117 protein-coding genes and 1 pseudogene (2 of these 118 cut by a window edge) are annotated in these 115,343 nt (G+C 44.1%); 80 read left to right on the forward strand and 38 right to left on the reverse strand.

Annotated features, from left to right (window positions below; all coding sequences use genetic code 11):
- The 6 genes from EIZ58_RS05380 to EIZ58_RS05405 form a co-directional block, all read left to right on the forward strand.
- Positions 1–31 carry the end of a SiaB family protein kinase gene (locus EIZ58_RS05380; RefSeq protein ID WP_205672109.1) on the forward strand. 515 nt of this gene lie to the left of the window's left edge, so the window shows 31 of its 546 coding nt (coding positions 516–546); its start codon lies off the left edge, out of view; its stop codon occupies positions 29–31.
- Between the two features lie 15 nt (positions 32–46).
- Positions 47–439, forward strand: a complete 393-nt coding sequence (locus tag EIZ58_RS05385; protein WP_134699457.1) for a DUF1987 domain-containing protein — start codon at positions 47–49, stop codon at positions 437–439.
- A complete protein-coding gene (locus EIZ58_RS05390; RefSeq protein ID WP_134699458.1) occupies positions 436–2,256 on the forward strand; it encodes a SpoIIE family protein phosphatase in 1,821 nt (606 codons plus the stop codon). The genes EIZ58_RS05385 and EIZ58_RS05390 overlap by 4 nt, the downstream gene beginning before the upstream one ends.
- A gap of 54 nt (positions 2,257–2,310) precedes the next feature.
- Positions 2,311–2,475: a GNAT family N-acetyltransferase gene (locus EIZ58_RS05395; RefSeq protein ID WP_134699657.1), complete on the forward strand. Its 165-nt coding sequence runs from the start codon at positions 2,311–2,313 to the stop codon at positions 2,473–2,475.
- Between the two features lie 119 nt (positions 2,476–2,594).
- Positions 2,595–2,783, forward strand: coding sequence for a hypothetical protein (locus EIZ58_RS05400; protein WP_134699459.1), 189 nt, complete (start codon positions 2,595–2,597; stop codon positions 2,781–2,783).
- A 33-nt stretch (positions 2,784–2,816) separates the two neighbouring features.
- Positions 2,817–3,653, forward strand: a complete 837-nt coding sequence (locus tag EIZ58_RS05405) for a sugar phosphate isomerase/epimerase family protein (RefSeq protein ID WP_134699460.1) — start codon at positions 2,817–2,819, stop codon at positions 3,651–3,653.
- Between the two features lie 18 nt (positions 3,654–3,671).
- Here EIZ58_RS05405 and EIZ58_RS05410 read toward each other — a convergent pair whose 3' ends face one another.
- The 4 genes from EIZ58_RS05410 to EIZ58_RS05425 form a co-directional block, all read right to left on the reverse strand.
- Positions 3,672–4,586: a DMT family transporter gene (locus EIZ58_RS05410; RefSeq protein ID WP_134699461.1), complete on the reverse strand. Its 915-nt coding sequence runs from the start codon at positions 4,584–4,586 to the stop codon at positions 3,672–3,674.
- A gap of 106 nt (positions 4,587–4,692) precedes the next feature.
- The gene (locus EIZ58_RS05415) at positions 4,693–6,795 is read right to left on the reverse strand and encodes an ATP-dependent Clp protease ATP-binding subunit (protein ID WP_134699462.1); all 2,103 of its coding nucleotides are present in this window, start codon (positions 6,793–6,795) and stop codon (positions 4,693–4,695) included.
- A 216-nt stretch (positions 6,796–7,011) separates the two neighbouring features.
- Entirely contained in the window at positions 7,012–8,691 is a 1,680-nt protein-coding gene (abc-f, locus tag EIZ58_RS05420; RefSeq protein WP_134699463.1) for a ribosomal protection-like ABC-F family protein, read from the reverse strand.
- Positions 8,692–8,997: 306 nt separating this feature from the next.
- Entirely contained in the window at positions 8,998–9,282 is a 285-nt protein-coding gene (locus EIZ58_RS05425) for a hypothetical protein (protein ID WP_134699464.1), read from the reverse strand.
- 177 nt (positions 9,283–9,459) lie between these two features.
- Between EIZ58_RS05425 and EIZ58_RS05430 the strand changes: the two genes are divergently transcribed.
- A complete protein-coding gene (locus EIZ58_RS05430; protein WP_167577512.1) occupies positions 9,460–10,593 on the forward strand; it encodes a protease complex subunit PrcB family protein in 1,134 nt (377 codons plus the stop codon).
- A 66-nt stretch (positions 10,594–10,659) separates the two neighbouring features.
- Here the strand turns inward: EIZ58_RS05430 and EIZ58_RS05435 are convergent, their stop codons facing one another.
- Entirely contained in the window at positions 10,660–11,529 is an 870-nt protein-coding gene (locus EIZ58_RS05435) for a LysR family transcriptional regulator (protein ID WP_134699466.1), read from the reverse strand.
- A gap of 204 nt (positions 11,530–11,733) precedes the next feature.
- Here EIZ58_RS05435 and EIZ58_RS33120 point away from each other — a divergent pair, with 204 nt between their 5' ends.
- The 18 genes from EIZ58_RS33120 to nirD all read left to right on the forward strand — a co-directional run bounded on the left by EIZ58_RS33120 (position 11,734) and on the right by nirD (position 33,011).
- Positions 11,734–11,910: a hypothetical protein gene (locus EIZ58_RS33120; protein ID WP_167577513.1), complete on the forward strand. Its 177-nt coding sequence runs from the start codon at positions 11,734–11,736 to the stop codon at positions 11,908–11,910.
- A gap of 223 nt (positions 11,911–12,133) precedes the next feature.
- A complete protein-coding gene (locus tag EIZ58_RS05440; protein ID WP_134699467.1) occupies positions 12,134–13,621 on the forward strand; it encodes an anion permease in 1,488 nt (495 codons plus the stop codon).
- A gap of 29 nt (positions 13,622–13,650) precedes the next feature.
- Positions 13,651–15,360, forward strand: coding sequence for an FAD-dependent oxidoreductase (locus tag EIZ58_RS05445; RefSeq protein ID WP_134699468.1), 1,710 nt, complete (start codon positions 13,651–13,653; stop codon positions 15,358–15,360).
- Positions 15,360–16,313 (forward strand): succinate dehydrogenase/fumarate reductase iron-sulfur subunit, encoded by a 954-nt coding sequence (locus tag EIZ58_RS05450; RefSeq protein WP_134699469.1) that lies wholly within the window; start codon positions 15,360–15,362, stop codon positions 16,311–16,313. Before EIZ58_RS05445 ends, EIZ58_RS05450 begins: the two co-directional genes overlap by 1 nt.
- A complete protein-coding gene (locus EIZ58_RS05455) occupies positions 16,313–17,194 on the forward strand; it encodes a CoB--CoM heterodisulfide reductase iron-sulfur subunit B family protein (protein WP_134699470.1) in 882 nt (293 codons plus the stop codon). Before EIZ58_RS05450 ends, EIZ58_RS05455 begins: the two co-directional genes overlap by 1 nt.
- A gap of 20 nt (positions 17,195–17,214) precedes the next feature.
- Entirely contained in the window at positions 17,215–17,538 is a 324-nt protein-coding gene (locus tag EIZ58_RS05460) for a molecular chaperone GrpE (protein ID WP_134699471.1), read from the forward strand.
- A 5-nt stretch (positions 17,539–17,543) separates the two neighbouring features.
- Positions 17,544–19,073: a fumarate hydratase gene (locus tag EIZ58_RS05465; protein WP_134699472.1), complete on the forward strand. Its 1,530-nt coding sequence runs from the start codon at positions 17,544–17,546 to the stop codon at positions 19,071–19,073.
- A gap of 164 nt (positions 19,074–19,237) precedes the next feature.
- Positions 19,238–19,990 (forward strand): formate dehydrogenase accessory sulfurtransferase FdhD, encoded by a 753-nt coding sequence (fdhD, locus tag EIZ58_RS05470; RefSeq protein ID WP_134699473.1) that lies wholly within the window; start codon positions 19,238–19,240, stop codon positions 19,988–19,990.
- Positions 19,991–20,003: 13 nt separating this feature from the next.
- A complete protein-coding gene (gene fdnG, locus EIZ58_RS05475) occupies positions 20,004–22,976 on the forward strand; it encodes a formate dehydrogenase-N subunit alpha (RefSeq protein WP_134699474.1) in 2,973 nt (990 codons plus the stop codon).
- A 2-nt stretch (positions 22,977–22,978) separates the two neighbouring features.
- On the forward strand, positions 22,979–23,794 hold the full coding sequence (locus EIZ58_RS05480) for a 4Fe-4S dicluster domain-containing protein (RefSeq protein WP_134699475.1): 816 nt from the start codon (positions 22,979–22,981) through the stop codon (positions 23,792–23,794).
- Entirely contained in the window at positions 23,784–24,467 is a 684-nt protein-coding gene (locus tag EIZ58_RS05485) for a formate dehydrogenase subunit gamma (RefSeq protein WP_134699476.1), read from the forward strand. Before EIZ58_RS05480 ends, EIZ58_RS05485 begins: the two co-directional genes overlap by 11 nt.
- Entirely contained in the window at positions 24,464–25,201 is a 738-nt protein-coding gene (locus tag EIZ58_RS05490) for a formate dehydrogenase accessory protein FdhE (protein ID WP_134699477.1), read from the forward strand. The genes EIZ58_RS05485 and EIZ58_RS05490 overlap by 4 nt, the downstream gene beginning before the upstream one ends.
- A gap of 254 nt (positions 25,202–25,455) precedes the next feature.
- Positions 25,456–26,763 carry a CitMHS family transporter gene (locus tag EIZ58_RS05495; protein WP_134699478.1) on the forward strand — a complete coding sequence of 436 codons (1,308 nt, stop codon included), beginning with the start codon at positions 25,456–25,458 and terminating at the stop codon, positions 26,761–26,763.
- A gap of 84 nt (positions 26,764–26,847) precedes the next feature.
- Entirely contained in the window at positions 26,848–28,239 is a 1,392-nt protein-coding gene (locus EIZ58_RS05500) for a sigma-54 interaction domain-containing protein (protein WP_240688954.1), read from the forward strand.
- A 229-nt stretch (positions 28,240–28,468) separates the two neighbouring features.
- Positions 28,469–29,815, forward strand: a complete 1,347-nt coding sequence (locus tag EIZ58_RS05505) for an acyclic terpene utilization AtuA family protein (RefSeq protein WP_134699479.1) — start codon at positions 28,469–28,471, stop codon at positions 29,813–29,815.
- Positions 29,784–30,095 carry an AtuA-related protein gene (locus EIZ58_RS05510; RefSeq protein WP_134699480.1) on the forward strand — a complete coding sequence of 104 codons (312 nt, stop codon included), beginning with the start codon at positions 29,784–29,786 and terminating at the stop codon, positions 30,093–30,095. The genes EIZ58_RS05505 and EIZ58_RS05510 overlap by 32 nt, the downstream gene beginning before the upstream one ends.
- 168 nt (positions 30,096–30,263) lie before the next feature.
- Positions 30,264–32,687 carry a nitrite reductase large subunit NirB gene (nirB, locus tag EIZ58_RS05515; protein ID WP_134699481.1) on the forward strand — a complete coding sequence of 808 codons (2,424 nt, stop codon included), beginning with the start codon at positions 30,264–30,266 and terminating at the stop codon, positions 32,685–32,687.
- Positions 32,688–32,705: 18 nt separating this feature from the next.
- The gene (nirD, locus tag EIZ58_RS05520; protein WP_134699482.1) at positions 32,706–33,011 is read left to right on the forward strand and encodes a nitrite reductase small subunit NirD; all 306 of its coding nucleotides are present in this window, start codon (positions 32,706–32,708) and stop codon (positions 33,009–33,011) included.
- Positions 33,012–33,051: 40 nt separating this feature from the next.
- On the opposite strand, the gene EIZ58_RS05525 is transcribed toward nirD, so the two are convergent.
- Positions 33,052–34,080: a LacI family DNA-binding transcriptional regulator gene (locus EIZ58_RS05525; RefSeq protein ID WP_134699483.1), complete on the reverse strand. Its 1,029-nt coding sequence runs from the start codon at positions 34,078–34,080 to the stop codon at positions 33,052–33,054.
- A gap of 283 nt (positions 34,081–34,363) precedes the next feature.
- On the opposite strand from EIZ58_RS05525, the gene EIZ58_RS05530 reads away from it, so the two are divergent.
- From EIZ58_RS05530 to EIZ58_RS05550, 5 genes are all read left to right on the forward strand, one after another.
- On the forward strand, positions 34,364–35,431 hold the full coding sequence (locus EIZ58_RS05530) for a TRAP transporter substrate-binding protein (RefSeq protein WP_134699484.1): 1,068 nt from the start codon (positions 34,364–34,366) through the stop codon (positions 35,429–35,431).
- A 77-nt stretch (positions 35,432–35,508) separates the two neighbouring features.
- Positions 35,509–36,027: a TRAP transporter small permease gene (locus EIZ58_RS05535; protein ID WP_134699485.1), complete on the forward strand. Its 519-nt coding sequence runs from the start codon at positions 35,509–35,511 to the stop codon at positions 36,025–36,027.
- A gap of 7 nt (positions 36,028–36,034) precedes the next feature.
- On the forward strand, positions 36,035–37,312 hold the full coding sequence (locus EIZ58_RS05540) for a TRAP transporter large permease (protein ID WP_134699486.1): 1,278 nt from the start codon (positions 36,035–36,037) through the stop codon (positions 37,310–37,312).
- A gap of 151 nt (positions 37,313–37,463) precedes the next feature.
- Positions 37,464–38,621, forward strand: a complete 1,158-nt coding sequence (locus EIZ58_RS05545; protein ID WP_134699487.1) for an alpha/beta hydrolase family protein — start codon at positions 37,464–37,466, stop codon at positions 38,619–38,621.
- Positions 38,622–38,666: 45 nt separating this feature from the next.
- Complete coding sequence (locus EIZ58_RS05550) at positions 38,667–39,236, forward strand: hypothetical protein (protein WP_134699488.1); 570 nt, start codon at positions 38,667–38,669, stop codon at positions 39,234–39,236.
- Positions 39,237–39,285: 49 nt separating this feature from the next.
- Here EIZ58_RS05550 and EIZ58_RS05555 read toward each other — a convergent pair whose 3' ends face one another.
- Entirely contained in the window at positions 39,286–39,426 is a 141-nt protein-coding gene (locus tag EIZ58_RS05555; RefSeq protein WP_134699489.1) for a DUF2639 domain-containing protein, read from the reverse strand.
- 146 nt (positions 39,427–39,572) lie between these two features.
- Here EIZ58_RS05555 and EIZ58_RS05560 point away from each other — a divergent pair, with 146 nt between their 5' ends.
- Both EIZ58_RS05560 and EIZ58_RS05565 read left to right on the forward strand, forming a co-directional pair.
- Positions 39,573–41,279 (forward strand): ABC transporter ATP-binding protein, encoded by a 1,707-nt coding sequence (locus EIZ58_RS05560; protein WP_134699659.1) that lies wholly within the window; start codon positions 39,573–39,575, stop codon positions 41,277–41,279.
- 20 nt (positions 41,280–41,299) lie between these two features.
- Positions 41,300–41,596: a hypothetical protein gene (locus EIZ58_RS05565; protein WP_134699490.1), complete on the forward strand. Its 297-nt coding sequence runs from the start codon at positions 41,300–41,302 to the stop codon at positions 41,594–41,596.
- A gap of 48 nt (positions 41,597–41,644) precedes the next feature.
- Here EIZ58_RS05565 and EIZ58_RS05570 read toward each other — a convergent pair whose 3' ends face one another.
- Together EIZ58_RS05570 and EIZ58_RS05575 are read right to left on the reverse strand one after the other, a co-directional pair.
- On the reverse strand, positions 41,645–42,415 hold the full coding sequence (locus EIZ58_RS05570) for a YheC/YheD family protein (RefSeq protein WP_167577514.1): 771 nt from the start codon (positions 42,413–42,415) through the stop codon (positions 41,645–41,647).
- Positions 42,415–43,158: a YheC/YheD family protein gene (locus tag EIZ58_RS05575; RefSeq protein ID WP_134699492.1), complete on the reverse strand. Its 744-nt coding sequence runs from the start codon at positions 43,156–43,158 to the stop codon at positions 42,415–42,417. Before EIZ58_RS05575 ends, EIZ58_RS05570 begins: the two co-directional genes overlap by 1 nt.
- A gap of 230 nt (positions 43,159–43,388) precedes the next feature.
- Here EIZ58_RS05575 and EIZ58_RS05580 point away from each other — a divergent pair, with 230 nt between their 5' ends.
- Together EIZ58_RS05580 and EIZ58_RS05585 are read left to right on the forward strand one after the other, a co-directional pair.
- Positions 43,389–44,195, forward strand: coding sequence for a LysM peptidoglycan-binding domain-containing protein (locus EIZ58_RS05580; RefSeq protein WP_134699493.1), 807 nt, complete (start codon positions 43,389–43,391; stop codon positions 44,193–44,195).
- Between the two features lie 157 nt (positions 44,196–44,352).
- A complete protein-coding gene (locus tag EIZ58_RS05585) occupies positions 44,353–45,630 on the forward strand; it encodes an ATP-binding protein (protein WP_167577515.1) in 1,278 nt (425 codons plus the stop codon).
- Between the two features lie 45 nt (positions 45,631–45,675).
- On the opposite strand, the gene EIZ58_RS05590 is transcribed toward EIZ58_RS05585, so the two are convergent.
- The 3 genes from EIZ58_RS05590 to EIZ58_RS05600 all read right to left on the reverse strand — a co-directional run bounded on the left by EIZ58_RS05590 (position 45,676) and on the right by EIZ58_RS05600 (position 48,957).
- Positions 45,676–47,031, reverse strand: a complete 1,356-nt coding sequence (locus tag EIZ58_RS05590) for a TolB family protein (RefSeq protein ID WP_134699495.1) — start codon at positions 47,029–47,031, stop codon at positions 45,676–45,678.
- An 83-nt stretch (positions 47,032–47,114) separates the two neighbouring features.
- Complete coding sequence (locus EIZ58_RS05595; protein ID WP_134699496.1) at positions 47,115–47,594, reverse strand: FixH family protein; 480 nt, start codon at positions 47,592–47,594, stop codon at positions 47,115–47,117.
- Between the two features lie 25 nt (positions 47,595–47,619).
- On the reverse strand, positions 47,620–48,957 hold the full coding sequence (locus EIZ58_RS05600; protein ID WP_134699497.1) for a PepSY-associated TM helix domain-containing protein: 1,338 nt from the start codon (positions 48,955–48,957) through the stop codon (positions 47,620–47,622).
- Between the two features lie 268 nt (positions 48,958–49,225).
- On the opposite strand from EIZ58_RS05600, the gene EIZ58_RS05605 reads away from it, so the two are divergent.
- From EIZ58_RS05605 to EIZ58_RS05635, 8 genes are all read left to right on the forward strand, one after another.
- Positions 49,226–50,341: a PQQ-dependent sugar dehydrogenase gene (locus EIZ58_RS05605; protein WP_240688955.1), complete on the forward strand. Its 1,116-nt coding sequence runs from the start codon at positions 49,226–49,228 to the stop codon at positions 50,339–50,341.
- 278 nt (positions 50,342–50,619) lie between these two features.
- The gene (locus tag EIZ58_RS33125; protein ID WP_167577406.1) at positions 50,620–50,775 is read left to right on the forward strand and encodes a hypothetical protein; all 156 of its coding nucleotides are present in this window, start codon (positions 50,620–50,622) and stop codon (positions 50,773–50,775) included.
- 111 nt (positions 50,776–50,886) lie between these two features.
- Positions 50,887–51,849 (forward strand): calcium/sodium antiporter, encoded by a 963-nt coding sequence (locus EIZ58_RS05610; protein ID WP_134699498.1) that lies wholly within the window; start codon positions 50,887–50,889, stop codon positions 51,847–51,849.
- Between the two features lie 267 nt (positions 51,850–52,116).
- Complete coding sequence (locus tag EIZ58_RS05615) at positions 52,117–52,776, forward strand: phosphatase PAP2 family protein (RefSeq protein WP_134699499.1); 660 nt, start codon at positions 52,117–52,119, stop codon at positions 52,774–52,776.
- Positions 52,773–53,342: a protein kinase family protein gene (locus EIZ58_RS05620; protein WP_134699500.1), complete on the forward strand. Its 570-nt coding sequence runs from the start codon at positions 52,773–52,775 to the stop codon at positions 53,340–53,342. The genes EIZ58_RS05615 and EIZ58_RS05620 overlap by 4 nt, the downstream gene beginning before the upstream one ends.
- A gap of 11 nt (positions 53,343–53,353) precedes the next feature.
- The gene (locus EIZ58_RS05625) at positions 53,354–53,836 is read left to right on the forward strand and encodes a DUF456 domain-containing protein (RefSeq protein WP_134699501.1); all 483 of its coding nucleotides are present in this window, start codon (positions 53,354–53,356) and stop codon (positions 53,834–53,836) included.
- 119 nt (positions 53,837–53,955) lie between these two features.
- Entirely contained in the window at positions 53,956–54,456 is a 501-nt protein-coding gene (locus EIZ58_RS05630) for a hypothetical protein (RefSeq protein ID WP_134699502.1), read from the forward strand.
- A 786-nt stretch (positions 54,457–55,242) separates the two neighbouring features.
- Entirely contained in the window at positions 55,243–55,881 is a 639-nt protein-coding gene (locus EIZ58_RS05635) for an MOSC domain-containing protein (RefSeq protein ID WP_134699503.1), read from the forward strand.
- A gap of 56 nt (positions 55,882–55,937) precedes the next feature.
- Here the strand turns inward: EIZ58_RS05635 and EIZ58_RS05640 are convergent, their stop codons facing one another.
- The 4 genes from EIZ58_RS05640 to EIZ58_RS05655 all read right to left on the reverse strand — a co-directional run bounded on the left by EIZ58_RS05640 (position 55,938) and on the right by EIZ58_RS05655 (position 59,067).
- Positions 55,938–56,264 (reverse strand): YnfA family protein, encoded by a 327-nt coding sequence (locus tag EIZ58_RS05640; protein ID WP_134699661.1) that lies wholly within the window; start codon positions 56,262–56,264, stop codon positions 55,938–55,940.
- Positions 56,265–56,361: 97 nt separating this feature from the next.
- Positions 56,362–57,924 (reverse strand): GMC family oxidoreductase, encoded by a 1,563-nt coding sequence (locus EIZ58_RS05645; RefSeq protein WP_134699504.1) that lies wholly within the window; start codon positions 57,922–57,924, stop codon positions 56,362–56,364.
- 135 nt (positions 57,925–58,059) lie between these two features.
- Positions 58,060–58,452, reverse strand: a complete 393-nt coding sequence (locus tag EIZ58_RS05650) for a hypothetical protein (RefSeq protein ID WP_134699505.1) — start codon at positions 58,450–58,452, stop codon at positions 58,060–58,062.
- Between the two features lie 117 nt (positions 58,453–58,569).
- Positions 58,570–59,067 (reverse strand): hypothetical protein, encoded by a 498-nt coding sequence (locus tag EIZ58_RS05655; RefSeq protein WP_134699506.1) that lies wholly within the window; start codon positions 59,065–59,067, stop codon positions 58,570–58,572.
- Between the two features lie 254 nt (positions 59,068–59,321).
- Here EIZ58_RS05655 and EIZ58_RS05660 point away from each other — a divergent pair, with 254 nt between their 5' ends.
- The 8 genes from EIZ58_RS05660 to EIZ58_RS05690 all read left to right on the forward strand — a co-directional run bounded on the left by EIZ58_RS05660 (position 59,322) and on the right by EIZ58_RS05690 (position 67,062).
- The gene (locus tag EIZ58_RS05660; RefSeq protein ID WP_167577516.1) at positions 59,322–60,428 is read left to right on the forward strand and encodes a sensor histidine kinase; all 1,107 of its coding nucleotides are present in this window, start codon (positions 59,322–59,324) and stop codon (positions 60,426–60,428) included.
- 216 nt (positions 60,429–60,644) lie between these two features.
- Positions 60,645–60,863 (forward strand): hypothetical protein, encoded by a 219-nt coding sequence (locus EIZ58_RS05665; protein WP_134699508.1) that lies wholly within the window; start codon positions 60,645–60,647, stop codon positions 60,861–60,863.
- A 16-nt stretch (positions 60,864–60,879) separates the two neighbouring features.
- Positions 60,880–61,329 (forward strand): GNAT family N-acetyltransferase, encoded by a 450-nt coding sequence (locus EIZ58_RS05670; protein WP_134699509.1) that lies wholly within the window; start codon positions 60,880–60,882, stop codon positions 61,327–61,329.
- Between the two features lie 27 nt (positions 61,330–61,356).
- On the forward strand, positions 61,357–61,524 hold the full coding sequence (locus EIZ58_RS33130) for a hypothetical protein (protein WP_167577517.1): 168 nt from the start codon (positions 61,357–61,359) through the stop codon (positions 61,522–61,524).
- Between the two features lie 294 nt (positions 61,525–61,818).
- Complete coding sequence (locus tag EIZ58_RS05675; protein ID WP_134699510.1) at positions 61,819–62,835, forward strand: TAXI family TRAP transporter solute-binding subunit; 1,017 nt, start codon at positions 61,819–61,821, stop codon at positions 62,833–62,835.
- A 69-nt stretch (positions 62,836–62,904) separates the two neighbouring features.
- On the forward strand, positions 62,905–64,821 hold the full coding sequence (locus EIZ58_RS05680; protein WP_134699662.1) for a TRAP transporter permease: 1,917 nt from the start codon (positions 62,905–62,907) through the stop codon (positions 64,819–64,821).
- Positions 64,822–64,888: 67 nt separating this feature from the next.
- Entirely contained in the window at positions 64,889–66,160 is a 1,272-nt protein-coding gene (locus tag EIZ58_RS05685; RefSeq protein ID WP_134699511.1) for a sensor histidine kinase, read from the forward strand.
- Positions 66,161–66,162: 2 nt separating this feature from the next.
- Entirely contained in the window at positions 66,163–67,062 is a 900-nt protein-coding gene (locus EIZ58_RS05690) for a response regulator (protein WP_134699512.1), read from the forward strand.
- Between the two features lie 83 nt (positions 67,063–67,145).
- On the opposite strand, the gene EIZ58_RS05695 is transcribed toward EIZ58_RS05690, so the two are convergent.
- Positions 67,146–68,552: a sigma-54 interaction domain-containing protein gene (locus EIZ58_RS05695; RefSeq protein ID WP_167577518.1), complete on the reverse strand. Its 1,407-nt coding sequence runs from the start codon at positions 68,550–68,552 to the stop codon at positions 67,146–67,148.
- A gap of 264 nt (positions 68,553–68,816) precedes the next feature.
- Between EIZ58_RS05695 and EIZ58_RS05700 the strand changes: the two genes are divergently transcribed.
- From EIZ58_RS05700 to EIZ58_RS05750, 11 genes are all read left to right on the forward strand, one after another.
- Positions 68,817–69,500, forward strand: coding sequence for a GntR family transcriptional regulator (locus EIZ58_RS05700; protein ID WP_134699514.1), 684 nt, complete (start codon positions 68,817–68,819; stop codon positions 69,498–69,500).
- Positions 69,497–71,020, forward strand: a complete 1,524-nt coding sequence (locus EIZ58_RS05705) for an aldehyde dehydrogenase (RefSeq protein ID WP_134699515.1) — start codon at positions 69,497–69,499, stop codon at positions 71,018–71,020. The genes EIZ58_RS05700 and EIZ58_RS05705 overlap by 4 nt, the downstream gene beginning before the upstream one ends.
- 79 nt (positions 71,021–71,099) lie before the next feature.
- Positions 71,100–72,296 (forward strand): LLM class flavin-dependent oxidoreductase, encoded by a 1,197-nt coding sequence (locus EIZ58_RS05710; RefSeq protein ID WP_134699516.1) that lies wholly within the window; start codon positions 71,100–71,102, stop codon positions 72,294–72,296.
- 51 nt (positions 72,297–72,347) lie between these two features.
- Positions 72,348–72,761 carry a thioredoxin domain-containing protein gene (locus EIZ58_RS05715; RefSeq protein ID WP_134699517.1) on the forward strand — a complete coding sequence of 138 codons (414 nt, stop codon included), beginning with the start codon at positions 72,348–72,350 and terminating at the stop codon, positions 72,759–72,761.
- Between the two features lie 28 nt (positions 72,762–72,789).
- Positions 72,790–73,998: an LLM class flavin-dependent oxidoreductase gene (locus EIZ58_RS05720; protein WP_134699518.1), complete on the forward strand. Its 1,209-nt coding sequence runs from the start codon at positions 72,790–72,792 to the stop codon at positions 73,996–73,998.
- 28 nt (positions 73,999–74,026) lie between these two features.
- Positions 74,027–74,440, forward strand: coding sequence for a thioredoxin domain-containing protein (locus EIZ58_RS05725; protein WP_134699519.1), 414 nt, complete (start codon positions 74,027–74,029; stop codon positions 74,438–74,440).
- Between the two features lie 27 nt (positions 74,441–74,467).
- On the forward strand, positions 74,468–74,926 hold the full coding sequence (locus EIZ58_RS05730) for a PNPOx family protein (RefSeq protein ID WP_134699520.1): 459 nt from the start codon (positions 74,468–74,470) through the stop codon (positions 74,924–74,926).
- An 86-nt stretch (positions 74,927–75,012) separates the two neighbouring features.
- Entirely contained in the window at positions 75,013–75,399 is a 387-nt protein-coding gene (locus tag EIZ58_RS05735) for a riboflavin kinase (RefSeq protein WP_134699521.1), read from the forward strand.
- A gap of 16 nt (positions 75,400–75,415) precedes the next feature.
- The gene (locus EIZ58_RS05740) at positions 75,416–76,003 is read left to right on the forward strand and encodes a 3,4-dihydroxy-2-butanone-4-phosphate synthase (RefSeq protein WP_134699522.1); all 588 of its coding nucleotides are present in this window, start codon (positions 75,416–75,418) and stop codon (positions 76,001–76,003) included.
- Positions 76,004–76,026: 23 nt separating this feature from the next.
- Positions 76,027–77,163: a CaiB/BaiF CoA transferase family protein gene (locus tag EIZ58_RS05745; RefSeq protein WP_483296321.1), complete on the forward strand. Its 1,137-nt coding sequence runs from the start codon at positions 76,027–76,029 to the stop codon at positions 77,161–77,163.
- A 244-nt stretch (positions 77,164–77,407) separates the two neighbouring features.
- Positions 77,408–78,028 carry a LytS/YhcK type 5TM receptor domain-containing protein gene (locus EIZ58_RS05750; protein ID WP_134699523.1) on the forward strand — a complete coding sequence of 207 codons (621 nt, stop codon included), beginning with the start codon at positions 77,408–77,410 and terminating at the stop codon, positions 78,026–78,028.
- A 94-nt stretch (positions 78,029–78,122) separates the two neighbouring features.
- Here the strand turns inward: EIZ58_RS05750 and EIZ58_RS05755 are convergent, their stop codons facing one another.
- On the reverse strand, positions 78,123–79,823 hold the full coding sequence (locus tag EIZ58_RS05755; RefSeq protein ID WP_134699524.1) for a methyl-accepting chemotaxis protein: 1,701 nt from the start codon (positions 79,821–79,823) through the stop codon (positions 78,123–78,125).
- Between the two features lie 232 nt (positions 79,824–80,055).
- Here EIZ58_RS05755 and EIZ58_RS05760 point away from each other — a divergent pair, with 232 nt between their 5' ends.
- Positions 80,056–80,589, forward strand: a complete 534-nt coding sequence (locus tag EIZ58_RS05760; RefSeq protein ID WP_134699525.1) for an HPP family protein — start codon at positions 80,056–80,058, stop codon at positions 80,587–80,589.
- 454 nt (positions 80,590–81,043) lie between these two features.
- Here EIZ58_RS05760 and EIZ58_RS35115 read toward each other — a convergent pair whose 3' ends face one another.
- The 4 genes from EIZ58_RS35115 to EIZ58_RS05780 all read right to left on the reverse strand — a co-directional run bounded on the left by EIZ58_RS35115 (position 81,044) and on the right by EIZ58_RS05780 (position 83,099).
- Positions 81,044–81,151: an aspartyl-phosphate phosphatase Spo0E family protein gene (locus EIZ58_RS35115; protein WP_370297625.1), complete on the reverse strand. Its 108-nt coding sequence runs from the start codon at positions 81,149–81,151 to the stop codon at positions 81,044–81,046.
- A gap of 19 nt (positions 81,152–81,170) precedes the next feature.
- Positions 81,171–81,638: a PAS domain-containing protein gene (locus tag EIZ58_RS05770; RefSeq protein WP_134699527.1), complete on the reverse strand. Its 468-nt coding sequence runs from the start codon at positions 81,636–81,638 to the stop codon at positions 81,171–81,173.
- Between the two features lie 49 nt (positions 81,639–81,687).
- The gene (locus EIZ58_RS05775) at positions 81,688–81,900 is read right to left on the reverse strand and encodes a hypothetical protein (protein WP_134699528.1); all 213 of its coding nucleotides are present in this window, start codon (positions 81,898–81,900) and stop codon (positions 81,688–81,690) included.
- 221 nt (positions 81,901–82,121) lie between these two features.
- Positions 82,122–83,099, reverse strand: a complete 978-nt coding sequence (locus EIZ58_RS05780; RefSeq protein ID WP_167577519.1) for a C40 family peptidase — start codon at positions 83,097–83,099, stop codon at positions 82,122–82,124.
- 323 nt (positions 83,100–83,422) lie between these two features.
- Here EIZ58_RS05780 and EIZ58_RS05785 point away from each other — a divergent pair, with 323 nt between their 5' ends.
- The 3 genes from EIZ58_RS05785 (at position 83,423) to EIZ58_RS05795 (ending at position 87,400) form a co-directional block, all read left to right on the forward strand.
- On the forward strand, positions 83,423–85,159 hold the full coding sequence (locus tag EIZ58_RS05785) for a LysM peptidoglycan-binding domain-containing protein (RefSeq protein WP_134699530.1): 1,737 nt from the start codon (positions 83,423–83,425) through the stop codon (positions 85,157–85,159).
- Between the two features lie 113 nt (positions 85,160–85,272).
- Positions 85,273–86,733: an aldehyde dehydrogenase family protein gene (locus EIZ58_RS05790; RefSeq protein ID WP_134699531.1), complete on the forward strand. Its 1,461-nt coding sequence runs from the start codon at positions 85,273–85,275 to the stop codon at positions 86,731–86,733.
- Positions 86,734–86,836: 103 nt separating this feature from the next.
- Positions 86,837–87,400 carry an HD domain-containing protein gene (locus EIZ58_RS05795; RefSeq protein WP_240688977.1) on the forward strand — a complete coding sequence of 188 codons (564 nt, stop codon included), beginning with the start codon at positions 86,837–86,839 and terminating at the stop codon, positions 87,398–87,400.
- Here EIZ58_RS05795 and EIZ58_RS33135 read toward each other — a convergent pair.
- From EIZ58_RS33135 to EIZ58_RS05805, 4 genes and pseudogenes are all read right to left on the reverse strand, one after another.
- Positions 87,397–87,531 (reverse strand): annotated as a pseudogene (locus tag EIZ58_RS33135) (NAD(P)/FAD-dependent oxidoreductase); the annotation flags it as partial. The gene EIZ58_RS05795 and the pseudogene EIZ58_RS33135 overlap by 4 nt on opposite strands.
- Before the next feature lie 114 nt (positions 87,532–87,645).
- A complete protein-coding gene (locus tag EIZ58_RS33140; protein ID WP_167577522.1) occupies positions 87,646–87,792 on the reverse strand; it encodes a hypothetical protein in 147 nt (48 codons plus the stop codon).
- Positions 87,793–88,053: 261 nt separating this feature from the next.
- Positions 88,054–88,533, reverse strand: a complete 480-nt coding sequence (locus EIZ58_RS05800) for a hypothetical protein (RefSeq protein ID WP_134699533.1) — start codon at positions 88,531–88,533, stop codon at positions 88,054–88,056.
- 118 nt (positions 88,534–88,651) lie between these two features.
- Positions 88,652–88,966, reverse strand: coding sequence for a hypothetical protein (locus tag EIZ58_RS05805; RefSeq protein WP_134699534.1), 315 nt, complete (start codon positions 88,964–88,966; stop codon positions 88,652–88,654).
- A gap of 143 nt (positions 88,967–89,109) precedes the next feature.
- Between EIZ58_RS05805 and EIZ58_RS05810 the strand changes: the two genes are divergently transcribed.
- From EIZ58_RS05810 to EIZ58_RS05830, 5 genes are all read left to right on the forward strand, one after another.
- Positions 89,110–89,703: a TetR/AcrR family transcriptional regulator gene (locus EIZ58_RS05810; protein ID WP_167577523.1), complete on the forward strand. Its 594-nt coding sequence runs from the start codon at positions 89,110–89,112 to the stop codon at positions 89,701–89,703.
- A gap of 2 nt (positions 89,704–89,705) precedes the next feature.
- Positions 89,706–90,896, forward strand: a complete 1,191-nt coding sequence (locus tag EIZ58_RS05815; protein ID WP_134699536.1) for an HlyD family secretion protein — start codon at positions 89,706–89,708, stop codon at positions 90,894–90,896.
- On the forward strand, positions 90,893–92,092 hold the full coding sequence (locus EIZ58_RS05820) for an ABC transporter permease (RefSeq protein ID WP_134699537.1): 1,200 nt from the start codon (positions 90,893–90,895) through the stop codon (positions 92,090–92,092). The genes EIZ58_RS05815 and EIZ58_RS05820 overlap by 4 nt, the downstream gene beginning before the upstream one ends.
- A complete protein-coding gene (locus EIZ58_RS05825; RefSeq protein WP_134699538.1) occupies positions 92,046–92,909 on the forward strand; it encodes an SDR family oxidoreductase in 864 nt (287 codons plus the stop codon). Before EIZ58_RS05820 ends, EIZ58_RS05825 begins: the two co-directional genes overlap by 47 nt.
- 63 nt (positions 92,910–92,972) lie before the next feature.
- Positions 92,973–93,203 carry a spore germination protein gene (locus EIZ58_RS05830; protein WP_134699539.1) on the forward strand — a complete coding sequence of 77 codons (231 nt, stop codon included), beginning with the start codon at positions 92,973–92,975 and terminating at the stop codon, positions 93,201–93,203.
- 34 nt (positions 93,204–93,237) lie between these two features.
- Here EIZ58_RS05830 and EIZ58_RS05835 read toward each other — a convergent pair whose 3' ends face one another.
- Entirely contained in the window at positions 93,238–93,429 is a 192-nt protein-coding gene (locus EIZ58_RS05835; RefSeq protein WP_134699540.1) for a capping complex subunit for YIEGIA, read from the reverse strand.
- Positions 93,426–94,337, reverse strand: coding sequence for a YIEGIA domain-containing protein (locus tag EIZ58_RS05840; RefSeq protein WP_134699541.1), 912 nt, complete (start codon positions 94,335–94,337; stop codon positions 93,426–93,428). Before EIZ58_RS05840 ends, EIZ58_RS05835 begins: the two co-directional genes overlap by 4 nt.
- Positions 94,338–94,533: 196 nt before the next feature.
- On the opposite strand from EIZ58_RS05840, the gene EIZ58_RS05845 reads away from it, so the two are divergent.
- From EIZ58_RS05845 to EIZ58_RS05855, 3 genes are read left to right on the forward strand one after another with little or no spacing between them, the layout of a single operon-like run.
- Complete coding sequence (locus EIZ58_RS05845; protein ID WP_134699542.1) at positions 94,534–96,855, forward strand: xanthine dehydrogenase family protein molybdopterin-binding subunit; 2,322 nt, start codon at positions 94,534–94,536, stop codon at positions 96,853–96,855.
- Positions 96,852–97,694, forward strand: a complete 843-nt coding sequence (locus tag EIZ58_RS05850; RefSeq protein ID WP_134699543.1) for an FAD binding domain-containing protein — start codon at positions 96,852–96,854, stop codon at positions 97,692–97,694. Before EIZ58_RS05845 ends, EIZ58_RS05850 begins: the two co-directional genes overlap by 4 nt.
- Positions 97,687–98,142: a (2Fe-2S)-binding protein gene (locus EIZ58_RS05855; protein WP_134699544.1), complete on the forward strand. Its 456-nt coding sequence runs from the start codon at positions 97,687–97,689 to the stop codon at positions 98,140–98,142. The genes EIZ58_RS05850 and EIZ58_RS05855 overlap by 8 nt, the downstream gene beginning before the upstream one ends.
- A 64-nt stretch (positions 98,143–98,206) precedes the next feature.
- Here EIZ58_RS05855 and EIZ58_RS05860 read toward each other — a convergent pair whose 3' ends face one another.
- Positions 98,207–100,333, reverse strand: a complete 2,127-nt coding sequence (locus EIZ58_RS05860; protein WP_134699545.1) for a catalase — start codon at positions 100,331–100,333, stop codon at positions 98,207–98,209.
- A 144-nt stretch (positions 100,334–100,477) separates the two neighbouring features.
- Here EIZ58_RS05860 and EIZ58_RS05865 point away from each other — a divergent pair, with 144 nt between their 5' ends.
- Positions 100,478–100,813, forward strand: a complete 336-nt coding sequence (locus EIZ58_RS05865; RefSeq protein ID WP_134699546.1) for a hypothetical protein — start codon at positions 100,478–100,480, stop codon at positions 100,811–100,813.
- A 181-nt stretch (positions 100,814–100,994) separates the two neighbouring features.
- Positions 100,995–102,944, forward strand: coding sequence for an ATP-dependent DNA helicase (locus tag EIZ58_RS05870; protein ID WP_134699547.1), 1,950 nt, complete (start codon positions 100,995–100,997; stop codon positions 102,942–102,944).
- 15 nt (positions 102,945–102,959) lie between these two features.
- Here the strand turns inward: EIZ58_RS05870 and EIZ58_RS05875 are convergent, their stop codons facing one another.
- Entirely contained in the window at positions 102,960–104,120 is a 1,161-nt protein-coding gene (locus EIZ58_RS05875) for an MFS transporter (RefSeq protein WP_134699548.1), read from the reverse strand.
- Between the two features lie 261 nt (positions 104,121–104,381).
- Here EIZ58_RS05875 and EIZ58_RS05880 point away from each other — a divergent pair, with 261 nt between their 5' ends.
- A complete protein-coding gene (locus EIZ58_RS05880) occupies positions 104,382–105,059 on the forward strand; it encodes a protease complex subunit PrcB family protein (RefSeq protein ID WP_134699549.1) in 678 nt (225 codons plus the stop codon).
- A 328-nt stretch (positions 105,060–105,387) separates the two neighbouring features.
- On the opposite strand, the gene EIZ58_RS33145 is transcribed toward EIZ58_RS05880, so the two are convergent.
- The 3 genes from EIZ58_RS33145 to EIZ58_RS05890 all read right to left on the reverse strand — a co-directional run bounded on the left by EIZ58_RS33145 (position 105,388) and on the right by EIZ58_RS05890 (position 107,388).
- The gene (locus EIZ58_RS33145; protein ID WP_167577524.1) at positions 105,388–105,555 is read right to left on the reverse strand and encodes a hypothetical protein; all 168 of its coding nucleotides are present in this window, start codon (positions 105,553–105,555) and stop codon (positions 105,388–105,390) included.
- A gap of 172 nt (positions 105,556–105,727) precedes the next feature.
- Positions 105,728–106,291, reverse strand: coding sequence for an NAD(P)/FAD-dependent oxidoreductase (locus tag EIZ58_RS05885; protein ID WP_134699550.1), 564 nt, complete (start codon positions 106,289–106,291; stop codon positions 105,728–105,730).
- A gap of 227 nt (positions 106,292–106,518) precedes the next feature.
- Positions 106,519–107,388 carry a cation diffusion facilitator family transporter gene (locus EIZ58_RS05890; RefSeq protein WP_370297613.1) on the reverse strand — a complete coding sequence of 290 codons (870 nt, stop codon included), beginning with the start codon at positions 107,386–107,388 and terminating at the stop codon, positions 106,519–106,521.
- 160 nt (positions 107,389–107,548) lie between these two features.
- On the opposite strand from EIZ58_RS05890, the gene EIZ58_RS05895 reads away from it, so the two are divergent.
- Positions 107,549–108,058, forward strand: coding sequence for a GNAT family N-acetyltransferase (locus EIZ58_RS05895; protein ID WP_134699663.1), 510 nt, complete (start codon positions 107,549–107,551; stop codon positions 108,056–108,058).
- A gap of 496 nt (positions 108,059–108,554) precedes the next feature.
- On the opposite strand, the gene EIZ58_RS05900 is transcribed toward EIZ58_RS05895, so the two are convergent.
- Positions 108,555–108,848 carry an HPr family phosphocarrier protein gene (locus EIZ58_RS05900; RefSeq protein WP_370297614.1) on the reverse strand — a complete coding sequence of 98 codons (294 nt, stop codon included), beginning with the start codon at positions 108,846–108,848 and terminating at the stop codon, positions 108,555–108,557.
- A 119-nt stretch (positions 108,849–108,967) separates the two neighbouring features.
- Here EIZ58_RS05900 and EIZ58_RS05905 point away from each other — a divergent pair, with 119 nt between their 5' ends.
- A complete protein-coding gene (locus EIZ58_RS05905) occupies positions 108,968–109,288 on the forward strand; it encodes a DUF3892 domain-containing protein (protein WP_134699552.1) in 321 nt (106 codons plus the stop codon).
- A gap of 118 nt (positions 109,289–109,406) precedes the next feature.
- The gene (locus tag EIZ58_RS33150; RefSeq protein WP_167577525.1) at positions 109,407–109,583 is read left to right on the forward strand and encodes a hypothetical protein; all 177 of its coding nucleotides are present in this window, start codon (positions 109,407–109,409) and stop codon (positions 109,581–109,583) included.
- A 79-nt stretch (positions 109,584–109,662) separates the two neighbouring features.
- On the opposite strand, the gene EIZ58_RS05910 is transcribed toward EIZ58_RS33150, so the two are convergent.
- The 4 genes from EIZ58_RS05910 to EIZ58_RS05925 all read right to left on the reverse strand — a co-directional run bounded on the left by EIZ58_RS05910 (position 109,663) and on the right by EIZ58_RS05925 (position 113,097).
- On the reverse strand, positions 109,663–110,313 hold the full coding sequence (locus EIZ58_RS05910; RefSeq protein ID WP_255438227.1) for a DsbA family oxidoreductase: 651 nt from the start codon (positions 110,311–110,313) through the stop codon (positions 109,663–109,665).
- 185 nt (positions 110,314–110,498) lie between these two features.
- Positions 110,499–111,902, reverse strand: a complete 1,404-nt coding sequence (locus tag EIZ58_RS05915; RefSeq protein WP_134699554.1) for a hypothetical protein — start codon at positions 111,900–111,902, stop codon at positions 110,499–110,501.
- A gap of 73 nt (positions 111,903–111,975) precedes the next feature.
- Entirely contained in the window at positions 111,976–112,653 is a 678-nt protein-coding gene (cdaS, locus tag EIZ58_RS05920; protein WP_134699555.1) for a sporulation-specific diadenylate cyclase CdaS, read from the reverse strand.
- A gap of 54 nt (positions 112,654–112,707) precedes the next feature.
- Positions 112,708–113,097 carry a MarR family winged helix-turn-helix transcriptional regulator gene (locus EIZ58_RS05925; RefSeq protein ID WP_134699556.1) on the reverse strand — a complete coding sequence of 130 codons (390 nt, stop codon included), beginning with the start codon at positions 113,095–113,097 and terminating at the stop codon, positions 112,708–112,710.
- 163 nt (positions 113,098–113,260) lie between these two features.
- Here EIZ58_RS05925 and nirB (EIZ58_RS05930) point away from each other — a divergent pair, with 163 nt between their 5' ends.
- Positions 113,261–115,343, forward strand: partial view of a nitrite reductase large subunit NirB gene (gene nirB, locus EIZ58_RS05930; RefSeq protein WP_240688958.1) — the 5' portion only. The gene runs 326 nt beyond the window's last position; only the first 2,083 of its 2,409 coding nucleotides appear in the window; the start codon lies at positions 113,261–113,263; its stop codon lies off the right edge, out of view.

The raw sequence follows: 115,343 nt of genomic DNA on the forward strand, positions 1-115,343 counted from the left end.
TTCCTACTTTACGTTGCAGGCCATTGTTTAAATAAAGGGGATAATCATGAATAACTTTTACATAGAAGGTTCGAAAAGTACACCTGAAGTTTCCTTGGATGCCGAGCGACATGTCCTGATGATTAAGGGGCAGTCCTATCCGGAAAATGCATTTCGTTTTTACGAGCCCATTTTGGAGTGGGTCAAACAATATTTTGAACAGAAGAGAGAGCAGGTACAGATTGAAATTAAGCTTCCTTATGTGAATACGAGCAGTTCGAAATGTATTATGATGCTGCTTGATCAAGTGGAACAGGCCTATACGAACGGGAATGAGGTTTGCCTACATTGGTATATAGACGAGGACAATGAAAGTGAGCTTGAATGTGCAGAAGAATTTAAGGAAGACTTTGACTTTCCCTTTCATATTATTCCCTTGAGTCCAGGAAGCCCATCATGACGAAAAAAGGACCAGCTTATGATTCGGGTGTGATCAAGCTTCTCGTTCTGGCAAGCATGGTCATTATATTGGCTGTCGGCCTGACAGGTACAATTGGGTACCTTATTACCAAAAATGAAGTGGTAAACAAATTAAAAACGAAAGACCTCATTTTTATCGCAGATTCCATCTCTTCCAAAATTGGCGGGCGGATAGAACGGGCCATCGAGAGTTCCTTGCATATTGCCCAGGATCCTGAAATTATTCAGTGGATAGCTGAAGGTGAAACAGACCCCTCCTTAAAAGACAATTCCCTTACCAAACTAGGAATGTTGGTACGTACTTTTGGGTATAATAACTCCTTTATCGCTAGTGCAGTAACTCACCATTACTGGACCGAGAACGGCGAAATTATCGATACCCTATCTAAAGATGACCCGAATGATGCCTGGTTTTTTCAAACCCTTACCTCAACAGAACGGGTATCTGTAGTTATTGACTATAATAAAGAACGAAATGATACGTTCGTCTTTATTAACACGCTTATGGGAGATCTACTTCAACCGGTCGCGGTGGCCGGCGTAGGATTAAGCCTAAAGGACCTTTCTGAAGATTTCGAAAGGATTAAATATGGTAATCAAAGTAACCTATGGGTGATTGATGATCAAGGGGCGATTTGGCTATCGGATGATTATACTCACCGAGGCCGGAATATTAATGAATTGATCCCGGAAGAGATCAAAGATTGGGCCATCCAGAGTATCCGCTCTGAAGATGAAACTTCGGCGGTGATGGACTATCGAAGCAAAGAGGGAAAGTTGTTGGATATCATCAGCTACCCGATCCCTTCTACTAACTTAAAAATCTTATTTCAAGCCGAAAGAGAAGAAACTATTGCCTTTCTAGATTCCATTAAATGGAACACCATTACTGCTGCCTTTATTTCATTGATCTTTATGGTCATTATTTTTTACTTTATCTCACATTATTTGGTGAACCCTTTTAAGCAGACGCTTATCCTAAATGAGGAACTAGAACAAAGGATCAGTGAACGAACGAAGGAGCTTATGGAAAAAAACGGTCTTTTGATGGACAGCATTGATTATGCCCGCCGCATCCAAGAATCCGTGCTGCCTGATGGGGATAAGATCAATGAAATCTTTGCCGAGCATTTTTTACTATGGAAGCCCAGGGATACAGTAGGCGGAGATTTCTACTGGATCAAGAAATTCGATGAAGATGATTATCTCGTTGCAGTCGGGGATTGCACGGGTCATGGTGTTCCAGGTGCATTCATGACCATGGTCTCGGTATCTATTCTTAACCAAATAACGGACGAACAGATCAAGTCCCATCCTTCCCTGATCTTAAATAAACTCAATCAACTGATTCGAGAGATCCTAAACAAAGATAACGGGAACATTCTTGTAGATGATGGATTGGATATAGGTCTGTGTTACGTAAAAGGAAAGGAACAGCTTACGTTTGCAGGTGCTAAGTGCTCTCTGTACATGAAAAATGAGAAGCAGCTGGAGGAAATAAAGGGAGATCGCAAGGGTATCGGGTACCGCAGAACCAAGATTGATTATGCTTTTACCGATGTATTTGTCCAAGTGGGACCGGATGATATCTTTTATCTGACAACCGATGGGTACATCGATCAAAACGGTGGTCCGAAGGATCATTCGTTTGGGAAGCAGCGATTTAAGGAGATAATAGAGTCTTCTTACTCCATCCCGCTCTCTGCACAAGGGGAGGAATTTTTCCAGCAATTACAGGCATACATGGGTGAAGAAAAGCAAAGAGATGATATTACAGTATTGGCTTTTAAACCATAACAATAATAAGGGACTGCCTAATCAAACGGCAGTCCTTTATATATGGAGCCTTAGATTTATTGGGGACATGGGATAGGAGAAAACCTCTTAAAAGAGTCGGTGCATTGGGCGGATTTACAACGGATCAAGAAGATCACCCTCCACGTACTCGAGATAAATGAAAAAGCGATCAAGCTTTATCAGAAGTATGGTTTTGAAAATTCAACCGAGAAAAGGTGATTTTGTTTAGCAAACGAATTTTATTATTTTAAACAATCCTATAAAAATATTAGATTCAAATCCCCTATCATTTGGTTTATCCTATAAATAACAGCTAAGCCAGAAAGGAGGAAACTCTTTTGAGCATTATACATGAGATCGTTTTAAACCAAACGGGAAATCACGCTTTTGTTATCGATAATCAGGAGAATCAGTGGTTCTGTAGGTATGTTCGTAAGCCTGAACAAGAAGTGGAGAGTTATCTTCTTGATGTTTTCTTGTATTTTATCCATGATCGAGGTCAATATTTTGACTGTGATGCGGCATGATTGGCCTACTCATTAAAAAAGGGAGAGAAGAGAATGTCTGTAGGTATGTTAGCTCATTTAGTGGGAACGCTTCCATATAAGGAGTCGGCTAAGAGCATAGGAAGCTTAGGGTTTCGGCACGTCCAATTGGCGTTATGGAAAGCTTTTAGCGATGTGGACGTGACAAAGCCCGGCCGGTTAAGTCCAGGGTTGGTCGGATCCATTAAGGAGGAGTTCGACAAACATGGCGTTTCCATTCCCATCCTGGGGTGTTACCTTCATTTATTTGATCGAAACGAAGAGGCTAGACGTGAAAATGTGGAGCGGTTTAAAGAGCTGATTCGTTATGCCCGCTTATTTGGTGCTTCGATGGTGGCCGCTGAGACGGGAAAAAGTCTCTGGGGAGCCTTTGACGATTCAGACTGGTTGCGTTTAAAAGCAACGGTCATCGAGCTCGTAGAGGAAGCTGAAAAATGGGGAGTCTTTATTGCTATCGAACCCGCAGATGGACATCTTGTTGATTCTCCGCAGACCATGTGTCAGCTCTTGAGCGAAGTTCCATCTTCCCATTTGGGTGTTTTACTAGATCCGGGCAATCTATTAACCCCTGAGAATATTAGCAACCATGATGACGTTTTACGAGAGGCCTTCCATCTGGTAGGAAGTCGCATATTAGCCTGCCATGCAAAGGATCGCTATCTTCAAGGGAATGGCGAACTACAGAGTGTAGCGCCAGGGGAGGGGCAGTTAAATTATCCGTTGTTTATGCAACTCTTAAATCACTATAAGCCAGGAGCCCACGTGATCCTAGAGTGGGTGAAGGAACATCAACTGATGGATCGAAAAAATTTCGTTGAAAGCTTGTACGATAATTCAAGAAGTGTCGTTTAAAATAGAAAGCCTTTGGACTTACAGGTCCAAAGGCTTTTCTAACGCAATTTTATTTGGAATAGGTTTCTGCTGCTGCATCAAAAATAAGAAAACTCCGAATAAGACTAGCAGTCCTCCTACAATCTGCCACCCGACTAGAACTTCTCCTAATAACACAGCAGCCAGTGCCGTTGCTCCGACTGGCTCCCCTAAAATACTCATAGAGATGGTCGTCGCGTTGACATAATTTAAAAGCCAGTTATTAATGACATGGGCAATGGTAGGAACGATGGCAAGTAATAGGAATATCCCCCATTCTCGCTCATCATACCCGTCGAAAGCAGCGCTTGTCGCTAGGTTGTATACACCCAATGCTACGGAGGCAAAGAGAAATACACAAAAACTGTAGATCCAATGCGATACTTTCTTTACTGTATTTTGTCCAATCATTAAGTAGCCCACTACGGCGATGACACTTAAAAAGGAAAGGATATCCCCTAAAATGGCTTCCTTGCTTAAACCAAAGTCACCCCATCCAACCATAATCGCCCCAATTACAGCTATACCCATCGTAAGTAAGGCGGATCTTGTCGATCGCTCTTTAAATAGGAAGTAACCACCTATTAGAGCAACAATCGGCTGTAAAGCGAGAATAATGGTGGAGCTGGCTACCGTTGTCAGTTTCAGAGAACCGAACCAAAGAGCGAAATGCAAAGCTAAGAACATGCCTGAAAAAAATAATAAATACCAATCTTTTCTTGAGATTTTTTGAAATTCCTCCCGTTTGATCCAAACCATCGGCAGTAAGAGGATAGAGGCTAGCCACATCCGATACATGCTCAAAATCGTGGCTGGCGCTTCCGACCATTTCACAAAAATAGCGGCAAAGGAAATGGCAATAATGGAAATGACTAATGGCAAACCAATTGCCCTGGATTGTTCTTCCTGATTCACGTTTTTCCTCCTAGCTGATCTTCATCCTTACGAGCTTTATTCTCTTACATTGAAAGGAATTTTTCAATAAAAAAGAGGAGACCCGCTTAGGGTCTCCGGTTGCAATTTAATTCTTTAGAACAGAAATAGCATTATCCTCTATACTAATTGTAATCGAAGTGACATTTTCTTCTTCTAATATCACATCCGTAATGCCATCTTCTACATACTGCTGGATCACACGGCGGAGCGGGCGAGCACCAAATTGCGGGGAAAGCCCAAGTTCCGCTAATTTATCTTTCGCGTCCTCTGTGATATTAAATTGAATTCCCTGTTCCTCTAAGCTTCGGATGACATCCCTTAGCATGAGGTCCACGATTTCAACAAGATCCTCTTTCTCTAAGTGATGGAAAGGAATAATGGCGTCAAAGCGGTTCAGGAACTCAGGTCTGAAATAGGCACCAAGATTAGATAAGAAGGTGGATGTATTATCACTCTCTGCACCAAATCCAACGGTAATCTTTTTATCTGTTACCCCGGCATTGCTTGTGGCAATAATGACCGTGTCTTTGAAGTTTACCGTACGGCCTTGACTGTCTGTCAATCGTCCATCCTCAAGAATTTGTAAGAAGAGGTTGGATACATCCGGGTGAGCTTTCTCTATTTCATCCAATAAGATGATGCTATACGGATTGCGGCGGACTTGTTCCGTTAATTGACCCGCCTCATCATGACCAACATAACCTGGAGGTGAACCAATTAATTTCGATACGGAATGCTTCTCCATATACTCGCTCATATCCAAACGAATCATAGAGTCCTTCGTACCAAAGAGTTCTTCTGCCAACGCTTTGGTCAGCTCTGTTTTTCCTACCCCCGTAGGACCCACAAAGAGGAAGGAAGCAATCGGTCGATTTTTTGGTTTAAATCCGGCACGGCTGCGACGAATGGCTTTCGCTACTTTAGTGATCGCGTCCGCTTGACCAATCACTTTTTCAGACAGGATTTGAGCAAGGTTTTTCATTTTTTCCTGTTCGTCTTTTTGAAGCTTCTTCACAGGGATTCCTGTTTTTCGCTCAATGATTTCCTGTATATCTTCTACTGAAACATCTGTTTTTGCTAGTTCCGTGTCCATTTCATCCAAGTGTCTTAGCAGCTTCGATTCTTGGTCACGCAATTTGGCAGCTCGTTCATAGTCTTCCTGCTCGGTGGCTTGGGCTTTTTCAGCCGAGATTTGCTCTAGCTTCAAACGAATCTCCTCGGTGTTTTGACTGCTGGATCTGAGGTTGACCTTGGATCCTGCTTCATCTAACAGATCAATCGCCTTATCGGGAAGGAATCGATCCTGGATATAACGATGAGATAATTCAACGCACGCACGAAGAACCTCATCTGAGTAGGAAACTTGGTGATAAGTTTCATATTTGGAACGGATGCCCTTCAAAATCTCATAGGCTTCCTCGACAGAAGGCTCTTTCACCGTCACCGGTTGGAATCGGCGTTCAAGGGCCGCATCTTTCTCAATCATTCGGTATTCTTTTAATGTGGTTGCCCCAACGACTTGGAGCTCTCCGCGGGCAAGAGCTGGCTTAAGAATGTTACCGGCATCCATGGAACCTTCCGCTTTTCCAGCACCTACTAACAAGTGAATCTCATCGATAAACAAAATAATATTTTTTCGGGCTTGAAGCTCATGGATGATTTCTTTTAACTTTTCTTCAAATTGTCCGCGTATACCCGTCCCTGCAACAAGAGAAGAGACATCGAGCGTATAGACCACTTTACCTTGAAGCTTGGAGGGAACATCGACTTCGATGATACGCAGAGCCAATCCTTCGGCGATGGCTGTTTTCCCTACACCGGGCTCTCCAATCAAGACGGGATTATTCTTATTTCGGCGGTTTAGGATTTCAATCACACGTTTAATTTCCTCGTCTCGCCCAATTACAGGATCAATTAAACCAGCCTTTGCCATGTCGGTAAGATTTCGTCCTACTTGGTCTAAGATGCTGCTCTTACGTTGATCAGAGGACTGAGAGGGGAGAGATGGTGACATAAAACCAAAGGATTTAAAAAGGTCCTCCATGCCGCCTTTCCCCATTTTGAATCCAGAGGGTTGTCCGATCGTATTAAAGCATTCTGAACAGAGATGCATGGTTCTAGCTTTGTTATTGATTACTATATTTACTCGCATATGAGCTTGACTTTCTTGGCATTGTTGACATTGCATAGGTTAAACCTCCTTTACGAAAAGGGATATTTATATAGAATAGTTAGGATTTGAATTTGATTAAATTTGATTGTGAATAGGTCTTTGTCTTTGACTTTGACTTTCTTTGACCTTGATTCGATTATAGTTTGACCTTTACTGACCATCAATAGTGAAAAGCTGGAAATTGAAGCTTTTTCTGAATTGAAAAATAACCGGATTTCTCCGGTTATTTCCTTAGTTGAGTTCGCTTTTTCTCCTCAACAAGGCGAAATACTTATCATCAAGCTCTTTGAAGCGGTCCGTTCCAGGAACGGCCAAGCTTAATTGGCCTAAGATAGCTGTGATCTCAGTGTCAATCCGCAAAAGTTCTTCCTTTGAATCGCCTGAACGCTTCTTGTTAGGGCTATCGTATTGTTCTAGACTCATCTCAATTCGCTTAATCTTCTGGTCCTCCATGACAAGGAGCTTATCGCACACCTGATTCAAAAAGTAATAGTCATGCGAAACGATCAGGAGGGAACCCGGAAACTGACTGAGCGTCTCTTGTAACTGTTCACGAGTAGGGAGGTCTAAATGATTGGTTGGCTCATCCAAGATCAATAAATTAAGCGGGGATAGCAGCATAGCAATCAACTGAAGACGAATGCGTTCACCTAAACTAAAGGTTTCGGAGGGTTGACTAAGCTTCTCGGCTTTGATCCCCATTTGGGCCAATAGCGTCCTTGCACGGAAAATATCCTCTCGATGAGTCAGTCCTAACACATCGAGTGCAGTCTTAAAAGACGGCAGGTCTGCTGCATCTTGGCTTAAGAACGCAAATTTAGCCGAATCACTAAGCCACAGATGACCCGAAGAGAGGGACTCTTGACCTAAAAGCATACGAAGGAACGTCGTTTTTCCTGATCCATTCGGACCCACTAACCCAATACGCTCACCATAATTAACATAATAATTACTGTTGCTAAAAAGAGTTCTTCCTCCGAAATGTTTAGTTAAGTCACGTGCTTCAAGCACCCGTCTTCCTCGTTTTTCGCTCCCGTCGAACTGAAATCGAACGGAAGGTTCATCGGCAGGCTTTTCAACTCGATTTCGTTCCAGTTCTTGCCTTAATCGCTTCAATTTGGATTTGACGGCTTGATCTCTTTTCTTTGCTTTAACCCCATGATATTCCTTGAATCCTTCCTCAGTTCGCATCGTTCGGTGAGCTTTAGCAGCCCATTGCTGCATCTGTGTAATTTGTGCTTCAATGCGGCATTTATACTTTTGTTGCACCTCATATTGATGTTTTTGCTCTTCGATCCGTTTTTTCTTTTCCAACCGATAAGCGGAGTAGTTACCCTTATATGGAGTGAGTTTTCCATTCTCCAGCTCGAAAATTTCCGTCACCGCATGATCCAAGAAGTACCGATCGTGAGAAATAAGGATAACCGCCCCTTTAAAGCTCTTAAGCTGCTTTACCAGCCATTTCACACCTTGAACATCCAAGTGATTGGTCGGCTCATCAAGCAAGAGGAGGTCAGGATGGGAAGCCCAGATATGGGAAAGAGCAATCTTAAGCTTTTCCCCGTGGCTTACGTGGCCCAGCCGTTCTGATTCCCATGTGTGAACCCTCGTAAGACCAAGCTCACTTGTTAGTTCCAGTATCTCAGAAGAGAAGTGGTCGGGTTGAAAGTCATGGACGGTATAGTCCACCGATTGAAATAAATACCCTATTTTCAAACCTTCGGTACGCGACACAACAGACCCCTGATCGGGATTAACTTTGCCATAGATCAAGTTAGCTAAAGTGGTTTTCCCTGCTCCGTTTCTTCCAACTAGCCCTATACGGCTGTGATGCTGAATGCTAAAAGAAATTTCTTTCAATATCGCTCGCTCTCCGAAGCTTTTCGATACCTGTTTTGCCTGTATAAGCATAAAAAAACCTCCTAGTTACCCTAGAGAGGTGGATGGTCCCATATAATAGCATGCCTAAATAAGCAAATAAGCGTTCAATAGGATGAGCACGGTTAAATGCAAATAAGGGAGCTATAGAAATAAATGGGCAGACTAATCCAATTTCTCTAGGTTTGAATTGAAATTCATATTCACCTTAGAAAAATCGGTTAGTTATCCATTGCTCCTTTAATCATCCTTTCAGCATGTAGTTGTGATTAGTATATAAAACCTCGAGAGGTTCTGTCAATTTCAGGATACTCTGGCGAAGTTCATCCTATATTGCAACTAGATGGACTGTATAATTTCATTCACTGAATCCTTAACTACAACAATCAGCTGTTGAAAGGCTCTTTTCATATCAGATAAGATGTGGGTTTGTTCTTTAATGGCTTGTGAATTTGCCTGAATGGAATCGTTGATGGCCGTTAGTTGTTCCATTATACCGGAAAGGCCGAAATACATGACTCCAATACCAATGAAAGCCACGATCAGCCAGACCCAAAACGAGTGGAAGCCAGTTTTTTTCTCTTGTTCCGGTTCAACCGGTGAAGGACGATGATTTTTTACCATGTCAGTCTCCTTCCTTATGGCATGCAAAGTTATTCTACCAGGAAAATGTGTTTAAACTGTAAGCGTTATATGAAAAAAGAGTGAACCTGGGAGTAAATACCTATTTTCCCCAAATCTGCAACAGTATCTTCTGTTCCTCCGTCAAAGGAAGTGTAAAACATGAAGGAGGTTGCAATCATGAAGAAAGCATGGATAATGTCGGTGTTAGGAACTCTCATCTTTACCTTTTCGGCAGACGCTGCTCAGTGGAATACATCCCCAGGAAAAGCTTCACAGGCCGGGCAGCAACAGCAAGCGTTCCGTCTGGTTAATGAGTCCACTCTGAATAAAGAGCAAAAGAAGTTTATCGATCAGGCTAAGTCGAACATAGGAGTTCACTATCAAGGCAATATCGTAGTTGTCACTTGGGGGGAGAAGCCAAGCAGCGGGTACGACATTCAGCTCGTAAAACAAGAAACTAAGAAGGGTAAGACAACTGTTTTCTTCAAACTTACCAGTCCACATAAAAGCAAGTCCTATACTCAAGTTTTGACATATCCCTATGTAGTAGGCAAATTACACCAAGCGAAAGGCAACGTAGAATTTGTAGATATCGATACGGGGAAGGAGCTCTTTAAAAAGGAAAACCCTGTGCCGGATTCCTTTTTGACACCTGTCCTAGAATCGAAGCTTACGAAGGAGCAGCTATCATTCATCCAGAACGTGAAGGCTGCCCAAGGAATCTTCAGGAGAGATAAATTGATCGTACTATCCTTAGGAGAAAAGCCGTCCGGTGGTTGGGATATTTCTGTAGTAAAACAGGTAAAGGGGAAGGATCGCGCCACGGTTTATGTAAAGGTCACAAAGCCAGACCCATCGAAAATGCATGCACAGGCTCTAACCTATCCTTACTTCGCTGGCCTATTAAACCTCCCTCTAGATATGCCCATTGATTATATTGATGTGGATACAGGAAAAGAGTTGATTTCCAACCAACTCCAGCAGTTTTCGACGATTCCAGAGCAGTCTTTGACAAGAGCGCAAGCCGCGTTTGTTGAGCGAGTGAAGCAGGTGAAGGGAATCTTCCAAACAGGGGAGTTTTATGTCTTATCAATGGGTGAACAAAACACAAGTGGTTACAGCCTCAAGGTGGTAGATCAAAAATGGAATGGAGATCAACTACTAGTTTATGTAAAGACGACTAGTCCTGAACCTGGAACCATAAATGCCCAAGTCATTTCCTATCCTTACCTGGCTGGGCAGTTGAAACTTCCTCCTCAAGCTAGCGTGAGGTTCATTGATGCCGTGTCTGGAAGAAATTTATTACAATAAAAAGAAATCAATGCTTCATGCACTTAGAAAAGAAGAGGGGCGTCCAGCTCCTCTTTTTCTCATTTTCTAAGAAACTCCAGTAAAATAAGCTTCAGAATAGTCAATAAACTGTTGGCAGTTCTGGCTTAGATGCTTGTTCTTTTTCCAGGCTAGGCCAATATTAATCTTCACTTTATTGGTTAGGGGAACCTGCACGATATCAAGGCGATTGGCCACAATTAATCTCATAAATAAAGAAATGCCAAGACCATTCGCAACTAGTTCCTTCGCAGTACTTACTTCATGGGACTCAAAAATAATAGGAGGAGTGAACCCATGTTTTTCACATTCTTCTACCATGATTTTGCGATGCAAGAAGTCCTCAGATAAAGCCACAAAGTTCTCATGTTGCAATTGGCTAAAACAAATGGATTTCACCTTCGCTAAAGGATGTTCAGGATGCATACATACCATAACCTCTTCTTGCATAAGAGGGATCATGTTTAAAGAGCTTGAGGTAGCAGGCAAAATAATCAAACCAAGATCAAGCTCTCCTGTCTCTAGGAGATTACAGGTCGAGACAGAGCCTTTTTCTACGACTTCAACATCAATGTTAGGGTACAGATGTTTAAATTCCATATAAATGCTTGGGAAAACACGCGCTCCGATCATAGGGGGTAAACCTAACTTAATCTTACTATTCGACTTCCTTATTTCATCAACCGAACTTTGAATCTCTTCTAGAATAGACTCAACTCTCCTAAGGAATAGCTCACCCTGCTGGGTAAGCGTAACAATCTTTGTGTTGCGATTGAGGAGCTTTACTCCCAGCTCTTCTTCAAGCTGATTGACAGCATTCGTTACTGTAGGCTGGGAGACGTGCAACGAATGGGCTGCATGCGTAAAATTTTTATGTTTACCAACCTTATGAAAATATTCTAGATGTCTGAGTTCCATCCTTACCCTCTCCTACAGTTCTATTATGGATAAACAAATTGTATCACGATCTCACTCTCTTATTCTTGTGAATCAATGAACAAAGTGTGAATCGTGTAATAAAAGTTATAAATAGTTTGATAAGGAATTTTGATTTCCAAAAGGGCGGCGGATATGAAAAGATAAAGGTGTAGCACGAACGATCACACTAAATTCTTATAGAAAGTGAGTGAGACCAAGATGATCAAAGAAAACCAAGCCGAAGAAAAAAGAATCCATCAAATCTGTATTGATTTATGCCTGAGTTATGACGATCCTTTTATGTCCTGTGGAAATTGCCAGGTTCTACGTCAAGCGGAAAAAGCCAATGATTGCAGAAGAATCTATGAAACCAAGCAGTAGGGTTGGAATGATAGGTTTCGCCTATGGGTTAATAAAGATCAAGTATTTCTATACGATATACTAGTATGTGATAATATTCACAAGAACAAAGGGTGGTGAATCTCGAAAATACGAAATTTAAGAGTAAGTTGCACTAAATAATGTGAAAAACATCACAATCCTACACCAGCGATTACCTTAAGATGACATTGTAAGAAAAATTACAAGAACTGAGGTGTGGAACATGGTTGCTAAACCAAAACCAAGTGTACAACTTCCCAACAAAGGATCTAATGCGAACAAGTCAGGTACGACAAAAACGCAATCGGAAGTTAAACTACTCCCTTTATTACTCACTCTCGCAGTGGGGGCCGCTATCTGGTTCATCCCACCACCTGAAGGGCTCGAACAAAATGCCTGGCACTTATTCGCCATCTTCGTAGCTACGATCATCGGTTTTATTACAAAGCCTCTGCCCATGGGAGCTGTAGCCATTGCCGCGATGATGGCAACCGCCGTGACCGGTACCTTATCCACATCGGACACATTAAGCGGGTTTGGTAACACTACCATCTGGTTGATCGTAATTGCTTTCTTTATCTCTCGAGGCTTTATTAAGACAGGGTTAGGTGCAAGAATTTCCTACATGTTTGTAAAGCGATTTGGTAAAAAAACGTTAGGCTTATCTTATTCTCTTCTTGTTAGTGATTTGTTATTAGCTCCTGCGATTCCAAGCAATACGGCACGGGCTGGCGGAATTATCTTCCCCATTATTCGCTCTTTATCCGAGACCTACGGGTCAAGACCGGAAGATGGTACGGAACGTAAAGTCGGTTCTTTCCTATTGAAAACAGCTTTTCAAGGCAACTTGATTACCTCTGCTATGTTTATGACGGCGATGGCCGCAAACCCGCTTATTGCAACACTTGCTCGGGACGTAGCCAATATTAACATCACGTGGACAGGCTGGGCATGGGCAGCGATTGTACCAGGGATCGTAAGTTTAATCGTCATTCCTTACTTCCTCTATAAAGTGTATCCGCCGGAAATTAAAGAAACACCAGGCGCAGCCAAAATGGCGGAAGAAAAGTTAAAAGAAATGGGTCCAGTGAAAAAAGAAGAGTTCTACATGCTCGGCGTGTTCTTCATCATCTTAGGCTTATGGATCTTCGGTGATAAATTAGCGATCGATGCAACGACCACCGCGCTGATCGGTTTGTCTATCCTCTTGCTGACTCAAGTATTAAGCTGGAATGATATCAAAAAGGAACAAGGGGCTTGGGATACCTTAGTATGGTTTGCCGCCTTGGTCATGATGGCGACCTTCTTAAACAAACTAGGCATGGTTCCATGGTTCAGTGAAACGATGAAAGGCTCTGTCAGCGGTATGTCCTGGATTGCGGCGCTTGTGGTACTCGCTTTAGTGTACTACTATACTCACTACTTCTTTGCTAGTTCAACGGCGCATATCAGTGCCATGTACGCAGCTTTCTTAGCTGTCATGCTCGCGGCAGGTGCACCCACTATGCTTGCTGCTTTAGTGCTCGCATTCTTCAGTAACTTATTTGCTGCAACGACCCATTATGGTACAGGTCCAGCTCCCGTTTACTTCGGTGCAGGCTATGTGTCACAAAATAAATGGTGGACTCTTGGATTCGGAATCTCCATTCTTCACATCATCATCTGGTTTGTGATTGGTGGACTATGGTGGAAAGTGATCGGACTATGGTAGAAACTACTTCATAACAAGGGGGTTATCCCATGCTTCAATACGATATTGTGATTGTAGGGGCGGGCGGGGCAGGCATGATGGCTGCCCTGAATGCCAGCAAAAATCGAGATGTAAAAGTGGCCGTCATCAGTAAAATCTACCCGACCCGCTCCCATACGGGGGCGGCCCAGGGGGGAATCAATGCCGCTATGCGGAATCGGGATTCCAGTGACTCAACAGAAAAGCATTTCCGAGATACAGTTAAAGGTAGTGATTTTCTAGCCGATCAAGATGCTGTGGAATTTTTCACTTCAAATATGCCAGACATTATCAAAGAGCTAGATTATTTCGGGGTTCCTTTTTCCCGAGATGAAAATGGGAACGTCGCCCAGCGACCGTTCGGTGGAGCGTCTAGTCCAAGAACTTGTTATTCAGCTGATAAGACGGGACACGTCATCCTGCATGCCCTGTTCGAACAGTGCTTAAAGCAAAATGTGGAGTTCTTGGATGAGTGGTACCTCTTATCCTTAGCCGTAGAAAACAAGAAGCTTGAGGGACTTGTCGCGATGGATATGAAGAGCGGCGACATCCATCCAATTCAAGCCAAGGCCGTGGTCATTGCTACAGGCGGATTCGGCAGAATCTATTGGAGCCGGACCACGAATGCCATCAATATGACGGGAGATGGCACGGCCGCTTGCTTTGAGGTAGGGATCCCGCTGAAGGATCCGGAGTTTGTCCAGTTCCACCCCACCGGACTCGCGTCGACGGGCGTTCTCTTATCGGAAGCTTGTCGAGGCGAAGGCGGCTATCTTTTAAATAAAGATGGAGAACGATTCATGCAGCGGTACGCTCCAGAAAAAATGGAGCTGGGTCCTCGTGATCTCGTATCCCGCTCGATCGAAACGGAAATTAAAGAAGGACGCGGTTTTGGAGAAGGAATGGGGTCTTATGTCTTGATGGATTTGCGCCATCTCGGAGAAAAGAAGATCATGGAACGTCTTCCTCAAGTACGAGAGCTGGCCATGGAATTTGAAGGAGTCGATCTCATCAAAGAACCGGTTCCGATCCGACCTAGCTGTCACTATATGATGGGCGGCATCCATGTTACAGATTACAAGACCTGCAGTACTCCTATTGAAGGAATTCATGCGGCAGGTGAGTGCTCCAGCGTTTCTATTCATGGAGCCAACCGTTTAGGCGGAAACTCCGTGGCTGACGTGGTGCTGTTTGGAAAATATGCCGGTTTAGGGGCAAGGGAAACCGCCAAGAAACGCTCCTTTGGTGCTGCATCGAAAATTGAGCTTGAAACCGAGAAGTGGAAGAATATCTTTGCTGATATGAGAAAGAAAAATACCGGAAACAACATTTTTGAGATTCGCAATAAAATGGCGGAAACGATGTGGTACAACGTCGGTATCTTCCGCACCGAGAAAGAAATGGAACATGCTTTAGCTGTTATCGATGAGCTACTAGAAGCCTACAAGGACACCTATATCGGCGATGCTTCTGTTCGTTACAACATGGCCTTTATCAACTACGTCGAGGTGGGCAATCTTCTTAAACTAGCCAAGGCCGTTGTCATCGGCGCGCTCAATCGTAAAGAAAGTCGAGGCTCCCATTCACGAGGGGACTATCCTGAACGTAATGATCAGAAATTTCTGAAACATACATTGATTTACTTAGAAAAAGACCGCTTCAAACTGGAATATCTTCCTGTTCGCATTACTAAGTATCAACCGGAGGAGAGGAAGTACTAATGAGAAAAATTACCTTTACTATAAAACGATTCGATGGAAAAAAAGAATGGCTTCAACGCTATGACCTTCCTTATGAAAATGGCAAAACGCTGCTGTGGGCCTTAACGAAAATCCGGGAAGAACAAGATCCGACTCTCAACTTTACCTCTGCTTGCCGTCATGCCATTTGCGGAAGCTGTGCGATTCGTGTAAACGGGAATTCCTTCCTTACTTGTAAGACCGCTTTGGACGAAATTCTTGAAACGTTCCAAACCGATGACCTGAACTGCGAGCCTCTAGGCAACTTTGATGTGGTTCGTGATCTAGTCATCGATTGGAAGCCGAAGCTCGAGAAGATGAAGGTGGTGAAGCCGTGGATAATTCCTAAAGATACAGGTACTCCAGCCTCGGGCTTTAAACAGTCTGAGCAAGAATTCCAGAAGATCGCGTCGCCGACCGACTGCATTCTATGCGGAATTTGTGCCTCCGAGTGTACTCAATTATCGGTCAATCAAGAGGGCTATCTCGAACCGTTTATCCTGAACCGGGCTTATCGATTCGCAGTAGACTCTAGAGATGCTGCACCGGAAGAGCATATGAAGCCCGTGCTAGATCATGATTTGTGGAAATGTGTGCACTGCATGCAATGTGTATCTCAATGTCCGAAGGATATTAATCTGTCTGCAGAAATTGCGTATCTCCGACAAGAAACGATGAAGATGGGTGAAACCCAGAATCTTGGAGCACGACATGCTTATGCCTTCCACGATGATGTGAAGAACAAAGGAAGATTAAATGAGATGACCTTGCCGATGAAAACGGAAGGGGTCGTGAAAACGGCCATGAAGCGCGTTCCATTTGCCCTGCGAATGATCAGTAAAGGAAAAGTCAACCCGCTTCACATGCCAAAGGAGATTGAAGGCATTCAAGGAGTACGAAAAATTTATGAGTATGCCAAAGGGGTGGACCAGTGATGAAATACGGATTTTTCCCAGGATGTACGTTAGAGTCTGCGGCTGAAGAGCTCATGATTTCCACGAAAAAGGTGGCAGAAGCTCTGGGCATCGAACTGATTGAATTGGAGGGATGGACTTGCTGCGGAGCGAGTCACATCCAAGATGTCGATGATTTTTTAGGAGTGGCCGTGAATGCACGAAATATCGCACTCGGTGAAAAGCTGGATGTTCCCATTCTTACCGTGTGTAACACGTGTACCCTGATGCTTCGAACGGCGAAAGATCGACTCGACCATAATGAGGAGTTAAAGGACAAGGTCAATGAAGGTTTGCATCAAGCAAACTTGGAGTATGCAGGAACGAGTGACGTTACCCATCTGTTATGGGCGCTCATTAAGGATTACGGCTTAGAGAACTTACGGAAGAAAGTGAAAAGACCGTTGATAGGATTAAAGGTAGCTAATTTCTACGGCTGTCATATTGTTCGCCCTCCCAAGATTATGGGCTTTGAAAATCACATGAATCCGCAATCGATGGAGATGGTCGCGGAGGTGCTAGGGGCGGAATCGGTTTATTTTGACCAACGTCTAGCCTGCTGTGGTTTTCATGCTGTATTCCCTGCTGAAAAAGAAGTCATGGGCATGACACGAATGAATTGCTTGTCTCCAAAAGCAGCTGGAGCCGATTGTCTGGTAACCCCTTGTCCCTTATGCCAAATGCAATTGGATATGTACCAGCCAGATGCCCAGAAGGGCACCCATGAAAATATTACAATGCCGATCCTTCACCTGCCGCAGTTGATTGGACTTGCCTTAGGATTTGAGCCTGAGGAACTGGCTATCAACCGCCACATTATTGATGCGATTCCTATTTTGAAAAAGACACTAGCCATCGCCTAATCGAAAGGGAGGGGGTAGACGTGAAGTATACGTATCGCAAATATCAGAAGCGGGCCAAATTGGTAGGCTTAGCGGGAGGGGAGGTGCTCTGGCTGCTCAATGTGCACGATGAATGGATTCACGATGTTTATGAGGAAAGTGATATCCACCATGGGACCATTTACTCCATCCATCAGTCTTTCCATCCGAAGTCCACTTCCATTTCAGGATATTTCCAAGATGCAGATACAAAGAAATGGATCAAAGTGGAGAAGGGAGCGGCAACTCTTGCAGATACAGTCGAAACAAGCTGGATGAACAGCTTAGAAGATCTTATTAAAAAAGAATCTCTGATTAGGGGTTGAGGAGTTTGAAGCATTTAAAAGAAAGCATCTATCAACTGATTGTAGAAACATCGACGAATCTTCCGCCTGATGTCCGTCGGGCCATCGCGAACGCAAAACAAATGGAAGAGGCAGGAACGAGAGCCGCTCTATCCTTAGACACTATTACGGGTAATATTCATACCGCGGAGGTTAACCAATCTCCGATCTGCCAAGATACAGGATTGCCAACTTTTGAAATTCGAACACCAGCAGGAACCAACCAAGTAGAAATAAAGAAGCAGATCAAAGAAGCCCTGGATTTAGCTACCAAGAATGGAAAATTACGTCCCAACTCTGTAGACTCCTTAACAGGAGAAAACTCCGGCAACAACTTGGGGCCAGGGACACCCGTCTTTCATTTCGAACAATGGGAGAAGGATGAAATTGAGGTGAAGCTAATCCTCAAGGGTGGAGGTTGTGAGAACAAGAATATTCAGTACAGCCTCCCTTGTGAACTTGAAGGCTTAGGCAAGGCCGGACGCAACTTAGATGGAATCCGCAAATGTATATTGCATAGCGTCTATCAGGCGCAAGGGCAAGGCTGTTCCGCGGGCTTCATCGGGGTAGGAATCGGGGGAGATCGTACGTCCGGGTATGCTTTGGCTAAAGAACAATTGTTTCGAAAAGTGGATGATGTCAACCCAAATGAAACGTTGGCTCAACTCGAAGAGTACATCCTTAACGCAGCCAATCAGCTTGGCATCGGCACCATGGGGTTCGGCGGACAAGCTACCTTACTGGGCTGTAAAGTGGGCGTCATAAATCGCCTGCCAGCGAGCTTTTTCGTCTCCGTAGCCTATAATTGCTGGGCATTCAGACGCCAAGGGGTAACTTTGTCCACAGAAACAGGTGAGGTCCTCCATTGGTTATATAAGGATGGCGAAGTACAAGTTGTTGAATCCAGCCGAGAGGAAGAGCCACAAGGAGCCCAAGAAGTGGTCGTATTGGAGGCCCCCATTACCGAGGAAAAAATCCGTACTCTCAAGGTTGGCAATGTAGTCGTCATTAACGGGATGATCCACACTGGTCGAGATGCACTGCATAGCTATCTCATGGATCACGATTGCTCGGTGGATTTAGACGGAGGAGTGATCTATCACTGCGGTCCCGTCATGTTGAAGGATGACCAAGGAGAATGGCATGTGAAAGCCGCAGGCCCTACCACCAGTAGTCGCGAGGAGCCTTACCAGGCTGATATTATCAAAAAATTCGAGATTCGCGCCGTCATCGGCAAGGGGGGAATGGGTCCAAAAACCTTAGCAGGACTAAAAGAGCATGGGGCCGTTTACCTCAATGCTATTGGAGGAGCAGCCCAATACTATGCCCAATGTATCGAGAAGGTAGAAGGTGTAGATTATATGGAATTTGGCATTCCGGAAGCCATGTGGCATCTTCGCGTAAAAGGCTTTACCGCGATTGTAACGATGGATTCGCACGGGAATAGTTTACATGCTGATATAAACAATACTTCATTCGAAAAATTGTCTGGTTTTAAGGAAGTGGTGTTCAAGTAATCAGTCTTTTTAAGAAAAAGGAAGCCAGCAGCGGCTTCTTTTTTATATCTCCAATTATTTTTCCAAGCAGTGCCGTTTATCACAGCGCCAAGGGGATGGAAAGTTGTAAGATTTATTTGTAAACAAATTAACAATGAAACATACGAAAGCGGGGTGTTTCCTGCATGAATAAGACATGCCCGGAGGAGTATCCTATTACGCTCATCGTCAACGACAAAGAAATCGCGACGTTTCAACTAACCAAAGCGGATTTAGAAGACTGGGCGATTGGCTATCTCTATTCTGAAGGAATCATACATTCGGTAGATGATCTGGATCATTTAACGGTCAAAGAGGACCAAGGCATGATCAAGGCTAAAATTACAGCAGGGTTTGATGTGGATCAGTTCCTTGAAAAGCAAAGGAACTTTACGGCAGGATGTGGAAAGGGAGTCACCTTTTTTTCCATGTCGGATGTCAAGAAGTTTAAGAAAGTTCGCATCCAATCTAGGGTCCCCCTTTCTTATCTCTTAAGAAAAAGAAACCAATTTGCCAAGAGTTGTGAGATGTACCTGGAATCCGGCGGGATGCATGGCGCATGCCTCATTGATTCCCAAGGGAACCTTACGGTCCGTGAGGACATTGGCCGTCATAATGCTGTAGATAAGGCGATTGGTTATGCGGTTCGGAATCGGTTAAAAGCAGAGGAGTTCATCCTTCTTACTACGGGACGAATCTCTTATGAAATGCTGGCCAAAGCAGCAAGGTTTGGATTTGGCATCGTGGGATCCCGTACCGCTGCTACCAAGCAAGCCATTCAACTTGCTAACTTTTTGCAGATTGAAGTCGTAGGTTATCTTCGCGGTCGCATGACAATGATCTATACCACGTGCGACAGAGTGGTAGACGACCTATCAGATCATCAGGCGATCATGTAAAGGAGGGACAAGTATGTCTGACCTAACCAGAAGACAGTTTTTAAAATTGTCAGGAGCAACCGCACTCACTTTAGCTGTAGCGGAGCTCGGGTTTAACGCAAAGGATGCCCAAGCAAAAACAAAACAGCTCAAGATTGCGGAGACAAAGGTTACACCAACCATCTGCCCGTATTGTGCGGTCGGTTGCGGAATTTTAGTCCATATCCGGGACAACGATGTCGTATTCACGGAAGGAGATCCAGACCATCCGATTAACCAAGGCGCGTTGTGCAGCAAGGGAACAACGATACGCCAGCTATATACCTCGGACCAACGGGTGAAAAAGCCGCTTTACCGTGCACCGGGAAGTGATCGATGGGAAGAGAAGGACTGGGATTGGATGCTCGATCGCATTGCCCAGCGAGTTCAAACCACCCGAGATGCGACCTTTGTGGAAAAAGAAAATGGAATTTTCGTAAATAAAACCGAGGCCATCGCCAGTCTTGGTGGGGCTGCGCTCGACAACGAAGAGTGCTACCTGCTGGTTAAAATGATGAGAGGGCTTGGTCTAACTTATATCGAACACCAAGCACGCCTCTGACATAGCTCTACGGTTGCCGGTCTGGCACCTACCTTTGGACGTGGAGCAATGACCAATCACTGGAACGATCTACAATATACAGATTGCGCCCTCATTATTGGAGCCAATCCAGCCGAGAATCATCCGATCAGCTTTAAGTGGCTGTTGAAGGCCAAACAAAACGGAGGAAAAATCATCTCGGTGGATCCGCGGTTTACGCGAACCTCCAGTCAAGCCGATCTTTATGCCCCGCTTCGCTCGGGAACCGATATTCCTTTCATGGGGGGTCTGATCCATTACGCGTTAGAAAATGGGCTTTATCAACGCGAATACGTAGTGAACTATACCAACGCTTCCTTTTTGGTACATGAAGACTTTGAGTTTAAAGATGGGTTATTTACAGGCTACGATGAAACCGCTCGGAAATATGACCAAAGTACCTGGACATTCCAAAAAGATGAAGAAGGCAATATCCTTAGGGATGAAAGCCTCACGCATCCGCGAACCGTATTCCAGTTGATGAAGAAGCATTATTCCCGCTACGACATCGACTCTGTATGCGCGGTGACGGGAACACCGAAAGACCAATATCTGAATATCGCCAAAACCTATCTAAGCACCAGCGCCGCGCATCGCTCAGGAACGATTCTTTATGCTATGGGAACGACCCAGCATACGGTGGGAACACAAAATGTTCGGATTTACGCCATCTTGCAATTGCTTCTTGGAAACGTAGGCATGCCCGGCGGGGGAGTCAATGCACTACGTGGAGAGTCCAATGTACAAGGCTCAACCGATTTCGCACTATTGTATGGAGATCTTCCAGGATACCTTGGGGCTCCAACGGCCAATGAGAAGCATGCCACCCTCCAGGCGTATTTAGAGAATGAAACGCCCAAGTCTGGCTATTGGTCAAACAAGCCTAAATTCGTAGTGAGTTTACTTAAGGCATTTTATGGCCCGCATGCGACTCCTGAAAATGAATTTGGGTATCAATATTTGCCAAAAGGCAAAAAGAATTATTCTCATATTCCTTTGTTTGAAGCCATGGCTAAGGGAGAGCTGAAAGGATTATTCTGCTTCGGCACCAATCCGGTCGTCGGCGGACCAAACGCGGGGAAGGAAAAAGAAGCTTTAGGCAAGCTGGATTGGCTCGTTGCCGCTGATTTGTGGGAGCATGAAACTTCCGCGTTCTGGTCGAAGGAATCGGGAGCCGACCCGTCTCAAATTCAAACGGAGGTCTTCTTGCTTCCTGCCGCCAGTTCCTATGAGAAAGAAGGAACCGTGTCCAACAGCGGACGCTGGATGCAATACCGTTGGCAGGCGATTGAACCCAAGCATGAGTCGAAAGCCGATCTAGAAATCATCCACCTGCTGATGCAACGGTTGAAAAAGCGGTACCAGGGCCGGACGGACGCAAAGGCGAAGCCAATTCATGCCCTACATTGGAATTATGGGGATCATGACCACCCAGATATCGATCTCGTTTCCAAAGAAATTAATGGATACGACACGCGTACTGGTAAGCTGCTACCGAGCTTCTCCAAACTGGCCGACGATGGTTCAACATGCAGCGGGAACTGGATCTATTGCGGATTTTATCCAGAGGAAGGCGGGAATCTGTCAAAGCGGCGTGATAACAAGGACACCGGCATGAGCAACTACTTGAACTGGTCTTATGCTTGGCCGTTGAATCGACGAATTCTCTATAACCGTGCTGCCTGTGATCCATCTGGGAACCCATGGGCCAAAGGCAAGGAAGTCATCTGGTGGGACGGGTTGAATCAGGAGTGGACAGGCTACGACGTGCCGGACTTCGGTAAGAACACAGCCCCGAAAGCAAAAGGAGGACAAGATCCTTTCATCATGCTGCCGGGAGGGAAGGCAGCTCTATTCGCGGCTAGAAACGATGGACCGTTCCCAGAGCACTATGAACCGTTTGAGAGTCCAATCCCGAATGCATTTTCCCGCCAAGAGTTTAATCCGACCGTGACCATCTGGGGCGGCAAGCATAATCATCGAGGAGACAAAACGAAATATCCAATTGTAGCCACTACCTATCGGTTGTCTGAGCACTGGCAATCCGGTGCGATGACCAGACACCAATCCTGGCTTTCTGAGTTGGCTGCCCATATGTTTGTGGAAATTAGTGAGGAGTTAGCAAAAGAAAAGGGGATTTCGAATAAGGATCGGGTCGTCGTTCATTCCGCAAGGGGTGAAATCGAAGCCTATGCCATGGTCACGAAGCGATTTAAGCCTTATCGAATTCGCGGGGAAGTCGTTCATCAGGTAGGGATGCCTTGGCACTTTGGGTACAAGGGTCTTGTCAAAGGAGGAACCGCCAATAGCCTGACCCCTCATATTGGTGATGCCAATACGATGATACCGGAATTCAAGGCATTCCTCTGTGATATAAGGAGGGCATAGCAATGGCTAAATACGTAAAACTGGTGGATGTAACCTTATGTGACGGATGCCGGGCATGCATGGTAGCCTGCAAAGATTGGAATGACCTTCCGGCGGTGCCGGAAGGCTTCCAAGGCACTTATCAATCCCATGAAAAGCTCAACGCCAATACATGGAACTTAATCACTTTCAAAGAAAAAGAACGGCCAAGCGGTGGCTTGGACTGGTTATTCCGACACGATTCTTGCATGCATTGCAACGATGCAGCCTGTGAAAAAGTCTGCCCCGAAAATGCGATCAGGTATACTAAGTTTGGTTCCGTCGTGATTGATGCCGAAGAATGTGTCGGATGCGGTTATTGCACGCAAAACTGTCCTTTTGAAGCCATCCACTTGGCGGAGTACACCGATGCTAAACAAAAGAAATACTATAAAGCGCAAAAATGCACCTTATGCACCGATCGATTAGAAGCGAATCTCCAGCCCGCTTGCGCGGACGTCTGCCATACCGACGCGATTCGTTTCGGCAAGGAAGAGGAGATGCTCAAACTCGCTGAAACGCGGTTACAAAAAGTGAAAGCAAGGTATCCGAATGCCAATATTTATAATCCACCAGGCGTGGACGGAACTCATACCGTATATCTCCTAGCGGACCACCCAAGCGAATATGATCTACCGGAGAATCCGAAGGTTCCAACGGCTGCCAAGCTGTGGAAGGATTTTGCCCAGCCTATTGGAAAATCCTTGTTTGGGGTCACAACTATGGCCGTGATTGGCGCCTTTATTGCCCAGCGTATTAATAAAAAGCCGGAAGAAGGAGGGCCTCACGATGAGCACTAAACCGCAAAAATACGTCAAACGGTTCAGCCTTACGTTCCGGATTGCTCACTGGGTCAATGCGGGTGCTTTCTTTGCCCTGTATATCACCGCTTTACCTATGTACACCGAGTTTTTTGATTGGCTCTATCCTGTATTAGGCGGACCGGCTAACGCGCGCTTGTTGCATCGAGTTTTTGCTGTTCTGTTTATTCTCCCAATGTTTATCATGATTATCTGCGATCCAAAGAGCTTCTTTCATTGGCTCAAAACTATATTCACATGGAGAAAACATGATTTTGGCTTTTTTCTCCCCTTTGCGAAAGAATTCTTCGGCAAGCATGCTGACGTACCGAAACAGGATTTTTATAACGCAGGGGAAAAATTGAACTCCATTCTACAAGTGTTCACAACCCTAATCATTATCGGGTCCGGTTTTATGATGTGGTTCCCGTCCTATTTCCCATATGAGATTCGAGTATGGGCGTATCTCCTTCATAATATAGGTTTTGCTTTAGCGATCGCCGTGGTCGTAGGACATGTGTACTTAGCAACCCTAGCCCCAGGAGCGAAGGATGCGATGAGAGGCATCACAAAGGGAGATGTATCCGAAAAGTGGGCGGAGGAACACCATGGCCGATGGTATGATGAGCTGAAGGAAGAGGAGAAGAAGAACAGAAGGAAGGTGAAACCATGACCACATCTGTAGTTTCAGAATCGTATATATTATTTCAGGAGAAAATGATCGATCTCCTGCGCCAATGGGAAGAAAGGCTTGATTCGGACAGCATTACTGCCTTTACCGCTAACCCTATTCAGACCGAGATCCCTTTTACCATGCAAGTTAAAGTCGAATGCGAACCAGGAACCTATCAAGATATGTTGCACGAGATACTGAACCTGGTGGAAGAATGGAACCCGGAGCTACATGATCAACTGCAAAGAATCGGGGCCCACATAACAGCTATCACCCTAGGCTCCACAATTTCGGATATCTCTAGTGATTGTCAATTAGATCCATGGATCCTACCTTACGTGACCGAACAGGCGACTAGACCCATTCTGCGTATGGTCTCTGCCAAATACCGTGAAGAAATTACCAAGATAGAAACCAAAGGCCTATGCCCGTGCTGTGGGGAGCCTGTCCGGCTAGCGCTGCTTGAAAAAGGAAGGAAAATGCTTCTGTGTCCGCGCTGTCATGCCTCCTGGCAAGAAAACCGATTGACATGCTCCCACTGCGGTAATGAGGACGTCAAAGCCATACGTTACCTTTCCGTTGATGGTGAAGATAAGGCTCAAATTCACGTTTGCGATCATTGCTACAGATACCTCAAGGTCATCGACATCCGTGCCATGCTCGATAAGCCGGCACCAGAACTGCTGGATATTCAAACGATACACTTGGACATCATCGCGCAGGATAATATCTGATAGTCTTTAGAGGGCTGCTCCTTACGTGGGCAGCCTATTCTAATTTAGTAGAAAGCACCTCTTCTATTTCTAAATAACTAGAAATGAGTTAAAATCAGGGATAATTGAATTTTTTTCATCAAAGGCAAATTTTCTTTCTAAAACTCTAGAAACCGCAATGTGAAAACGCTTCGATTAACATTGCCTCCACACTTGGCACAGGAATTGCATTTTAAATTGCTAGAAGTTTCAAATTATGTGGAGGGTGTGATGTAATGCTAGCTTTATTAGGATTTTTGACCATTGCAATTTTTCTTTATCTCATTATGTCCAAACGTGTTTCTGTCATCGCCGCTCTCGTTCTGGTTCCGTTGATTGCAGGGCTAATCGGCGGCTTTGGGGCGGAATTGGGCGGCATGATGCTTGAGGGGATCAAGCAAGTGGCGCCAACGGGAGTGATGCTAGTCTTTGCCATTCTCTTTTTCAGTATCATGATGGATGCAGGACTATTTGATCCCATTGTCTCCCGCATTATCCGAATCGTGAAGGGTGACCCGTTAAAAGTTGTGATTGGGACAGCCCTTCTGGCGATGATTGCCCACTTAGACGGAAATGGGGCCTCGACCTTCGTTATTACCATCTCAGCTTTGCTTCCTCTCTACAAGGTGCTGGGCATGAGTCAGCTTGTGTTGGCTGGAGTCGTTGCCTTATCGGCGGGGGTCATGAATATGGCTCCTTGGGGCGGGCCTACAGCTAGAGCGATCACGACTTTGAATGCGGATTCAGCCCAATTGTTTAATCCCGTGATTCCAGCGATGATTGCCGGGATTGTATGGGTATTTTTCGTTGCCTATCTGTTAGGGAAGAAGGAGCGCGCAAGACTTGGCATTATTGATATCAATGAAGACCAATACAAGAATCTGGTAACGGAGCACGCAGCCGCTGCCCTGACCAAACGTCCCCAGTTGTTTTGGTTTAATCTGCTTCTGACCGTTGTACTTTTGCTAGCTTTAGTAAAAACTTGGTTGCCAATGCCTGTTTTATTTATCATTGCCTTGATTATCGCTTTGATGGTGAATTATCCGAATCCGCGGGTACAGCAGGAGAGGCTGTCTAGTCATGCCAGCAACGTCATGATGGTCGCCGTGATGATTTTTGCCGCTGGTATCTTTACGGGAATTCTAACAGGAACCAAGATGATCGATGCAATGGCAACCTCCATGGTTTCGGTCATTCCGGACGCTATTGCAGGAACCCTGCCCTTATTAGTGGCCATAACCAGTATGCCTCTTAGTCTAGTGTTTACACCGGATGCCTATTATTTTGGCGTTCTGCCTATTATCAGCCAAACGGCTTCCGCATTTGGAATTGATTCCCTAGAAATTGGAAGAGCCGCGATATTAGGTCAAATGACCACAGGTTTTCCACTAAGCCCGCTCACCGCTTCCACGTTTATTTTAGTAGGGATGGCCGGGGTAGACCTCGGAGACCATCAAAAGTTTATATTTAAGTGGGCCTTTGGAACGACCCTAGTGATGACCGTCGTAGCCCTCATTACAGGCGCGATTTCCCTTCAGTTCTAGATATTAAAAAGGAGCGGTTGCTTTTCAACCGCTCCTTTTTTCATTAGAATAGAGAAAAACTCAGGAAGAGAGGAGTGTTTCATCATGATGGATTCTGTCCTGCAAGACTACAGGGAAGACCTTTCTTTAGAACAGCAACTAGAATGGTTGCACGCCATTATCGCTTCCATCCATGATGGGGTCCTCGTCATCGATGACAAAGCTATTGTCAGGCTCATCAATCCTGAATATACAAGAATTACCGGGGTGAAGGCCGAACATATTATCGGAAAGCCTTTGCGAGAGGTTCGTCCAGGCTCCGTCCTTGTAGAAACACTTGAGGATGGAAAACCGAGAGCCGGTATTTATAGGAAAGAAGGAAATTATGAATATGTCGTGGACATGGCTCCCATAAAAGTGGGCCAACAGGTCGTTGGGGCCGTATCCATCTGCAAAGGCCTCACGGAAGTCCATACCCTTTCCCAGGAGCTCAACCGGCATAAAGAAAAGTTAAAGCAATGGGAACGAAAGGTTGGTTCCTTATATCAAGCGAATTATTCCTTCGATCAGATTATCGGGGCATCCGGAGGCTTACGCGAAGTGATTCAAATGGCTAAAAAAGCTTCCGATTCCCATTTGCCTATCCTCATCATGGGGGAGAGCGGAACGGGGAAAGAATTATTTGCCCAAGCCACCCATAACGCGAGCCCTCGCGCTGAACGTCCCTTCATTCCTGTCAATTGCGCCGCTATCCCTTCCGCTCTCATCGAAAGCGAACTGTTTGGGTATGACGAAGGCTCCTTCACGAATGCAAAAAAAGGCGGGAAAGTAGGATTATTTGAAATTGCCGACACGGGAACAATCTTCCTTGATGAGATCGGTGAACTTTCCTACGATCTTCAAGCTAAGCTCCTCCGGGTATTGCAAGAGGGAACCATCCGAAAAGTAGGCGAAACGAAAGAGAAAAGGATCGATGTCCGTGTGGTTGCGGCAACGAATAAAGATCTCTCACAGCTAGTCGAGAAAAACCTTTTCCGTGAGGATCTCTACTATCGTTTAAATGTGCTTACCCTGCAGCTTCCGCCTCTTCGTGAAAGAAAGCAAGATATAGCTGCATTAGTCGAATCGATGCTGCAAGGACATCCCACCTTTTCTGTGACGGACCAGACCCACTCGCTGCTCCAGCGCTATGACTGGCCAGGAAATGTACGTGAACTTAAAAACGCAGTTGATCATGCGATCTGTATGGCGGAAGGAACGGAAGTCCTGCCCCATCATCTGCCAAAGACCATGCTAAAATCGACTGGACTACCCGATCCTCTACAGAAGCAGACGCGAACCTTAAAGAATGTAGTAGAGGAAACAGAGCGCCAATGGATCATAGAAACCCTACAGCGGTACGGGGATGATGTGGAAGAAAAAAGACTTGCAGCAGAGGAGCTCGGTGTCTCATTAGCCACTCTTTATAATAAGATGAAAAAGTATGATTTGACCTGATCTCCATGTTTCTAATCTGCTAGAATTGCTGAATTGGTTTTCTAGCTCTTTAGAAATGTTGAATCTGCAGGTGAGACCTGATGCAAGGGACTTTCTTTTTTCCTAGATTTCTAATTCTTTATAAATGGTAGAAAGATAACGCTTAGTTTAAGCGTTTCTTTTTTTGGCATAATTCTTGCTTAAAATATAAAGTAAGTAAAACCTATCCTTAACATGTGAGGTGAATAATATGATACGTATAGGATCTGGAACAGGATTTTCTGGGGATCGCATAGAGCCGGCGGTACTGTTAGCAGAGAAGGGAAATCTGGACTATCTTGTTTTGGAATGCTTGGCGGAACGAACCATTGCCTTAGCACAGAAGCGTAAAAGACATATGCCAAACCACGGCTATGATCCCTTGCTTGAAAGAAGAATGGAACTCCTTTTGCCTGTGATCAAGAGAAATGGGACTCGTGTGATCACGAATATGGGTGCAGCCAATCCCATTGCTGCGGCTGACAAAATTGTAGAGCTTGCCGAACGCTTAGGTGTGGTGGTCAAGGTCGCAGCCGTAACAGGCGATGATGTATTCGAGCATATTTCAGTTGACCAGCGAACCCTGGAGAACGACGAACCCTTGACCGCTTTCGGCCCCCTCATTTCAGCTAACGCTTACATGGGTGTGGAAGCGATCCTTCCCGCCTTACAGAGTGGAGCAGACATTATTGTTACAGGAAGAGTTGCAGATCCCTCCTTATTCCTTGCCCCCATGGTCCACCACTTTGGCTGGTCTCTTGATGACCTGGACCGAATGGCCCAAGGAACCGTAATCGGTCATTTATTGGAGTGCGCTGGACAGATCACTGGTGGATATTTTGCCGATCCGGGGAAGAAAGACGTCCCCGACTTTGCCCACCTCGGCTATCCCTTTGTGGACGTTCATGCGGATGGAACAGCCGTGATCGGTAAAGTAGAGGGAACCGGCGGTGTCATCACCTTGATGACGGCAAAAGAGCAGCTTCTATATGAAGTGACCAATCCTGCTGATTATATGACACCCGATGTGACCGCTGATTTTACCCAGGTTGGCTTGTCTGAAGTCGGACCCAATCGCATAGAGGTTTCAGGGGGAAAAGGGAAATTTGTCCCTTCCACGTTCAAGGTCAGTATGGGTTACGATGCGGGTTATATTGGAGAAGGAGAAATCTCTTATGCAGGGCACAATGCTCTAGAGAGAGCGAAATTGGCGGGCGAAGTGATTCGAACCCGATTACAGGAAACTTATGCGGAACTTCGCGTGGACTATATTGGTCAAACCTCGGTTCATCGAACCACCTTCGATGGCTATGCTGAACCCTATGAGATCCGACTCCGTGTAGCAAGCCGAGCCCTAACGTTGGAGGAGGCCGCACGTATAGGTGAAGAAGTAGAAGCGTTGTATACCTGCGGCCCTGCAGGGGGTGGAGGAGCACGTAAATATATACATGAAGTTGTGGGAATCGTCTCTGTTCTGATACCGAGAGAAAAGGTCCAACCACAAGTGACTATTCGGGAGGTCAAGGATGAAAAAGAAATTATATCATCTAGCTCATAGCCGTGCAGGGGACAAAGGAAATACGCTGATTTTATCTCTTATTCCTTATGACGATCAGGATTACAAGCTACTGTGTGAGAAAGTAACCGCCAATGCGGTCAAGCAGCACATGAAGGACATTGTAGCAGGCGAAGTCATTCGTTACGAGGTGGACAACCTGCCTGCTTTGCAGTTCGTTTGCCACCAAGCGTTACTTGGAGGAGTAACGACCTCTCTGAGTATGGATACGCATGGCAAAAGCTTAAGCTATGCCCTACTGGAAATGGAAATTGAATGTTAAGCGCAAAAGATGAGGAAGGGTTGCCATAATGGCAGCCTTTTCTTTTTGACAATCCAGTGAAACGGACGTTTATGTGATCTTTTTCACAAGAATTTCCGTCCATACCCTTTATACTACAATCATCAAGAGAATATCCGTTGTTAATTCACAACAGATGGAGGAAACAGCATGAGTAAGAAAAAGCTAGTGATGATTGGCAATGGAATGGCCGGTATTCGTACGATAGAAGAAGTTCTTCGAATTAATCCCAACCTTTTTGACATCACCATATTTGGAAAAGAGCCGTACCCGAACTATAATCGCATTCAGTTGTCCCATGTACTTCAAGGTGACATGACCGTAGACGATATTATCATGAATGATTGGGACTGGTACCACGCTCATGGCATCGAATTATTTACGGGAGAAACCATTATCAATATAGATACTCAAAACAAGCTGGTATATTCAGAGCAGGGACGTAAGATGCAATTTGATGAACTCATCATCGCTACAGGCTCAAGCCCGTTCATTCTTCCTATTCCTGGTGCGAATAAACGGGGAGTCATCGGCTTTCGCGATATCGCAGATTGCCTTCAGATGATTGACACCGCAAAGGTGGCTAAACGGGCTGTCGTTATAGGAGGAGGTCTTCTTGGGCTAGAGGCTGCAAAAGGTCTTGTTCACCTGGGAATGGAGGTTGATGTCGTTCATTTGATGGGTCACTTAATGGAGAAGCAATTGGATGAAGTGGCAGGCAGGATGCTTCAAGAGGAGTTGGAGCAGCAAGGCATGAACTTTTACATGAGAAAGCAAGCGGTGGAGATCCTTGGAGATGATCGGGTTTCCGGACTTCGTTTCCGAGATGGAGAGGAACTACAAGCGAACCTCGTGGTGATGGCGGCTGGCATTGTTCCAAATGCAGCGGTAGCGAAAGCTAGCGGAATAGAGGTTAAGCGAGGCATCGTGATCAATGATTTTATGGAAACCAGTTTGCCTCATATCTACGCGGTGGGAGAATGTGCAGAACACCGAGGAATTTCCTACGGTTTGGTGGCTCCGTTATACGAACAAGCCATAGTTCTCGCGAAGAAGCTTTGTGGTGTGAGGACCCCAGCTTATGAAGGATCAATTGTAGGGGCGCAGCTCAAGGTGTCTGAGGTGGATTTGTTCTCTGCGGGTGATATCACAGAAGGTCCAACAACCAAAACGATTAAGGTTCACAATGAATGGGAAGGGGTTTATAAAAAAGTCGTCCTCCAGGACCAACATATCACAGGGATTGTGTTATACGGGGATACGCGAGACAGCCATCGTCTGTTTGGCATGATGATGCGGAGGGAGGACATAACGGGCAAGGCGAATATCTCCTTTTTTACGGAGCCCGGAGGTCAGACAGCAGGCCATGATGTTTCGCTCCTGCCGGATAACGAAGTCATTTGTGGCTGTAACGGCGTGAATAAAGGAAGCATTGTCGAGGCTGTTCAAACCCAAGGGCTAACAACCGTAGAGCAGATCGGAAGTTGCACCAGTGCAGGGCGTTCTTGCGGGAGATGCAAGCCACTGATTCAGGATCTTTTAGAGTACACGCTAGGGGATCAATTTGATCCAGCCACACGTAAGACTACATTATGTGGCTGCACTGACTGTAGCCACGATGAAGTAGTCGAACACATTCGGAGCAAAGGGCTTACCACGGTAAAAGAGGTCATGCATGTTCTGGGCTGGAAAAACCAAGAAGGCTGTACGAAATGTCGACCTGCATTAAACTATTATCTCGGAATGATTTATTCCGACTATCAGGATGACCGAGATTCTCGTCTCGTCAACGAAAAGCTCCATGCCAATATCCAGAAAGATGGAACGTTTTCCGTCGTGCCAAGAATGTATGGCGGGGTAACCACGGCGGAAGACTTGCGCAAAATTGCTGACGTAGCAGATAAATATGAAGTACCTCTTGTGAAGTTAACAGGAGGACAGCGAATCGGCTTATTCGGGATTAAGAAAGAGCACCTCCCACAGGTTTGGGCCGAATTGCAAATGCCTTCAGGTTATGCTTATGGCAAGACGCTCCGAACCGTAAAAACGTGTGTGGGCAAAACCTTCTGTCGTTTTGGTACCCAAGATTCCATGAGCCTTGGCATCGAGCTTGAAAAACGCTTTGAGCGATTGGACACACCGCATAAAGTGAAAATGGGAGTGTCTGGCTGCCCTCGCAATTGTGCCGAGTCCGGAATCAAAGATATTGGGTTTGTAGGAGTAGAGGGTGGATGGGAAATTTATGTAGCCGGAAATGGCGGAACGGATTTACGAGCAGGCGAGCTCTTGTCTAAAGTATCAACAAAAGAAGAAGCGTTAGAGCTTACTGGAGCTTATTTGCAGTATTATCGGGAGACCGCTCTTTACTTAGAGAGAACTTCCAAATGGATGGAGAGAGTAGGGCTCGAGCAAGTTCAATCCCATTTAGCCGATCCGGTTACACGCCAAGAGCTGAATGAACGTTTAGAACAGGCTGTTGCTCGCTACGAAGAACCATGGATTCAAGCCGTGGAGAAGCCCATCATACAGGATCATCTCTATAGCCACCAGAACTTTACAGCCATGAAAAACTAATAGGGAAGAGGAAACCTGATGGAAATCCAAATTGCTTATTATAGTCAACTTCCCGAACGAAGGGGACAGGCCATTACAGTGGACGGGCTAGAGATTGCCTTGTTTCGCCTCACGAACGGAGAGGTCAAGGCGATTGAAAACAAGAGCCCGCATCCCAAAGGTGGGGTCCTTTCCGAAGGTCTGGTAAGTGGAGACTTTGTCTACTGCCCTTTATACGACTGGAAAATCTCTCTCCAGGACGGTATCGTCCAAGCGCCGGATAAAGGTGTCGTAAGGACCTTTCCTGTCCTGGTTGAGGAGGATTTCGTATACATTAGGCTGTAAAATTATGACCAAAAAACCATCCTGAATAAGGATGGTTTTTTCATGGCGTTGCCTCGCTTGCTAATCGGGAAGACTCGGACAAGATTACCGTAGAGGGTAAGACTTCCACATGTGGAGTAGCTACATTGCGGTCCTTTATCTGCATAAGAATCTTCTTGGCAGCATATTCCCCCATCTGGAATGTAGGTTGGCGAACACAGGTTAGGTGCGGCACTGTAAGTCCTACCCAGTCCGGTTCATCAAAGGTTGCTAAACCCATAGGGCGAGGGGAAGGAATTCCACAGTCTTTTACCAAAGGGTAGAGCTCTAGCATGATCAAACCATTGGCGGTATATATCGAGAAGGGATCTTTTCTCGATAATTTCAGGAGCTCTTCAATAACGGATTCTAGTGTAGCCTGGTTCCCCCGTTCAATCCAAAGAATCCTAGGGTCTTTAGCATGTTGCTGACAGGCATGAGTATAACCGTTTAATCGTTCCGTCCTTGTGCTTATCTGTGCAACGGACTCTGTAATAAACAAGACTTGTTGATAACCTTCGTGAAACAAAGCGGATGTCAGTTTCTCAGATGCATGAAAATTATTGGTGACGACGTTAGTCACTGCAGGAATGGGAAACTCACGATCAATTAACACGACAGGAAGGGTACGCGCCACTTCCTCTAGTAAAGCATTGTTCTCACCATTTGTTTGGATGATGAGTCCGCCAATATTTTGCGCGACCAGTGATTGAATGACCCCTTTCTCCCGTTGGGGATCTCCGCTCGTTTCACAAACCATAAGATTATATCCGGCATCGCTCAAAATTTTTGATATAGATCGGATTACAGACACACAAAAAGGATAACTCATATTGACGACGACCACTCCGATATTGCGGCTTGGCCCCTTCAACCCTTGAGCAAGCTTGTTAGGTTGATAGCCAAGGCGTTGGATCACTTCCTTGATTTTCACTCGGGTTTCTTCGCCCATAGCTTCATAGTTTTGGTTTAAGTATCGGGATACCGTCGTAATGGAGACGCCGGCTTCTCGAGCTACATCTTTAATCGTGATCCGCCGAGGTTTGTTCATGATTCATTACTCCCTAATGTACAAATCGATATACTTTATTATATAACATTCGCACGAGGAGGCAAAAGCAGGTTTATTTAACCTGACCCTGTTGTCAAGGCTTATATTTTGTGTTAGATTTTAGTTAAACGTTTTCGTAAAACATTTTCGTAAAACGTTAAAAATAAAACTCTATGGTTTCTGCTACTGGATTATGGAATTTGAAAGCGCTTGAACCGAAATCAACGCTCTCAGCATCATCTGATAGAATAGCGGAATCTCAACGTTATGGGAGGTTCATTGTATGAGAAAATTAGTATCTGGATTATTAGCCGCTTCTTTAATGGCAGTAGGACTAGTAGGCTGCGGTGGAGGACAACAGACATCAGGTACACCTGCTAAGGAAGGAAGCCAAGCTACAGCACCCGCACCTGCTGACCAACAGCGCATAATCCGTGCAGGGATCGGCTTAAATGACCAGCACCCACAATATAAAGGTCTTTTAAATTTTAAGGAGATTGTAGAGGCAGAAACTAATGGGGCTATTAAAGTAGAAACCTATCATAGCGGTCAGTTAGGTGACGATCGCACGATGATGGAAGCCCTACAATTAGGCACACAAGAAATGACGATTCCATCTACGGCGCCTATTGCGAACTTTGTCTCAGATTTCTCCGTTTACGATATTCCGTTCCTGTTTTCTAGCGAAGAAGTAGCAGATAAGGTATTATTGGAAAGTGAAATCTCTCAACAATTGCTAGATAAGCTTCCCGCTCAAGGCCTCATAGGGCTGACATATTGGGAAAACGGCTTCCGCAATCTAACGAACAGCAAGCGTGCTGTAGGGGCTGTCGCTGATTTTAAAGACTTAAAGATTCGCACGATGGAAAACCAGTTGCATCTTGCTTCCTTCAGAGCTCTAGGAGCGAATCCAACTCCTATGGCGTTCAGTGAGTTATTTACAGCGATGCAGCAAGGAACGGTAGATGGTCAAGAAAATCCAATTGCCACGATCTATCTGCAAAAGTTCTATGAGGTTCAAGGGCATGTTTCCTTGACGAAGCATATCTACAGTCCTTTCGTGGTTTTAATCAGCAAGAAGTTCTGGGATGAGTCTACTCCTGAGCAACAGCAGATTCTGAAAAAAGCGGCAGAAGAAGCAGGGCAGCTTGAGCGCCAATTGAATCGTGAGGCCAACGAGAAGTACTTGGAGGAATTGAAAAAGGGGGGCATGACCGTAACCGAAATTTCTCCAGAAGCTCGCGAAGAAATGGAAGCCTTAATTGCTCCGGTTGTAGATCAGTTTGCTGAAAGAATAGGAAAGGATACGGTTGAAAAAGTAAGAGCTGCGGTACAAGAAGCAAGTAAATAATAGCTTTCGCGAGGAACGAAAGAAGTACGATTCTTTCGTTCCTCATTTTTGCGTAAGTACGGAAGGAGGAACCGAAAATGTCGTTAATCCGAAAAGTAGACAAATACCTTGAAGAAACCATTTGTGTGATTTTGTTTTCAGCGATGGTTGTTCTTACGTTTGCCCAGGTCATGTCCCGATTTGTATTCAATATATCTTTGGGGTGGTCTGAGGAGCTCTCTCGATTTTTCTTTGTCTGGCTGGTTTATATTTCAGCCGCCTTGGCAGCTAAACACCGACGACATATTCGCGTAGAGCTGATTGACCAGCTTTTACCGAGAAGCATTTCCAAGTGGGCAGGAGTCCTGTCTGACCTGTTATGGATTACATACGCCTCGATTGTCGCTTTTCAAGGTTACAAAGTGGCCATGATGATTATGGGACACGGACAATTATCTCCCGCTATGCAGTTGCAGGTTGGTTGGGTGTATATGATTATTCCGTTTGGCTTTGCTCTTATCGCGTTCCGGGTGGCTCAGGGGATTGTGGCTCGCTTCAAGGGTGAGCATGAGTTAACGGATGAGGAAAAATTGCGAAGAGCAGTAGAGGAGGCGTAAAAAGATTATGTCAGCACCTTTAGTCTTGGGACTCACCTTGGTAGGAAGCTTGCTATTGGGAGTTCCAATTGCTTTTGCTATAGGGATTTCTACCTTGGTCACCTTGTTTGTCGGAGGAATTCCTATTGCCTTCATTGCCCAGCAGTCCTTCACCGCGCTGGATTCCTTCCCGCTCATGGCAGTTCCGTATTTTATCCTGGCGGGGGCGTTAATGGAAACGGGAGGATTATCGAAACGGATTATCAATGTCGCTCAAGAAGCGATGGGGAATGTGACGGGTGGCTTTGCCATCGTGACGATTCTGGCTTGCGCGTTGTTTGCCGCAATTTCCGGCTCGAGTCCAGCAACCGTTGCTGCGATAGGGTCCATCATGATTCCAGCCATGGTACAAAGGGGCTATAGCAAGGACTTCGCCGCAGCGGTCTCTGGCGCAGGCGGAGGCTTAGGGATCGTCATTCCACCGTCCATCCCGATGATCATTTACGGAATTGTAGCCAGCGTATCGATTGGTGACATGTTCCTTGCTGGGTTCGTCCCTGGAGCGTTCTTAGCGACCTTAATGATTGCGTGGATCTATATCACAGCGAGAAAACGAGGGTATACAGGAACAGGTCAAGCATTTGATATGGGCAGATTCCTAAAAGCGGTATGGGATGCCAAGTGGGCCTTGTTTGCCCCCGTCCTTATTTTAGGCGGAATTTACAGCGGTGTGTTTACACCGACAGAATCCGCAGTTGTTGCCGTCGTCTATGGACTCATCGTAGGGTTATTCGTTTATAAAGAACTAAAGTGGAGTCATATTCCCAAAACCTTAATTTCCTCCGCCTTAGTCACCGGATCGGTAATGATCATTTTAGGCACCGCTACAGCATTTGGAAAACTGGTCACCATGTACCAAATCCCAAATATGCTAGCTAATTTCTTAATGGAAATTTCGGACAATAAATATGTCTTACTAATGTTAATCATGGCTTTAGTTTTATTTGTTGGTACCTTCATGGAGACGCTGTCCATCATTATTATTCTAGCACCGCTATTCCTGCCTGTATTGGTTCAGCTTGGTGTGGATCCGATTCACTTCGGAATCTTGTTAATTATCGGGGCCGAAATCGGGATGATGACCCCTCCATTAGGTGTCAATCTATTTGTCGCGTCAGGGATTTCTGGATTGTCCATCGAACGGGTGGCTAAAGCCATTTTCCCATTTGTACTCGTTCTTGTATTAGGGTTATTGATTATGGTATTCGTACCGTGGCTTTCCCTTGTCTTACCAAGTATATTTTGACCAAAAGCTCAGGGCATTAAAACCATTTTTTCGGTTTGATGCCCTCGAACTCTCCCTAGACCCAAACAAGCTATTCCTAAGATCTAATTTCGATCTTGGGGATAGCTTTCTTTTTAATAAAGGATAAACTGGAAGAAAAGGAGGGTGACCTATGCGTACCTTTGATTTCCCCGTAGGCTATGAACACTTTCATCCGACAACGATTGTTAACTATCAGCTGAATCGCTGGTATTCATTTGGTTATGCAAGAAAAGAGGATATGCAGGAAGCCGGTAAGCAAATCAAGACCACAGATGATTGGAAGCAGATCATGGTTCGGCAAGCGGAAAAAGCTATGCAAGAGGGGCGGCTTATCCCAGGTACCTTTTATTACCGCGCTGCCGAGTTTTTTACGTTGCCTTCGGATCCCGATAAAATTAAGCTTTATGATACCTTTATTGACTTGTTCTATCACCATGCCTTTGCAACGGATAGGATAGAGAGGGGATTGGTTCCTTATCAGGACGGTTTTTTATCTACCATGAGGGTTCGTTCCTCTTTAAATAAAGTCAGAGGGAAAATCGTGGTGCACGGCGGGTTTGATTCCTTTATCGAAGAGCTCTACTCCCTGGCCGCCTACTTCTCGAATGAGGGTTATGAAGTTATTTTGTTTGAGGGGCCTGGTCAAGGAACCACGCTAAAAAAATACGGTCTTCCTTTAACTCACGAATGGGAAAAGCCAGCGAAGGCCGTCTTGGATTACTACGAAATAGACGATGTGACGTGGATTGGAATATCCATGGGTGGATGGCTTTGTTTTCGAGCGGCTGCCTTTGAGCCTAGGATTCGACGCGTGATTGCCTCTAGCATCGCCTTTGATTATATGCAAATTCCTCCTTCTCCGGTTACCGCCTTTGCAAGAGCGTTGTTTCGTTATCCTTCAATCATGAATATCCTAGCGGAATGGAAAATGAAATGGTTCCCTCAAGAAAAATGGGGGATTCACAACCTGATGTATATCACCAAAAAAAGCAACCCGATGGAAGCAAGTCAAATCATGCTCAATTTTAATGAAGAAAACCTTCATTCAGACCAGGTCAAACAAGATGTATTAATCCTAACTGGGGTAGAGGATCACTTTATCCCCTTAAAGATGCACGTGAAGCAAGTGCAAGCCCTAACTCATGCAAAATCGGTGACCGAACGCCTCTTCACGAGAGAGGAACAAGGTCATAACCACTGTCAAGTCGGCAATTTTGGGTTGGCTCTGCAAGTCATGCTAGATTGGATCAAACGGGCGGCTTATTCCTGTAATAAAAAGAAGCCATAAATCGTCTAAGAATAGGCAACTCTTTTTTCGAAAGGAACAGATCAAATGAAAAAATGGCTCGTTATTCTTGGAACTTTACTAGCATGCAGCATTGCCTTTAATGTAAATCTTTATCTGAAAAATCGTGCTTATGAAGGATTTTTAGCTGAGCATATTGCTAACAAGGTTTCCCCTCTATCTACTTCCATTCTAAAAAGTAGAATTTTATTAGAGGGGATCCTTACAAAGAATGTGATGACATACGAAGAAGCAGAGGAGCTCAACTCCCATTTCCGCAAAATCGCCATGGAGGCGCAAGATTTGGTTTACATGGGAAATCGCTTCAACTCCTTCTCCAATCCCCTTAGCAACCAACTGAGTTTAGATACAGTAAGGGACAAGATTATCTTCGAGGGTGTCGTGCGAGATTATCACCCAGGTGAGGTGCTGACGTTAGATGAGGACCGGAAAGCAGAAATACAACGCCTCTATGACCGGATGAAAAGGTACGAAATGGTTATCCATAAGCACGTAAGCGGAGCCACGCCTGAAGGAATGGAAGAACACTTTTGGAAAAAGGCTCGCACCCTTCATCCTTATTGGAGTGAGCTGATAGAGGAGTTGACACACCATTGAATGCTATAAGTGAGCCCCTTAAACCTACGTTAAAGGGGCCTCCCAGCTTCTAAGCTTTATTCTTTACATATTTATCATACAGATTGGCTAACTGGTGTGTTTTCAAGGACTCCAGCCGTTTCCCATCGATAATACGAATATTGTGTTCCTTGAGCTTGTGGACATAGTAACCCTTAGATCCAATGTGCATAGTTCATCACCCTTTCACTAGGATTTACGCTGACCGTTTCATTTCTATGACAAACGAGGGAAGAAGATGACCCACTTATCTGAATATTTATGATAAACTAGGTGCACAGAAAAAAAAGAAAAGGAAGGTTTTGTATGAAATGGCGTATGATTAATCGTTTTTTCAGCTATTATCAGCCTCATAAAAAGCTGTTTTACATCGACTTTTTTTGTGCAGTCCTGGTAGGCCTTTTGGAGCTGGGATTCCCTCTCGCAGTTTCCTGGTTTATAGACCAACTCTTGCCGGAGGGGAATTGGACCACGATTCTGGCCGTAAGCGCCGGTCTTTTAACCCTATACTTCATGAGCTCAGGAATGCAATTTGTTGTGAACTATTGGGGTCATAAGCTCGGGATTAATATCGAGACCGATATGCGTCGAGAGCTGTTTCACCATGTTCAGCGACAGTCCTTTCGCTTCTTTGATAATACGAAAACCGGGCATATTATGAGTCGGGTCACCAATGATCTAATGGATATCGGGGAATTAGCTCATCATGGACCAGAGGACTTATTCATTGCCGTCATGACGTTTACGGGTGCATTCTGGATTATGTTCACGATCAATCCGAACCTTGCTTTGGTCGCTTTGCTCATTGTTCCTTTCCTGATAGGGTTGATCTCCTACTCCAACATCAAGATGAATGCCGCCTGGACAAAAATGTATGGGAATATCGCTGATGTGAATGCGAGGGTGGAGGATAGTGTGTCAGGGGTTCGTGTAGTCCAATCCTTTACCAACGAACAGTATGAAATTGATCGTTTTAATACGAACAATCAGTATTTCCGCAAGTCCAAGCTTAAAGCGTATAAAGTCATGAGCTGGAACTTGTCCGGAATCTATATTACGACTCGACTAATGATCTTAATTATTCTCGTTTATGGAGCATGGCTTAGCTTTTCAGGTGTGCTCTCCTATGGTGAACTTGTGGCCTTTATTCTATATCTAAATGTGTTGTTCAAGCCCATCGATAAAATCAGTGCGCTACTTGAGCTTTACCCCAAAGGTATGGCAGGCTTTACTCGGTTTACTGAACTTATTGATACGGAACCCGATATAAGAAACCGTCCAGACGCGATTGAGGTGCCTTTTTTAAAAGGAAATATCTGTTTTCAAGACGTAACGTTTGGATACGAGGGTCATCGTCCCATCTTAAATGAGCTCACATTTTTCATTGAGGCTGGCAAAACGGTTGCCTTTGTGGGGCCATCTGGCGCCGGGAAAACCACGATCTGTTCCTTGATTCCTCGTTTCTACGACGTGGAAAAAGGAGCGATCACCATCGATGGGATCGATGTACGCGATATGACGAAGGAGTCATTGCGATCTCACATCGGCATTGTTCAACAGGATGTGTTTTTATTTACAGGAACTTTGCGGGAGAATATCGCCTATGGAAAACTAGGAGCTTCGCAAGAGGAGATTGAAGAAGCGGCGAGAAAAGCTCATCTCACTGAGTTCATCGCTTCTCTGCCGGAGGGTTATGACACAGAGATTGGGGAAAGAGGATTGAAACTTTCGGGCGGCCAAAAGCAAAGGCTGGCGATTGCCAGGATGTTCCTGAAAAATCCGCCGATCTTAATTCTGGATGAGGCAACCTCGGCTTTGGATACCGAAACGGAAGCCATTATCCAAGAAGCTTTACAAGATCTATCGAAAGATCGAACCACGCTGGTGATTGCTCATCGACTCGCCACAATTAAAAGTGCCGATCGTATTTTAGTTATCACAAATGAAGGGATCGCGGAAGATGGAACGCATGGACAGCTCCTTTCCCAAGAGAACGGGATATTTGCTAGGCTACATGCACATTAATAGAGTAGGAGGCGATGACAATGGAATGGAATTTTTTGTTTCGTGTGGATTATTTAAATGAAAAAGGCGAGGAGAGAAATCTTAAAGGCCTAATATTTACTGATGAAGGAAAAGCCCCAACTGCGGAACAAATTCAAGAGTTCCTGATGGAGAGCGGATACCAGGTTAACATTCAAGATCCACAGCAATTGACCTTTATCGATCCAAACCCGAGTGATCCTATTAAAATTACGGTGGTTAAGTTACATGATGAAGATGATCAAGTGAATGACTGGGCGATGAGACTGCTTGCCGAACAATTTCGTAAGCAGTATTAAAACGAAAAGCTCTGTACGCAAATAGGCGCGCAGAGCTTTTTTTGTTGTTTATTTTGCACTGGTTCGGCCATAGCTTTTGGCTAGGTTCATCATACGCTGATACATTTTCGGATGGAGCTCTTTGAGGGGATGGAACTGCGGATGTCTGCTATTCACTTCAATGATCCATAGTTTTCCTCTTCTATCGAAGGCAAAGTCAATCCCCATCTCATGCATACCGGGCTGTTTAGCAGAAAGAGCATGGGCTACGGCGAGAGAGACTTCTTTTAGCTTTCGGTATCTTTGCTTTCGTTCTTTGGAAGTTAGACCTAATGAGGTAAACACCTTTTCAAGTCTAACAATCCGTCCCCCTTGGGAGTAGTTGGTAACGATCTTGTTCTTTGACCCAACTTTTGTAAAGATGCCTGTGGTTCTCCAAGGTCCACCTGGTTTCCTCTGTACCATAGCACGAATGTCGTATGGGTTTCCTTTAACCTTTTCCAATGCGATTCCTTGCTGGATAGCTAATAAAGTCTCAGATTGGGACTTAAGATATCTATAGAGGGATGTCATTTGTTTGAATTTTTTTCTACCCTTGGTGGATCGGAGTCTAAATTGCCTTTTTTCCACTTTTTTGACTTGAAATATTCCGTTTCCATGTGAACCTTTATTAGGCTTAACATAAACGAGTCCATACTTTTGCAAGCAGTGGTTTAATTGATTCTTATCCAGTTTTGCTGTAAAGGGTTGATAGGATTTGAGATGCGGATAGGCTGTCAGATAGCGGTAGACGCGGAGTTTTCCTTCGATAGATTTGCTTTTATAGCTCTTATGAGGCACTACTTCTTCCTCCTTATGTGTTTGACGTAACGTCTGATACGGAGATATAACTCCTCATGATGACGAAAGAGTTTATATCCCGGTTTGGTATTTCCTTCGATAATCCAAAGCTTCCCGTTTTTATCCATGGCTATATCGAGGCCAAACATGCTGGCATAGTTAAAGTATTTCTCCGCAAGGTATTTCCCCAATCTGCTTACTTCCTGTTCAAACTGAGCAGCGCGTACGTTGAGCTTCTTCGAACCGCTCAAGGCTTGCTTTACGGAAATGGCCTGGCCTCCCTGGGAGTAGTTCGTTACCACTTTATTCTTTTTTGCCCATTTTCCCATAACGCCCATGGTTATCCAATCGTTTTTGGGTTTAAGTAATAGTACTCGAAAGTCTATCGGACGATTCTGGATAGTTAATAGTTCAATTCCTTTTTGCAAGATATAAGGCTTGTTGCCAATTTTCCGATGTATAGAAGAGAGAACTTCCTTGCTGCTCTTGAGAAGCTGACGATGAGTACCGTATCGAATTAGAAAGCCAGAAGTTACTCTCTCAATCTTCATGATGCCCCTGCCTTGTCCGCCTATCTCTGGCTTCAGAAATAAAATTGAGGACCTCTTTAGAGCCCTGGCTAAGCCTCTGATCGTATACTTTTCAGTAGGGACAAGCATACGCTTCAGAACTGGATCCTCCTTCATGGCCGAATATTGATTCCATTTGCTTCGCGCTAAACCAAAATCCTTGATTTGGCTCAATTCTAGCAACTCCTTCTTTAGTCTCTAATTATCTTATTCAAATGGAAGGAGTTTGAAATAGAGAAATTAACCATTAAATGTAAGTCTAAGAGAGTACTAGACACCTATCTGCCCTTTACGGCAGGAGAGGCACTATACGACCGTCTGAATTATTTAAGTGAATGAATCTCACCCTTCCACCTGGGTGCATATCATGGTGGTAAATAGCCCAAGAAAGAGGGGGATGATCCATGCCTACTGTGAAAGAAACCCATTTCTATTATACCGTTCAGCCGGGAGATACTGTACATTCTATAGCGGCAAGGTTCGGAAGTAAGACTGCTGCAATTCAAAGCGCCAATGCGCTGTTCCCACCATTCACTGACCCCTTTCTCATCTTCCCGGGTTGGACTCTTTTAATTCCCGTGCCTGCCGAGAAGCCCTTCCGGACGATATATATAGTAGCTCCTGGCGATAACCTCTACCGGATCAGTCAACGCTTTTCTGCCCATCCCGATTTACTCGCCGGTGTTAATCGCGGTATTCAGAATCCCAATCTCATCTTTCTCGGTCAGCCGCTTTGGGTTCCTGCTTTTGTCTATCAGATCGAACCAGGAGAAAGCTTGACCAAAATTGCCAATCAATTCGGACTTACCCTTAACAGTATCTTGTATGCAAATGAAGGGCGACCTGGATTCTCACGTGATTTGCTGTATTCGGGGTATCGATTAGCACTTCCTCTCCCATCATCAAGAAATATTTCCGTCATTCGCCCCCTTCCTGGGGATCTGATTCGTAGTGGGGAGGCCATTGAAGGCTTTGCCCGAGTATTTGAAGCCAACGTTTTAGTGCAAGTTCAAGATGATAACGGCGGTACAGTATCCAACGAAAGGTTCACAACTGCTCTGGAAGGGGCACCAGCTTACGGGTACTTCCGAATCACGGTTCCCTTTGACCAAACTCCCACAACACAATCAGGGTGGATTTGGGTATATACTCGTAGCGCTAACGATGGTCGTATTATCGATTTGGTTCGGATAAGAGTTCGCTTTGGTTAAAATAGTAAAATCCAAGGGGATTGGATTCATTTAAAGGCGGGTGGCTATGCCATTCGTCCTATTTTTTTGTTGTCAAAATATATCGATAACTATTCCGTTACATGTCGTTGTTTTTGTATTAAAATGGATATAAATGTCAGAATGGGGGTGGGGAACGATGACGGAGATAAAAGATTTGTTACTTCAAATTTTATTAATTATCGTACCGATTTTTATCTATCATATGTTTTATGCAGAAAAATTAAAGCTCGATCAAAGGAGAAGATCCTGGTTTCATTCCTTTCTTAATGGCTTAGCTATTGTTTTGTGCATGTCTTTTCCTGTAGCGATCGGGATGGAATCACGCTTCGACCTAAGAGGCATTCCTTTGCTTATAGGAACTTTGTATGGGGGATATGAAACAGGAGCTGTCCTTAGCCTACTCATCATAGCGTATCGCTTCTATCTTGGGGTAGATGTCGGCTTCTATCACACTGTTATCTCCTTACTTTTCATTGTGCCCGTGTTTATGGCTTTTTATCGAGTGTATCAACAAGCAGATCGAACGACGAGAAGGAATTGCACAGTCCTGTTGTCGGTTTATCATGTGATCGTAATTTCCGTCGTCTACTTCATGCTCAGTGTATTTACGTTCGAAAACGCGATGTCGCTCTTCATCTTTGATATTGCCTTTATTTTAGCCTCTTGTTTTCTCGTTTATATGAATGAGAATCTCCGCGAGAATAACCGTATGCGCTCAGAACTTCAGAAAACAGAAAAACTGCGGGTACTAAGTGATTTAACCAGTGCATTTGCCCATGAAATCAGAAATCCGATGCAGGTCAATCGTGGCTTCTTGCAGCTTATGTATGAAGAGCCCCTTCCTCCGCACCTCAAAAACTATGTGGAAATCTGTTTAAAAGAAATGGACCGAGCTAACTTAATCATTAGTGATTATCTTTCCTTTGCTAAACCCCATACGGAAGATATCGAAATGATAGATGTAGGCAAACAGCTCGAACAGGTTCAAAACATCTTAGCTCCCTATGCATTAATGCAGCATGTTGAAATTCAAAAAGACACCTCTGGCTCTTGCATTATTATGGCAAATCAACAAAAGCTTAATCAATGTTTAATTAACCTAGTGAAAAATGGAATCGAAGCTATGCCTAACGGTGGAATCCTATTGATTAGTTGCTGCGCCAAGAGTAATGGGAAGGTAACTATCGCCATTACGGATCAGGGGGTAGGCATGACGAAAGATCAAATCAAGCGGTTAGGCACCCCTTTTTATACTTTGAAGGAAAAGGGGACAGGCTTGGGCTTAATGGTCTCTTACCGCATCATCCAAGCCTTTAACGGATTAATTGAAGTATCGAGCGAGCTAGGACGTGGGACTACCTTTTCTATAGAATTTCCATCCATTGAACCGGTTGAGCTTAGACAGACTTCATAGAAGAAGAGGGGGCACGAGGCGCAAGATTCGGCTCCCTTTTTCATTTTATACTAACTTCAATCCCCGTGCTAACATCCCAATATGACTGCGATCAGCCCAAAGTAGAAAATATGAATAGACGATGCCTTGAATCGTAACCGGATGAGGATACTTCACGATAAGAGCCGCTTGGTTGTTCATCTCTTTCGGTTGGTCTTCCGATGGGAAGATGAAACAAGCAGGCTGATTCTGTATAGAAGTCATTTGAATTTGGGGACGAGATCCGTAAGGGGCAAGAATATGATAAGCCTCCCCACGACATACCTCATCAATTCCCCCATCCGAAGCAACGGCTGAAACCTGAAAAAAGCCATCTTTTCCTTCGTATCGTTCATGCGTCATCTTGCTCCAAATAGCCGGATAAGGGAAAGAGACACGGTATAACCGACTGAAGTAAACATGCATGGGTGGGGCTGGAGGTATAAAGGGTGACCATTGTAAAGCAGTAATCCGGCCTCCTTCGACAATTTTGAAAGGGACAGGGTTTCGTAAACTTACCACCCATATTTGGGTAGCTCTCTCGCTGTTTCCGCAACCGGAGAGGTAGGCGATACGCGCTCCATCGGGAGACCAGCTGACTGGAGTTGAATAACAGGATGAGACAGCCCATGTTTTTTGTTGCTGACCGGTGCGATGGTCTGTTTGTAAAAGAGAGTGATAGCGGTTGAAACTAAAGGAGGTGGCGCTATAGGCGACGAGCGAGGAAGCGGGAGACCATTGGGGATTGTAGTTCTTGCCGAGTGGACCTCCGGGTAATGTTTCAACATGACCGGTAGAGAGGTTGGCAATCCCAATTAGGGATACACTTACTCCGGGATACGTAAATAGGGCATACCGCCCGTCAGGTGAAAGCCTCAAGTGATGAATTGGATTACCCATGTTTTGAGTGAGCTGTCGTTTGTTTGTTCCATCTATCCTGATCGAATAGAGTTGGCTCATTCCAGTGGAGTCTGGAGCTGTAAACAACAATTCCTTGCCAGAGGGAAACCACTGAGCATCCGTGGCGTTCTCTTGCACGATCTCTCGACTAGTGTGGGACTTGGTATCGTATATACGAATTCGACCGCTTTTTACATAACACAATTGCCAGCTATTCGGTGACCAGTCTAGAAGGGTGTAGGGCTCTGTCTGATCGATCTGTGCGACGCTCCCCGTTCTGGTGTCAATGATATAAATGATATTATTCCTTCCAATCAATGCCACCTTTCGGCCATCGGGCGACCAAAAGGGTACTGAAAATTCCTCCGCTACCCCTTGCGTTAACGGATAATGGAGAGCCTCCAACGGCCGATAAAGCCACAGATCGAAAGCCCCTCCTCGGTCTGAGATATAAGCGATGGATCCAAAACCTAGATTTCTCATAATGCCCTCCCACCTTAAGCTCATTACTTCCAGTTTATTCGAGGAAGACTCAAAATAGGCACTTAGAGCCAAAAAAGACCATCCTAATGATGGTCATCATGATTATGCTGTGGTATTAACGACTCTTTTTGGAACTCCTTTAACTCTTCCTCGGAAAGTTCTCCTACAATGAACTGTTTCGTAGGCATAACGGTGGAACCTTTTGAGGTGGCAAGAACTTTTACATAAAATACCCCTTGCTCAGTAAAGATTTTTTCTACACTATATTCGCCGTTACCATCGTTGCTGGCATTTATTGCTTGTTGACTGCCTAGGCTGTCTTTTTTCCACAGAATAAATTGAACATCATTCAATCCCGCCACAGTTTCACCATTCTGCATCAGGATAGCTTTAATAGTTTGAGTCTCATTTAAGGTGATGGGCTGAGACACAATAAGATCAACTTGAAGCGGGGTTTCCTTTTTAAAATAGTTAACAGCTTCTTCGTCTAAAGAGTTGAGTGAGCACGCTGTTAAAAAGAAAACTAAAATAAACGGTAGAAAGATAAACTTACTTATCTTCAATGGAAGTCTCTCCTTTTACATCTCGTTACGCATGGAAGACTTTTTTAAAGCGTTCCACCCTCTGGATAATGAACCAATCTACTAAATAAACAAATATAATCGAGGCACCGACTAGAGGAAATAGGATTCCAAAAAGAATAAGGATCAGGGCCAAACCCTTTAGTTTCTTTAGCCCCGGAGACTTTGGAGCACCTAATTGCCCCGTCGGTTTGCGCTTCCACCATAATACAAATCCACTTATCACGAGACCTACGATACCAATGCAGACGATTAAACCCCCGATTTGATTTATCAGTCCATACTCTAATCCTTTATGAACCGTAATCCCCCATGCCATAAGTTTTCCTATCGTTTCATAATTATCGTATCGATAGTCTGCTAAAATGGCACCAGTGTACTGGTCGATATGCAATGTCACTTCATCACGGGCCTTAGGAGGGAAAGCGGAAATGGTATAAACACCGTCTTGTTTCTTAGGAAAAATAACAGTATAACTAGGATGAATATTTTGGCCATCGGTAATACTTACAACATCATCAATGCTTAGAGGAATATAACCTTGAATTTGCGAAGACGGTACATCTAAATTCTGTGCAGCCCATGGAACATCAGCAATTTCCTTGGTCTTTACTGTCGAAGTTGGGGCACTGCCAACCCAAACTGAAGGAGGGTAGCCGACTCCCGCATTTGTAGCTAGGTACTGAACCTTTGTTCCCCATAACCCTGACCAAAGCAGACCCGTAATAACGAGAAAAAACATGGTTGCTGATATCCAGAATCCTGGTACAACATGCAGATCTCGAATGAGATTTTTTCGACCACCACTCAAGCGTGGAACAAGAACGCCTAGCCATTTCCTTTTTTCATTTGGCATCCATAAATATATCCCTGTAACGATCAAAATAATCGTCCAGCAGGCCGTCAATTCCACAATTCGGTCCCCTACGGTTCCTAGCATTAATTCACCGTGAAACTCTTCGATTCGATCCATTAGTCGATTTTTATCTTTTAGTTCCCCTATAATGTCTCCGGTATAAGGATTAACAAATATTGTAACCGATTCACCATGTAAATTGACTTTTACTTCAGCTGAACGTATCGGACTTTCTCCTGGACGGTACCTTGTTACTTGAGCTTCAGGGTATTGACTCATAACGGCATGAATGTGCTCTGAAGGCAACAATTTTTGATTTTTTTCCTCAACACGATAGTAATCTTGGTACATCCAGTTCTCAATTTGAGGCTTAAACAAATAAACAGAACCAGTTATAGCAAGAATGAGGATAAACGGGGCAAAAATAAGGCCAGCATAAAAATGCCATCTCCATATCGTTTGATAAAGGGACGGTTTTCCTTGTTTCATATCAACGCTCCTAACTGATGACTTTAACTTGTATTTATTATAGGTAGTAGAGTTACGTATGTATATGACCCACCTTAGCTATTTTTCACTTACTTTCCAAGCGTTTTGGAGTCTGCTGCCAGACCAATATTTAGGAAATCTTTACAGATCTTTAGTTTTTTAGGCACTTTAAAATTATCTCCAAGGTCAACTATCTCTACCAACATGAAAGCATGATTGATAGCATGTTACAATAAAAGGAACGATCTTAATTAAGGAGTTGAGTAACTTGATTGATAAGAGGTTCTTACAATATCTCCTATTAATGACCACCCTTACGGCTTGTAAAGCGGAAACCCCTCATGTGGATTCAGTGGGACAAGAATTTCCGTATGAATTAGAAACACTTGCGGAAGGGCTTGAGGTACCATGGGAAATGGAAATAGTTGACGATGGTAGGATATTTTTTACTGAGAGACCTGGAGTGGTACGCGTAATGTTAGACGGAAAGCTCCTGCCCGAACCTGTAATCCACTTAGAAGAACCTTTTCGTACTGGCGGCGAAGGAGGCTTACTTGGGCTTGCCTTGGATCCTGAGTTTTTAACGAATGGATTTATTTATGTCTATCACACCTATGAATCAAATGGGGAGGTTCTTAATCGAGTACTTCGTTTAAAAGAAGCGAATAATGTTGCCATCATTGACAGAGTCTTGCTGGATGGTTTAGCCGGAGCTCAAAACCATAATGGCGGTAGGATAAAAATAGGTCCCGATGGCCACTTGTACATTACAGCAGGTGATCGCTATCAGCCTGAAATGGCGCAAGAAGAAAATAGTTTAGGGGGAAAGATTCTCCGCATAGCTCGAGACGGTTCAATACCCCATGATAATCCGTTTCCAGGGTCACCAGTATACAGCTACGGACACCGGAATCCTCAAGGCTTGGCTTGGGATCCCATGAATGGCAAGCTTTATGCATCAGAGCATGGTCAATCGGCTCACGATGAAATTAATAGAATAGAGCCGGGCGCGAACTATGGCTGGCCTCTCATCGAGGGAGATGTTACATTAGCGGAACGACCTGAATTGAAAACACCTTGGATCCATAGTGGGTCCGAGACCTGGGCACCTTCTGGGATGACGTTTGTTTCAAAAGGTCCCTGGAAAGGCCAGCTATTGGTAGCAAATTTACGCGGGAATCAGGTCTTGAAGATTAACTTAAGTTCTGATAGACAGGAAGTTGAAGGGATAGAGTTGAAATTTCGTGAGTGGGGACGTATTCGAAATGTTTCTGAAGGTCCCGATGGTTCCTTGTATATCATGACAAACAATCGAGATGGCCGGGGAAGAGCCAGTCCTGCAGATGATAAAATTTACCGCTTGATGCCAATTTGGAAGGAATAACTAAGTTTCAAGTCAGTTCCAATTTATATAGAAAGGAGGGGACCCCCTCCTTTCTATCCCCATGTTGTTCCAATCACCACTTGTGGGACGTAAACCCCAGCACTAATCTGTTCCTATCCGCTATAAAAGACCCCAAATTTGGTACAAATTTTCACCCTTAATCAAATGGGTAGATTAGATGAGTACATCACTATTTTTTCCGGTTTGGGAAACTACTACCTCTCTTCAGATTAGGTTGTGATAAAAATCATAGATAGAATTCCTCATTTGTATAATAAATGAAAGGAAGGACGAGGGCAGAAATGCGGCCAGGCTATGCGCTAGAGGTTGAGTTTACAACACTAGAACAAATGAACAAGTTGGCGGTGCCCAAGGTCGTTCTATTTCCTTTTGAAGATGGGGATGCCCTCTGGGTGGGGAAAAAGGTGAAATAAGGCCTTCTTTGTAAGATACATCGGAAGGTGTGTATTGAAGTCTTTTTTCAACTTCAACAATATAGGTTAGAATAGGGGTAATGGTTAAAGTTGGAAGAGGAGTGATTAGAATTGACTTATCTCTTATTGATCCTTGGATTTGCCTTACTAATTAAGGGGGCTGATTTTTTCGTGGAAGGGGCTTCGAAGATTGCCCAAGCCCTTCATGTGTCCCCTTTGCTTATCGGCTTAACAATAGTAGCATTTGGTACGAGTTCACCAGAGGCAACTGTGAGTATTGTTGCAGCCCTTGAAGAAAGTGCAGGGGTGGCCATCGGGAATGTTGTGGGTAGCAATATTTTCAACATTACCTTAGTTGTTGGAATCACGGCCATCCTAAATCCGTTGACGGTAGAAGACGAGACGATTCGCAAAGAGATCCCCTTTACCCTACTCGCTAGTACGGCTTTTCTCGTACTAATTAGCGATGTCCAGTTTCAAGGCGCAAGTGACAACCTGATTACTAGAGGCGACGGATTTATTTTCCTCTTATTCTTTGCAATCTTCCTGTACTATATCTTTGAGGTTGCCAGACATAGTCGGGAGAAGGGAAAAACTGAAGGCACATTACATACACAGGAAAAGATTTCTTGGTCTAAGAATATCTTGTTTACGATAGGTGGTCTAGCTGCCATTATTTTTGGAGGGGAGCTCGTTGTAAGCAATGCAACCACGATTGCCTTGTCTTTTGGCATGAGCGAAACCTTAGTGGGCTTAACGATTGTAGCAGTCGGAACCTCATTACCGGAGCTTATCACCTCGGTCACCGCGGCATTGAAAAAGCAAAGTCAAATAGCTTTAGGAAATATTGTGGGGAGCAATATATTTAATATTCTTTTTGTTCTCGGATCTGCGTCAGTCATTTCTCCTTTAGCAGTAGACAGCCAAATTTTTGTGGATGTTGTTTTGATGATCATCCTCACGGGAGTTCTGCTGATTTTTTCGAGAACCCACTTTAAAGTCGGCAAATTTGAAGGTATGGTACTAGCTTTAGCTTATATCCTGTATATGGTGTATATTATCCTAAGAAACTAGGGGAGGGTTCAGCACATTGCTGCTTGCCTGGCTGTTGACGGCTAGGACGCTTTTAAGATAATATTATCTTCATCAACTTAATACATGAACTCTCTCAAAGGGGAGTAGCTTTTTATCAACAAAGTCGTCATGACGGGTCACGACCCCGGCTTTGTTGGCAACGAATGTTGTTAGCGAGACCTTTGCCACTAATGGTAAAGGTTTTTTTGCGCTTTTACCGCTATTAGGTAAAAGCGTTTTTGTATTGTAAAGGATGGTGAAGATAAAATGGCGGTTGTATGGAGATCCTTTGGGCTGACTGTATTCCCTGTGTCCACCTTCATTTTCTTCTGGCTGGCAAAGGATGTATATCTAGAAGAGGCTATGGACCTCGATTTGTTGGGCGAAAAGCTTGTTTCAGCACTTGATCATCCTGCTTGGTTAACGGTCATGGGTCTCATAACGGAAACGGGATCAGTATGGTGGTTCGCCTTATTCACGCTCATCATTGCTGGTCTTTTATGGCGTCTAAACTATAGCCGTTTGGATATCGCTTGTTTTCTGCTCGCTGTTGGCGGGGGAGGACTATTAAACAAATCGCTGAAGCTCTTTTTCCAACGGGAACGGCCTAATCTACTGCTGCAGTATGATGGGGTGGGCTATAGCTTCCCGAGCGGCCATGCCATGGGCAGCCTGATTTTCTACGGGTTTCTTGCTTACCTCGTTGTGATGAGCCCGTTTCAGCGTTGGGCAAAGTTTGGACTCGGTATACTGCTGCTCAGCCTTATTTTACTTATAGGCATTAGTCGCGTTTATCTAGGCGTTCATTATCTGACGGATGTCATTGCGGGTTACACCGCTGGGTTAGTATGGTTAAGCTGTTGTCTTGGAGTACTCCAGCTGAAAAAAGCACAAGCATCTTCAGGGAAAAGGGGGATTGTTTCATGATATCCATTGCCAATCGCTTTGCCGGACAGGTACCAAGAGGAGAATTTCATCTTCTGGGAGAAGGACGGAGTGCTTGGGCCTATCGAGTCGGTTCAACTCATCAAGCGGTAAAAATCTTTTTCCCTTCCTTTGCTCACTTGGCAAAAGAAGAGGCATCGGTCTATCAGGTTCTTCAAGGATCGCCCTATTATCCTGCCCTATATCAGGTCGGCGCAGATTACCTGGTAATGGATTATATCGAGGGCATAACCCTCTTCGAATGTTTATGCCGGGGCATACTTATTACGAAAGAACATATTCTTGAAGTGGATAAGGCGCTCGAAGACGCTCGAGAAAGAGGGCTTAATCCTTCAGACATTCATCTTCGGAATATCTTGGTCACGACTGAAGGGAAAATTAAATTGATTGATGTCGCCCGTTTTAGACAGACCAAGAATTGTCCTCAATGGGAGGACTTGAAAAGAGCGTTTTACCGATTTTACCAAATGCCTTATTTTCCTAAGAAAATACCTCCATTTATTCTTAACTTGACAGCGGCCCTATATAAGAGAAAATTTTTGCGTTAGGAGATTTAGTTGTGGATTACTTATACTGGATTCTAATTGTCGGATTATTTGTATTAAGTTTTGCTGGCATTGTATTCCCTATTATTCCATCCGTAGTGGTACTATGGGGCGGGTTTCTTATCTACCAATTTTTAATCGAAAGCGGAAATCTCTCTTTATTCTTTTGGATATCGATGGGTTTGTTTACCGTACTACTGATCGTAGCCGATTTTATCGCCAACAGTTATTTTGTCAAAAAGTATGGAGGAAGTAAGTGGGGAGAGAGGATGGCTGCCGTTGGACTTATTGTCGGATCGTTCATTGTTCCCCCTTTCGGGATCTTAATTGTCCCTTTTGTTGCCGTACTGTTGACAGAACTGCTACAAAAAAGAACGCTAAAGGAGGCTTTTCTTGTCGGATTCGGGTCCCTCATGGGTTTTTTGGGCGGATCCTTCGCTAAAGCGGTGATTCAGCTCATCATGATCATATGGTTTATGGTTGAGGTCGTAATTTAATAATGCAAGAGGGCTAGAAAGCAGAGGAAAAATTGCTTCTAGCTCCTTTTTGTTTGTCGCTTTTCGACAGGAAAGTGAATAATTTATTGCAGGTTTATCTTACAGCAAGGAGGAAGAAATTGATTAGGAGATCACAGATGTTGGCTAGGAAATGTCTGGGCCAAAAGCCTAATACGATCGATTTAGCTCGAAGATTTCGCCAGCTTGTTGCTAGGTCAACAGACTTTGCCGTAATTTCTCGTGAGACATTGACAGGTGCAGGACAAGAAATTTTAGAGATTAACCGAGATTTTATTCGCATATTTGCTCCGCCAGAAACAGCCGATTTACTTGTCCCTTTTACTGATCCCGTCATTCTATTTGTTTTTGGAGTACAGGTTCCCTCTACTCAGGTCCCCGTTGTCGTCACTACTCCTTTACCCTTGCTTCCGATTGACACTGAATTTCCCATCTTTGGTCGCCGCATTATTGAAAGGGCCCCTCGAACATTTTCTGGAACAATCATCCGCATAGGTTCTAATTTTATTGAGCTTAAGCCTTCCATCTTAGGTATTCCATCGATCGCCTTAGTTCCGCTGAATCGTTTTGTCACCGTCGATTGCGTAGAGGATGAAGAGTAAAGGAGGAGTTGAATTGAATGTACGAAAAAAAGCAGTGTCGTACTCCGAAACACTGTGGTCAAATTACCCAACAATTTTATCGACGGATAGAATCAAGGCTTGTTCAAATTTCACGGTTATTAGGAAACATAGATATCAATATCTTTGTAGAATGTTCTAATAGAAGCTGTACCTTCGATTTCCCGCTAACCATCCCTCGCCAAACACCTCAACGACGTAGAGATCGGATAAACAGACTCGTAAGGGAAAGCCGAATACTCATTGTTAGACTCCTTCAATTTATCGGTTTTAACGCCGTTATCATCAATTGCTCCAGAGACATTGCCAACGGGGGTTTTCGCTGTGTGTTTACCCTCTACCCGATTTTTCATCCCCATATTTAGAAAGGAGGAACAGTAGGGTGAAGAAGCTAAAACGCAATGCTTGTTAGCGGCGGCTAAAGGTATCCCAAAGGAGGATTGAAAAAGAATTAACCATAATGGCAAAAATTCTTAGGGCTAACCAGGTCGCTGTATCTTGTGCTAGATTCAATCCCAGAGAACCTCTTGCTTGCTTTTTTCGTTTCTCGACTGAGATCCCAGAAGACTTTTAATCTCACAAGCAGATAATGAGATAAACTCCCATAGTAGGTATAACCAGCCCATCCTACTTGCATATACGGGGCATGGGACAATTCAAAGGTAGACTAGTGTAAAAAGCTGATCTTTATGGTCAGCCTTTTCTATGATATAAAGTAGGTAGATACTCATTTCAAATTAGCATAACCTTGCAAAAAGGAGGCCCTCAATGAAGATATTACAAATCAATCTGGGAATGCCTAAAGATATTTCAGCTCTCCATCCTGGTCTCTTCAGCGGAATTCTAAAAGAGAAGGTTGACTCATGTTATCTAGAGAAAGAGCATATTGTAGGCGATGGAGTGGGCAGGCCTGAATTCCATGGCGGACCAGACCGGGTCGTTTGTATGTATCCTTTTGAACACTATGATCGATGGGAGAAGCAATTCAACATTTCACTCCCCCATCCAGCCTTTGGAGAGAACTTTATTCTCACAGGGATGACAGAGGAACAAGTGTATATCGGTGATATCTACCGCATAGGGGAAGCTGTCGTTCAAGTCACGCAAGGAAGAATCCCTTGCCAAACAATCGATCAACGCAATCAGCTAAATGGGATTCTTGCCGAGTTCGTACGTACGGGGTTATCGGGTTATTTCTGTCGTGTTCTGGAAGTAGGGCGTGTTCATTGCAACTCTCCCATTACACTGATCGAAAGAGAACCCACTTCAATCAGTGTTCTTCAGGCTAATCAGATCATGTTTAATAAGAACGCTAGTCTTACAGACGTCGAAAGGCTGTTGAAGATAAAAGGCCTCGCCGATGCCTGGCGAAAAAAGTTAGCGGAGCGAATCTCATCCGGAACTTAAAGGCAGAAGGGAGACGAGAGGTGGCTTTAGAGCCTCTAGCTAGGTTGCTTTTCTTTCTACTGACGTGGTGCAAATAACATAACTGCTACACCAACAATACATATTGCTGCTCCTATCCAGTCATAAAAATCAGGAGTTTTCTTATCAATTCCCCAACCCCACAGTACAGATAGCACGATAAAGATCCCTCCATAGGCTGCATAAACCCGTCCAAAGGAGGGGAAGGCTTGGAACGCAGCGATAACACCATATAGAGCTAAGGATAGTCCCCCAAAGATGCCCCAAGAGAGGGGCTTTCCTTCTCTTAACCATAACCAGATTAGATACCCACCTCCTATTTCTGCTAAGCCTGCAAGAAGGAATAAAATTATAGCATTAACAATAGCAACCACGTCCTAGTATAAAATGTTAAGTTAAGTATAGCCCAATTTAGTATCTATCGCTCTCCTCAAATAAAAAGAAGGCTACAGTCTCTGCAGCCTACCATCTATGTTCCTTAATATAATCCGCTGTGCGAGCAGCAAGAGCCATCACCGTATTCGTTGGGTTTCCAGCTCCGGAAGTTACAAAAATACTGGCATCGGAGATGAACAGGTTGGGAATGTCATGGGTTTGGCCAAAAGAGTTTACAACCGACTGAGTAGGATCGCTGCCCATTTTGCATCCTCCCATCAAATGAGCGGAATCGTCAACGACAAACTCAGGCCTGCCACCTGCCGCTTCGATGATTTCTTTCATTTTTTTGACGGCATGCTGGATTAGCTTGTTGTCATTCTCTCCATAGCTGAAGGTTACCTTGGCGCGGGGCAAGCCATACTCATCTTTTTCGCTGTCCAAAGAGACTCGATTGTTTTCATTGGGGAGCACCTCACCAACCATCGTAATCTTGCCATAATAGTTGTAGTCCAGCACCTTTTCACGAAGTTTTTTTCCCCATAGCAAGCCGCTTTGGGAGTTTGAGATAGCATTTACAAAAGAAACAGGTCTTACTCCATGTGCATGAAGGGTATAACCACGAACAAAATCGTTTTCTGGATGAGATCGGTAGAAATCTTGTGTAGTAGCTAGTACAGGCGTCCCCTTATACAGTCGAATTTCATAATCAAACCTGCCAAGTACATCAAAACTGCTGTGCGTCATAACCCCTTTTCCTACCCAACCACTGCTATTGGCTAATCCATTAGGAAATTGCGAGTTAGCAGAATTGAGAAGAAGACGAGGGGTTTCTACCACGTATGCGGAAAGGATGACAAGTCTTGCTTCCTGCTTATGGGTTTGTCCATCGTGTACAAACTCTACGCCCTTAACCTTCCCATCGTTTCCCATCACGATTTGTGTCACCATACAATCTGGAAGGACTTCAGCGCCGGCTTGTATCGCTTTTGGAATATGAACAATCAACGTGCTAAATTTAGCATTCGGCATGCACCCCTGATTACAAAATCCCCGATTAATACAAGGGGGCCGCCCCTCAAAGGGGGCGGAAAGAATGGCGAGGGGAGCAACCACACTTTTAATGCCTAATTTTTCGCATCCGTTCTGAAACATATAGGCATTCGGGCTCAGCGGTTCGCGTTCCGGATACGGGTACGGCCCCTTGAAGTTCCCCCAGGGAAAGTGTTTGGGTCCTGAAACCGCAATTTCCTTTTCAATCTTATCGTAGTAGGGTTCTAGATCCTCATAAGATATGGGCCAGTCCTCGGCCACGCCATCAAGGCTTCTCGCTTTAAAATCGGCATCATGAAAGCGAAGAAAAACCCCCGTAAAATGCGTGGTTCCTCCGCCGATTCCTCTTCCACTGTTATTATGACCCATGGTTAAAGGGTTTTGGCCATCGACAATACGTGTTTCCTGCCATCCTAAACTTTTCATGCTTAACTCATCACTAGCAAAATCCTTTTGTGGGTCTCGCATAGGTCCGGCATCCAGGACTACGACCTTCATTCCTGCCTCAGCTAACTCTTTAGCAATGACACCCCCAGCAGCGCCTGCTCCCACAATAACTGCATCGACGACTTCGTTTGCATATTTACGTTTGATCATTCAGGTAGAGCCTCCCAAGGATACATGACTATATATATCCGTTAACAAACTTTTTTCGCTAACCGATAGAAAATCGTAATGGTTTTCAAATTGATTAATTGGGAACTTACAATAATTGGGGTGTTAACCGTATACTCACCTCCAATAAATAGCTATGAGCCCCAAGACACTCATCGCGGTAAACATAGCAGGAAGGAGAGCAGGGGGGCCAATCAAGAAATTGCGCAATGCCCAGCCTCCTACCCGAAGCCCAACGCCGCGAATATGTAAATAAGAACCTATCATGCCATTAATAACTCCGATCCACATCAAGATCAAAAAGGTTATGGCTAACCATGGCATATTGTAAAAGGTGAGTAAAATTCCTACAACAAAAAAGATGGGTCCAGAAATAACCGGAATCCACATCGCCTTATGGTGAAAGTTTTGACGATAATGAAACAAGGTGACTTGGATAGAGATGACAATGAAAGCAAGACTGACAAACAAAATGACAATGCGATCGAGGGGCCAACCCACCCAGTTCATATCAAAACCCCTTTTCCCTTTTAAGATATAAGGTATACCTTCAGTATGCCTAATTGGAAAAAATTGCATTCAAATAAAAAAACTCCTTTCGGAGTAAATTTTTCTTTCGTTCGCCTATTAACTTGCCTTTTGATTTATCCGAAGCAAGTGTTCGAAGGCAAAATCATCAGCTTGTCGCTCAAAGGAAAGCTGTCGATAAGCCGTTTCGGATGACGATCCATTTATAGCTTTGTATAGCTCGGAAGAAAGGCGTATCAGTTCAGAGCTATTTGTTCCCTGTGTCATACATACGGTATCCATGAGATGAAAAAATTCGTGAAAAAGAATGAAGTAGGGGAGTTGCCGTTGAGATATCTTATAGCGAGACAATACGGATTGTTCAACGGAAGTAAGATAGTAATCATATGGGAGTTGTACCACAATTTTACCAAATTGTCTCCTTCGTGATATTATAGCGAATCCATTATAGAACGGCCCCCAACCTACTTGAAGTTCTACTTTGCCATGCCATGGAACGGTTAAGGTCAACTCTTCTAGCTGTTTTGCCAGTCGTTTGTTCCATACTTTCAATCTTAACCGTTTATATTTTCTACGTAGGAAAAATAGTTTTATCATATTTGAAATCACCTATCAAAACCGTAGCATCAATCCAAGGGTAGTTCAAGATCCACTAAAAGGTAAAGTATAGAATTACTTATCTACCTAACTTTACGAACAGCTCGTCCATACTATTAAAAAGTGGAAAATTAAGCTATACTGTTTAAGATAGGTCTGAATAGAGAACGAGGATAATGAATATGCACATCCCAGAGCTTAAAGCCATTTTAATACAAGAAATCCCTAGAATATTTCAAACTCATATAACAGATGTGAGTAGTCAAGATAAAAAGTTCCAAACTTTCTTTGATCAGCACCTTCATTGGATGAAGCCTGTAATTACAGGTTCCTTAGGTGGGATGATTGAGGCTTCCTTCATGAGTCATGAGGAATATCTTATTTTCCTTGATCAACTAAAGGAACAGAACCGCATCGTAGGCAGCACCTTTCTTCTTCAAGTACCTGAGCTATCCCCTAATGATGTTCTAGAATTAAACCAGAATCTATATTTTCATCTGATTAGCACTTGTGTACGCGTAACGGAAATGGAAAAGGTTTATACAGAGCTTAAATCACAAATCATTGAACGTTTATATATTACTTTTTCTACGTCCGACCATAGCTTTCTGCAAGGGTATCTCCAGCTAAAGGATAAGCAAGTTTTTGATCTGCATCAGCAGAAACTTTCCCTAGTCGGACAGATGGCAGCTGGAATGGCTCACGAAATTCGTAATCCGCTCACTTCCATTAAAGGATTTATCCAGTTGATTATGGAACAGCTTCGTTCGGAGAGGTTAGATAAGGATGATCTAAATTTTTACCTCAGTATATGCGAAGAACAAATGAACTCACTTGATTCCGTTGTCTCCAACTTTCTTTCATTGGTTCGTAATAAGTCAGGTAGATCCTCTGCTGAATGGTATACCTTGACCTCCGTTTTGGAGCGCATCCAGGTCCTTGCTCAATTCTATGCGCTTGAGAAGAGTGTGTCCTTTACCATTCATATACCCGAGTACGAAGTCAAGCTATTTGGATCCCCTAGTGATTTAGAGCAAATATCACTCAATATCATTCGCAATGCCATGGATGCTGTTTCTGCAGGTGGCCACGGAAAGGTACATCTGGAGGTATCACATCAAGCTGGTGAGCGGACAATCAAGTTCGTGTTTATAGATAATGGTCAGGGTATGTCACCTTCTGTTTTGGCTAAGGTTTGGAATCCCTTCTTTACAACGAAGGAATCGGGAACTGGATTGGGACTGGCCATCTGTCGCCAACTCACTGAAGAAATGGGAGGTACTCTGGAAATTCAATCGCTTGAAGGGAAAGGGACCGAAGTCACCCTTACTTTCCCAATAGAAGCAAAGGACCTTACATAAAAAACATCTTGTATAACAAGATGTTTTTTTACTGCAAAAAAACACATGTGGATCGCGTCTAATATGATATAGGCATATAAAAGGTTGGGATAATGATATGAATCCATATAAACTAGTCAAAAGCTATCAGCATGATTCCATTCTTAGGGAAAGCTTTAATGACCTTGCCAACAAGACTTTTGGCATCCACCTTGAAGATTGGTATCACAGGGGGTATTGGACCGAACGATATTGCTCCTATTCCTGCGAGATGGGGATCGAATGATTCGTTCGTTCCTAAATCAGCGTATCCAAGAAGTGGTACTGCACTTCACACCACCCGAGGACAGCAAAGGGTTTACTCACCGTGCCTTTCAAGGAAGTGAGGTACTGTTTGTTCGGGGAGATATTCAGCTGCCATCACTCCTTAAGCATCCAATTACCTCTCAAGCCTAAAGAAAGGTTGATACTAATGAATGAAACTATTATTCCAATGAGCATCGATTACTTAGATGAGTGTGTTAATCTTTATGTTGAAGTTTTTAATCGCAACCCCTGGAATGAAGCTTGGTCCTATGATACGGCCCATGAACGTCTTTCTGATCTCCTCTATACCCCTAAGTTTAAAGGATTTCTATTGCGAAGCCCTGAGAAGGCAATTGGTTTTATCGCTGGTCATTGCAAGTCTAGCTCCTTTGGAACCACCTTCTATTTAGCTGAAGTATGTATCTCTCATGAGTTTCAAGGCAAGGGGTATGGGTCCAAACTCCTTCGTTATCTCGAGATTGATCTACTAGATAAGAAGGTTAATAGTATATACTTACTTACTTCTACTGAAGGTAGCGTGGAAGAATTTTACCGAAGGAATATGTATATCCCTAATCCCGAGAGAATGGTAATGAAAAAAAAGCTAGGAAATTAACTTTGAGGATAGGGGTGGGGAATAAGCATGTCAAAAGGCGTCAAAAAATTTATGAAGCTATTTGCTAAAAACCTTAAAGAGTCAAGGGGACCTGGTCGATTTCAAGCCAATGGTATTGATATTGTGTGTGTACATTGCCAACATGATCTATTTGAGCAAGGGCAAGCACAGCTTAATACGGCCTTGCTTAGCTAGCTTTTTTAATCTTGACTTTGCTAATCGTTCAGCAATGACAATGACCTGTCACCGCTGTGGTTATGTTCACTGGTTTAATAAGGAGGTAACGAGGATCTATAATTAATTAACATAAGAGAAGGAAGGGAGCAGTGTAGATACTGCTCCTATTTTTATGTGAAAAATTTTTTCACATCACCATTTCGGAAAGTGTCGGATTTTATAGGGTGCTTTTAATATAGAAATATAAGAAATGTTCCTTAACTGAGGAAAAAGGGAGCGCTTTCTTTAACAAAGTCAGGGGGTTAAAGAGAAATGAAAAAAAATGGATTTAAATCTTTGGTCATGATGCTTGCTTTATCCGTATTTGCGGTAGGTTGCGGTGGACAGCCAGCACCAAAGGAGGGAGCAGCCCCAAAGGCACCTAGCCTAGGTGGAGCCTCTACACCTGATTCTATTATTATCGCAACAGGTGGAACATCTGGGACCTATTACCCGCTAGGTGGGGGTATGGCTCAGATCTTCTCCGAAAAAGCAGGCATTAATGCTTCCGCACAAAGCACCGGAGCATCCGTTGAAAACATGCGATTGATAAAGGACGGACAGGTGGAATTGGCGTTTACGCAAGGGGATATTGCCGACTATGCTTCTAAAGGCGAGATCATGTTTAAAGAGAGCGGAGCCATCCCAAACCTACAAGCTATAGCTTCATTATATAACGAAACGGTTCAGATCATCGTAGCTAAGGATAGCCCCATCCAGACCGTTGAGGATCTGAAGGGTAAGCGTGTTTCCGTAGGGGCGCCAGGTAGTGGAACTGAGGCGAATGCACAGCAAATTTTAGAGGCACACGGACTGAAGTTTGAGGATTTAGGTAAAGCAGACCGCCTAGCATTCGGTGAGTCTTCTAGCTTTATCCAAGATGGGACCTTGGATGCGGCATTCGTAACTGCTGGTACGCCAACAGCGGCAGTAAACGAGCTGGCAGCAACCAAAGGGGTGCGCGTGATCGGAATGGATGATGTCCATATCAAACAGATCGTGGAGAAGTATCCCTATTATGCAGAGCAAGTCATCCCAGCAGGTACCTACCCTGGATTTGAACAGGAAATGAAAACTGTAGCCGTAAAAGCTCAGCTTGTCGTGCGTGCTGAGTTAGATGAAGAAACTGTATATTCCCTAACAAAGTCTTTGTTCGAAAACTTAGACCAACTTAAAAGCGTTCACGCAAAAGCAGAACAGATCAAGCTTGAGACGACATTGGAAGGTGTTAGCCTAGAGCTTCATCCGGGTGCCAAGAGGTTCTTTGAGGAAATGGGGTTAAAGAAATAGAGGAGGAAATCCTCCTCTTTTTATGTACTAAACTTAAAGGAGTGAACGAGATTGTCAGACGACAAACAAATGCAGCAGTTGCTATCTAAATATGATAAAGAATCCAGTTACCGGAACCTGCTGGGAACAATGAGTTGGATTGTCTCCATTCTGGCGATCGGTTTTTCCATCTACCAGATTTATGTATCTATTTTTCCTCCCCCTCCAGCACAGCTTCATCGATCCATTCACTTAGCCTTTGCCCTTGGACTCATTTTTCTATTGTTTCCAGCTACGAAAAAAGGCGATCGAACAAGGGTTTCCTGGCAGGATGGAATCCTGTCTGTCGTATCAATGGCCGTCAGCTTGTACTGGGTATTTAACTATGAGTCTCTGTTTACTCGGGTTGGGAATTTCAATCAGACTGACCTAATCGTCGGTGGACTCGCGATTCTACTCGTGCTAGAGGCGGCTCGCCGAGTCGTAGGCATGCCTATTGTGGTCATCGCTGTTGTTTTTATGCTTTACGCCCTTTATGGAAAAGAGCTTCCCGGCTTTTTTGCCCATCGCGGGGTCTCGGTAGAACGGCTGATTAGCCATCAATTTTTCACCCTAGAAGGGATATTTGGAACTCCCCTAGCGGTTTCAGCTACCTTTATATTCTTATTCCTACTCTTCGGCGCTTTTCTTGAAAAAACCGGAGTCGGTGCGTATTTTAACGACTTAGCTCTTGTTGTTGCAGGAAAGCGGATTGGGGGACCCGCTAAAGTGGCGGTATTCTCGAGTGCACTTCAAGGGACGATAAGCGGAAGCTCAGTAGCGAACGTAGTTACCTCAGGGTCGTTTACCATCCCGATGATGAAGCGACTCGGATACCGCCCTGAATTTGCTGGCGCAGTCGAAGCAGCCTCCTCTACAGGGGGACAGATCATGCCACCCATCATGGGGGCGGCGGCCTTTCTGATGGCCGAATTCACAGGCATTCCTTATTGGGAGATTGCATTAGCAGCAGCCATTCCCGCTGTTCTCTACTTTACGGGGATTTGGATTATGGTTCACTTAGAAGCCAAGCGCTTAGGGCTTCGAGGATTAACCGAAGAAGAGCTTCCAGACCGAAAAGAAGTGTGGAAGAAGTCTTACCTTCTACTACCCATCATCGCGATTATTGCTTTCCTGATCATGGGGGTTTCCCCAATCCGCTCTGCCTTATATGCGATAGTAGTAGCCGTCATCGTGGGTTCTTTCCGCAAGGAAACGAGAATGTCTTTTAGGGATATTCTTCAAGCCCTTGAAACCGGGGCTCGATCTGCCTTAGGCGTAGCGGCGGCAACCGCCTGCGCAGGGATTATTGTGGGAGTTGTGACCTTGACTGGTGTGGGATTGAAGTTTGCTAATGGTTTATTGGACTTTTCAGGAGGGATCATTCTCTTAACCCTATTCTTGACGATGATTGCATCCATCCTCCTAGGAATGGGAACACCGACAACAGCCAATTATATTATCACTTCTACCATTGCGGCACCGGCTATTATTGCACTTGGGAAACCTGCTCTGGCCGCTCATATGTTTACGTTCTATTTTGGTATCGTAGCGGATATTACACCACCTGTGGCTTTGGCAGCTTTCGCCGCTTCGGGGATCGCTAAGTCGAAGCCTATGCTTACTGGTCTTAATTCCACAAAACTGGCGATAGCGGCGTTTATTATTCCTTATGTGTTTGTGATGTCTCCGGAGCTCTTGCTAATTGATGCGACTTGGAGTGAGGCATCCTGGGTCATTGCAACCTCCTTGCTTGGTATGATTGGGGTTAGTGCAGGACTTATCGGGTACGGATATCTCCCCATGGCTTGGTGGCAGCGTATTCTGACTGGCGGGGCAGGATTGCTGCTCATTGTTCCCGGTTTCATTACAGATCTATTAGGTGTCGGAACTCTTTTCACCATTTTTATGCTACAATGGATCAAAAGAAAAAAGAATAATGTTTCATCTACTTTAGATGCGGCATAGTTGGAGGGGAGCAGCGAACCAGCATGGTTGGCTGCTTCCTGCATAAATAAGGGGGATTAGGCAGTTTGTGCGTTCGCAACTCAGACCCATTTTACTTACCGCCTTCACAACGGTTCTTGCCGCTGAAGTGAGCATTAGTCCTTTTAGCGGAGACGCTTTTCGCTTTGGATTAGGGAGCAGCGTTTTATTATTGTCGCTTCTGCTTTTTCCTTATATCTCCTGGTTCTTAACCGGCTTGGTAACAAGCTCTTTGGTTTTAGTTTTTCGAGTGGGATTAGACCGTTTACTGGAATCGGAATCTTATTCTTTTTTATATAGCTTGCAAACCCATTTGCCCTCCGCATTCTATTATCTGATTTTTGCTGTAGGTCTACGTTTTATTCGAAGAGAAGATTCGGACTTTGTTCCTTTCCGTTTTGGAATTTTTATTGCCTTGGTCGACGTACTAGCCAATATGGCGGAATATTCTATTCGATACTTATTAGTAGACGGATTATACTTTCAATATGACGTAGTCTTATATTTTGCAAGTGTAGCTTTTTTTCGCAGTTACTTTATCCTAGGACTCTATAATAGTCTATCCATTCACCGTTTGAGGGCACTTCACGCTGAACAGAAGAAACGTATGGATCAAATGCTGCAAATTGGCTCTGGACTCTATGGAGAGACGTTGTATTTACAAAAATCGATGGATGACATCGAGCAAATTACGGCCAAAAGCTACCATCTTTATCGCAGGTTGAAGGAGTCGGGACAGTCTGAGCTAAGCTGGCAAGCCCTCGAGATCTCGCAACAAATTCATGAAGTAAAAAAAGATTCTCAACGTATCTTAGCTGGCTTGTCAAATCTCGTGGACCGAGAGACGGTGATGCGGATGAGCTTATCCCAAGTTCTTGAATTTGTATCCAAAGCGAATATGAAATATGCCGGGGTACTACGCAAAAACGTTACGATCTCCTATGAAGTCGAAGGAGATTATTCCACCATTCACTACGTACCGCTTCTAACGACATTAAACAACCTAGCTGCAAATGCGGTAGAAGCCATGGAGGACCAAGGAAGCATTATCATGCACATAAGAGCAGACGAGGAGACAACTCAGTTTGCAGTAGAGGATAATGGAGTCGGGATCATCCCAGAGGATCTGGGACTAGTATTTGAAGCAGGATTTACCACCAAATATAATGACAAAGGCGTGGCAGCTACTGGAATTGGACTGTCGCACGTTAGAGATATTGTTCAATCCTTCCATGGAGAAATTAGCATCGCCTCAAGAGCAGGAAGCACAAAATTCAACATTACGATACCCACTCAAGAGTTAAAGGAAGGAGGGGATTAGAAGTGAGCTTTAAAGTTCTGATCGTAGATGATGATCCCGTTTGCCGCCGAATGCTTACGCAGATCATCGAGGGAAACGAGGGCGGCTTGGTGGTAGGCACGGCTGAAAACGGGTGGGAAGCAATCTCTAAGGTGGAGGTAGAACAACCCGAAGTCGTCTTGATTGATTTATTAATGCCTGACTTAGATGGAATCGGCACAATCAAAGCGCTTAAAGAAAGAGGCTACCTCGGGAAATTTGTAATGCTTTCCCAAGTTGTTAATAAAGATATGGTTGGAGAAGCATATCAAATGGGCGTCGAGTTTTTTATTCATAAGCCAATTAACCGTATCGAAGTGACCAATGTGCTTCAAAGGGTAAAGGAGCACATGCATCTTCAGCGTTCGCTTTGGGCTATTAGGCAGTCACTAAGTGGTCTGGATTCTTTCTCGCCACCTGCTTCATCAACACCCAAGCATGTGACCGTTCGTGACGTCGTTGTATCCATCTTAAGCGACTTGGGCGTTGTTGGAGAAAGCGGCGGCGAGGAAATAATTGCTATGATGGAGGTGTTAGCCAAAAGGCAAGGAAACTCCTTGCCTCCGCTTAAAGATCTCTATGACATGATGGCCATGCGAACAAAATCCGACCCAACAGAGATTGCTCGAGAAGGCAAAGCGATAGAACAGCGCTTGCGTCGACTTGTTCTAACTTCCTTGTCCCATTTAGCCTCATTAGGGCTAACCGATTACACTCACCCTAAGTTTGAGCATTATGCGACTCGATACTTTGACTTTCACGAGGTTCGATTGGAGATGATCAGGATCGAAAAAGAGGGGGACCGCTCGGCGAAAGGCAAAGTGAATATCAAAAAGTTTCTTCAAGTCTTCTATCTGGATATGCTGGAAAAGATGGGGAGATAGGTATCAGGAAATGTAAAGCTGACCTTAGTAATCCTATAATAATTAATTTAACAAAAAATAGCTGGGGCTTACCCAGCCATTTTTTATAGATAGCATGCGATTTCTTTTTCGTATTTTTTCAGTTTTTCATAAAAGGACTGACGGGAGATGCCTAGCACTTTAATAGCTTTAGATTTATTGTTGTTCGAGCTTTTTAACGCTTTGACTAGAAGTGAAACTTCCAATTTCTTCACATTCTCAGCAAGATCCAAGGAGTCTAGTGGAAGGAGACTTAACTCATTTTCACTAGGTTTCAGGATAGTTACTTTCTCCAGTGCACGGTGTTCGAAGCCAATGGTAGCCTCAGGAAAATCAGCTAGTTGAATTTCGTGGCCTTGAGCAAGGACAAAGCCATGTTCCAGGATACTTTTTAATTCTCTTACGTTTCCTGGAAGAGGGTAGTTTAAAAGAAACTGCTGAGCTTCCTTGCTGATCGCGATGGTTCGATTATATTTATAGGAAAATTCCTTTAGGAAGTGGGTAATGAGCATGTCAATGTCCATTTTACGTTTCCGCAAGGGGGGGATGTTCAAGGAGATGCCATTAAGTCTATAAAATAAATCCTCTCTGAACTCTCCGTTTGCCATCATCTCCTCCAGGTTACGGTTGGTCGCCGCAATTACGCGAACGTCTAAGGGGATCATATCATTTCCACCCACTCTGACAATTTCTTTTTGCTGAAGAACGCGTAACAGCTTTGCTTGAAGATGATAGCTCATATCCCCAATTTCGTCGAGAAAAATGGTTCCCCCGTTAGCCAATTCAAACTTGCCTTTTTTCCCACTTCGCTTGGCTCCCGTAAAAGAACCTTCTTCGTAGCCGAACAACTCGCTTTCTAATAGCGCTTCAGGAATCGCTGCGCAATTGATCGTGACATAAGGCTTACCCATTCGGTGCGATAATGCATGGGTATTTTTTGCTATCAGTTCCTTACCTACACCACTTTCACCCCTAATCAAGACCGGGATATCGGTAGGAGCAACTTTGCTAAGCTTAGTTAATTCGTTCACAAGCGGGCTATCCTTGGAAACAATATAATCTTTCATTTCTGGCGGAAGGACCTTCGCGCGATGTAGTTCATTTTGCAAAAAATGAACATACTGGTTTAGGCTATCGAAGGAAACTTTTAATCTCTCGATTTCATTGTCATCCTTATGCGTAGAGACGGCACCCACAATTTCTCCGTTTATCCGAAGTGGGGAGGCATGGACGATGAAGTTTTTGTTTAATGCAAAATTATGGCGGTGAACCTGTGGAGTCCCTTTCAACGCATCGAGCAGGACAGAATTAGGAAGAAGCTCCGTTATATGCCTACCAATCCATTCTTCCCGCTTAATCTCCATATTTCTTTCAGCGGCTCGGTTAATAAAAACAAAATGCCCCTCCTTATCGACGATCTTAAGACCATCGTAGATGGCATCAAAAATGTTAGTTAGAAAGGACATATCCATTTCTAGGGTGTCAAGGGAAGAGAATATGATTAACACCACCTAAGCTCTATAATATTTTGAATTTAACATCTTATTTAAATATTATCAAAAGTATAGACAACTGTCTAGATATTAGACGATAATCTGAATGAAAGTATATGAAAAATAGACAAAAAGACCGAAAAAATCCAGTTATTAATATGGCACGAACCTTGCTATATAAAAGAGTGAGCAGTCGACAAGCTACTGTATACTCAACAGGAAGGGGGAGGGGAAGGTAGGAAAATGCAACAGCTTAGAAGAGAACATCCTTTATATGAACAAATCTATCAGGTTTTAGAACAAGCAATTCTCGAAGGAGAGTTCGCTTCTGGTGAAAGATTGATAGATACGAAGGTAGCTCAGGATTTTGGCGTTAGTCGAAGTCCGGTTCGAGAAGCATTCCGAAAGCTGGAAAGCAATGGACTATTGGTCAATAGGGAAGGAATCATTATGGTAGTATCTCCATCGCTTGAGGATGTATTGGAGTTGTATCAAGTCCGCGTGGGACTGGAGTCCGTGGCTGCCTATTGGGCAGCTCAGCATATGACTGCTGAAGAATTGAAGCGCTTGCAGTCTTTGCTTAAGGAGAGCGAGAAAGCTACGCAACAAAAGGATTTGACTAACATTATTTGCTTGAACACGCAATTTCATGAATCCATTATCTATAGTAGCGGCAACCTGCGATTAAGAGCGATGATGTCAAACATTCACTCTCTGATTAGGCTTTTTCGTAGCACTATTATTAAGCAATACAATCGGGGGGACAGCTTCCTATTGGAGCATTATGCAATTTTTCAGGCTCTAATCAACCGAGATCCTGAAAAAGCGGCTAAAGCAATGGAAACCCATATCTATCATGACATGGAACATTTTCGGCATTTCTATTTAAAAACGAAAAAAACCATACATAGGAGGTCTGAAGGATGAGTACGACAACCAAAACGAAATATGAGTTGCCCTTTACGGGTATTAAAGAATATAAAATGTTCATTAACAATGAATGGGTTGATAGTGTAACAGGTAAAACGCTAGAATCCGTCAACCCGTTCACGGGGCAAGTGTGGGCCATTGCGCCAGCGGGAGAGGCGGAGGATATTGATCTCGCTGTCCAGGCAGCTCAAGCTGCTTTTGAAGATAGCGAATGGTCGAGAATGACCGGCAGTCAGCGTGGCGCACTTCTGCGCAGGCTTGGTGACTTAATTGCTGAGAATGCTGAAAGGCTTGCAATCAGTGAAGTCGTAGATAATGGAAAGTTGATTCGAGAAATGCTCGGACAAGTGAAAAGCTTGCCGAATTGGTGCTACTATTTTGCCGGTTACGCCGACAAGATCACGGGGGAGACGATCCCTGTCGATGTACCGAACATGATTAACTATACGGTTCGTGAGCCATTAGGTGTCGTAGGAGCCATCGTACCTTGGAATTCCCCCTTGCTTCTGACGCTCTGGAAGCTCTGCCCTGCCTTGGCAGCGGGTAATACGATTGTCATCAAACCGTCAGAGGTAACTCCAGCTTCACTTCTAGAGCTGGCGACACTCGTGCAGGAAGCGGGATTCCCGCCAGGTGTAGTAAACGTGGTAACAGGTTTTGGTCACACCGCAGGAGCGGCCTTATCTACTCATCCGCTTGTTCGAAAAATAGCATTTACAGGCTCCACCGAAACAGGAAGACGGATTGTTAGAAGCTCTGCTGAGCATTTTTCCAAAGTATCACTGGAGCTTGGAGGAAAATCCCCTAATATCATCTTTGATGATGCAGACATGTCTAATGCAGTAAATGGCGTGCTGGCAGGGATTTTCGCTGCCACAGGACAAACCTGCATGGCTGGATCCCGGGTGCTGGTGCACAGCTCCATCTATGATCAGTTCGCTGATGCTCTTGTAAAGCGAACAAGCGAAATCCGCTTGGGTAATCCTTTGGACATGGAAACGGAAATGGGGACGGTTGCTTTTGAAGGACAACATCAGAAGGTACTTAGCTATATACAAATCGGTCTTGAAGAAGGCGCGACTCTCCTTCATGGTGGAAAGCGTCCGGTAACCAATGAGCTAAAGAATGGATTTTTCGTGGAGCCTACCATTTTTGGCGATGTGACGAATGATATGCGCATTGCGCGTGAAGAAATTTTTGGTCCGGTGGTTTGTCTCATTCGCTTTGATTCCGAAGAAGAGGCCGTCCGAATCGCGAACGATACACCATATGGACTTGCTTCTGCAGTATGGACGAAGGATGTTCAGCGCGCTCACCGCGTAGCAGCTAAGATCAAAGCAGGAACGGTTTGGATCAACAATTACCGTAAGGTGGCTACCGGCGTTCCGTTCGGAGGGTATAAAGCTAGCGGAATCGGCAGGGAGAACGGCTGGTATGCGATGCTCGAATATACCCAGGTCAAAAGCATCTGGGTGGATACAGGCAACGTGATTACTGATCCCTTCAAAATATTGTAAGTCCAACTTAGCTCGTAGAGGGGGAGTATTCCCCCTTTCTTTTCAAACATACCAGTTTTCTATTAAAGGGAGGCAATTGATGAGTCGTTTTGATGTATTTCGCGAAGCCGGTAACCCCATGTTTAATGACAACCAATTAAAGCTTGGAATCTTCGGTCCCAATGTGAACAATTCCTGCTCCATGACTTTAGCGGAAACTTCCTTTACTCCCGATTTCAAAACCAATGCCCAAATCGCCAAAATGATGGAGAATGCTGGATACGAATGCATTATTCCCGTTGCGCGCTGGCGCGGATTTGGCGGTCCGAGCAACTTTAATGGAAGATGTATGGAAACGTATACATGGGCAGCGGCCATGGCTGCGATAACGGAAAAAATCTATCTATTTTGCACTTCCCATGTTCCTACGATGCATCCGATTGTTGCATCCAAAATGATTTCGACTATCGATGATATCTCTCAGGGAAGAATCGGGCTCAACATTGTAAATGGCTGGTTCCCGAAAGAGCTTGAAATGTTTGGCGGGAAAAAGATGGAGCATGATAAAGGCTACCGCTACTCGACAGAATGGATTGAGGTCGTCTTGAAGATGTGGTCGGAACAGTACTTTGATCACAAGGGAGAATTCTTTGAAATTAAAGATGGCTGGCAGGAGCCTAAGCCTGTTCAGAGCCCTCGCCCCGTCCTGATCAACGCCGGATCATCCACGGCTGGAATGAATTTCGCTGCAAGATTTGCTGATTTCCACTTCTCATTCCTTGAAACATATGAGCAGGGTAGAAAATGGACGGAACATATGAAAAAACTGGCATGGGATGGATACCGCCGAGATATTAACACCTTTACGACCTCCTTCGTGGTATGCCGCCCAACAGAAAAAGAAGCATGGGACTTCTATAACCACTATGTTAGAGAGCAAGGCGATTATGAAGTTATGGAAATGATCTGCAGCCTCTTTAACATTGATGCAGCCTCCCAGTCTGAGGAATTCATGAAGAATTTTCGTGAGAATTTCATTGCTGGCTGGGGCGGATGGGCTCTCGTCGGTACACCTGAACAAGTGGCGGAGAATCTCGTAAACATTTCCAAGTCAGGTATATCAGGAACTTTACTATCTTTTGTTGATTATATGGAAGAAATGCCTTATTTCAATGAAACCGTTCTCCCTCTATTAGAGCAGGCTGGAGTCCGTCTTCCAAATCCGCAATCTCCTGCTAAAACAAAGCTTCAGCAGGAGATTGCTGGGCATAGAGAAGCAGCAGCGACAAGAGAATAGCTTGCAGTACTTTTAACTACCGGAATGAAAAGAAGGGATGGGAATCATCAGATGGTAAATTGGACGCTATTTGGCAAATCAGGAAATCCCAGTTATGAAGTCACAAAGGCATGGTTAAGAAATCATGGTATCCCCCATGATGATAAGAGCGTCTACCAAATGACGCGAGAGGAAATAGAAAAGCTAGCAAGTCAGGTTCCTGGAGGTGCTAAATCTCTTGTTTATCCGGATGGTTTCTCCTACGCGATGATGAATCCTCAACGGGCTGTCGATCGCGTGATCGTAGAAGAAATTCAGAGCGGGAGCTTATCGGAAAACGATATACTAGCCCGCCTGCAGCTCAGCCCCCATTTGATGATTACGCCTATTCTTACCAACGGAACCCAAGTCATAATCGGCTATCAATACGAAACCATGGTCTCAACCTTCCGTTTTGTCCAAGTCAGAGACGTGTACATGGCGTAAAAATATTTTAATAAATGGGGGATTTAAAATGAGCCGTTTTGAACTATTCCGTGAAGCAGGAAATCCAATGTTTAATGAAAATAAGTTGAAGTTGGGCATATTCGGTCCGAATGTGAATAACTCATGCTCCATGACGGTGGCCGATACAACTTTCAAACCCAACTTTGAAACCAATGTGAAAATTGCCAAAATGATGGAAGATGCCGGTTATGAGTGTATCGTTCCGGTTGCTCGATGGAGAGGCTTCGGAGGCCCGAGCAATTTCAATGGACAATGTATGGAAACGTATACATGGGCAGCAGCAATGGCAGCCGTAACAGAAAAAATTTATCTTTTCTGCACGTCTCATGTACCAACGATGCATCCAATCGTAGCGTCGAAGATGCTCTCCACTATCGATGACATTTCTCAAGGACGTATCGGGTTAAATACCGTGGTAGGTTGGTTCCCGAAGGAAATGGAAATGTTCAATGGCACCAAGATGGAGCATGACAAAGGCTACCGATACGCAACAGAATGGATGGAAGTCGTGCTGAAGATGTGGTCGGAGCAATACTTTGACCATAAGGGAGAGTTCTTTGAGATCAAGGACGGATGGCAGAGTCCGAAGCCCGTTCAGAACCCTCGCCCCGTCCTCATCAGCGCTGGAACCTCCAAGGCAGGGCGACAATTTGCAGCTCGCTTCTCGGACTTCAATTTCGGCTATATGGAATCTATCGAACACGGAAGAGACTGGACCAACTATATGCAGAAGCTGGCATGGGATGATTATCGCCGGGAAATCAATACCTTTACGACCAGCTTTGTCGTCTGCCGACCAACAGAGAAGGAAGCCAAAGAATTCTACGACTACTATGTAAGGGAACAAGGAGATTGGGAGGTAGCCAATATTATCTGCGATATGTTCGGTATGCAATCTTCCTCCAACTCCCATGAATTCTTGACAAAGGCTAGAGAGAATTTCATTGCCGGATGGGGCGGATGGTCTCTTGTCGGAACACCAGAACAAGTCGCAGAGGAAATGATTCGCATGACCAAGACCGGTATCTCCGGAACCCTTGTTTCGTTCCTGGATTATATGGAAGAAATGCCATACTTCAATCAAGAAGTTCTACCACTGCTTGAACAGGCAGGCATTCGGTTGCCCGTAAAGCAAGTGGCTCCTACTACAAACAAAACCGTAGAGAAAAGCTTGTTGGCTCATCTCGAAGTTGCTTCAGCTGCTGAAAATCAATAGGTAGGAATTATGAAAGGGGAAGATAAACATGGATAAGTGGACTCTGTATGGTAAAACGGGGAATCCCAGCTACGATGTAACGAAGGCTTGGATGAGTAATCATGGAATTCCCTTTGAAAATCAAAGTATTTATCGCATTACACGAGAAGAAATCGAAGGATTGGCAAAACTCATGCCTGGTGGCGCGAAATCCTTAGCTTACCCTACCCCATTCTCCTATGCCATGATGAACCCGCAGCGAGCATCGGAAAAGGATAACATTGAAGATATTCAAAACGGCTCCCTCCCCGAGGAGGAGGTCATTAATCGGCTTGCCCAACGGCCTTACCTTATCATTACTCCCATTCTAACGAATGGAAAGCAAGCTATTGTCGGGTATCAGTATGATACCATGGTCTCTACCTTCCGTTTTGTTAAAGTTAAGGGTGTAGAAATGGTGTAAACACTCCATCTTGAAAGGATGAAAGACATGAGCAAAGTTCTTGATCAATTAAGCGCAGAACTGATTAATACTCTGCAGGGCGAGAAAATTGTCTCCCTCATTACTAAGGACGCAGAGACAGGAGAACCTAATCTAGATGTGATCTCTTGGCTCCTAGCTAGTCCTAAGGGAGATCAGATCAGCTTTGCCGTAGGGCATAAAGCTTCCAGCGCCAAAAATATCGAGAAGTATCCTTCCATCATACTGGGAGTGATCGGAGCGGGCAGCTGTTATTCCATTAAGGGAACGGCTTTGGTATCCGACATCATCGAAAGAACTATGAAATATCGAGTGGTTACGGTAGATATTCAATCCGTAGAGGATGTGATCTTTTACGGTGGAAAAATAAGCATAGAGCCTGCATATGTAAAGACCTACAATGCAGATCTAGCTGAAAAATTAGATCATGAGGTCTACTGTCTGCTAAAAGAGTCATTTAGGGACTAACTAGCGTAGACATGAGATTCATAGAGAGGAGCTGCATCCCACGCAGACCTCTCTTTCTTCTACCCTAAAAAGAAAGGGCGTTGTCTATGAATCGGCAAGTAACATCCAAGGTTTTGCAAGGCTTGGTAGTGCATGGAGAAAAGCTGGGGAGGAAAATCGGCTTTCCCACGGCTAATCTATCCCCTATTGATCCTTTTGAATCGTTTCCCAAAGGAGTCTATGCCGTTCAGGTGAGACGAATGGAAAGACAGTACCAAGGGGTAATGAATATCGGTACAAGGCCAACCGTTGCACAGGACGAGCTTACAGTAGAAGTCCATATACTTGACTTTAATACAGAAATTTACGGAGAAACGCTGCAAATCGAAATTATACAATTCATTCGACATGAACAGAAGTTTAGTGGTCTCCCAGCTCTAAAACAACAAATCCAGAAAGATGTAAGCAAAGCAAGAGAATGCACTCACTTGTAAAGAGAGGGGTTTAGTCATGTCAGGAATGCCTGTTATTATCTTTGATGACCTTAACGGGAACATCGGGTATCTGATGGACCTTGCCATCAACGCAAGTCCGGAAACGGTTAATTTTATGATAAAAAAAGCAAAAGGCCTCGTATATGTCTGCATTCCAGAGCAACTGGCACTGCAGCTGCAGCTGCCATCGATGAAAGAATATCCTTTTCATCATTCAAGTAAAGATTTTACCGTTTCCGTTGATTATAAAACAACGACAACTGGCATCTCAGCTCACGAACGATCAGATACGATTAAAGCCTTTCTAGACCCTAGTACCACCGACGATGATTTTAAACGTCCTGGTCATGTTTTTCCTCTTATTAGCCACGGTATCCGTTCCGGAAAGGAATTTGGAATTGCCGAGGCAGCTGTTTCCTTGGCTCAGCTCTCTTGCAACGAATCGATAGCCTATGTCTGTGAGATCTTAAACGTTCGTGGAGAAGTCGCAGACTGGCCTGAGCTCCAGCAATTTAGTCAACAATATGGACTCAATATCATTTCTATGAGCGATATCCTTTTGATGAGAAGTAGACCGCAGATGAAAGGTGCTGCGATAGGATAGAATTCATGTTTGGAGGTCATGTAATGAAGCCAAAAGCACTAGAAGGATTAAAAATATTGGAAATGGGACAGCTGATCGCTGGCCCTTCGGCTGGCCGGTTGTTTGCTGAATTTGGTGCAGAAGTCATTAAAGTGGAAAGCCCTGACGGCGGAGACCCGATCAGGACCTGGCGTGTAGTGGAAAACGGAACAAGCCTATGGTGGCATGTCCAATCCAGGAATAAAAAGTCCATTGCCATTGATCTCCGCCATCCTGAAGGACAAGGATTAATTCGTCACTTCGCAAAAGAAGTGGACATCATCATCGAGAACTTCCGTCCAGGTACTCTAGAAAAATGGGGCCTTGGATACGAGCAACTGAGGGAACTCAACCCGGGACTTATCATGGTTCGAGTTTCCGGATATGGCCAAGACGGACCCTATCGCGATAAGCCTGGATTCGGCTCGATAGGGGAAGCGATGGGTGGCCTTCGTTATTTAACCGGGTACCCTGACCGCCCCCCAACCCGAGTCGGAATTAGCATCGGTGATTCAATCTCTTCCCTTTACGCCGTAATCGGAGTTATGATGGCCGTATACCATCGGGATGTGAAAGGAACAGGACAAGGTCAATGCATCGACGTAGCACTCTACGAATCGGTCTTTAGCTTTATGGAAAGCATGCTGCCCGAATATGATCGGACAGGGGTAATTAGGGAAAGAACAGGAAGCACACTCCCTGGTATTACACCCTCAAATACCTATCTATGCCGAGATGGAAAATATGTTGTGATTGGAGCAAATGGGGATGGTATATTCAGACGCCTCATGGTCGCCATTGGTCACTCAGAGCTCGCAAATGATTCTAGGTTCCAGAATAATGCCGCTCGCTCAAAATATGCAGCCCTTCTTGATTCCCTCATTGAGAAATGGACAATGAGATTAGATTTAAAAGACATCCTATCTATCTTGGATGAAGCAGGGGTTCCTTCCGGATCCATTTATTCCATTGAGGATATCGTCTCTGATCCTCACTATCAGGCAAGAGACATGATCCAAGAAATTGAAGTCGAAGGAATCGGTAAGCTAAAAGTGCCTGGAATCGTACCTAAATTGAGTAAAACGCCAGGCAGCCTTGAGTGGGCAGGCCAGGACTGGGACAGCACACAGTGGAAGTATTAAAAGCGACTTTAGCTCTGAACGATGAACAATTGGAATTCCTTCGAAAACAAGGAGTTATTTCAACATCTGGGTAAAGTTAATTGCTGGCTGTCGACAGTTATTCTATCGGCAGCTTGATCTCAACGACAACTTCTAGAATTTCCCATACCTTGATTTATTAGTTTGTTCACAAAACCTTCAACCCCAAAGGGAGAACAATCGTTTAAGATAGGTTTATAGAGCTCTGGGGAAAGGGAGGTTGATCATGACCGGCACGGCAAACTTACTTATTAATATCTCATTTGCCCTATTACCATTACTGTTTATCTTTTTCTGTTCTAAAGATTTTTCACTTCAAAGCACAAAACTTAGGCTGGGTATCGTCTGCTCTATTTCTATAGTTCTGTGCATGTTATATCCTTTTCATATCCTACCGGGCTATATCTTAGATCTCCGAACCATCCCGCTTTTCATCGCAATTCTTTACGGCGGTTATTTTTCAGGAGTGATTAGTACCTTGATCCTATACTTGTTTCGGTTTTACCTTGGGGGGGAAGGAGTCTGGAATGTCCTAATTGTCTACACCTCAATCGTTATTTTACTTTTCCTATTAGTATCCCATTTCCAGGTATGGAGCAAGTTCCAAAAAATAGTAAGCATTACTAGTATTGCGCTGGCTACTTCCATTCTCATGGTCATCAATACAAATTTCCGTGAAGGGCTGCCTCTAGATGTATTCGGAACCATCTGCTTATACATTTTGCTTCACGGGCTAGTGTCTTTCCTTTCCATATATACTATCGAAAAGGGAAGCGGAAAAAACACAAAGAAACCCTATTTAACGCGTTATAAACCTGACTATCCAATGCCTGTATTGGAGAAATAGAAAACAAAAGAAGCAGAGCGAATGCCTGCTTCTTTTAATTTTCTCTGAAATTACGGTTAGGATTAGTCGGACATTAGGTTCATTGTTTGTATTGTTAAAGCTTGAACTTTCCTAGAAGTCTATGTAAGTCTTCGGCCATATGGGATAGCTCCAAAGCGGAACGAGTGATCTTCTCCATGGAGGCTCCTTGATCTTCTGCGGAAGAAGATACTTCTTGTGTGCTGGCTGCAGCAGCTTGGGATACTTCATGTATGAATTGCATGGAATGTAAAGTCTGTTCGGTGCATGACGTCATGTGTTTTACTGCTAAAGAGACATCGTGTATCTGTGTTCTTACTCGATTAACGGAGTCATGGATTTGATTAAAGGAGGAACCGGCTGTGTTTACAATTGTAATCCCGGATACCACTTCTTTTGTAGCACTATCCATCGATAGAATGGCACGCTGTGTTTCTTCTTGAATAGAGGAAATAAGGTCAGAAATTTGCTGTGCTGAGCCAGCAGACTGTTCTGCTAGCTTTCGAACCTCATCAGCCACGACAGCAAACCCTCGTCCATGCTCTCCTGCTCTGGCGGCTTCAATCGCTGCATTTAAAGCTAATAAATTCGTCTGTGAGGCAATCCCTGTTATCACTTCAATAATTTGGCCAATCGAATGGGATCGTTCCCCTAAGCTTTTTATACTTTCTTCTAACCCCTTTACGGTTTCATGAATAGAGTTTATCTGCTGTACCGCTGTACGGATGGTTTGTCCTCCCTCGGTTGCTTTTTCAGCAGCGACTTGAACAGTAGAGGAGACTACATCAGTGGTTTTGGTAATTTGTTGAACCTGCTTTGTCATGGTATCAAAAGTCTCTGACGTTTTCTCTACCGATGCTAGTTGTTGATCTACGCGAGAAGCAATCTCGAACATAGTACTTGCAATCTGTTCTGTTGCATAGCTGGTTTGCTTTGCATTTGTCGTCAGGGTTTCAGAAGAAGCTGCCACCTTTTGGGCACTATGACTAACTTTGTGGATAATATCACGCAGATTTTTGGCCATCTGATTCAGTGTCAGGGCCAATTCTCCGAGCTCATCATTATTTTTTAGCGTAATATCTTTCACGGTTAAATTTCCTCTGGATACCTCTCTAGCGTATTCAATAAGTTCACCAATAGGCTCCGTTTTTCTTCTAATCAACCAGATGGTTACAATACATACCAAACTCAATGGCAATAAACCGAGCACAAAAGAATAAGCAACCGTTTCTAATGTTCTCGTCTGGACTATTTTTGCGTTAAAGTCAATCGCATTCAAGGCAATCATTTCCTTTGTTGGATCATGATCTTTGAAGATGGGAGCATAGCCCGTAATGCGTTTCATCCCACCAAAGCTGTAAATAGGGGAATAGTGAGGATGTTTAGTTTTATATATCATTTCTAAAACCTCTTGATTGATATAAAACTTGTCACCTGCGCGAAAACCTTGTTTCTGTAATTTAGCATCAGCCGCTAACACATTTCCATCTAGTGACAAAACATAGTGTGTTTCAAAAATCTCTTTATGATCGGTAGTCCAATCTAATGTGTTTTGCAGCTCCGTACGTTTTTCCTCGTTGCCTTTTAAGATCTCTTCAACAACTTGTGGGTCAACGAGACCTGTCGTGATGTTGGCACAACCTACTGCCTCAATTCCGGCAGCTTCGTAGGTTTTATTATACGCTACCCAATAGTTGGAAACAGAGGTAATCAGTAGGGAAGCAAAGATCAGAGAAACCATGATGAACCCCAACTGCCGGGTGATACTTTTTTTCATACATTCAACCCCCATCCTATGATGTTAGATAATCTAAGGATATCGCTTTCATCTACTATCCACCGTGATAAAAGTCACAAATATGGGAATCTAATGCAGGATGATGAGGATGTAGTTAAAATTTAATTTTTGAAAATATATACAAAATTAGTGTGATGTGTTCTATAATAAAAAGTGTGGTAGATTTTATGACAATTTTGTTGCGGATTTTCTTAGAAAAGGGATGTGTTAGATGTACTTAAAAGGCGAGTATTCAGGTGAAGATCGTGGTCAATTGGAGAACTTCAACTTAAGTCACAGCGACTCCAATCCCAGACTATCTGATAATATCATTTCGGCTCTAGGTGGGTTAATTGCTATTAGCCTAATTAGCATCATTGCTGTCGCGCTGGGGTTTCCAATGGTTCTAGGACCCATTGCAGCAAGCTGTTTGCTGGTGTGCGTAGTTCGTGACGGTCCGTTTTCCCAGCCGCGTAATATCCTTGGCGGTCATATTCTTTCAACTGCTGCGGCGTTAGTCATTTGGGATGTATTCGGGAAAAGTCATATTACCATTGGAATTACCTTAGCGGTAGTTGTATTTTTGATGGTTATCTCTAACATGGTACACCCTCCCGCTGCAGCGAGCGCTGTTGTAGTGATCAATACGGAAGCAGGTTGGGGATTTTTACCTTGTATTGCCGTAACAGCGGTACTCATCATCATGTTTTTTTTCTTGTACTTCAATGTATTTAAGAGCAAAAGGTACCCCAAGAGGTGGTTGTAACATTACTTGTGCACCTTTTCCAGTATTGCCAACGTTTTAACAAACATTAGGGTAGGGACGAGGCGCTAATGGAGGGTTGCCTGAATGGAACTTGAACGCGTAGATTTTTGTCATTACTGTAAAAAGGAAATCTTCTGTCATGCGGGGTTCCTAAACGGAGTTAAGCTAGATGGGGAAACCATTTTATGTTTTTCATGCTATGAGAATTCAACATCAAGAAAAGCCCCTTAGTCCATATAAAGGTCTAAAGGGGCTTTTCATATTTATTGCTTACTTAATTTTTATGGTATTTGTCGAGTAGGGCTGCCAGTTTATCTACTGACCAATAAAATAGATTCAACACCCAAACGATGAAAGTGATGAAAAGAATGGCACATGCAATGAACAAGAGGTTTAAGATCATAGGAGAAATCATGGCTGATCATCTCCTCCCCTAGGCGATCTAAAAACGTACTCATGCCTTTCTATAGGGAACCTGAGTTTGACTGTAGTAATGGTTGAGCACTTTATCCAATCTTTGACTGAGTCTGATTGCTTCGGAATCCATAAAGCCTTTGGCCATTACCACAGCGTATAATTGATCACGAATCCTCAATACAGCGTGTCTGAGACTCTGTTGCTTCGTACTCCGTAATGTCCGTGATGATACCAATATATCCAGTTACTTCCTCTTTGTCATTTTTCAACGCAATAATATGCAAGGACTCAAGATAGATATTACCGTCTTTTCGTCGATCTAATACTTCTCCTATCCATTGTCCGGTTCGGATGATAGATTGCCACATGGTTTGATAAAAGGAGTTATCATGATAACCTGATTGCAATATCCTAGGGTTTTTCCCTTTTATTTCTTTAAAATTATATCCTGTTATCTTAGTAAACGCTCGATTAATATAGCGAATCTTCGAATGTCGATCAGTTATGACTACCCCGACATCACTCAATCGAGTTTGTATCAAAGGATAGAGAGGCTTGAGCAAATGCTGTTCCATAAAGTTTGGAGTTACTATGCTGGGTACCTCAAGGTCATCAAGAGTTAGAACCGACATGTCGTTCACTTCCCTTTATTAATTTAATTTTGAAGTTGACATCTTCTGCTTAGATTAAAAGTTCCTCTGAGACTTCTTTAATTGGTAGCGGAAGAGGGGGTCTGCTGCTTTTCCATCGAGCGATTCTCTTCTTGCGTCCTGGCATCCCAACTTCGCCATGATTGTCTAAAGCTAAGTGATGTACCCAATGTAAAGAATGTTCTTCAGGTTCCGATAGTTCGCAGCAAACTCTATAGATTTCGTCAAAGTTCGCGAAAGACATGATCCTCATTCCTCCTTTTGATAATTATAACGTCGTTGCCTTATCCTTGTACTAATCATAACACATTCATTTAAAATAGTCAAAATATTCAGAATTAATAAGATTGCGAGCTTGTTTATGTTGAATACGAAAAAAGGCAGCAGAAATTAATCCCCCTGCCAAAAAGCTCGGCGACAGCCTGTAGACAGGTTGGTGCGCCGAGCTTTTTTAGATCTAACCGCTTATTTACGTTCTGTTAATCCTGTTTTAGCCATCGCTACATCGCGTGCTTCTGTTCCATTATCAGCAATCACTCGTTTCCCATAAAGGAAGGTCTTAGACAAATAATTATTCTTCTTGGCATCCATGGTTTGAATAATCACACCGCCTTTTGGGAAGCTGTGAAGGACATCAATTGAGCCGTCAGCACGAACTTCCTTAACAATACCAACATGCCCATTTCGGCGATAATCGCCTGCTTTGTATTTTTCGTAGTTATTTTCAGTGGTAAAAAAGACAAGATCTCCTTTTCGAAGCTGTTCTCGCTTAAGCTGCCTACTTCCGTCGTTTAAAAATTGAGCTCTGGATGTCCGTTTTAGCTCAAAGCCGGCTGCTTTTGCAAAAACGTATTGAGTGAAAGAGCTGCAATCGAATCTCATCGAGCCATCCTTTTTATAGTCAGCTCCGAGCTTGTATGGTACACCCAAATGTTTCATCCCTTCAGTAATAACCCGATCCGCTGTTACGTTCCAGGCAGGTGATGACGTATTTTTACCCTGAATTCTCTTGGCGCCAAGAAAATATTTTTTTGCTACCTCACTGGTGCGAAGATTCATCTTCTTTATCCGCTCATAAGGTTGATAGGCAATAACAAATTCTCCATTGCCTATATAGATACCTGTTGCAATCAGATGCGACTTGCTTGTCCCAAAAAATAAAACATCACCTTGCTTCAATTGTTCTGGTTTTAGGATGAGCTCTCCTTGCTTGCTTAATTCTCTCAAGCTATCTGGTAATCGGACTCCTTCCTTGGCATAGACAAAGGAAACAAAATCTGCGGATTGAAAATCAGTTATCTTATAGTTGATATAGTCCTGAGCCCGATCAGCCACCTCTTGACCTAAGGAAGCGGCAGAGGAAGTAGGGGCAAAGCCTGTTAGTAAGCCACCGAGAAGCAACGAGCCGCTTAAGGCAATATGTAATAATTTTAGCTTTTTCATGCTGAAATTCCTCTCATTTGATGTTTTAGACAGATTTACGTAGTTTGGTAATCTCATATAACGATAACATCATATGGAAGCGGGAGAGTAGCTTAAAATACTGGGTAAAAATAAAAATAATAGTCTTACAGATGATATTTGGTTCCATTGGTAATACAAGGAAAAGAAACCAAAGGCGAAGTAGGTAGAGTTTTGTATAAACTTATATTTTTTTCTATAATTGGATTATATTGACAACTATTGTGTCGGGAGTTATCATGGGATACAGAAGTAACAAAGGTTACAATTGATAGGATTAATTACCAATAACGAGGAGGAAAGCCATGAGAAGAATAGCTTTAATTATGATGTTAATTTTTTCACTGTTATTCGGTTCAGTTACCTACGCTTCAAGTACATATACGGTTCAAGATGAAGACAGCCTGTTGAAAATTGCAAATAAGTTCAATTTTACGGTCGAAGGGCTTAAACTTTATAATGGTTTATCTTCCGATGCCATTTATCCAGGACAGGAACTATTAATTCCGGAGAGATATAAAGTTCTGCAAGACGATTCCTTATTTAAGATAGCAATAAAATTGGGAATGACATTGGAAACGCTAAAGTCATTAAATCCGCAGCTTCCAAATTGGGATTATATTGAGACTGGCCAATATATCACGATTCGCTCCACTAGCATGCAGCAAGAACCTGAGACCCCCACTTATGTTACCGTAGCGGCTGGGGATAAGGTCGAAGTCTTGACAAGAACCGCCGCCTATAACAAATCCGAAAAGTTAATTGGATACGTTAACGCCGGTGAAGTTCTTGAAGTGATTACCTCGGAGCGTCCGGATAGAATCGACTATATCCATGTAAAAAATGACAGCGGGCAAATGGGTTATATTTCTGCTTCTGTTAAAATTGTCAAACAAGTGTTAATCGGGTTACCGGAAGAACTGGAGCCTGAATCTGGTCCCATAATCGTTGAACCTGAGCCAGCACCGGAGCCTACACCAGTCGTAGTTCAACCTGCGCCTATCAGCTATATTAAGGTAGCAGCTGGGGATAAGGTCGAAACCTTGACAAGAACCGCCGCCTATAACAAATCCGAAAAGCTAATTGGATACGTCAACGCCGGTGAAGTTCTTGAAGTAATAACCTCGGAACGTCCGGATAGAACCGACTATATCCATGTAAAAAATGACAGCGGGCAAATGGGTTATATTTCTGCTTCTGTTAAAATTGTCAAACAAGTGTTAATCGGGTTACCGGAAGAACTGGAGCCTGAATCTGGTCCCATAATCGTTGAACCTGAGCCAGCACCGGAGCCTACACCAGTCGTAGTTCAACCTGCGCCTATCAGCTATATTAAGGTAGCAGCTGGGGATAAGGTCGAAACCTTGACAAGAACCGCCGCCTATAACAAATCCGAAAAGCTAATTGGATACGTCAACGCCGGTGAAGTTCTTGAAGTAATAACCTCGGAACGTCCGGATAGAACCGACTATATCCATGTAAAAAATGACAGCGGGCAAATGGGTTATATTTCTGCTTCGGATAAAGTCGTTAAGTTTCTGCCACCAGTAAAACCAGAATGGGAAGTAAAAGCTGACAAAGTACTGGACTTAGCTGATAACTATTTAGGCACACCCTATAAGTATGGCGCTAGAGGAATCTTCACCTCTGAATTCACCACAGACTATTTTGATTGCAGCTCTTTTACTCAAGCGGCGTTATGGGTGGGAGCCGGTATCAAGGTAGGAAGAGGGGCAAGACAGCAATGGAATTCTGGCGGCACAGAAGTGAAATGGGGAGAATGGAGAAAAGGCGACTTAATCTTTAACGCAACGGCCACTACGTATAAGAATTATGATAGAGATGATATTAACTTCATCGGTCATGTCGGATTCTTCTACGGATATGGCGAAATCAAAAGCGCTTACAGTGTGGATATGAATAGCCAGATAAAGCGACCCATTATGCTTCATACCTGGGGAGATAAAGGGGTGCGTTTTGAATATATCGACAAAACCTGGATTGAAAGAGGATATTTTGGGGCGAAGAGATTTATCCAATAAAAGAAAAGCTGCTCTTTTTGGAGAGCAGCTTTTTGCTTTAGTGCTCCGGCATGAGTACAGACCGTACAAGCATATAAATAGCTAAGGGGTAATTTAATGAAGGAGGCATACCTATGATCGAAAAAATGTATATCGATGGAGAATGGGTCTTAGCGGAAAGTGGTGAAACACGCGAGATATTGAATCCGGCTACAGAGAAAGTCATTGCCACGGTCACGGAAGGAGCGGAACCGGATGCATTTAAAGCGATCACGGCGGCCCGAAGGGCTTTTGACCATGACGGCTGGTCAGAGGTCGCGGCATTGGAGCGAGCGAGACTACTTTATGCAGTAGCGAATAAGCTTGAAGAAAGAGCCGAAGAGTTTGCTGAATTAGACATGCTCGATAACGGAAAGCCGCTTCGAGAAGCCCAATTCGATGTGAGTGATGCCGTAGGTTGTTTTCGATATTATGCGGGAATCGTTTCGAAGCCGCAAGGGCAAACCTACAATGTACCGGATGCCATGCAAGCGATGGTCGTGAGAGAGCCGATCGGGGTTTGTGGACAAATTACTCCTTGGAACTATCCACTACTCATGGCCGTATGGAAGCTCGCGCCCGCCCTTGCTGCTGGAAACACCGTGGTGTTCAAGCCTTCTGAGATCACTCCGCTGTCTGCGATTAAGCTGTTTGCAATCTTTGAGGAAGTGGGATTTCCCAAAGGGGTTTGCAATCTTGTTCTAGGTGCAGGGCCAACCGTCGGGCAAACGATCGCTGCCAGTCATGAAGTGGATAAAATAGCCTTTACAGGAGGTACGGTCACGGGTCGAAAAATCATGGAAGCAGCCACTGGAAACTTAAAGAAGATATCTCTTGAGCTCGGCGGAAAATCGCCTAATATCGTGTTTGACGATGTAGATTTAGAAACTGCAGTAGATTGGGCGCTTTTTGCCATATTCGCGAATCAAGGACAAGTCTGTTCTGCAGGATCACGGTTACTTCTGCAAGAGAGCATTCATGATAGGTTTGTAGAGCTCTTAGTAGATCGTGCCCAGAAGATTGAAGTAGGTCCGGGAAATGAACCGAACAGTGAAATGGGTCCGCTGATTTCCGAAGCACATATGAACAAGGTTTTGAAGTATATTCAGATCGGCCTTGCAGAAGGAGCTACCCTCGCTTGCGGTGGCAAGCGGATTAACCGAAAAGGTTATTTTGTCGAGCCTACCATTTTCACCAATACCCATCCAGAAATGCAAATTGTTCAGGAAGAAATCTTTGGACCCGTTCTGGTAGTACAGAAATTCAAAGATGAAGGAGAAGCAGTTCGCTTGGCGAATAATACAATTTACGGCTTAGCAGGCGCTGTTTTTACCAAGGATGGAGCGAGAGCGCAGAGAATAATTCGCAAGCTAAGAGCCGGCATCACGTGGATAAACGCCTATCATCCTACCTACAACGAAGCGCCTTGGGGCGGCTATAAGCAGAGCGGAATCGGCCGAGAGCTGGGTACCTTTGGCTACGAAGCTTATACCGAAGTGAAGCAGATTAATATTAATCTACTGGATGAGCCAGTGGGTTGGTTTAAAAGGGAGTAGTAAATATGGAGATATACCACGGAACCAATAAACCTCCCGAAATCGGGAGGTTTACATTTTCGTAAAGGAGGGAAGTCCTTTGTCCGACAACCTAACTACCGTATTGGTAAAAAAATATCAAGCCGAACGAAAACATCATAAATATGTAACCGAACTCACACAACAGCTGTTTGACTTATTACAGCCTTTACATAAGCTAGATCAAAATGATTTGGAGCTTGTTGCTCTAGCAGCGAACCTGCACGACCTGGGCCATTTCATCGGCAAAAAAGAGCATCATGAACACAGTCGTTACATCATTATGAACGATCCCTTGTTGAATGATATGGAGGAGAGGGCACGCCAAACGTTGGGGTTGATTGTTTTAAACCATAGAAAACCAACACCACTGGAGGTGGATCCTGAGGATAGTAGAATAAAATCACTTATAGCTATCCTTCGCATCGCGGATGTCTTGGACTACGAGCATAAGCAGAAAGTGAGAATTAACCATGTTTATTATAATACTGAACAGCAAACCCTGCTGTTAGACATCAAATGGAAGAGTATTATGAAATACCAGAAAAAAGTGGAAGAAAAGCTTCAGTGGGCCGCTGATGTATGGCAAGTCGCCGTAATAGTGAAAACGAAAAAAGAGCAATTAATTGTATCACCATTCTACAAGTGAGCGCATTGAGCACCTGAACTGCCACCGCCAATAATAAGCACATCACAGCTAATATCCTTGTCAAGAACAGGGAATGCAGGAAATTCATCCATGGTAGTTTCCCAATAATAATTTCCGCTTTGTAAGTTCATCATGCAACACTTCCATTTCACTTTTTCTATTTTCCCACAGGATAGGAATCCGATACCAATGGGATGAGATCATATATAATAAAAAAATCTCCACTCGGTGTGGAGATTTTTTTATTATTCTTCCTCAGGAATAATGCGATCATCTTCAATATATTCGTAATACTCATCAGAAGTAAGCTCTTCAGTACTGCGAATCTCTTCCTGTGGAGGCTCACCGTTTTCTTGTTTATATACGACGTAAGTTTCTTTTGGATCTTTCATATTGCCAACTCATCTCCTTATCTATAACTAAAAATAGAATACCCAAAAGAAATCAAAAGGAACCGCATTGAGCCTGTGATAAATCTTTTGTAGAATAATATATAAGAATGGGGGATGATGATGGATACCGTGATCTATATTGCACTCGCAGGGGCCGCTATTGGGATTATTGCCTCTGGGATCGGCTTCAGAATGATGATGAAAAACACAATAAACCAGATGAAAAAGGATAAGTAAACCCGCCCATAAACAAACCACCCATCACTGGGTGGTTTGTTTTTCGTGGACCTCCACGATAATGCTGCCATAGTGTATGTCACGGACATAAGCCTCTAGTTTCCATAGGCCTGGTAACGGCAACGACATGTGTGAAGGGGTATGTGCATCGGCTCCGTTAATGGGCCCTCCTAAACTAGGTACATATAAGACGTTCACTTGCTCTCCCGTTTGTATATGTTTTCCTTTTACAAAAAAATCTCCATAAAGTTCCTCTGGATTGCCCCAAAGATGCCACATGTACTTTTGTATTTTATTTGGGTAAAATCGCATCACTTCTGTTTCATCATAGATGAACCCGAGTTTACCTTTTTCACCAATCATCGTATATCCATTAGACTCAAAGAGGGAGCTGGGCTTTTCCGGTGCTCCTAGGCTAGGAAGGTCGTGTTCCATGAGATCATCTGAAAAAGAGCAACCTACAAGTAACGTGATACTAATGACAAATAGAATGATAGGCCTCATCTTACCCTCCTTGATTTTTATGTATCATAATATTAGACGAACCAAAGGGAAGAATAGTTACATTCATGAGAAAAAAACCTGGTCCTAAACGTAAGCGTTTAAGGATCAGGTTTTTTCTTTATTCACCAGTAATATCTTTTCTCTTTAAATTGTCAGGAAGAATAATCCCTGACTCTTCTACAATCCCATCAAGATCAATCGCCGGAGAAGAAAAGAGCTGCTGCGTAATCGTATCAAAATCCAAGGTTTCGATATTTAATCCGAAGCTTTCCGCTTGAAGCAATAGATCTTTCATTGATTCTTGCATAGTAAGCTGTTGTGTGACCGCAAAGGCACACCATTCTGCAACCGAAATCCCCATTTGAGCGGCAATTTCCGTCAATTTTGTTAAGAGTAATGAATCGAGCTCAATGGTCACTGATCTTTTTTCCATGTCGATTTACCTCCTAGGCTAGTTATTGGATATCCTATTCGAAAAGGGAGAAGGTGGTAACAGATCGACCCATTTTTTTTACGAAGCTCTTGAAATTTTAAACCCATTAGGTTAATTTTAAACTATAGAGTATAAAAATGTGTATGAAGGTGGTCATTATGGCTAGAGGGACGAAGGAACTCATTTACCGTGGAGCACTTGAAGCTTTTGCAGAACTAGGGTTTACGGGTACAAGTATGGACTTGATCGCTGAAAAGTCCGGCGTCGTGAAGCGCACGCTGTACTACAATTTTCAGACCAAGGAAGAGCTGTTTGCTTATGTAATGAAACGGGGGATCGATGAGTTAACCACGTTATTGGATCATACGTTGAAAGAAGAAGTTGCCTTCCACAAAAAGTGGGAGAACGTAGTACAGGCTCACCTTCATTACTATCAAGAGAATACCTATCTATTTCACCTTCTCATTCAACAAATGTGGAAGAGAACCTCAACAGATGGACTTTCAATTCAGCAGTTGTTTAGAGGCTATTTTGAACGATTAGATTTAGAGCTTTCTAGAGACAAAGAGAGAGGAGACCTCGAAAAAGATTTAGATGTATTCACTCTTTCCGCAAGTTTATTTGGTCTCATCACGATCCCTGCGGCCCGTTCTCTTCTTAACGGACAAGCGGTCAATCTTGAAGCCAAGCAAACAACAATTCGCACTTTAATTCTTCAAATTTTGGGAGGGAAATAAACGTGGTAAAGCAAAGATGGGCAATCAGTATAGGGGGAGTAGGGGTGATAGGATTACTCTTTCTATTTTTCTTCTCCCCATTAACAAGCGCAAAGAAAGATCAGGAGACCTTTCTTTCTTACAGCGGCATTGTGCAGCAAACAGAATTTGATTTGGGTTTTAAACTTGCCGGGCGGTTACAGTCTATCGAATTACAGGAGGGTCAGCACATCAAAAAAGGGCAGTTGGTGGCACAACTAGAGGCGAACGAATGGGAAGCGAAAGTGAATCAGGCTAGAGCGGCAGTCGAAATAGCAGAAGCGAATTTACAAAAAGCCATGCGCAGCGTGGGGCTAACCGAACAAACGGGTGCAGCCAAGATTGAACAAGCCCAAGCGGCAGTGCACATGGCTCAAGCCAAGCTAGATGCTCTCAAGCATGGCGTACGTAAAGAAGAAATAGCTCAGTTCGAAGCAAAGGTAAAGGCAGCAAAAGAAGCATCCGATCAAGCGGAAGACTTACTGCAACGGACGACCGTTCTCTATGAGCAAGGAGCAGTAGCCCAATCGAAAGTGGATGAAGCAAAGCTACAGGCTGAACAGACAAAGGCTCAAGCCGTACAAACTCAACTTCAATTGGAGATTGCCTTATCTGGTGCTCGCCCAGAGGAGATCGAAGCAGCTAAACAGCAGGTAGAGCAGGCAAGGGGAGGACTAAAGGAAGCCTTGACTAGTACGGCCAAGGTCGATCTTACTCATTCTGATGTACGTTTGGCAAAAGGACAACTGCAGCAAGCCATGGCCCAATTGCAAGAAGCAGAAACCTATTTTTCTTATACCAAGCTCCTCGCTCCTGCAGACGGAGTAGTAACTAAGAAACTGGGGAAGACAGGAGATATGGTAAGTTCTGGGATGACTACGCTTAGTATGGCTGATCCCTTTGATAAATGGGTTACTTACTATGTATTTGAACAGGATCTGGACTTACTAAAAATCGGACAAAAAGTCAGCGTTGTTATCCCAGCAATCGGGCAGGAAATTCTAGGAGAAGTGAAATTCATCAACCCAGCCCCTCAATTTGCCGCAAGAAAAGCTACTAACTACTTGAGCGAAAGAGACGTCCGTTCCTTTGAAGTAAAAATCCAGTTGGTAGAGAAGGTAGAACAAGTTTACGCTGGAATGACAGCGGAGTGGTCAGGAGTGCCTAAGGAATGAAACTATCGGAAATGATATTGGACGAATGGCGAGAAATTATGAAAGACAAACGGCTGCTTATTGTTCTGTTTCTTATTCCGATCTCCTATATGTTTGTCTTTGGGTCGATGTATCATCATGGGCAAGTACAAAACCTGCCTACTATTTATATAGACGAGAGCGACTCTCAATTAAGTAAGCAAATCATTCAGGCTTTTGAGACCTCTTTTTCCTTTCAAGTGATGGGTGCTGTCAGCACTGAAAAAGAGCTGATCCATCTGATTGAAACTGGTCAAGCTGCTGTAGGATTAGTTTTTCCGGAAGATCTATCAGCCAATATTAAACAAGGTAAGCAAAGCGAGCTGTTAACCTTCATTGATGGAAGCAACATGATGGTTTCTAACATTGCCCTTCGAAACGCTAATGAAATCATCCAAACCTTTTCCGGTGGCATTTCATTAAGGCGCTTGGAAGCGAAAGGAATCGATGATACACAAGCTGTCAGTATCCATCAGAGCTATAGAATTCTCTATAACCCAGGTTTCAGCTATGGTATTTTTCTTTTAGTAGGACTCTTCGGTGCTGTTATCCAACAGGTGTTGTTTTTAGGAATCTCTCTTTCGATAACAAGAGAAAAGGAACGTGCCCGTTGGTCGAGTTATGTAAAGGAGTATCCCTGGAAAGTCCTGTATGCTAAAGCTGTTCCGTACTTTCTTATAGGAGTCTTTAACATTCTCATGACTTATGGATTGTTACTGCGTTTATTCCATATTCCCTTGCTTGGGTCCATTATAGATTTTCTTGCTTTATCGGTTGCATTCATCCTAAGTCTTTTAGGCATCGGATTTTTAGCCTCCCTTACTGCGAAAACTCAGTTACAAGCGACTCAGGTTACCATGCTTATCGCCTTGCCTTCGTTCCTTCTATCGGGATTCACCTGGCCGTTTAGTGCCATGCCTTCCTGGGTCGCCGCTATTGGGCAAGCCTTGCCGCTCACTTATTTCCTACATGGAATGAGAGAAGTCGCTGTAAAGGGAAATGCATGGGATCAGATTTCAAATGACATTTTCATCCTTGCTATGATGGCGTTCACCACCTTCATTTTAGCTATTCTTATTTTATTGGTTCAGAGAAAGCAGCTGATATACGGAAAGGAGGAGAGCAATACAAATGGAATCCTACCACCGACAGATTGCCCTAATTACCGGAACCTCTAGCGGATTTGGAATGTTAACGACTGTTGCATTAGCTAAAAAGGGGTTTCAGGTCTTTGCTGCCATGCGCAACTTGGACCGAAGCGGACCACTAGTGCAACTGATAAGGGAAGAGGGAGTGTCTGAGCTTATCGAGATAATCAAAATGGATGTCACAGACCCTCTTGAAATAAAACAGGTGGTGAACCAGATCGCTGACCGATTTAAGCGCATAGATGTGCTCATCAATAACGCTGGTTATGCCGCACCCGGTTTCGTGGAAGAAGTGTCTCTCGAGGAATGGAGAGAGCAGTTTGAGACAAATTTTTTTGGAGTCGTCTCGTTGACACAAACCGTCTTGCCCTTTATGCGCACCCAACGCAAAGGAACGATCATTAATATGAGCAGCATCAGCGGTCGGTTGGGCTTTCCGGCATTAGGCCCTTATGTATCATCAAAATTTGCACTAGAAGGATTTAGTGAATCCCTCCGGTTGGAAATGGCTCCTTTTGGCGTACATGTAGTACTTATAGAACCGGGCTCCTACCAAACGGAGATATGGCGGAAAGGGCTGGAGGCAACAGCGTCAACTTCTATGCCAGACTATCAGCCATGGAAGGAACGGATACGACTAGAAGTAGAGCAAACCTCCGCTTCAGCTGGCAATCCACATGATGTAATTCGTCTGATCGAGCACATCTTGCAAGCGAAACATCCCAAACTACGTTATCCTATTGGAAAAGGAGTAAAAGCAGGAATGGCTTTCAAATCACTTCTACCATGGAGCTGGTTTGAACGTATCATAGTTAATCACTGGAGAAAAGAAAAAAATCCGAGATAACCCATCTTCGAAAAGCGCATATACTGACATAGTAATGAATGATCTGTAAGGAGATGACAGAATATGCGCAAGCCAAAAATTAATAATGTCTATAATCTAAGGGTTAATTCTTTAGACCAGAACTCTTCCGTTGACTTAGGAAATGTTTTTCATATAGGGCATGTCTCAAATGAAGAGACGAATCACGCCCAATGGCTCGCTTCGGATGGAAAATATTCAAGCCATGTAGATGGAAATAATGTGAACACTATTTATGGCCCCAATAAAGTTGATCAGCCACAAAAACAGGTATAGGAAAAAGAAGGTACCCGAATGACGAGTACCTTCTTTATTTTTTGATAATGAGGCAATCCCCAGAAACAAGCTGCAGTACCTCTGCAAGAAAAGCCTTGGAAATGGCTTCTGTAATGGAAACCAGCTCCTTTTCGTTTTTTGCCAAAATCCCTAGAGGCGTACCTCCCAAGTACCTGTCTTTATCGGTTGTGACATAGGCTAATATGCCTTTAATGTCTTGGCTCATTTTTTATCACCTTCTGCCGGGTTTATACTCATTAATTGCGGCGATTTCTTTACGCTTTCAAGTAAAGGGGTATTTAGAATCGTCTCTTTTAATAGGTCAAAATTTTTCACAATCGGAACGAGAACAATAACAATTTTTCCATCTACGAGATCTTGAAAGGCGTAACGCCTTTTTCCTACCGAGCGCGTGGCTTCAAACAAAATGGCATTACGCTGGCCAAGATGCTCAAGGGTGACACGGTAATGCTCTTCGTTGGCTTGAATAATGGCTGCAAGTCCTTCTTTCAGGAAAAAATTCTTAGCAAGTTCCTCACCGACAAGATTAGATACATGCAAACCATCAACATAGAGATCCGAACCACGAATTTCAATCTCCCCTTGTGTAACCGTGGCAAAATCCTTCACCTTTAGCCCTTTGGTAAAGTTACGCAGGAAAATAAATAATGCCGCTCCAGCCAAGATCCCAAGGGCGACCTCAACCCATTTGGGCTGATCAAGCAACTGCATCGTCAATCCCGTGACAAAAGCCGTGAGTAAAGCGTGGTAATTTCTTGCCTCAAAGGTCTTGGCTATCCCATCAATATAAGAATCCCCACGACTCGTATATTCAGTGCGCTCCAACTCAGCCAAGCTTTCTCTTTCAATTTTTCGAACCTCGCGAAATTGCTGGATCGCCAAGCTTAAAAAGGTCACGGCCACGAAATTCTTGGTCATAAGAGTCGGAACAATAAAGGCCCCTAGCGCTGCCGCCAAAGCTCCTGTTACAAAATGAATGAGGTAGCCATTCGGATGGCTTGGATATTGTCGGTAATCCTGCTTGAGCGTAAGGGCTCGCACGACGGTTCCTACGATAGTAGCCGTAATGATCAGCAAAAGATGATCCGGACTGATCATTTCATTGTTATTCATACAAAAAGCCTCCTATAGTGGCAGTACGTATCCACAACCCCACCGCAAAACCTCTTAGAACATGTATATTCCTCCCCATTATCACCAGCAGTGGGGAGAGGTAAACCTTACTAAAGGTTTTAAACGACAGATTTGGGGCAATACTTTCATTGGAATACTCAAGATTCGTGAAGGATAGAGAAAGGGAGAACAGAGTATGGCGATCGGAAAAAGCACCATTCGTAAAGAAGCTCGAGAAAAAGTAACTGGAGCGGCAAAATACTTGGATGATTATCGTTCACCTGAGTTGCTTCATGCCAATCTAGTAACTAGCACCTATGCTCACGCGAGAATACAATCAATTGATACGGCGGAAGCGCGAAAGATTTCTGGTGTACGAGCGATTTTAGTGGGTCAAGCATTCCCTTTAACAGGTGAAGAGATAAGGGATCGGCCACCGATTGCTTTCGGCAAGGTGCGTTACTATGGAGAAGTAGTCGCCGTTGTCGTTGCTGACACGCCTGTAGAGGCAAAACTTGCGGCAGATCTTGTTAAAGTGAGTTATGAACCATTGCCCGTTGTAAATTCTCCTAGAGAAGCCCTGGAACCCAATGCTCCATTAATCCATGAGAATCTAAGCAGTTACCAAATGATTCAGCACGTCTATCCTGAGCCAAATACGAATATCGCGGACCGTACGAAGATCCGAAAAGGTAATATGGAGAAAGGCTGGGCGGAAAGTCAGGTAAGCGTGGAAGCTACCTTTTCCTTTTCACCATCGGATCACGCTGCCATGGAAACCCGCTGTGTGACTGCAGAAATACGTCCTGATGGGGAAATTCAAATTGCTTCCGCTTCTCAGGCTCCTTTTATGATAAAAAAATTATTGGCTAACTATTTTAATTTAGACACAGGTAAGATTGTGGTTCAAACGCCATTAGTAGGAGGCGGTTATGGAGGCAAGGTAGCGGTCCATCTTGAGCTGATTGCTTATATGGCATCAAAAGCGGTAGGAGGCAGACCTGTCAAACTGGTTAACTCCAGGGAGGAGGACCTTGTAACCTCGCCAGTTCATATCGGGTTGGACGCCACTGTCAAGCTCGGCTGCACGACAGATGGACTATTAAAAGCCGCTGAGCTTGAATATAGGTTTGACAGCGGGGCCTACTCGGATAAAGGCGCTACAATCAGCCGAGCCGCGGCAGTATGCTGTACCGGTCCGTACGACATTGAGAACGTATGGTGCGACTCTCTTTGTGTGTATACCAACCATCCCTATGCAACGGCCTATAGGGGCTTCAGTCACACGGAGGTTTTATTTGCTTTTGAGCGAACAATGGATATGCTAGCTGAAAAGCTCGGAATGGATCCCTTGCTGCTCCGCAAGAAAAACGCCATTACTCCCGGGAAGCTCACACCCACTCAATTCCGCTTGAACGAAAGCACGGTCGGTAATCTGCCTGAATGCATTCAGAGGCTCAAGCTGCTGATGAATTGGGATGAAGGTCGTTATGTGGCAGTGAGTGACCGTTTAGTGAGGGCTAAGGGAATAAGCTGTATCTGGAAAACCTCAACGATCGATACCCATGCAAGTTCCGGGGCGACCATTATCTTTAATCCTGATGGGACCATGAACTTAATCTCAGGGCTCGTGGAAATCGGAACCGGAACAAAGACCGTATTGGCTCAGATCCTTGCTGAACGGATGAAAACCGATGTCAACAAGATTCACGTTCGTATGGGGGTAGATACTCAAAGTAGCCCCGAACATTGGAAGACCGTAGCTAGCAGGGGAACGTTTATGGCAGGAAAGGCAGTCCTCAAAGCCGCTGACGAAGTGATTCGTCAACTAAAGGATATTGCTTCTCGTGTTCTTCTTTGTTCCACTGATGATCTAGAAGTTGCAGATGGAAAAGTGTATCTGCGTGATGAGCCCTCCACCTTTCTACTCTGGAAGGATATAGCTTATGGGTATCAGTTCATGAATGGATATTCGATAGGCGGACAAGTCATTGGGACAGGAACCTACCAGCTGCGGCATCTCACCCATTTAGATCACGAAACGGGGGCTGGCCGGCCAGGACCGGAATATACGGTAGGAGCCCAAGGCGTCGAGGTCGAATTTGACATCCGTGATTTTACTTATAAAGTGCTGAAGGCCTATTCAGTGATTGACATCGGAAAAGTATTGAACTACAAAGGAGCTCTTGGCCAGGTGATGGGAGCCATGAATATGGGGCTTGGCTTTGCGTCTAAGGAATCCTTTGTTTTTGACAGACAAGGAATTGTCCTTAACCCTCAACTTCGTACCTACCACCCCCCGCACTATGGAGAGCATCCCGAATATGTGGTCGATTTCGTAGAAACACCTCACGTGGACTCCGCTTACGGTGCTCGAGGGGTAGGAGAACATGGATTGATCGGTATGCCAGCCGCTCTGGCCAATGCCCTTTCGACAGCTTCAGGAATCCAACTGACGAATTTGCCCCTTCTACCTGAATTGATTTGGAAAATGCGAACAGAAGGAGGAACGCCATGATTTCCTTCGACTTTGAGTATTATCGACCCGGAACCGTTGAAGAAGCAGTTGCGCTTCATCGTTCCTTGCGTGAAAAGGGAAAGCGCCCCCGCTATTACTCAGGAGGAACGGAAATTACGACCCTTGGACGACTTAATCAAGTTCAAACAGGTGCGGTTATCGATCTGAAAGGCATAACCGATTGTCATACCCTTCAACTAGAAAAGCAACATGTCGTAATGGGGACCTGCGTGTCTTTAAATAAACTTAAGCAAAGCCAATTGTTTCCCTTGCTTAGTCAAGCTATCAGCGAAGTGGCCGATCATACGGCACGAACCAATATTACGCTGGGCGGTAACCTATGCAGTCAGATCATTTACAGAGAATCCGTTTTACCTCTTCTTTTATCCGACAGTCAGGTTCGAATTGCGGGCGAAGGAGGTATTAAAGAAATTTCAATCCACGCAGCTTTTCAGAAGGAAATGCAACTGTCAGAAGGAGAATTTATACTCCAGGTCCTGACCGAGCAAACTTATTTAACCCACCCCTTTTATCATAGAAAAAGGAGAAAGCAAGGTTCGGTTGGATATCCAGTAGTTACGGTTTCTGCGATGAAAGTGGGAGAACAGGTACGCCTAGCGTTTAGTGGACTGTGTGCATTTCCTTTTCGAAATGAACAGATGGAGCAAGCTTTCAACCAGAGGAAGTTGCCATTAGAAGAACGAATCACCCAAGTAATCGGTTTGCTCCCATCAGAGGTATTAGAGGATTCCGAGGGCTCAGCGGGGTTTCGGCGCTTTGTCCTTCATCAAGCACTTTTGGATGTTGGGGCAGTGCTGGAAGGAGGGGACCATGTCTAAATCTGAGATTACGATCGAAGTCAATGGCGAGTTCAGAAAGGCTTATATCCGTCACGCAGACAACCTGTTACATGTATTACGGGAGCATTTGGGCTTAACTGGAGCTAAGCCGGGTTGTTTGAACGGGGATTGTGGGGCCTGCACCGTGGAGGTGGACGGTGAACCGGTAAAATCCTGTCTTGTATTAGCGATGGAAATGCCTGGGAAAAGGATAACAACTGTAGAAGGACTAAAGGATGCGCCAATCCAAAAAGCTTTTATTGAACATTTTGCATTTCAATGCGGGTATTGTACTCCAGGCTTTATTGTTAACTGCAACACACTGATTCAAAAGCATCCGGATGCGGACGATGCCACGATCAGAGAATGGCTGGAATCTAATATTTGTCGCTGTACTGGGTATAAAGAAATCGAGACAGCTATAAAATCGGTATTAGCTCAACAGTAATTCTTAAGAAGGTTATGGAAAAAAATCAGCAGGCCATGCGACAGCATGGCCTTATTTTTGCGTATCAACCCGGAACAGATCCCTTTTGCATTTCTCTGCCCCAATGACGGTGCTGACTGACCGCTTGAATGAAGGAATTAGAGAAGTCTGTTATATTACTTATGTTTCGTACCGTCAGCACGCCTAGTTCATTGACTAATTGTGCTTGGCTTTCCGGCATGGCAGTCGTTACCCCCATGATTTGCGACGCGTTCAGCAGATCTACTCCTTCGTTAGTAGCACCGATCGTCTTGCAATGCTTGAAGGCTTCGTTAATAAAGTGTATTGCGTCCCCATGGGTCCGAAGTGTATTAATGCTTTGCAGTCCCCCTGCTACGTATACCGCATCATACATAATGGAGCCTGTGGTGACGTAGTTTTTGTCAACCTCAAGCTGAAGTCCATCGGCACTTGTAATCATCCCAAGGTTTTTGCTGATAATCTCAGCTTTGACCCCCTCCGTACGAAGGGCTTGTATCATTTGGGTAACTTCCTGATAATTAAATCCATCTTCCGCCAGAATGGCAACCTTTCTTGTTTTGGCGGATTGCACGGAATTCATCACACTCACGGCAGGAGAGCTTGCCGTTACGCCAGTTCCTCCAGGTGTGGTTGGGGGAGTAGCACCCACCCCCTGTGCAATCTGGTTCGCTAGCTCCCCATCCACATTATTGAACATATCCACTACGCGCTGACGGATGGATTTGTCTTGGACACTTCCCACTTCAAAGTAAAAGGCGTCTATGATATGCTGCTTTTCGGTTGGGGTCATGCTGTTCCAGAATAGAGTTGCCTGCGAATAGTGATCTTGGAAGCTTTGGCTTCTCTCACGAACCTTTTTCCCCTCAACTTTTTCCGCATAATGAACATAGCCATTGGCAGAAGGCTGGGGGCTATTGGATTGGAGATGATTAGGAAAGTAACTTACGCGACCGCGATCAATCGTCATCCGATGGAACCCGTCCCGCTGATTATTGTGCACTGGTGCCAAAGGGCGGTTGATCGGAATCTCTGCAAAGTTTGGTCCGCCTAGGCGCAGCAATTGAGTGTCCAAATAAGAGAACAAACGTCCCTGAAGGAGAGGATCATTGCTAAAGTCAATGCCGGGAACCACATGGCCCGGATGGAAAGCGACCTGCTCTGTTTCGGCAAAGAAGTTTTCCACATTGCGGTTGAGCGTCATTTTCCCAATGCGCTTCACAGGAACCAATTCCTCTGGCCAAATCTTGGTAGGATCCAGGATATCAAAATCGAAGCTGAACTCCTGTTCTTCCTCTAGCATTTGAACGCCTAGCTCGAATTCCGGATAATTCCCCTCGGTAATCACGTTCCATAAATCCCGGCGGTGATAGTCTGGATCTTTTCCCGCCAGTTTTTGCGCTTCATCCCAAACCAGGGAATGAATTCCCAGCAGAGGCTTCCAGTGAAATTTGACAAAGCGGGACTTGCCTTGCTCATTGACAAATCGGAACGTATTCACTCCAAATCCTTCCATCATACGAAAGCTTCGCGGGATTGCACGGTCTGATAGCAACCACATAATCATATGGGCTGTCTCCGTATGGCTTGTCACAAAGTCCCAGAAGGTATCATGCGCAGCGGAAGCTTGTGGAATTTCATTATGTGGCTCAGGTTTAATGGCATGAACCATATCAGGAAATTTGATAGCATCTTGAATGAAAAACACAGGAATGTTATTGGCTACCAAGTCGTAGTTTCCATCTTCTGTGTAAAATTTGGTAGCAAATCCCCGAACATCGCGGGCCGTATCAGCAGAGCCCCGAGATCCAACAACGGTAGAAAAACGAACAAACACCGGAGTTTGAACGGAGGGATCCTGCAAAAACTTAGCTTTTGTATATTCGGCCATCGACTCGTAACACTGAAAATAGCCGTGTACCCCAAATCCTCTAGCATGAACAACACGCTCAGGAATTCGCTCATGATCAAAATGAGTCATTTTTTCCCGGAAGTGAAAATCCTCCATTAAAGTGGGGCCTCTTGAACCGGCTTTTAGCGAATCATCTGTATTAGAGACCTTAACTCCTTGGTTAGTCGTCAGCTCTTCGTTGGCATGACTTTGTGTATAGGGTTCAAGCTGCTGTTGCTTAGATGATGCATTGGGCTTCCCTTGCTGTTCCACTTGGTTCATCCCTTTCTATCCACATTCAGTTAAAGGATATCTTTTCCAAGTAACCAAAAATTATGTAATTTAATAAATAACCTTCTTTCTTTACATGATAAACAAGGGTCTATGTTCACGACCTAAATAAATAGAAGAGGGATGTGCTCTATTATGCAACAGCAACAGCAACAGCAACAGCAACAACAGCAGCAAATTCAACAAGCCATTCAGTCTGCTCAACAAGCTCAACAAACTCTAGCCCAGGCCCAGGCCAGCGCCAATCCGCAGCTTATCCAGCAAGCTCAGCAGCAACTGCAGCAAACTCAGCAACAGCTCCAGCAAGCACAATCTCAGTATGGTGCCCAGACTAGCCCGATGCAGCAACAGATGATTCAACAAGCTCTACAGCAAGCCCAACAGTCAGCACAGCAAGCAGTCCAACAAACGCAACAGGCTGCACAGCAGATGCAACAGGCTCAACAGCAAACACAAAATAATATTCAATAGCATGACAGCATAGGCCGCTCCCATGGGAACGGCCTTTCATTATTCTATGTTTCGTATCCAATTCTATCGGAATTGCTCAACTCTGTTGACCGACGCTAGATGGCGCTCATTAAAGCGGGTTCTTTCTTTGAGAAAAGGGAATTCTATCCACATAAACACTAACGATAGGAGGGAACACGGTTTGATTACTTATCCATTTGCCTTCGATCCGACAAAACCGTTTAGTCAACAAGCCAGTGATTGGATCGCTGATGTATTCTATGACTTTTTACCGGAAGCCGGGTTTGAGGTTCGAGACGAACAGATTTACATGGCCTTTCAGCTGGATCGGGCTTATAGCAAGAACCAAACCATCTTCGCTGAAGGGGGGGTAGGAACAGGGAAGACATTTGTTTATCTGTTATACGCCATACTGTATGCGCGGTATACAAGGAAACCAGCCATTATTGCCTGTGCCGATGAATCCTTGATTGAGCAATTAGTTAAACCTGAGGGTGATATCGCTAAACTTGCACAGCACCTGGACTTAACCATTGATGCTCGATTAGGCAAGTCCCAAGATCAATATATCTGTTTGAATAAATTGGACGAGGCTAGGTCAGAGAAGGATGATACCGGTAGATACCAAGAAATGTATTATGGGCTGCCAGAATTTGTACGTACACCGGAAACTCTTCAATCCTTTACTCCCTATGGAGACCGCAAAGAGTACCCTGACATGACAGATGAGCAATGGAACAGCGTGGGCTGGGATGTGTTTCAAGATTGCCTGGTGTGCCCCCAGCGCCATCGCTGCGGCCTCAATCTTTCCCGCGAACATTATCGGAAATCCACAGATCTTATTATTTGTTCTCATGATTTTTATATGGAGCACCTTTGGACATACGAAGCTAGGCAGCGTAGTGGACAATTGCCATTGTTGCCGCCGCATAGCTCGGTTGTCTTTGACGAAGGCCATTTAGCAGAGACAGCTGCGCAAAATGCTTTAACGTATCAATTAAAGCATACTCCCTTTGAAAACATCGTCACCCGTTTGCTCCAAGGGGAAATTCGCGAGTCCCTAGCCCTAGTGATCGAGGAAGCCATTGAGCAGAGCGAAGCCATGTTTAAATTGCTCGACAAGAATAGTCATACCGTCCCTGGTTCGGATCGTAAAGAAATACTGTGGAATTCCGAATTGCTTCAGGCCATCCAGCGATTCCGTGATCTTCTTACGACAATTGAAGAGGAGCTGGTACTGGAGAGCGGATTATTCACTTTGGATCCGTATCAACTAAAAATAGTCGAAGAGCATTTGGACATGATTCAGCTTGCCTTAGGGTTATTTAGCCAGCCCAAGCAATTAATTTCTTGGGTGACGAAAGATCCAGATGGTATTACACTCGTTATCATGCCTAAGAAGGTCAAAGAAGTATTAAAAGAACGGTTATTTGCCCAAAAGATGCCGATCGTGTTTTCCTCAGCGACTCTTTCCATTAATGGAAATTTTGATCATATGGCCCAAAACCTAGGGATTGAGGATTATTTATCTTTTTCTGTTCCCTCACCTTATAATTATCCTGAGCAGATGAAGGTCAATCTGTTCCCCGACGACTACCTACCAGACAAAATGAAGCTAACAGTGCGATTGCTTCAAGAGTCAGAAGGCGGCTCTTTGATCTTATTCCCTTCCAGAGAGGAACTAGAGCAGTTTGCTCGGGAGATTGATCAATATCCGGAAACAAAGGACCTTCGCTTCCTATATGAAGGAACCGCAGAAATCAGTTATTTGATTTCCCAATTCCAAAACGATGAGCACAGTATTCTTTGTGCTGTCAGCTTATGGGAAGGCCTAGATATCCCAGGTCCTTCGCTGTCTCATGTGCTTATCTGGTCTTTGCCCTTTCCACCGAATGATCCTTTGTTTGCCGCCAAACGCAAAGATACAAGTCATCCCTTCGAGGAAGTGGACATGCCTTACATGATTCTTCGATTAAGACAGGGCATCGGTCGTCTAATCCGCACCCGTGAAGATCGGGGCACAGTCACCATTATGGGGAAGGATTTGATCCGGGAAGAGGTGATGGAGAAGGTGAAACTCATCCTGCCTGAAGGGACCCTGAGTAGGGAGAACGCAGCTTCCAAGCTATAAGATAAAACCAGGCCACTAAGCCTGGTTTTTTTTCTCTCCTTGTATGCATTTGACTATACTCCAAGCTGTTGCAAAAAAGACCATGCCTTCTAATATCATCACCATGATAGGCAAGGACAGCTGGTGGGTCAAAACGGGGGCCAGCAAAAAGCCGACTAGATAACCGCCCCTGCTGAGTAGTTGTTGAAAGCCTAATACTCTTCCGCGGATGTTGTTATCACTTTGCTGAATCAGTACGCGATGAAAAACCTGAAAGCCAGCGTCGGCGAACCCGACGAGGAATAACAGAAGGAGGATCACAGCCTGATGGTCAGCCCAAAAAACCAACATACTAAATAAGGCCATTACCATGAGTGATCCCACCATAGCAGGAAATTGCTTCAAGCTTATTCCACCTAGCCACCATGCTCCTATCAAGCTTCCGATTCCAGTGACTGACCACATTAATCCATTGAGTGTAGAGGATAGCTCAGTAATGGAGTGAGCTAAGATTGGAAGGCCAAAGTTCCACGCCGAAATGGCGATCGCATAGAAAAAAACGAGAATGCTCGGTACGAGGATCCTTGAGTGTTGGTGTATATATTGAAAAGCTTCTCTAATTTCTTGACTAAAAACGCTAGGTACTAAATTTGGAGTGGCCTGACTATCCCAACGTAAGATCCATAGGACCCAAGCAGAAATGATAAAGGTCACTGCATCAAATAGGAGAACCCAGCGGTAGCCCCAATGATCGGCAAGAAGACCGCCAACCAAAAAGCCTACAATGCCAGCAATCGATCCGATTCGAATAATGGTTGCGTTAATTTTAACGACACGATGGTCACCAAATAGATGAGGAATAGAAGCATCAAAGCTTACTTGAAAGAGGCTATACAACACCCCCACAATAAAAGCAGATACCACCACCGTTAAAGGGTTGGGGAAAAGAACAACAGTGATTATCGCCAAGCCACTCCCCAGATCGCTCCCCATCATCAGATGCCTTCGATCGAACCGATCTGCAATCGTGCCTGCATACAAGCTAGATAGAATTCCTCCCAACTGCCTGGAAATAAAAAAAGCCATCAGCCAAAAACCAGCATTCTCAAACGACAAAATCAAAGCCGTAACAGCAATAAAATGCATTCTCGAACCAAAGTCGGATAAACCTTTAATATAAAGATACAATTGTTTCATCTAAACCTCCTATAATCGGTTCAGATGGTCGCCCCCCCTAAGGGGTGCGTACGATGATTACGGCAGATGACATGCACATGCCTCCTTTAGAATAAGTCACAAATGAAGGAAAGATTATGGCAGAGGGGCGGCCCTCCAACTCCAGTATAAGCGATCCTTTTATTCCGTGTCAGAAAAAAATAAGCTTCCTTGCAACCTATTGCCCGTCGGTTCGTCTGAAGTAATAGAAGGATCACACACGAGAATAAGGAGAAATGATATATGAAACAACTATGGAAGCCCATCATGTGGGGTGTATTAGCGGGGAGTCTAGCATTAGGAGGAGCAGCCTTTGCTGCGTCTAAAGTAATGAACATTGAAGTATCGGTGGGTGAGACACCCTTTAAGGTGAATGGAGATCTCATGAAGTCGGAGAAGGTAAGCGAACACGGCTACTTTAATGGAAAGACGCACGTACCCCTTTCTTTTAATTATCAAGGAACGACGTATGTTCCGATTCGCTATGCCGGAGAACTATTAGGTAAAGACATTGGTTATGATCCTAAAACCGGTACGGTGTCAATCAATGATCCAGAGGAAGTCATTAAAGTGGACTCCATTCCTTATGAAATTATCACGGACTTATATAGTGATGGAAGCAATATCCCACCGGAAGTGAGTCAGTGGATTGACGCCAACCGTCATCATGAAGTCGCCTTGACCAAAGACTTTGGTAATCACACCTATGCGTTGATCACAAGAGGAGAAATGAAGACAGGTGGATATGGTATCGAGTTTGAGGGATCCTTCCTAAGGGCAGAGGGCGTCGACTTGTACGTCAAATATAAGAATCCAGAACCCGGCTCCATGACTACACAAGTGATCTCGTATCCAACCTTATTAGTGAAGTTTAACAAGTTTAGTCAACAATCGAAGCCAACATTTAAAATTGAAAACTAGCTGGACAATCGTACAAGCCGCCATTTGCTAGCGATCATATATTAGTAATAGATTAGCTGATGGGAGGTTGAGAAATGAAAAGATTCCGCAACCTTTTTGTGCTTGGTGCAAAAGGGAAAGGGAAGGGGAGATTATCTCTTGTATATAGGATGATAGGGGAAGACACCCTTCAACTTTGCTTACGTAGAGGCCCTCGAACCCTCTTTTGCATTCCCTTGAGAGTATCAAGACCCTTTGATTAGGAATGGAGAATACATGAATGTCCCTGCCTATTATTAGTAGGGACATTTTCGTTAATCGTAAGAAAAGAGTGAGAGCATCACTCGTTTTATTTCATTTGAAGATGGGCTAATTGTTCATTAATCAAACGAATCTGATTATACAGCTGAAGCCTTTCTTGCCAAGAAAGCCTAGAGTCAACCACTTGATCTTTAAGCTCCTCTTTCCTGGCTATCAGCCTATCTGAGGAATCAGCATTCAACTGTTCAATAAACATAAAAGCCTTCCTCCTTCCGAACTCAAATAAGATAAACTTATACTACAATTAACTATCCGTTAAGTCAACCTTCGTCTATACCATAGATTTTCGGTCTGTTCATTTCATATGTGGGGGTCTGAATGCATAAAGCCCGATTTTTTAATCGGGCTTTAATAAAAGGTTTATCCAATTAGGCTTTTAATACATCATGATCTACATAGCGCTCTCCGTTTAAGTGACTGATTAGATTAATGGCAACCTTTGCACCATCTCCAGCCGTAATGATCGTGTGAACGCTCACTCCAGCTACTGTTCCAGCTGCCCAAATTCCCTCAATGTTCGTTCTTCCATCAGCATCCACGTCCAATACGGTCTTAATACGCGGCTCCGTACCTGCCTTGGTTTTAATACCCGCTGCTTCAGCAAGATCCACAGCAACGCCTGTGGCCACTATCACTTGGTTGGCCTCATATGTACCGTTTTCAGTTTCGATGTTAAAGCCCGCGTCGGTTTTCGTGATGTTTTTAACCGCGCTTTCCAAGATTTCTGCGCCAAATTTGCTTGCTTGTTTTTTTCCAAGTTCCACAAGCTCAGGTCCTGTGATTTCCATAACGCCATAATGATTCTCGACCCAAGCTCTTTTCGTCATGCTTTTGTCATGATCTAGAATTAATGTTTTCTTTCCAGCTTTTGCAGTAAAAATCGCAGCACTTGATCCTGCCGGACCCGCGCCAATGATAGCAACATCGTACATTCTGAGCACCTCTTTCATTATGATTTGGTTGTCGTAGCAACCATAAACCAAGGGAAATGAAATTATTATCCTGTAAGAAATGTTGCTACAACAACCATTGGTTTAAAAACATTCTAAACGATTTAGTTTATAAAGTCAAATGTTACAGAGTTTTTTGGAAAGAGCGGAGACGAAATATGAGTAAGCCCCTCTCATGCATGATGAAAGGGGCAGGATTGTTGAAAATGTTATGAAGTTAGTACTAGTTTTTTGTCTGTGTCTGGCTCAATATGGATATGTACATTCGATACATGGTGCCTCTCCAGCATGATTTTTTCGATATTATTACAGATATCATGACACTTCACGATATCCATATTCGGGTCAACATGGATAACGACGTCAACAAAAATCTCCGAGCCGTTACTGCGAGCCTTGACGTCATCTACGGCTCGAACTCCATTTATTAGCATGATGGTTTCAATATACTGAGGTAACTCCGCTTCATCGAATCCATCCGTTAACACATGGGAAGACTCACGGAAGATAGTCCAGGCTGTTCTGCAGATCATGAAGCCTACAACTAAAGCAGCCAAAGGATCGAGCCAAGACATATTGAATTGCGCTCCTAAAATTCCAATAGCTGCCCCAATACTTACCCATACATCTGATAAATTATCTTTTGCAGCTGCATGAATGGCTTGACTATTTGTATCCATCGCTAGCTTACGATTAAAGCTGTAAACTGCATACATAACACCTGCACAAAACACAGCAATCCATGCGGCAATAGTATCCGGTGCAGCGGTTCCTGTGGAATTGAAGATATGTTGAAAGGAATTCCACATGATATTTAGACCCACACTTACCATAATGAAGGAGGCAAGCAAGGAAGCAATAGATTCAGCCTTGGAATGCCCATACATATGATTGGCATCTGCTGGTCTTTTCGATATTTTAATTCCAATTAATATGGCTATAGATAAGATAATATCCGTCGAATTATTTAATCCATCTGCGATGAGTGCTTCTGAATTTGTCGAATAACCAATTATCAATTTCACTAAGGAAAGAAAGACATAGGCTCCGATACTTAGCCAAGCTCCGTGTTCAACCATGGTCATTGCCTCCAAAAAGGTTTTCACTTATACATCCGATGTCATTATAGCAATGGAAAATCATGTGGGTCTAGAGAAACGTTTTTTCGTAAATTAAATACTTTTATATCCGTGCATACAATTTGCATGAGGGAAACTATGAGAGAGGGAAGGGTTCATGATGAATAAGGTAAAAATTGAACAGATAAAGGTTAATGACGGGTATAGTGATGACCTCGCAGATCTACTGATGCAGGTTGTAGAAGATGGGGCGTCCATTGGCTTTCTCCCTCCTATGCAGAAATGCAATGCTGCTAGCTATTGGGAAAGCGTGTGCAGTCCAGAACAAATTCTTTATATCGCTACCTTTGATCAGCGCATCATCGGAAGTATCCAGTTACATTTATCTACCAAGCAAAATGGGACACATCGGGCTGAGATAGCCAAATTAATGACACACCCTAACTACCGGCGCATGGGTATAGGGCGTTTACTTATGCAAAAGGCTGAAAAAAGAGCTGTAGAAGAAAACAGATCTTTACTCATTTTAGATACGAGGGAAGGGGATCCGTCTAATCATCTGTATACGTCATTAGGCTTTTTACAAGGGGGAAGAATTCCTAACTATGCTCGTTCCGCTACTGGGGAGCTAGACGCGACAATTATATACTATAAGATCCTTAGCGATTAACAGAATTCACACGGTAATTTGCAAGATTTTTTTAAGATGTCGATTAAGTTGTTGAACTGCGGGATAGCACAGAGGGCATCGAGTTGGGCCTTAAATATTAGTGGTAGAAAGTCCATTTAAACGAAAAAAATAGAGGAAAAAAAGCAAAATAAGTGGAGAATCGACAACTAAATCTTCAATAGAGCTTGTAAATTTGGCTTGCAGAGCTAATAGTTGGATTTTTTCCACCTACAAAAATGAAATCCTAGACAATTTTAATCAATAAGTGGAGAATTGCCATCTATTGATTCTTGTTTCCATCTTAGATGTTTACTATCAGTGGACTTTTGTTGATTTTGTCTTTTAAAATACCCTGTAGGGGGTATCGGGATTCGATAGTAATAATGCAGATAAAATGAAAACAGGACTTTTTCCGACATAACAGTTGGAAGAAGTCCTGTTTTGAGATATAGTTGTAAACACACCTTGAAAATCGGTTATCCTTCAATAGATCGATCTAAACAATTTCAACTTTCATCCCATATTTTTCGAATACATCCTTCATAGCTTTTTTGGCTTCTTCCTCATCATCTCCATGAATTTCTAGCTTGTAATGAGTAGAAGTCATTAAAGACATGCTCAAACCAAGAAAGCTCTTTACATCTACAATTTTATTCCCTGTGTGCAGCACAATGCTGGAACTGAAGTCTTGAGCCTTATGGGCAATGGTGACCATTTCTTTTACATTAATTGTGCCATTTTCAATGGCTCTTGCCACTTCAAAAGCATCTGTCATTTTTTTAAAATCCATTTTACATTTACCTCCTTCGTTAGTATCTGCTTCAATTATAGCACGATCAGGAGGTAAGTCTAATGTTTCCCTCCTTAGGGCATCCTATTTAACGAACACATGTTTGAGGAGGCATTTACATGGAGCAGCAAGGTCAAAGCCTAGAGCAAATCTACGAAGAGTACCTTAATAACGGGCGTCAGCAAGCTAAGCAAGAAGTCCAAATGACAGTAGAGGCCGGTCAGGAAGAGATTGTTGCAGTAAGGAAAAATGAGGAAGGCAATCTTATCGCATTTAAGACGAATACGGGTCGTGTCTTAGACTATTTGACTGCTCTTGAAGAGGCTAAACAAGGAAGACTAGCCCACGTTGATGTTTTTCACAAGTATGGACGTGACATTTTGCGTAGCGAACCCGATGGAATAGAGGAAAATAACCTGGATCGGTTGCCAGAGTTCTAGCACAGGACCCTTGAAAGGGTCTTTTTTTACCTATTTTGACTTGGTTGGGTATTTATACCTTTCATTTTTGGGTCCTCAAACATATTCTATTGAAACTGCATACAAGGAGGTGATCTTCATGAGAGCAGTAAATAAACTAAATAAACTTGTAGAACAATTACTAGCTTCCTTAAAGCACTTGAAACAAACGAAAGTAGGTAAACTCACAACGATTAAGCAAGGAGCTAGAGGCAAGTTGCAGACATTAAAATCAGGTAAAACAAGAAAACTTCATACTTTGAAAAAAGGCCGATAAATAAAAATAGAGGGTGTCCCAAAGGTCGCTTGCGGCCTCCAGGGACACCCTCTTTCCTATTCGAGAGAAGGGTACTTTATTATTTCGGGATCTCACAGCCATTTTCATCACAGGATGGTCCTTCTTCACCTGTAAGGGTGAAAGGTCCATCTTGTTCATGGATCTGTCTTAGTGCTTCCACGAACGTCTCCGTTGGTTGGGCCCCAGTAATGGCGTATTTTTTATTGATAAGGAAAAACGGGATACTGCGAATGCCGTACTCCTCTGCTTCTTTTTCATCTGCTCGGACTGCGTCACCTTGGCTGGTACTTGCCAGCATAGCTGCCGCGGCCTCACGATTTAATCCCACTTCCTCTGCTAACTGGCTTAGTACGCGATGGTCGCCAATATGCTTGGACTCTGTGTAGTACGCGCGTAGTAATCTTTCAGTCATGGGCTTCATTAAGCCCTGTTGCTTCGCGTACATCACGAGACGATGTGCATCAAAGGTATTCGTTAAAATCATCGTCTCGAAATGGAAATCCAAACCAACGGACTTTGCCGTTTGTTCCAAATTCCTGCAGTTGGCCTTCGCTTGTTCGATGCTCATACCATATTTTGCGGCCAGCTTTTCATACATATTGTAATTTGTGTTCTTTTCCATGGTTGGATCTAATTCGAAGCAACGATACGTGACTTCCACGGAATGATCAATCTGCTGAAGGGCGTCTTCCAGACGCCTCTTGCCTATATAGCAAAATGGTCAAGCAAAATCCGTCCACATTTCAATTAACATCAGACATACCTCCATCTCTTTTTCCTCTTAAGTATACCCATGATCGTGAAGATTTGACTACAAGACGAACACATTTGCCTACTGAAATAACAAATAGACCGCTGGAGTGGATCCACTCCGCGGCCAATTATTAGAAGCTATTAGAAGAAAAGCAGAGCAAACAGCGTCGAAACAACCAATCCGATTACAACCGGAAAAAAGTTTTTGCGAACAAGTTCCATGACAGGAACCTTGGCAAAGCCGGCAACCGCGACTAGAGAGGACCAGGCTATCAAGGTTCCGCCTCCCACCCAGATGGCACCCATTTGGCCAATTGCCGCGAGGGTAACGGGATCAATTCCGACAGTAGAGCCTAGCGCTCCTGAAAGCGCTCCTGTTAAAGGCAAGCCAGAAAAACCTGAGCCATCTAGCCCGGTAATCATCCCTACAAGGAGGATGCCGAACCCGGTCAAAAATTCATTTCCTGGAATGAAGTTATGCGCGGATTGGATGAGCTCAAAGAGGAAAGAAGGTACCTCAGCTTCCAGACCTAATATTTTTCCGGCGGATTCGTTGTTACCCAAAAAGAAGAATCCAGCAATCGGCAACACGGCACCCATAGCTTTGAATGCAAATAGCAAACCTTCTATGATATGATGGCTTACATTTTCCAAGCCTTCCTTGACCTGGTGGGTGAAAGAAGCAGCGATAAGCAGTAAAAGTGCGGTACCTCCAATGAGTGCTGCACCTGCACCACCTTGAATGGCAGCTTCCCCAAAAAACTTTACATATACCATATAACCGACCACCGCTAGAAAAGAAAGGGGAACAATGACGGCAAACCATTTTCCTTTTTCAGAAGAAGCAACCTTTCCTTGCGATGGGAAGGAGGATTCCAAATCCCATTTTTTCAGATTCGAATCCGATGGAGGGGTAATCGTTTTACGTATAGATAAGTAACCAAGCACAATGGCCACAATTCCCGTAATTAAAGAAAGGACTAATGCACGGTCTGCTACAGCCGCTACATCGAGGTGGGAAGTAGTGGAACTTAACATCGGGGCGATTTGGATTACATAATCGGAGGATAAAGCCATCCCTTGACCTGCAAGCGCCACGGCCATCCCAGCGCCAATGGCTGGCAGCCCTGCGCGAATGGCTACAGGAATAAGAATCGCTCCAACGAGAGGAACGGCAGGTGTTGGCCAGAAAAACAACGAGATCGCGTAGGTGCTGACAATGAGAATCCAGAAGGAAATGTGCCCATTGACCATAACCCGCTGGAACGGAATAATCATTCGTTTATCCGCCTCGATGGATTTAAGCGAATTCAAAAGGGCGGTCATGACGGCGATTATGAGAAAGATATCAAATAATGCACCCGCCGCGGTTAAGCTCGCTCGGAATGTAGACTGCAATCCCGTGATAAATGAACCCGTAAAAGACCAGGCTACAGCAAAAGTGACCAGAATGGCCGGAACCACTACATTTTTTCGGAACAGCATCGTAAGAATGATCAGAAGAGTACCCAATAAATAAAACCAATGAGCCAGAGTTAACTCCATAGATCTTGCACCCCTTTATTCTTAGGTAGAATAACTTATGCAAGAGTCTGGGCTATGGTTCATTATGAGGAGATTAATTGTAAAGGCGGATTGAACCTTGTGACATCGCTTGCGCCGAGCTAAGATCCACTTCAGTAAATCCAAATGGAACAATGGGATAAAGTCTGCCACTCAAGGCAAAAGAAGCTTTGCCCGTTTCCTCTGATACAACAAGCACGAGGGCATCGCTGCATTCCGTTAAGCCTAAAGCAGCACGATGACGCGTCCCTAGTTTTTCCATCTCCCTCATTGCATTGGAGAGGGGCAGGACATTGGCTGCCGAAACAATCTGATTAGATCGTATGAGGACCGCTCCGTCATGCAACGGGCTTCCTGGAGCAAATATGGACTCTAATAAAAAATGACTCAACGTTGCACCTATCGGTGTCCCAGAATGCAGGATGCCATCAAGGGAGTCGCTCCTCTCAATGACTATGAGTGCTCCATGCCGGCGTTCTGCCAAGTTCTGGAGAGTAATAGATAGATCCACATATTTATCAGTAAACGGGGACAGATAACAGTTCAGATAAAAGGATGAAGCTGTTGCTTCATTTTGTGCAAAAGCTCTCCTGATTTGTTCGAATTTTCTTAGGAGGCAGTACTCTTCATTGTCCAATTCATCTAAGCATTCCTGTATCTGATTCACAAGCTGTTGCAGATCTTCCTTTAACTGTATTTTTAATGGAGAAAAATCACAGTTCAACGATTCCATCTTCAAGCACCATTCCTTTCATTCAAATAATAATATTTGCTGAAAAGGAATTTCTTACACTTCTTTCAGAAAACCAATTCTCTTAATTTCCTCTAGATGAATTTCCGACAGTCGCTCGAGGATTTGCAACCCTTCTGTCGTCACCTCGACAAGCACGCTGCGCCCATCCGAAGGGTTTGCCTTACGTATCACAAGACCAAGCTGTTCACATCGGTCAATAAGACCCACGCAGGCATGGTGGGTAATTTGGAGCCGTTCTGCCAGTTCTCGGGGCGTAACGGAATCTCGACCAGGATATCCTTTGACCGCTAGCATTAGCTGATGCTGTTGGGGGGTAAGTCCTTCATTGCGTGCAGCTGTTTCACTAAAATGGAGAAACTTTCGAAGCTGGTATCGAAATTCAGAGAGTGTTTCATAGACCTCTTTAGGCAATGGTCGTTTCACAGGCTGTACCTTCTTTCCTTTTCATTCCTGCCATTTCATAGTTTATCACAAAACAATGGTTGGAATTATACGTGTAAGGTAACCTAACACACTTGTGGATCCCTTGTTCTTTTTTCACTATGATCTAATTAATCTGAAACATCGAAACAAGGAGGCAAACATGGTGAGCAAGAGAAAACTCGTCTTAGTGGGTAATGGAATGGCAGGCGTCAATTCTATCGAGCATATATTGAAGCTTTCAGGGGATGTATTTGATATTACGATTTTTGGAACAGAGCCATATCCAAACTATAACCGGATTCAGCTTTCTTATGTATTGGGAGGTGAATCCAAGCTCGAAGATATTATGATTAACGACTGGGATTGGTACAAGGACAATCAGATCCAGCTTCACACCGGTCAAACCGTAACCCGTATCGATACGGAAAACCAATGTGTGTATACCGATGGAGGAATCGCTCAACCTTATGATGACTTAATCTTGGCCACAGGATCGAACCCTTTTATGCTTCCATTGCCAGGTGCCAACTTATCAGGAGTTATATCGTATCGAGATATAAAAGACTGTGAGATGATGATTGAAGCATCAAAAAAATACAAGAAGGCTGCCGTTATCGGAGGAGGATTATTAGGATTAGAAGCAGCCCGCGGATTGTTGAATCTTTCGATGGATGTATCGGTCATTCATGTTTTTGACCATTTGATGGAACGACAGCTTGACCCGACAGCCAGTTTACTGCTTCAAGCGGAGCTTGAAAGCCAAGGAATGAAGTTCCTCATGGGCAAACAAACCGAAGAATTGTACGGATCTGAGAGAGTGGAAGGCATTCGCTTCAAGGATGGAACTTACGTTGAGGCAGACCTGGTGGTTATGGCGGTGGGGATTCGACCCAATGTGGCATTAGCCAAAGAGTACGGAATCGAAGTCAACCGAGGAATTGTCGTGAATGATTTTCTTGAAACCAATATCAAAAATATTTATGCCGTTGGTGAATGTGCGGAACATCGCGGGATCGTCTACGGATTAGTTGCTCCCTTGTATGAGCAAGGCGCTGTGTTAGCAAAAAGAATTTGCGGAGTAGAAACCAAGCCTTATGAAGGTTCGGTTTTATCCACGAAGCTCAAGGTCTCTGGGGTAGATGTATTCTCTGCAGGAGAGTTTATGGATCAACCCGATACGAAAGCCTACCGCTATCAGGACGACTTCAACGGTGTTTATAAGAAGGTATTAGTAAGAGAAAATACGATTGTTGGTGCCGTTTTATTTGGGGATACCACGGACGGAACACGCTTATTCCAGCTCATTCGAAACTCGGCAGACGCTACTGAATTAAAACCTCTGTTTGCCGCAAGCCAAGGAGAAGAGAAAATTGCCGCATCCCAAGTGGAGGGCATGGCGGGTGACGAGCTGATATGCGGATGCAACGGTGTATCCAAGGATGCGATTGTCCAGGCGATTCAAGAGAAAGGCTTGGATTCCGTTGAAGCCATTAAAGGCTGTACAGGCGCATCAAGATCCTGCGGAGGATGTAAGCCTTTAGTCCAGGAGTTGCTGCAATGCACCTTAGGGGATGCGTTTCAAGCCGTAGAAAAGGAACCCGTTTGCTCCTGTACGGACCTTAGCCGAGACGAGGTAGTCGAAGCGATCCGCACCATGCAACTGACCACTAGCAAAGAAGTCATGAATGTTTTGGAGTGGAAACAAGAAGGAGGCTGTTCGAAGTGCCGTCCCGCTTTAAATTACTACCTTGGCATGGTTTGGCCGGTGGAGCACGAAGACGAACGTCATTCTCGTTTTGTCAATGAACGATTGCATGCCAATATCCAAAACGACGGAACGTATTCTGTTGTTCCTCGAATCTATGGAGGAGTAACCAACCCTGATCAGCTTCGGAAAATTGCCGATGTCGCTGATAAGTATCAGGTTCCGATGGTGAAAATTACAGGCGGTCAGCGAATCGACTTATTAGGCGTCAAGAAAGAAGACCTGCCGAAGATGTGGGAAGACTTGGATATGCCATCTGGTCATGCTTACGCCAAAGCATTGCGTACCGTAAAAACCTGTGTTGGAGAAAGCTTTTGCCGATTTGGTACGCAAGATTCAATTGGGATGGGAATCGAGATGGAAAAACGATTCGAAGGCTTATGGACTCCTCATAAGGTAAAAATGGCTGTGTCCGCTTGTCCACGCAATTGCGCTGAGTCCGGCATCAAGGATATCGGTGTGGTAGGAGTTGACGGAGGAT

Origin of the sequence: Ammoniphilus sp. YIM 78166, from assembly GCF_004522215.1 — a bacterium.
GTDB lineage: Bacteria > Bacillota > Bacilli > Aneurinibacillales > RAOX-1 > YIM-78166.

What these genes read in the sequence shown, in the direction of transcription:
- nirB (WP_134699481.1), top strand. Translation starts at nt 30,264, where the DNA reads ATGAGTAAGAAAAAGCTAGTGATGATTGGCAATGGAATGGCCGGTATT.
- EIZ58_RS05850 (WP_134699543.1), top strand. Translation starts at nt 96,852, where the DNA reads ATGATTTCCTTCGACTTTGAGTATTATCGACCCGGAACCGTTGAAGAA.
- EIZ58_RS05830 (WP_134699539.1), top strand. Translation starts at nt 92,973, where the DNA reads ATGCGCAAGCCAAAAATTAATAATGTCTATAATCTAAGGGTTAATTCT.
- EIZ58_RS05705 (WP_134699515.1), top strand. Translation starts at nt 69,497, where the DNA reads ATGAGTACGACAACCAAAACGAAATATGAGTTGCCCTTTACGGGTATT.
- EIZ58_RS05865 (WP_134699546.1), top strand. Translation starts at nt 100,478, where the DNA reads ATGCAACAGCAACAGCAACAGCAACAGCAACAACAGCAGCAAATTCAA.
- EIZ58_RS05845 (WP_134699542.1), top strand. Translation starts at nt 94,534, where the DNA reads ATGGCGATCGGAAAAAGCACCATTCGTAAAGAAGCTCGAGAAAAAGTA.
- EIZ58_RS05645 (WP_134699504.1), bottom strand. Translation starts at nt 57,924, where the DNA reads ATGATCAAACGTAAATATGCAAACGAAGTCGTCGATGCAGTTATTGTG.
- EIZ58_RS05695 (WP_167577518.1), bottom strand. Translation starts at nt 68,552, where the DNA reads ATGGATATGTCCTTTCTAACTAACATTTTTGATGCCATCTACGATGGT.
- EIZ58_RS05445 (WP_134699468.1), top strand. Translation starts at nt 13,651, where the DNA reads ATGCTTCAATACGATATTGTGATTGTAGGGGCGGGCGGGGCAGGCATG.
- EIZ58_RS05525 (WP_134699483.1), bottom strand. Translation starts at nt 34,080, where the DNA reads ATGAACAAACCTCGGCGGATCACGATTAAAGATGTAGCTCGAGAAGCC.
- EIZ58_RS05550 (WP_134699488.1), top strand. Translation starts at nt 38,667, where the DNA reads ATGAAAAAATGGCTCGTTATTCTTGGAACTTTACTAGCATGCAGCATT.
- EIZ58_RS05435 (WP_134699466.1), bottom strand. Translation starts at nt 11,529, where the DNA reads ATGGAACTCAGACATCTAGAATATTTTCATAAGGTTGGTAAACATAAA.
- EIZ58_RS05725 (WP_134699519.1), top strand. Translation starts at nt 74,027, where the DNA reads ATGGATAAGTGGACTCTGTATGGTAAAACGGGGAATCCCAGCTACGAT.
- EIZ58_RS05810 (WP_167577523.1), top strand. Translation starts at nt 89,110, where the DNA reads ATGAAGGTGGTCATTATGGCTAGAGGGACGAAGGAACTCATTTACCGT.
- EIZ58_RS05500 (WP_240688954.1), top strand. Translation starts at nt 26,848, where the DNA reads ATGATGGATTCTGTCCTGCAAGACTACAGGGAAGACCTTTCTTTAGAA.
- EIZ58_RS05505 (WP_134699479.1), top strand. Translation starts at nt 28,469, where the DNA reads ATGATACGTATAGGATCTGGAACAGGATTTTCTGGGGATCGCATAGAG.
- nirD (WP_134699482.1), top strand. Translation starts at nt 32,706, where the DNA reads ATGGAAATCCAAATTGCTTATTATAGTCAACTTCCCGAACGAAGGGGA.
- EIZ58_RS33130 (WP_167577517.1), top strand. Translation starts at nt 61,357, where the DNA reads ATGTCAAAAGGCGTCAAAAAATTTATGAAGCTATTTGCTAAAAACCTT.
- EIZ58_RS05530 (WP_134699484.1), top strand. Translation starts at nt 34,364, where the DNA reads ATGAGAAAATTAGTATCTGGATTATTAGCCGCTTCTTTAATGGCAGTA.
- EIZ58_RS05415 (WP_134699462.1), bottom strand. Translation starts at nt 6,795, where the DNA reads ATGCAATGTCAACAATGCCAAGAAAGTCAAGCTCATATGCGAGTAAAT.
- EIZ58_RS05710 (WP_134699516.1), top strand. Translation starts at nt 71,100, where the DNA reads ATGAGTCGTTTTGATGTATTTCGCGAAGCCGGTAACCCCATGTTTAAT.
- EIZ58_RS33145 (WP_167577524.1), bottom strand. Translation starts at nt 105,555, where the DNA reads ATGTTTATTGAACAGTTGAATGCTGATTCCTCAGATAGGCTGATAGCC.
- EIZ58_RS05730 (WP_134699520.1), top strand. Translation starts at nt 74,468, where the DNA reads ATGAGCAAAGTTCTTGATCAATTAAGCGCAGAACTGATTAATACTCTG.
- EIZ58_RS05805 (WP_134699534.1), bottom strand. Translation starts at nt 88,966, where the DNA reads ATGGAAAAAAGATCAGTGACCATTGAGCTCGATTCATTACTCTTAACA.
- EIZ58_RS05425 (WP_134699464.1), bottom strand. Translation starts at nt 9,282, where the DNA reads ATGGTAAAAAATCATCGTCCTTCACCGGTTGAACCGGAACAAGAGAAA.
- EIZ58_RS05585 (WP_167577515.1), top strand. Translation starts at nt 44,353, where the DNA reads ATGACGGAGATAAAAGATTTGTTACTTCAAATTTTATTAATTATCGTA.
- EIZ58_RS05565 (WP_134699490.1), top strand. Translation starts at nt 41,300, where the DNA reads ATGGAATGGAATTTTTTGTTTCGTGTGGATTATTTAAATGAAAAAGGC.
- EIZ58_RS05405 (WP_134699460.1), top strand. Translation starts at nt 2,817, where the DNA reads ATGTCTGTAGGTATGTTAGCTCATTTAGTGGGAACGCTTCCATATAAG.
- EIZ58_RS05680 (WP_134699662.1), top strand. Translation starts at nt 62,905, where the DNA reads ATGCAGCAGTTGCTATCTAAATATGATAAAGAATCCAGTTACCGGAAC.
- EIZ58_RS05455 (WP_134699470.1), top strand. Translation starts at nt 16,313, where the DNA reads ATGAAATACGGATTTTTCCCAGGATGTACGTTAGAGTCTGCGGCTGAA.
- EIZ58_RS05450 (WP_134699469.1), top strand. Translation starts at nt 15,360, where the DNA reads ATGAGAAAAATTACCTTTACTATAAAACGATTCGATGGAAAAAAAGAA.
- EIZ58_RS05770 (WP_134699527.1), bottom strand. Translation starts at nt 81,638, where the DNA reads ATGTCGGTTCTAACTCTTGATGACCTTGAGGTACCCAGCATAGTAACT.
- EIZ58_RS05670 (WP_134699509.1), top strand. Translation starts at nt 60,880, where the DNA reads ATGAATGAAACTATTATTCCAATGAGCATCGATTACTTAGATGAGTGT.
- abc-f (WP_134699463.1), bottom strand. Translation starts at nt 8,691, where the DNA reads ATGCTTATACAGGCAAAACAGGTATCGAAAAGCTTCGGAGAGCGAGCG.
- EIZ58_RS33150 (WP_167577525.1), top strand. Translation starts at nt 109,407, where the DNA reads ATGAGAGCAGTAAATAAACTAAATAAACTTGTAGAACAATTACTAGCT.
- EIZ58_RS05800 (WP_134699533.1), bottom strand. Translation starts at nt 88,533, where the DNA reads ATGAGGCCTATCATTCTATTTGTCATTAGTATCACGTTACTTGTAGGT.
- EIZ58_RS05615 (WP_134699499.1), top strand. Translation starts at nt 52,117, where the DNA reads ATGGCGGTTGTATGGAGATCCTTTGGGCTGACTGTATTCCCTGTGTCC.
- EIZ58_RS05835 (WP_134699540.1), bottom strand. Translation starts at nt 93,429, where the DNA reads ATGAGCCAAGACATTAAAGGCATATTAGCCTATGTCACAACCGATAAA.
- cdaS (WP_134699555.1), bottom strand. Translation starts at nt 112,653, where the DNA reads ATGGAATCGTTGAACTGTGATTTTTCTCCATTAAAAATACAGTTAAAG.
- EIZ58_RS05745 (WP_483296321.1), top strand. Translation starts at nt 76,027, where the DNA reads ATGAAGCCAAAAGCACTAGAAGGATTAAAAATATTGGAAATGGGACAG.
- EIZ58_RS05700 (WP_134699514.1), top strand. Translation starts at nt 68,817, where the DNA reads ATGCAACAGCTTAGAAGAGAACATCCTTTATATGAACAAATCTATCAG.
- EIZ58_RS05675 (WP_134699510.1), top strand. Translation starts at nt 61,819, where the DNA reads ATGAAAAAAAATGGATTTAAATCTTTGGTCATGATGCTTGCTTTATCC.
- EIZ58_RS05620 (WP_134699500.1), top strand. Translation starts at nt 52,773, where the DNA reads ATGATATCCATTGCCAATCGCTTTGCCGGACAGGTACCAAGAGGAGAA.
- EIZ58_RS05715 (WP_134699517.1), top strand. Translation starts at nt 72,348, where the DNA reads ATGGTAAATTGGACGCTATTTGGCAAATCAGGAAATCCCAGTTATGAA.
- EIZ58_RS05485 (WP_134699476.1), top strand. Translation starts at nt 23,784, where the DNA reads ATGAGCACTAAACCGCAAAAATACGTCAAACGGTTCAGCCTTACGTTC.
- EIZ58_RS05885 (WP_134699550.1), bottom strand. Translation starts at nt 106,291, where the DNA reads ATGTACGATGTTGCTATCATTGGCGCGGGTCCGGCAGGATCAAGTGCT.
- EIZ58_RS33125 (WP_167577406.1), top strand. Translation starts at nt 50,620, where the DNA reads ATGAAAGGAAGGACGAGGGCAGAAATGCGGCCAGGCTATGCGCTAGAG.
- EIZ58_RS05750 (WP_134699523.1), top strand. Translation starts at nt 77,408, where the DNA reads ATGACCGGCACGGCAAACTTACTTATTAATATCTCATTTGCCCTATTA.
- EIZ58_RS05825 (WP_134699538.1), top strand. Translation starts at nt 92,046, where the DNA reads ATGGAATCCTACCACCGACAGATTGCCCTAATTACCGGAACCTCTAGC.
- EIZ58_RS05490 (WP_134699477.1), top strand. Translation starts at nt 24,464, where the DNA reads ATGACCACATCTGTAGTTTCAGAATCGTATATATTATTTCAGGAGAAA.
- EIZ58_RS05430 (WP_167577512.1), top strand. Translation starts at nt 9,460, where the DNA reads ATGAAGAAAGCATGGATAATGTCGGTGTTAGGAACTCTCATCTTTACC.
- EIZ58_RS05820 (WP_134699537.1), top strand. Translation starts at nt 90,893, where the DNA reads ATGAAACTATCGGAAATGATATTGGACGAATGGCGAGAAATTATGAAA.
- EIZ58_RS05720 (WP_134699518.1), top strand. Translation starts at nt 72,790, where the DNA reads ATGAGCCGTTTTGAACTATTCCGTGAAGCAGGAAATCCAATGTTTAAT.
- EIZ58_RS05510 (WP_134699480.1), top strand. Translation starts at nt 29,784, where the DNA reads ATGAAAAAGAAATTATATCATCTAGCTCATAGCCGTGCAGGGGACAAA.
- EIZ58_RS05545 (WP_134699487.1), top strand. Translation starts at nt 37,464, where the DNA reads ATGCGTACCTTTGATTTCCCCGTAGGCTATGAACACTTTCATCCGACA.
- EIZ58_RS05650 (WP_134699505.1), bottom strand. Translation starts at nt 58,452, where the DNA reads ATGAACTGGGTGGGTTGGCCCCTCGATCGCATTGTCATTTTGTTTGTC.
- EIZ58_RS05535 (WP_134699485.1), top strand. Translation starts at nt 35,509, where the DNA reads ATGTCGTTAATCCGAAAAGTAGACAAATACCTTGAAGAAACCATTTGT.
- EIZ58_RS05635 (WP_134699503.1), top strand. Translation starts at nt 55,243, where the DNA reads ATGAAGATATTACAAATCAATCTGGGAATGCCTAAAGATATTTCAGCT.
- EIZ58_RS05495 (WP_134699478.1), top strand. Translation starts at nt 25,456, where the DNA reads ATGCTAGCTTTATTAGGATTTTTGACCATTGCAATTTTTCTTTATCTC.
- EIZ58_RS05755 (WP_134699524.1), bottom strand. Translation starts at nt 79,823, where the DNA reads ATGAAAAAAAGTATCACCCGGCAGTTGGGGTTCATCATGGTTTCTCTG.
- EIZ58_RS05590 (WP_134699495.1), bottom strand. Translation starts at nt 47,031, where the DNA reads ATGAGAAATCTAGGTTTTGGATCCATCGCTTATATCTCAGACCGAGGA.
- EIZ58_RS05875 (WP_134699548.1), bottom strand. Translation starts at nt 104,120, where the DNA reads ATGAAACAATTGTATCTTTATATTAAAGGTTTATCCGACTTTGGTTCG.
- EIZ58_RS05655 (WP_134699506.1), bottom strand. Translation starts at nt 59,067, where the DNA reads ATGATAAAACTATTTTTCCTACGTAGAAAATATAAACGGTTAAGATTG.
- EIZ58_RS05900 (WP_370297614.1), bottom strand. Translation starts at nt 108,848, where the DNA reads ATGGATTTTAAAAAAATGACAGATGCTTTTGAAGTGGCAAGAGCCATT.
- EIZ58_RS05780 (WP_167577519.1), bottom strand. Translation starts at nt 83,099, where the DNA reads ATGAAAAAGCTAAAATTATTACATATTGCCTTAAGCGGCTCGTTGCTT.
- EIZ58_RS05915 (WP_134699554.1), bottom strand. Translation starts at nt 111,902, where the DNA reads ATGGAGTTAACTCTGGCTCATTGGTTTTATTTATTGGGTACTCTTCTG.
- EIZ58_RS05890 (WP_370297613.1), bottom strand. Translation starts at nt 107,388, where the DNA reads ATGGTTGAACACGGAGCTTGGCTAAGTATCGGAGCCTATGTCTTTCTT.
- EIZ58_RS05735 (WP_134699521.1), top strand. Translation starts at nt 75,013, where the DNA reads ATGAATCGGCAAGTAACATCCAAGGTTTTGCAAGGCTTGGTAGTGCAT.
- EIZ58_RS05760 (WP_134699525.1), top strand. Translation starts at nt 80,056, where the DNA reads ATGTACTTAAAAGGCGAGTATTCAGGTGAAGATCGTGGTCAATTGGAG.
- EIZ58_RS35115 (WP_370297625.1), bottom strand. Translation starts at nt 81,151, where the DNA reads ATGGCCAAAGGCTTTATGGATTCCGAAGCAATCAGACTCAGTCAAAGA.
- EIZ58_RS05580 (WP_134699493.1), top strand. Translation starts at nt 43,389, where the DNA reads ATGCCTACTGTGAAAGAAACCCATTTCTATTATACCGTTCAGCCGGGA.
- EIZ58_RS05840 (WP_134699541.1), bottom strand. Translation starts at nt 94,337, where the DNA reads ATGAATAACAATGAAATGATCAGTCCGGATCATCTTTTGCTGATCATT.
- EIZ58_RS05740 (WP_134699522.1), top strand. Translation starts at nt 75,416, where the DNA reads ATGTCAGGAATGCCTGTTATTATCTTTGATGACCTTAACGGGAACATC.
- EIZ58_RS05790 (WP_134699531.1), top strand. Translation starts at nt 85,273, where the DNA reads ATGATCGAAAAAATGTATATCGATGGAGAATGGGTCTTAGCGGAAAGT.
- EIZ58_RS05560 (WP_134699659.1), top strand. Translation starts at nt 39,573, where the DNA reads ATGATTAATCGTTTTTTCAGCTATTATCAGCCTCATAAAAAGCTGTTT.
- EIZ58_RS05855 (WP_134699544.1), top strand. Translation starts at nt 97,687, where the DNA reads ATGTCTAAATCTGAGATTACGATCGAAGTCAATGGCGAGTTCAGAAAG.
- EIZ58_RS05895 (WP_134699663.1), top strand. Translation starts at nt 107,549, where the DNA reads ATGAATAAGGTAAAAATTGAACAGATAAAGGTTAATGACGGGTATAGT.
- fdhD (WP_134699473.1), top strand. Translation starts at nt 19,238, where the DNA reads ATGAATAAGACATGCCCGGAGGAGTATCCTATTACGCTCATCGTCAAC.
- EIZ58_RS05860 (WP_134699545.1), bottom strand. Translation starts at nt 100,333, where the DNA reads ATGAACCAAGTGGAACAGCAAGGGAAGCCCAATGCATCATCTAAGCAA.
- EIZ58_RS05540 (WP_134699486.1), top strand. Translation starts at nt 36,035, where the DNA reads ATGTCAGCACCTTTAGTCTTGGGACTCACCTTGGTAGGAAGCTTGCTA.
- EIZ58_RS05775 (WP_134699528.1), bottom strand. Translation starts at nt 81,900, where the DNA reads ATGTCTTTCGCGAACTTTGACGAAATCTATAGAGTTTGCTGCGAACTA.
- EIZ58_RS05600 (WP_134699497.1), bottom strand. Translation starts at nt 48,957, where the DNA reads ATGAAACAAGGAAAACCGTCCCTTTATCAAACGATATGGAGATGGCAT.
- EIZ58_RS33140 (WP_167577522.1), bottom strand. Translation starts at nt 87,792, where the DNA reads ATGAAAGATCCAAAAGAAACTTACGTCGTATATAAACAAGAAAACGGT.
- EIZ58_RS05905 (WP_134699552.1), top strand. Translation starts at nt 108,968, where the DNA reads ATGGAGCAGCAAGGTCAAAGCCTAGAGCAAATCTACGAAGAGTACCTT.
- EIZ58_RS05880 (WP_134699549.1), top strand. Translation starts at nt 104,382, where the DNA reads ATGAAACAACTATGGAAGCCCATCATGTGGGGTGTATTAGCGGGGAGT.
- EIZ58_RS05480 (WP_134699475.1), top strand. Translation starts at nt 22,979, where the DNA reads ATGGCTAAATACGTAAAACTGGTGGATGTAACCTTATGTGACGGATGC.
- EIZ58_RS05555 (WP_134699489.1), bottom strand. Translation starts at nt 39,426, where the DNA reads ATGCACATTGGATCTAAGGGTTACTATGTCCACAAGCTCAAGGAACAC.
- EIZ58_RS05390 (WP_134699458.1), top strand. Translation starts at nt 436, where the DNA reads ATGACGAAAAAAGGACCAGCTTATGATTCGGGTGTGATCAAGCTTCTC.
- EIZ58_RS05785 (WP_134699530.1), top strand. Translation starts at nt 83,423, where the DNA reads ATGAGAAGAATAGCTTTAATTATGATGTTAATTTTTTCACTGTTATTC.
- EIZ58_RS05385 (WP_134699457.1), top strand. Translation starts at nt 47, where the DNA reads ATGAATAACTTTTACATAGAAGGTTCGAAAAGTACACCTGAAGTTTCC.
- EIZ58_RS05440 (WP_134699467.1), top strand. Translation starts at nt 12,134, where the DNA reads ATGGTTGCTAAACCAAAACCAAGTGTACAACTTCCCAACAAAGGATCT.